88 protein-coding genes (2 of these 88 cut by a window edge) are annotated in these 115,343 nt (G+C 46.6%); 53 read left to right on the top strand and 35 right to left on the bottom strand.

Annotated elements, in window-relative coordinates; all coding sequences use genetic code 11:
• Nucleotides 1–472, bottom strand: the 5' end (the start) of a protein-coding gene (locus MJ595_RS12950; RefSeq protein WP_263078329.1) for a hypothetical protein. Its footprint begins 1,004 nt before the window's first position; the window shows 472 of its 1,476 coding nt (coding positions 1–472); it begins with the start codon at nucleotides 470–472; the stop codon falls past the left edge of the window.
• A 475-nt stretch (nucleotides 473–947) separates the two neighbouring features.
• On the bottom strand, nucleotides 948–1,994 hold the full coding sequence (locus tag MJ595_RS12955) for a LacI family transcriptional regulator (RefSeq protein ID WP_263078330.1): 1,047 nt from the start codon (nucleotides 1,992–1,994) through the stop codon (nucleotides 948–950).
• A gap of 345 nt (nucleotides 1,995–2,339) precedes the next feature.
• Here MJ595_RS12955 and MJ595_RS12960 point away from each other — a divergent pair, with 345 nt between their 5' ends.
• The 3 genes from MJ595_RS12960 (at nucleotide 2,340) to MJ595_RS12970 (ending at nucleotide 7,908) form a co-directional block, all read left to right on the top strand.
• On the top strand, nucleotides 2,340–4,181 hold the full coding sequence (locus MJ595_RS12960) for an alpha-galactosidase (protein WP_263078331.1): 1,842 nt from the start codon (nucleotides 2,340–2,342) through the stop codon (nucleotides 4,179–4,181).
• A gap of 109 nt (nucleotides 4,182–4,290) precedes the next feature.
• Nucleotides 4,291–5,670: a melibiose:sodium transporter MelB gene (melB, locus tag MJ595_RS12965; RefSeq protein ID WP_263078332.1), complete on the top strand. Its 1,380-nt coding sequence runs from the start codon at nucleotides 4,291–4,293 to the stop codon at nucleotides 5,668–5,670.
• 45 nt (nucleotides 5,671–5,715) lie between these two features.
• On the top strand, nucleotides 5,716–7,908 hold the full coding sequence (locus MJ595_RS12970; protein WP_263078333.1) for a metallophosphoesterase: 2,193 nt from the start codon (nucleotides 5,716–5,718) through the stop codon (nucleotides 7,906–7,908).
• 2 nt (nucleotides 7,909–7,910) lie between these two features.
• Here the strand turns inward: MJ595_RS12970 and MJ595_RS12975 are convergent, their stop codons facing one another.
• On the bottom strand, nucleotides 7,911–10,244 hold the full coding sequence (locus MJ595_RS12975; RefSeq protein WP_263078334.1) for an ankyrin repeat domain-containing protein: 2,334 nt from the start codon (nucleotides 10,242–10,244) through the stop codon (nucleotides 7,911–7,913).
• A gap of 183 nt (nucleotides 10,245–10,427) precedes the next feature.
• On the opposite strand from MJ595_RS12975, the gene MJ595_RS12980 reads away from it, so the two are divergent.
• Nucleotides 10,428–10,835, top strand: a complete 408-nt coding sequence (locus tag MJ595_RS12980; RefSeq protein ID WP_263078176.1) for a helix-turn-helix domain-containing protein — start codon at nucleotides 10,428–10,430, stop codon at nucleotides 10,833–10,835.
• A complete protein-coding gene (locus MJ595_RS12985) occupies nucleotides 10,819–11,457 on the top strand; it encodes an IS630 family transposase (RefSeq protein WP_263322441.1) in 639 nt (212 codons plus the stop codon). Before MJ595_RS12980 ends, MJ595_RS12985 begins: the two co-directional genes overlap by 17 nt.
• Nucleotides 11,458–11,609: 152 nt before the next feature.
• Here MJ595_RS12985 and MJ595_RS12990 read toward each other — a convergent pair whose 3' ends face one another.
• Both MJ595_RS12990 and MJ595_RS12995 read right to left on the bottom strand, forming a co-directional pair.
• A complete protein-coding gene (locus tag MJ595_RS12990) occupies nucleotides 11,610–13,145 on the bottom strand; it encodes a DHA2 family efflux MFS transporter permease subunit (RefSeq protein ID WP_263078336.1) in 1,536 nt (511 codons plus the stop codon).
• Nucleotides 13,138–14,262 (bottom strand): HlyD family secretion protein, encoded by a 1,125-nt coding sequence (locus MJ595_RS12995; RefSeq protein WP_263078337.1) that lies wholly within the window; start codon nucleotides 14,260–14,262, stop codon nucleotides 13,138–13,140. Before MJ595_RS12995 ends, MJ595_RS12990 begins: the two co-directional genes overlap by 8 nt.
• 127 nt (nucleotides 14,263–14,389) lie before the next feature.
• Here MJ595_RS12995 and MJ595_RS13000 point away from each other — a divergent pair, with 127 nt between their 5' ends.
• A complete protein-coding gene (locus tag MJ595_RS13000; RefSeq protein WP_263078338.1) occupies nucleotides 14,390–15,325 on the top strand; it encodes a LysR family transcriptional regulator in 936 nt (311 codons plus the stop codon).
• 27 nt (nucleotides 15,326–15,352) lie between these two features.
• On the top strand, nucleotides 15,353–15,886 hold the full coding sequence (locus tag MJ595_RS13005; RefSeq protein WP_263078340.1) for a DUF2059 domain-containing protein: 534 nt from the start codon (nucleotides 15,353–15,355) through the stop codon (nucleotides 15,884–15,886).
• 49 nt (nucleotides 15,887–15,935) lie between these two features.
• Here the strand turns inward: MJ595_RS13005 and MJ595_RS13010 are convergent, their stop codons facing one another.
• From MJ595_RS13010 to argR, 5 genes are read right to left on the bottom strand one after another with little or no spacing between them, the layout of a single operon-like run.
• Complete coding sequence (locus MJ595_RS13010; protein ID WP_263078341.1) at nucleotides 15,936–16,505, bottom strand: PqiC family protein; 570 nt, start codon at nucleotides 16,503–16,505, stop codon at nucleotides 15,936–15,938.
• Complete coding sequence (locus MJ595_RS13015) at nucleotides 16,502–17,473, bottom strand: MlaD family protein (RefSeq protein ID WP_263078342.1); 972 nt, start codon at nucleotides 17,471–17,473, stop codon at nucleotides 16,502–16,504. Before MJ595_RS13015 ends, MJ595_RS13010 begins: the two co-directional genes overlap by 4 nt.
• Nucleotides 17,470–18,267: an ATP-binding cassette domain-containing protein gene (locus MJ595_RS13020; protein WP_263078343.1), complete on the bottom strand. Its 798-nt coding sequence runs from the start codon at nucleotides 18,265–18,267 to the stop codon at nucleotides 17,470–17,472. Before MJ595_RS13020 ends, MJ595_RS13015 begins: the two co-directional genes overlap by 4 nt.
• Entirely contained in the window at nucleotides 18,264–19,370 is a 1,107-nt protein-coding gene (locus tag MJ595_RS13025; RefSeq protein WP_263078344.1) for an ABC transporter permease, read from the bottom strand. Before MJ595_RS13025 ends, MJ595_RS13020 begins: the two co-directional genes overlap by 4 nt.
• 7 nt (nucleotides 19,371–19,377) lie before the next feature.
• Complete coding sequence (gene argR / locus MJ595_RS13030) at nucleotides 19,378–19,836, bottom strand: transcriptional regulator ArgR (protein ID WP_263078345.1); 459 nt, start codon at nucleotides 19,834–19,836, stop codon at nucleotides 19,378–19,380.
• A gap of 230 nt (nucleotides 19,837–20,066) precedes the next feature.
• Here argR and murJ point away from each other — a divergent pair, with 230 nt between their 5' ends.
• The 4 genes from murJ (at nucleotide 20,067) to MJ595_RS13050 (ending at nucleotide 26,932) form a co-directional block, all read left to right on the top strand.
• On the top strand, nucleotides 20,067–21,632 hold the full coding sequence (murJ, locus tag MJ595_RS13035; protein WP_263078346.1) for a murein biosynthesis integral membrane protein MurJ: 1,566 nt from the start codon (nucleotides 20,067–20,069) through the stop codon (nucleotides 21,630–21,632).
• 67 nt (nucleotides 21,633–21,699) lie between these two features.
• Entirely contained in the window at nucleotides 21,700–22,632 is a 933-nt protein-coding gene (gene ribF / locus MJ595_RS13040; protein WP_263078347.1) for a bifunctional riboflavin kinase/FAD synthetase, read from the top strand.
• A 91-nt stretch (nucleotides 22,633–22,723) separates the two neighbouring features.
• Nucleotides 22,724–25,552, top strand: a complete 2,829-nt coding sequence (ileS, locus tag MJ595_RS13045; protein ID WP_263078348.1) for an isoleucine--tRNA ligase — start codon at nucleotides 22,724–22,726, stop codon at nucleotides 25,550–25,552.
• Between the two features lie 165 nt (nucleotides 25,553–25,717).
• A complete protein-coding gene (locus MJ595_RS13050; RefSeq protein ID WP_263078349.1) occupies nucleotides 25,718–26,932 on the top strand; it encodes a hypothetical protein in 1,215 nt (404 codons plus the stop codon).
• Nucleotides 26,933–27,580: 648 nt separating this feature from the next.
• Here the strand turns inward: MJ595_RS13050 and MJ595_RS13055 are convergent.
• A complete protein-coding gene (locus MJ595_RS13055; RefSeq protein WP_263322433.1) occupies nucleotides 27,581–28,981 on the bottom strand; it encodes an IS1380 family transposase in 1,401 nt (466 codons plus the stop codon).
• A gap of 271 nt (nucleotides 28,982–29,252) precedes the next feature.
• Between MJ595_RS13055 and lspA the strand changes: the two genes are divergently transcribed.
• From lspA to MJ595_RS13145, 18 genes are all read left to right on the top strand, one after another.
• The gene (lspA, locus tag MJ595_RS13060) at nucleotides 29,253–29,735 is read left to right on the top strand and encodes a signal peptidase II (protein ID WP_263078350.1); all 483 of its coding nucleotides are present in this window, start codon (nucleotides 29,253–29,255) and stop codon (nucleotides 29,733–29,735) included.
• A gap of 68 nt (nucleotides 29,736–29,803) precedes the next feature.
• Nucleotides 29,804–30,238 (top strand): peptidylprolyl isomerase, encoded by a 435-nt coding sequence (locus MJ595_RS13065; protein WP_263078351.1) that lies wholly within the window; start codon nucleotides 29,804–29,806, stop codon nucleotides 30,236–30,238.
• Between the two features lie 95 nt (nucleotides 30,239–30,333).
• Entirely contained in the window at nucleotides 30,334–31,284 is a 951-nt protein-coding gene (ispH, locus tag MJ595_RS13070) for a 4-hydroxy-3-methylbut-2-enyl diphosphate reductase (protein WP_263078352.1), read from the top strand.
• Nucleotides 31,285–31,296: 12 nt separating this feature from the next.
• Nucleotides 31,297–32,166, top strand: coding sequence for a D-hexose-6-phosphate mutarotase (locus MJ595_RS13075; protein ID WP_263078353.1), 870 nt, complete (start codon nucleotides 31,297–31,299; stop codon nucleotides 32,164–32,166).
• A gap of 431 nt (nucleotides 32,167–32,597) precedes the next feature.
• Nucleotides 32,598–33,128, top strand: a complete 531-nt coding sequence (locus MJ595_RS13080; protein ID WP_263078355.1) for a GspH/FimT family pseudopilin — start codon at nucleotides 32,598–32,600, stop codon at nucleotides 33,126–33,128.
• A 31-nt stretch (nucleotides 33,129–33,159) separates the two neighbouring features.
• Entirely contained in the window at nucleotides 33,160–33,648 is a 489-nt protein-coding gene (gene pilV / locus MJ595_RS13085; RefSeq protein WP_263078356.1) for a type IV pilus modification protein PilV, read from the top strand.
• Nucleotides 33,645–34,694, top strand: a complete 1,050-nt coding sequence (locus MJ595_RS13090) for a PilW family protein (RefSeq protein ID WP_263078357.1) — start codon at nucleotides 33,645–33,647, stop codon at nucleotides 34,692–34,694. Before pilV ends, MJ595_RS13090 begins: the two co-directional genes overlap by 4 nt.
• Nucleotides 34,695–35,243 (top strand): PilX N-terminal domain-containing pilus assembly protein, encoded by a 549-nt coding sequence (locus MJ595_RS13095; protein WP_263078358.1) that lies wholly within the window; start codon nucleotides 34,695–34,697, stop codon nucleotides 35,241–35,243.
• A gap of 29 nt (nucleotides 35,244–35,272) precedes the next feature.
• Complete coding sequence (locus MJ595_RS13100) at nucleotides 35,273–40,003, top strand: PilC/PilY family type IV pilus protein (protein ID WP_263078359.1); 4,731 nt, start codon at nucleotides 35,273–35,275, stop codon at nucleotides 40,001–40,003.
• Nucleotides 39,948–40,571, top strand: coding sequence for a GspH/FimT family pseudopilin (locus MJ595_RS13105; RefSeq protein ID WP_263078360.1), 624 nt, complete (start codon nucleotides 39,948–39,950; stop codon nucleotides 40,569–40,571). The genes MJ595_RS13100 and MJ595_RS13105 overlap by 56 nt, the downstream gene beginning before the upstream one ends.
• 185 nt (nucleotides 40,572–40,756) lie before the next feature.
• Nucleotides 40,757–41,641 carry a proprotein convertase P-domain-containing protein gene (locus MJ595_RS13110; RefSeq protein WP_263078361.1) on the top strand — a complete coding sequence of 295 codons (885 nt, stop codon included), beginning with the start codon at nucleotides 40,757–40,759 and terminating at the stop codon, nucleotides 41,639–41,641.
• 36 nt (nucleotides 41,642–41,677) lie between these two features.
• A complete protein-coding gene (locus tag MJ595_RS13115; protein WP_263078362.1) occupies nucleotides 41,678–43,159 on the top strand; it encodes a PilW family protein in 1,482 nt (493 codons plus the stop codon).
• Nucleotides 43,160–43,191: 32 nt separating this feature from the next.
• Complete coding sequence (locus MJ595_RS13120; protein ID WP_263078363.1) at nucleotides 43,192–44,316, top strand: hypothetical protein; 1,125 nt, start codon at nucleotides 43,192–43,194, stop codon at nucleotides 44,314–44,316.
• Nucleotides 44,317–44,396: 80 nt separating this feature from the next.
• Nucleotides 44,397–47,789 (top strand): FG-GAP-like repeat-containing protein, encoded by a 3,393-nt coding sequence (locus MJ595_RS13125; protein WP_263078366.1) that lies wholly within the window; start codon nucleotides 44,397–44,399, stop codon nucleotides 47,787–47,789.
• A gap of 81 nt (nucleotides 47,790–47,870) precedes the next feature.
• On the top strand, nucleotides 47,871–48,275 hold the full coding sequence (locus MJ595_RS13130) for a prepilin-type N-terminal cleavage/methylation domain-containing protein (RefSeq protein WP_263078367.1): 405 nt from the start codon (nucleotides 47,871–47,873) through the stop codon (nucleotides 48,273–48,275).
• Between the two features lie 24 nt (nucleotides 48,276–48,299).
• Nucleotides 48,300–50,384, top strand: a complete 2,085-nt coding sequence (locus MJ595_RS13135; protein ID WP_263078368.1) for an EAL domain-containing protein — start codon at nucleotides 48,300–48,302, stop codon at nucleotides 50,382–50,384.
• 147 nt (nucleotides 50,385–50,531) lie between these two features.
• Complete coding sequence (locus MJ595_RS13140; RefSeq protein WP_263078369.1) at nucleotides 50,532–52,154, top strand: NAD+ synthase; 1,623 nt, start codon at nucleotides 50,532–50,534, stop codon at nucleotides 52,152–52,154.
• Between the two features lie 132 nt (nucleotides 52,155–52,286).
• Nucleotides 52,287–52,532: a CcdB family protein gene (locus tag MJ595_RS13145; RefSeq protein ID WP_263078370.1), complete on the top strand. Its 246-nt coding sequence runs from the start codon at nucleotides 52,287–52,289 to the stop codon at nucleotides 52,530–52,532.
• Nucleotides 52,533–52,661: 129 nt separating this feature from the next.
• On the opposite strand, the gene coaE is transcribed toward MJ595_RS13145, so the two are convergent.
• From coaE to MJ595_RS13195, 10 genes are all read right to left on the bottom strand, one after another.
• Nucleotides 52,662–53,285: a dephospho-CoA kinase gene (gene coaE / locus MJ595_RS13150; RefSeq protein WP_263078371.1), complete on the bottom strand. Its 624-nt coding sequence runs from the start codon at nucleotides 53,283–53,285 to the stop codon at nucleotides 52,662–52,664.
• A complete protein-coding gene (locus tag MJ595_RS13155) occupies nucleotides 53,285–54,160 on the bottom strand; it encodes an A24 family peptidase (protein WP_263078372.1) in 876 nt (291 codons plus the stop codon). The genes coaE and MJ595_RS13155 overlap by 1 nt, the downstream gene beginning before the upstream one ends.
• A gap of 274 nt (nucleotides 54,161–54,434) precedes the next feature.
• Nucleotides 54,435–54,845: a DUF350 domain-containing protein gene (locus tag MJ595_RS13160; RefSeq protein ID WP_263078373.1), complete on the bottom strand. Its 411-nt coding sequence runs from the start codon at nucleotides 54,843–54,845 to the stop codon at nucleotides 54,435–54,437.
• A gap of 141 nt (nucleotides 54,846–54,986) precedes the next feature.
• On the bottom strand, nucleotides 54,987–55,685 hold the full coding sequence (locus MJ595_RS13165) for a PspA/IM30 family protein (protein WP_263078374.1): 699 nt from the start codon (nucleotides 55,683–55,685) through the stop codon (nucleotides 54,987–54,989).
• Between the two features lie 267 nt (nucleotides 55,686–55,952).
• Nucleotides 55,953–57,740: an SPFH domain-containing protein gene (locus MJ595_RS13170; protein WP_263078375.1), complete on the bottom strand. Its 1,788-nt coding sequence runs from the start codon at nucleotides 57,738–57,740 to the stop codon at nucleotides 55,953–55,955.
• Nucleotides 57,741–57,758: 18 nt separating this feature from the next.
• Nucleotides 57,759–58,139, bottom strand: a complete 381-nt coding sequence (locus MJ595_RS13175) for a YqiJ family protein (protein WP_263322506.1) — start codon at nucleotides 58,137–58,139, stop codon at nucleotides 57,759–57,761.
• 46 nt (nucleotides 58,140–58,185) lie between these two features.
• Entirely contained in the window at nucleotides 58,186–59,370 is a 1,185-nt protein-coding gene (locus MJ595_RS13180; RefSeq protein ID WP_263078376.1) for a DUF3322 domain-containing protein, read from the bottom strand.
• Nucleotides 59,367–62,777, bottom strand: a complete 3,411-nt coding sequence (locus MJ595_RS13185) for a hypothetical protein (RefSeq protein WP_263078377.1) — start codon at nucleotides 62,775–62,777, stop codon at nucleotides 59,367–59,369. Before MJ595_RS13185 ends, MJ595_RS13180 begins: the two co-directional genes overlap by 4 nt.
• The gene (locus tag MJ595_RS13190) at nucleotides 62,770–63,585 is read right to left on the bottom strand and encodes a DUF4194 domain-containing protein (protein ID WP_263078378.1); all 816 of its coding nucleotides are present in this window, start codon (nucleotides 63,583–63,585) and stop codon (nucleotides 62,770–62,772) included. Before MJ595_RS13190 ends, MJ595_RS13185 begins: the two co-directional genes overlap by 8 nt.
• Nucleotides 63,582–65,042 carry a DUF3375 domain-containing protein gene (locus MJ595_RS13195; RefSeq protein WP_263078379.1) on the bottom strand — a complete coding sequence of 487 codons (1,461 nt, stop codon included), beginning with the start codon at nucleotides 65,040–65,042 and terminating at the stop codon, nucleotides 63,582–63,584. The genes MJ595_RS13190 and MJ595_RS13195 overlap by 4 nt, the downstream gene beginning before the upstream one ends.
• A gap of 371 nt (nucleotides 65,043–65,413) precedes the next feature.
• Between MJ595_RS13195 and MJ595_RS13200 the strand changes: the two genes are divergently transcribed.
• The 5 genes from MJ595_RS13200 to MJ595_RS13220 all read left to right on the top strand — a co-directional run bounded on the left by MJ595_RS13200 (nucleotide 65,414) and on the right by MJ595_RS13220 (nucleotide 70,991).
• A complete protein-coding gene (locus MJ595_RS13200) occupies nucleotides 65,414–66,751 on the top strand; it encodes an IS1380 family transposase (protein ID WP_263078015.1) in 1,338 nt (445 codons plus the stop codon).
• A 230-nt stretch (nucleotides 66,752–66,981) separates the two neighbouring features.
• Nucleotides 66,982–67,713, top strand: a complete 732-nt coding sequence (locus MJ595_RS13205) for a hypothetical protein (protein ID WP_263078381.1) — start codon at nucleotides 66,982–66,984, stop codon at nucleotides 67,711–67,713.
• 417 nt (nucleotides 67,714–68,130) lie between these two features.
• Nucleotides 68,131–69,540, top strand: a complete 1,410-nt coding sequence (locus MJ595_RS13210; protein ID WP_263078382.1) for a TonB-dependent receptor plug domain-containing protein — start codon at nucleotides 68,131–68,133, stop codon at nucleotides 69,538–69,540.
• Nucleotides 69,541–69,594: 54 nt separating this feature from the next.
• Complete coding sequence (locus MJ595_RS13215) at nucleotides 69,595–70,473, top strand: IS982 family transposase (RefSeq protein WP_263078216.1); 879 nt, start codon at nucleotides 69,595–69,597, stop codon at nucleotides 70,471–70,473.
• Between the two features lie 5 nt (nucleotides 70,474–70,478).
• Nucleotides 70,479–70,991, top strand: coding sequence for a TonB-dependent receptor (locus MJ595_RS13220; protein ID WP_263078384.1), 513 nt, complete (start codon nucleotides 70,479–70,481; stop codon nucleotides 70,989–70,991).
• A 97-nt stretch (nucleotides 70,992–71,088) separates the two neighbouring features.
• Here the strand turns inward: MJ595_RS13220 and MJ595_RS13225 are convergent, their stop codons facing one another.
• From MJ595_RS13225 to MJ595_RS13235, 3 genes are all read right to left on the bottom strand, one after another.
• Complete coding sequence (locus MJ595_RS13225; protein ID WP_263322433.1) at nucleotides 71,089–72,489, bottom strand: IS1380 family transposase; 1,401 nt, start codon at nucleotides 72,487–72,489, stop codon at nucleotides 71,089–71,091.
• Between the two features lie 580 nt (nucleotides 72,490–73,069).
• Nucleotides 73,070–74,383 carry a metallopeptidase TldD-related protein gene (locus tag MJ595_RS13230; protein ID WP_263078386.1) on the bottom strand — a complete coding sequence of 438 codons (1,314 nt, stop codon included), beginning with the start codon at nucleotides 74,381–74,383 and terminating at the stop codon, nucleotides 73,070–73,072.
• A complete protein-coding gene (locus MJ595_RS13235; RefSeq protein WP_263078387.1) occupies nucleotides 74,380–75,813 on the bottom strand; it encodes a TldD/PmbA family protein in 1,434 nt (477 codons plus the stop codon). Before MJ595_RS13235 ends, MJ595_RS13230 begins: the two co-directional genes overlap by 4 nt.
• A gap of 329 nt (nucleotides 75,814–76,142) precedes the next feature.
• Here MJ595_RS13235 and MJ595_RS13240 point away from each other — a divergent pair, with 329 nt between their 5' ends.
• Nucleotides 76,143–77,510: a transposase gene (locus MJ595_RS13240; protein ID WP_263078002.1), complete on the top strand. Its 1,368-nt coding sequence runs from the start codon at nucleotides 76,143–76,145 to the stop codon at nucleotides 77,508–77,510.
• Nucleotides 77,511–77,564: 54 nt separating this feature from the next.
• Entirely contained in the window at nucleotides 77,565–78,770 is a 1,206-nt protein-coding gene (locus MJ595_RS13245; RefSeq protein ID WP_263078388.1) for a hypothetical protein, read from the top strand.
• Between the two features lie 108 nt (nucleotides 78,771–78,878).
• Here the strand turns inward: MJ595_RS13245 and MJ595_RS13250 are convergent, their stop codons facing one another.
• Nucleotides 78,879–80,246, bottom strand: coding sequence for a transposase (locus MJ595_RS13250; RefSeq protein ID WP_263078002.1), 1,368 nt, complete (start codon nucleotides 80,244–80,246; stop codon nucleotides 78,879–78,881).
• Nucleotides 80,247–80,403: 157 nt separating this feature from the next.
• Here MJ595_RS13250 and MJ595_RS13255 point away from each other — a divergent pair, with 157 nt between their 5' ends.
• Entirely contained in the window at nucleotides 80,404–80,739 is a 336-nt protein-coding gene (locus tag MJ595_RS13255; protein ID WP_263078390.1) for a hypothetical protein, read from the top strand.
• 528 nt (nucleotides 80,740–81,267) lie between these two features.
• Nucleotides 81,268–82,932: a hypothetical protein gene (locus tag MJ595_RS13260; RefSeq protein WP_263078392.1), complete on the top strand. Its 1,665-nt coding sequence runs from the start codon at nucleotides 81,268–81,270 to the stop codon at nucleotides 82,930–82,932.
• A 35-nt stretch (nucleotides 82,933–82,967) separates the two neighbouring features.
• Here the strand turns inward: MJ595_RS13260 and MJ595_RS13265 are convergent, their stop codons facing one another.
• The 7 genes from MJ595_RS13265 to MJ595_RS13295 all read right to left on the bottom strand — a co-directional run bounded on the left by MJ595_RS13265 (nucleotide 82,968) and on the right by MJ595_RS13295 (nucleotide 94,120).
• The gene (locus tag MJ595_RS13265) at nucleotides 82,968–84,611 is read right to left on the bottom strand and encodes a dipeptide ABC transporter ATP-binding protein (protein WP_263078394.1); all 1,644 of its coding nucleotides are present in this window, start codon (nucleotides 84,609–84,611) and stop codon (nucleotides 82,968–82,970) included.
• Nucleotides 84,611–85,999, bottom strand: a complete 1,389-nt coding sequence (locus MJ595_RS13270; protein ID WP_263078396.1) for an ABC transporter permease — start codon at nucleotides 85,997–85,999, stop codon at nucleotides 84,611–84,613. Before MJ595_RS13270 ends, MJ595_RS13265 begins: the two co-directional genes overlap by 1 nt.
• An 11-nt stretch (nucleotides 86,000–86,010) precedes the next feature.
• Nucleotides 86,011–86,988, bottom strand: a complete 978-nt coding sequence (locus tag MJ595_RS13275; protein WP_263078398.1) for an ABC transporter permease — start codon at nucleotides 86,986–86,988, stop codon at nucleotides 86,011–86,013.
• A gap of 174 nt (nucleotides 86,989–87,162) precedes the next feature.
• Entirely contained in the window at nucleotides 87,163–89,307 is a 2,145-nt protein-coding gene (locus MJ595_RS13280) for an ABC transporter substrate-binding protein (protein ID WP_263078400.1), read from the bottom strand.
• 177 nt (nucleotides 89,308–89,484) lie between these two features.
• The gene (locus MJ595_RS13285; protein ID WP_263078402.1) at nucleotides 89,485–91,908 is read right to left on the bottom strand and encodes a metallophosphoesterase; all 2,424 of its coding nucleotides are present in this window, start codon (nucleotides 91,906–91,908) and stop codon (nucleotides 89,485–89,487) included.
• Nucleotides 91,909–92,143: 235 nt separating this feature from the next.
• Nucleotides 92,144–93,322 (bottom strand): M12 family metallo-peptidase, encoded by a 1,179-nt coding sequence (locus MJ595_RS13290; RefSeq protein WP_263078404.1) that lies wholly within the window; start codon nucleotides 93,320–93,322, stop codon nucleotides 92,144–92,146.
• A gap of 99 nt (nucleotides 93,323–93,421) precedes the next feature.
• Nucleotides 93,422–94,120: a hypothetical protein gene (locus MJ595_RS13295; RefSeq protein WP_263078406.1), complete on the bottom strand. Its 699-nt coding sequence runs from the start codon at nucleotides 94,118–94,120 to the stop codon at nucleotides 93,422–93,424.
• Nucleotides 94,121–94,342: 222 nt separating this feature from the next.
• Between MJ595_RS13295 and MJ595_RS13300 the strand changes: the two genes are divergently transcribed.
• From MJ595_RS13300 to MJ595_RS13310, 3 genes are all read left to right on the top strand, one after another.
• A complete protein-coding gene (locus tag MJ595_RS13300; RefSeq protein WP_263078409.1) occupies nucleotides 94,343–95,569 on the top strand; it encodes an efflux RND transporter periplasmic adaptor subunit in 1,227 nt (408 codons plus the stop codon).
• Between the two features lie 10 nt (nucleotides 95,570–95,579).
• Complete coding sequence (locus tag MJ595_RS13305) at nucleotides 95,580–98,759, top strand: efflux RND transporter permease subunit (protein WP_263078411.1); 3,180 nt, start codon at nucleotides 95,580–95,582, stop codon at nucleotides 98,757–98,759.
• A 183-nt stretch (nucleotides 98,760–98,942) separates the two neighbouring features.
• Entirely contained in the window at nucleotides 98,943–100,124 is a 1,182-nt protein-coding gene (locus MJ595_RS13310) for a hypothetical protein (protein WP_263078413.1), read from the top strand.
• A 79-nt stretch (nucleotides 100,125–100,203) separates the two neighbouring features.
• Here the strand turns inward: MJ595_RS13310 and MJ595_RS13315 are convergent, their stop codons facing one another.
• Both MJ595_RS13315 and MJ595_RS13320 read right to left on the bottom strand, forming a co-directional pair.
• Nucleotides 100,204–100,404 carry a hypothetical protein gene (locus tag MJ595_RS13315; RefSeq protein WP_263078414.1) on the bottom strand — a complete coding sequence of 67 codons (201 nt, stop codon included), beginning with the start codon at nucleotides 100,402–100,404 and terminating at the stop codon, nucleotides 100,204–100,206.
• Between the two features lie 198 nt (nucleotides 100,405–100,602).
• Nucleotides 100,603–102,174, bottom strand: a complete 1,572-nt coding sequence (locus MJ595_RS13320; RefSeq protein WP_263078416.1) for an AbgT family transporter — start codon at nucleotides 102,172–102,174, stop codon at nucleotides 100,603–100,605.
• A gap of 196 nt (nucleotides 102,175–102,370) precedes the next feature.
• Between MJ595_RS13320 and MJ595_RS13325 the strand changes: the two genes are divergently transcribed.
• The 4 genes from MJ595_RS13325 (at nucleotide 102,371) to MJ595_RS13340 (ending at nucleotide 105,887) form a co-directional block, all read left to right on the top strand.
• Nucleotides 102,371–103,474: a hypothetical protein gene (locus MJ595_RS13325; RefSeq protein ID WP_263078418.1), complete on the top strand. Its 1,104-nt coding sequence runs from the start codon at nucleotides 102,371–102,373 to the stop codon at nucleotides 103,472–103,474.
• 87 nt (nucleotides 103,475–103,561) lie between these two features.
• Nucleotides 103,562–103,915 carry a RidA family protein gene (locus MJ595_RS13330; protein ID WP_263078420.1) on the top strand — a complete coding sequence of 118 codons (354 nt, stop codon included), beginning with the start codon at nucleotides 103,562–103,564 and terminating at the stop codon, nucleotides 103,913–103,915.
• A gap of 199 nt (nucleotides 103,916–104,114) precedes the next feature.
• Nucleotides 104,115–105,650 (top strand): sodium/proline symporter PutP, encoded by a 1,536-nt coding sequence (gene putP, locus MJ595_RS13335; protein ID WP_263078421.1) that lies wholly within the window; start codon nucleotides 104,115–104,117, stop codon nucleotides 105,648–105,650.
• A 9-nt stretch (nucleotides 105,651–105,659) separates the two neighbouring features.
• Entirely contained in the window at nucleotides 105,660–105,887 is a 228-nt protein-coding gene (locus MJ595_RS13340; protein WP_263078423.1) for a hypothetical protein, read from the top strand.
• Here MJ595_RS13340 and MJ595_RS13345 read toward each other — a convergent pair.
• A complete protein-coding gene (locus MJ595_RS13345) occupies nucleotides 105,880–106,209 on the bottom strand; it encodes a hypothetical protein (RefSeq protein ID WP_263078424.1) in 330 nt (109 codons plus the stop codon). The genes MJ595_RS13340 and MJ595_RS13345 overlap by 8 nt on opposite strands.
• Before the next feature lie 294 nt (nucleotides 106,210–106,503).
• On the opposite strand from MJ595_RS13345, the gene MJ595_RS13350 reads away from it, so the two are divergent.
• The 8 genes from MJ595_RS13350 to MJ595_RS13385 form a co-directional block, all read left to right on the top strand.
• A complete protein-coding gene (locus MJ595_RS13350) occupies nucleotides 106,504–107,919 on the top strand; it encodes an isochorismate synthase (RefSeq protein WP_263078425.1) in 1,416 nt (471 codons plus the stop codon).
• The gene (gene menD, locus MJ595_RS13355; protein WP_263078426.1) at nucleotides 107,894–109,645 is read left to right on the top strand and encodes a 2-succinyl-5-enolpyruvyl-6-hydroxy-3-cyclohexene-1-carboxylic-acid synthase; all 1,752 of its coding nucleotides are present in this window, start codon (nucleotides 107,894–107,896) and stop codon (nucleotides 109,643–109,645) included. The genes MJ595_RS13350 and menD overlap by 26 nt, the downstream gene beginning before the upstream one ends.
• Before the next feature lie 6 nt (nucleotides 109,646–109,651).
• Complete coding sequence (menH, locus tag MJ595_RS13360) at nucleotides 109,652–110,425, top strand: 2-succinyl-6-hydroxy-2,4-cyclohexadiene-1-carboxylate synthase (RefSeq protein WP_263078427.1); 774 nt, start codon at nucleotides 109,652–109,654, stop codon at nucleotides 110,423–110,425.
• Between the two features lie 11 nt (nucleotides 110,426–110,436).
• Complete coding sequence (gene menB / locus MJ595_RS13365) at nucleotides 110,437–111,276, top strand: 1,4-dihydroxy-2-naphthoyl-CoA synthase (RefSeq protein ID WP_263078428.1); 840 nt, start codon at nucleotides 110,437–110,439, stop codon at nucleotides 111,274–111,276.
• Between the two features lie 80 nt (nucleotides 111,277–111,356).
• Nucleotides 111,357–112,439, top strand: a complete 1,083-nt coding sequence (menC, locus tag MJ595_RS13370) for an o-succinylbenzoate synthase (RefSeq protein ID WP_263078429.1) — start codon at nucleotides 111,357–111,359, stop codon at nucleotides 112,437–112,439.
• Nucleotides 112,418–113,875 (top strand): o-succinylbenzoate--CoA ligase, encoded by a 1,458-nt coding sequence (menE, locus tag MJ595_RS13375; protein ID WP_263078430.1) that lies wholly within the window; start codon nucleotides 112,418–112,420, stop codon nucleotides 113,873–113,875. The genes menC and menE overlap by 22 nt, the downstream gene beginning before the upstream one ends.
• Before the next feature lie 75 nt (nucleotides 113,876–113,950).
• A complete protein-coding gene (gene thpR, locus MJ595_RS13380; RefSeq protein ID WP_263078431.1) occupies nucleotides 113,951–114,541 on the top strand; it encodes an RNA 2',3'-cyclic phosphodiesterase in 591 nt (196 codons plus the stop codon).
• 242 nt (nucleotides 114,542–114,783) lie between these two features.
• Nucleotides 114,784–115,343 carry the 5' portion of a U32 family peptidase gene (locus MJ595_RS13385; RefSeq protein WP_263078432.1) on the top strand. Its footprint extends 436 nt past the window's final position, so only the first 560 of its 996 coding nucleotides appear in the window; its start codon is at nucleotides 114,784–114,786; its stop codon lies beyond the right edge, outside the window.

Raw genomic sequence — 115,343 nt, forward strand, 5'->3', positions numbered from 1 at the left:
CACCGGGAGACATTTGAGCAACAACCCAGGCAGCTTGCTTTGCAGCCCGAGGCGTCCAGAAGCCTTCCACGATCCCGGCTTTCAACTCCATGGGCACGATACACGGCTCTTTGCCGTTACGGTAAAGTGTTCGCATAACCCGGACTGAACCAACCGCTGTCTGGTAGGTTTTATAACTGCGCAACACCTGCTTATAAGTGATCCCGCTGACCTCAATAGCTGGGGTATCAATATCAAGCTCAGCCAGCGCCTCTGCTAAAAAATCTTGCTGAGCTTGATTAAAGAGAGCATTAACGGTCTGCTCAAACTCTTCAAAGTGCCTGATAGGATTGCCAGACTCTCGCAGAGCCTGCAATTGGTGGCCTAACCGTTGAATCGCATCACAAGAAATGGTGGCGGCTTCAGTCCGTAGCTGACATACTTCCATGGGGCGGCCTCTCACTGGCAAGGTGTTGTGTGCTATCAACATCATACCTGTGATTGGCTGCCTTCTGTTTAAGCATTGAAAAAATAGCTGCCTACTACTTTCCCCGGTTGGCAAGCTGAAGAAGCTCGGTCAATTTGAGACTTTCACCCCAATGAATCAGGGTACTCTTGAACCAATTTTTTAATTTCATTTAATTTACCCTCCTTGACTGCTTCCTCTATATCTACACCCTCAACCATTAATGAATAACTTAGTTGAGAGAAAAACAACAGGATTAAGACAGTAATAACAGTTTTTATTCGTGAAAAATTTAGCATAGGATGACTCCTTTGCACGGATAGACAGTTAAATATAGTTTATTTATTAAGCCTTTCACCTGAAAATTAGAAACCAAGACACAAGTGGAATCTTTTCCATTTTTAAACAGCGAATGCCACTCAGTGTTAATACCCATAGAATCTCCGTTCATCCTGAGTTCTTTATCAGACTCAGAGTTCAGGGTGAATGGAGATGCTAAACGTCAACGTCTTTGAAATGATGCACTAGAGGCTCTCACAACCAGCTTGATCGGGATTGGCGTTGCGTCAAAGGTTTCCGGCTTCAGCAGTGCCGATACTGTGCGGTGTGCCATGGCAGCAAAATCTACTTTTACTGAAGACAGGGGAGGGTACTGAAAGTCATTGAAGGCGTTGTCATCAAAACCAACCAGGCCGAGCTTTTTTAAATAGTCCTGATCCACCAAATGCAGCCTTTGGATCAGTCCATAGGCAATGGCATCGGAAGCACAAACGACGGCATCTGGACGAGGTGCCATTGCCAATAATGTATCCGCTGCATTAGCACCGGACTTTTCTGAGTACTCCCCAGAAATAACATTCACATTGAGATTATATTTTTCCATAGCCCGGTGATACCCTTCAGCTCTCATACGGGCAGAATATTTATCCCTGTCACCACTGATAAAGGCTATACGACGATAACCTTTGTTTATCAGATGATGAGTCGCATCCTGCATCCCCTGATAGTCATCTGTATAGATATTTACCGCTTGCATGCGGGTATCAACAGGACGGTCAATAACCGCAATGGGCAGATTTTCAGCCACCAGTCTGTCGATAAATCCAGGGGTTACCGGTAGCCCGAGAAATGCGGCGGCAGCAATACTTTTCGACTCAAAATGCCCCTGAATCCGGTGCAGCACCTCCTGTTCATCCTCTCCGTACTTAAGCAGCTCTATCATTATTCTATGATCCTGTTGATTGGCTGCCATGATGAAATTGGAGATGACCCCCATTACATAATGAGAACCCAACTGACAGAGAGAGTCTGCTTCGCTGTCAATGGCAGAAGCATAGACATAAAGGGCAATGACATCCTGGGCCTTACCTTTAAGCACACGGGCGGAAGTGTTGGGTGTATAACGGTGCTCCTTGATAACGGCTTGTACTTTTTCTTTTGTCTCTTCCGGGATTTCGGGGTAGTTATTAATCACTTTAGAAACAGTGCTTCTGGAAACGCCTGCTAACCGGGCTATCTGGGTACTATTGACTATTTTAGGCTTATTCATGGACAGGAATCAGTAAAGCCAGGCAAACACAAATAAACTGCAGTTACCGAATGGCTGAATCAAATAAAATAGTGAAAGGATGGAGACATTATATCAGCACATCACAGTTGGGAAATCCGGGCTAATGAGATGATATAGACACAGCCTGAAAATATTGATCTGTGTCACAGGATACTACAGCCTGTCCATCTTATTCGTGAATATCAGATGAAGCGAACAACTGTTCCAGATACCATAAGGAACACGTGTTCGCCAAGTAGTGTCAACCTCAAGGGCACAGCTGCTGACAACCCCTTGGGTTTCTGACATCAACGTTTATCCTGATTGCCCGACTGAATTGTTTTTATGCAACAAATCGAAGGGCAACGCGATCTGATCAGGGGCTATCTCGTGGAAGAGCGGCTTAATATAGAACAATTATCTGTCCATTTATCCATTCCCCAAGACAGTGACTCTTTAAGCATGAGTCATATAAAACGCAGGGAAGGGGATATTCTTTTTATTGATTTCCATATTTTTTCTGAAACACCCATAGTTTTTCCAGAAACTATTATTGATATCCACTTCCCCTTTATCAGTATGCATTCCTGCTGGACTCCCTGTCTCCACGGACACCCAAAATCCATACGCAACAAAGGCATTCCGGAATGGTGGCCGTACTATGACAGCCAGATCAGCCAGGTTGCGCCGGTGGGGTGCTTCTATAGCCAGACGGGTGAAAACCGACTGGGTTTTGCCTTTTCAGATGCCAGAGAAAGTGTAAAAGTTCATGCCGGTGCCTATGAAGAAGACCGCGTCGGTCGCATCCGCATGCGGCTATTCAGCGAACCCTCAGCACCTCGTACCTGCTATGGGGGAAGATTACGCCTGGATATCCGTTCCATACCTTATTATGAAGCGATTGAAAGCATGGCTCACTGGTATGAAGAGGTGCTGGGCAATGACCAGATGCCGGTTCCTGATTCGGCTCTGGAGCCTGTGTACTCAACCTGGTACAGCTTCCATCAGAATCTTGAACAACAGGAAATCGAAGATCAATGTCGTCTTTCATCGGAAATGGGCTGCCGGACGATCATTCTCGATGATGGCTGGCAGACAGAAGACAATAACCGCGGCTACCGTTTTTGTGGTGACTGGCAGGTTGCCCTGAGCCGTTTTCCGGATATGGAAGGCCACGTCGCCAGGGTGCAGGCAATGGGCATGAAATACATGCTCTGGCTCAGCGTGCCTTTTATCGGGCAGGGTTGCAAAATCTGGAATGAATTCAAAGACAACCTGTTGTTCTACAGCGAGCAGAACCAGACCGGAACACTGGATCCCAGATACCCAAAGGTTCGTGAGTATCTGATTAACACCTACTGCCGTGTTGTTGAAGACTATGGGCTGGATGGCCTGAAGCTGGACTTTATCGATGAGTTCAATATGGCCTCTGCCCAGGGGCGGGCTCTTGAACCTGATCAGGACCGTGATACAGAATCTCTGCCGGAAGCGGTTGATGCCTTGATGATGGCGGTCCGCAAGGCGCTGACCACCATCAGGCCGGACATTATGATCGAGTTTCGCCAGCGCTACATCGGTCCGATGATCCGTAAGTACGGCAACATGTTTCGAGTTCACGACTGTCCCAACGACTCCATCATGAACCGCATGAGCATCATGGATCTCCGGCTCTTTTCCGGAAATACGGCAGTTCACTCCGATATGTTTATCTGGTCCCCTGAGGACTCTATAGAAAGTGCCAGTCTGCACTTTATCAATACCCTGTTTTCTGTTCCCCAGATCTCACCGGACATAAAAGAGCTGTCTGAAACGCATCGGCAGATGATCCGGCACTGGCTGGGTTTCTGGCGGGCAAACCGGGCGCTTCTGCTCAAGGGCAAGTTAAGGGCTGTTTATCCTGAAATGCAGTACCCGGTTATTGAAAGCCAGCTTGGCAGTCAAAAGATCATTACCGTTCATGCCCGTATGGTAGTGGATATTTTCTCTACAGAAGAACAAACCATCATTCTTGTGAATGGGGCTATGGAAAAAAGCCTTGTTGTGAAAAGTGCCATAGCAGTGGTTGTTAAAGCCCAAACCGTAGACTGCCTTGGCCGTATTATCAAGAAGGAGCAGCTAAGCCTGAATAAGGGGCTGAATGAAATCCCTGTTCCTGAATCCGGCTATCTGTCACTGACAAGGTATTAATCAAAGCCTGTAGGCGTTCTGGTCACAGCAGGCTCCATGAAAAAAAAGACAGCAGGAATTACACCTGTTAACCCGGATATTGCATTCTGAACCAGTCTAAGGGGGAGTCATGAGTTCTGAACAAGCTCATAAAGTGAGTTTAACCACCAAATTGTCCTATGGCTTTGGCGGGTTTGGTAAAGACTTTGGTCTGGCGGTCATTAACACCTTCCTGTTCTTTTACTACACCGACATCGTTGGGGTTTCCGCCGCGTTTATTGGCACCGTTTTCCTTTTTGCCCGCATCTGGGATACGGTGAACGATCCGATGCTGGGGTACATTGTCAGCAAAACCCGATCCCGCTGGGGAAAATACAAACCCTGGATTCTGGTGGGCAATATCCTCAACGCCCTGTTTATTGTTGCTCTCTTTTCCGCCCACAACTTCTCTGGCTCACAGCAGCTGGTATTTATAGCGATCACCTATATTGGCTGGGGAATGACATACACCCTTCTGGATGCGCCGTTCTGGTCAATGATCCCCACCATTACCCTGGACAAGTGGGAAAGGGAAAGGTTAATGCCTTACCCGAGGCTCTGTGCCTCACTGGGGGGGTATCTGGCCAGCGGTACGGGCATTATGGCCGTCAAATTCCTGGGGGGCGGGGATGATGGCCAGGGATATATGCTGTTTGCTTTGATTGCCGCCGGATTGGCAGTGATCAGTGCAGTTGTTACCTGCATTTGGACAAAGGAGTCATTTGAAGTCAGTGAAGAAACGACGGCGGCCTTTAATCTCAAGGATGCCATGAAACTGATCTTCAAAAATGACCAGTTTGTTATTTTGCTGGTGCTGGCCCTGCTGTTTAACATTGCTGTGAATATGACCAGTGGCCTCAATCTTTATTTCTATGCCTATGTTCTGGGTGACAACAACCTGTTTTCCACTTACATGCTCTGGGCCGGTATTTTCGGGGTTGGATCACTACTGGTTTTTACCCGGTTGATTGACATTTTTGGACGACGTACGGTGTTTTCTGCGTCCATCATAATGCCAGTTGTGTCTGCCGGAGTACTGTATATAGCTGCCAACTTTGCCCCGGACTCCAAGGTTCTTATTGCTATTTCCGGTATTGCCTTTGGCCTGTCCAATGCGCTTTATTGGTTAATGGTGCTGTTGATGGTGGCGGATACCGTGGATTATGGCGACTACAAGCTGGGGATTCGCGCAGAAAGCATTTCCTACTCCACCCATACCCTGGTGATCAAGTGTACAGGAGCGCTGACCGGTTTTCTGGTGGGCATCAGTCTGACCATTATTGACTATGTGCCAAACCAGGTGCAGACCGCTGAAACTATTTTAGGCCTCCAGGCTGTTTACATTGCACCCTCTCTACTCTGTCTTGTTTCCTACCTTATTTACCGCAAATTTTACCGTTTAAATGGGGGAGAGCTGGATAAAGTTCAGGAACAACTGGAAGAAAAGTACAGCGTTGCAGCAGCGGTTTGATAGGCATGAACGGGCTTAATCTTTTCTTCTTGGGGGAGTTGGAAAATGCAAAGTAGAAGTAAAGCATTGGTTGATCAAAGACTATCGGTTTCCCGAAGGCCTTTGACCAGTTCCGTCCGAGGGGTTTTGTCAGTGGCATTGGTTGCCTTCCTTTCAGGCTGCCAGGGCATCCAACATTCTGATCAGGTATCAGAGCCTGGCCCGGTACAAGCCAACGAGCTTCAATCATTGAATAGAGACATGGAGCCCGTTCAAATCGCTTTTATGCCTGATATTCATTTCCATGATATTTATGGTGACTTTAGAGACGGTTCATTCAAGGGGATTTCCAACAGCAAAAGTGGGCAAAAGGCTACCATAAGGACCATGCATGCCCAGTTGACCTCTACTCGACTGTTCAACGAAAACTACTTTGCACTGTTGGCCGCTCTTGATGATGTGGTGAAAAGAGGGGTCAAGTACGTTGCTCTGCCAGGTGATTTTTCCGATGATGGCCAGCCGGTGCATGTTCGGGGGCTGGAAAAAATCCTGCGCCGTTACGCTGATGATTACGGACTGGTGTTTTTTGCGGCACCCGGTAATCATGACCCCGTACGTCCCTATAATCTGCCCGCAGGAAAAAGCGACTACCTTGGGCGCGACGGAAAGGAACAGCGCATCTTCAGCAAGGGAGTCAATGAGTGTAGAGGCTACAGTCAATCATGGGCGACAGTTGATGCGGGGCACGAGTTGGCCACCATTTGTACCGAGGAAGTAGTCCATCAGGGGTATGAAGGCCTGGTCAGTACCTTGTCAAATTATGGTTTTTTCCCACAGAAGGAATACCTCTATTGGGAAACCCCCTACAGCACCTATGATGAAAACCACTACGACTTCAAGCAGGCGCTTAATCAGTCCTCTTACGAAAAAAGGATGTATGAGATCTGCCATGAGGGCACTGGCGGTAAATATCGAAAGAGCAGTTATACCAACTGCTTTATGGTGCCCGATACCAGTTATCTGGTAGAGCCTGTCAAGGGATTGTGGTTACTGGCCATTGACGCCAATGTTTATATACCAAAGGCAATAGCCGATACCCGCAATCCACAGAATCCCGGCAACTTTGATGGTTCTGGTAACGCTGGTTACAACAAAATGCTGACCCATAAGCAACAGGTTATCCAGTGGATGAAAGAAGTGGCCAGACGGGCAGAAGTAGAGGGGAAGCAGCTGGTGGCGTTTAGTCATTTCCCAATGAGCGAGTTTTATAATGGCGCATCGGACACACTGACAGAGTTGTTTGGGGAGGGGAATTTCCAGTTGAAGCGTAGCCCCAGGGATGATGTGACTCGCGCTCTGGCTGAAGCCGGCATTAAAGTTCATGTGGGTGGGCATATGCACTTCAATGATACTGGTGTTCACAAATACGACGATGGTAAATTCTTGTTCAATATCCAGGCACCTTCAATGGCGGCGTATGTTCCGGCCTACAAGCTGATGAGCATTGATGCTGGCGATCAGATAGAGGTAAAAACGGTTGTTTTGGATAATGTGCCCCGCTTTGATGAACTGTTCGAGCATTATCAACAGGAATATCTTCACCTGAAGGCCATGGAATCCAACAAGCTATGGAACCCTGATATCCTGAAATCGAAAAACTATCGGGAGTTTACCAACTGGCATATTGCTGAGTTAACCCGCATGCGTTTTTTGCCAAAAGAGTGGTCAGAAGACCTGAGAAATATGCTCTTCCAGTTTACAGGTAAAGATATACTGATTCTTTCACGACTGTCTAACAGTGTGAGCCTGGGGCAGGTCAAGCGTGCAGGCTTTGACTTGAAGCGATTGAAAGCCGAGTCTGAATCCTTTAAACATCAGTGGCAGAAAGCCGAAGATGAAGTGCAGATGCTTCTGGCCTCAAAAAACACCAGCCTGAAAGCGCTCGATCAATGGAGTGGGTATGACCTGGCGGTGGATTTTTACCGTTTGCGTAATGCGGATCAACTTGCTCTCAAGGATATCAGCCAGGAAAGGCTTCGTGAGTATGAGCTGATAGCCCACCAGTTAAAAAACAGTCCTTATCTGCTGACTTGGAAAAACAACAGAATCTCTGATAACGCACCATTCATGGTTTTATTTCAAGATAGGTTTGGGAAAATATTCGGAACACTGTCAGCGTTTCTGAATGGAGACCCCAGTGACCACTTTATGCTGCATATAGACAGTGGAGAAATAAGGGATTTAAGTAGCATGACCTGATATTATTCATTGATTGACAGTTGATCAAAAAGAGATTGGATTTCCTGTTGATAGTGGTCACTATCCATCGTATGGAGCATGTCCTGAGCGGATACACTAGGATGATATTCACCCTCTGCATGTTTTAAGATTGTTATGTCAGCTCCTGCATCAAGCAACTTTTTTATTATTTTGGGGCTCGACTTTCTCTCCAGGGCAATATGCAAAGGCGTTTTCTTTCTTCTGTTTTTTGCATTAACATCAGCCTGATGATTCACTAACAGCTCTACCATATCAATAAGATTCATTTCAGTAGCAATATGTAAAGGTGTATTCTTGAGGTTACCCGCTTTAATGTTAATGTTTGGTTTTGGGGTATGGGATAATAATTGAGTGACATGCTCTTTCTTGTTCAGCTCAACTGCCAGCAATAGAGGAGAGGAAAACTTTCTAGTAACCCTTCCAGGCACATCAATATTTCTGGTATTACATAATACAGTTTTAAATATTTCGATATTATCACCTAATACTGCGCAATGAATAGGAGCTAATTTTGAACCACTTCCTTTCCTATGTATAGTAATGTCGGCTGAATCCTTGAAACGCACTTTTTTCAGAGCATTTTTGATGCTGTAGTAGGTGGCAATATTAAGTAAAGGGTTGGCTTTCCGAGTTAGTTCAAAACAAAAACTGCCTTTATTTTCCATATGACTCTGAAGGAAATTCAGATGCTGTAATGGTTTTGTAATCGCTATCCGTGTAATAAAAATAACCTGTTTTCCTCGTATACATTGATCGTATGTTATTTGCAGGGAACCAATATCATGCATTGCTGCAAGCAATAGTGGTGAGGCTCCCAGTTTATCCGTCAAGGAAGCGTTCGCCTGATGATCTAGTAATAAGGTTATCATCTTATTATTATTTTTTTTGCTACAGGCATAATGCAATGGTGTTGCTCCCATAGAGTCCCTTGCATTTGGGTTGGCTTTATTTTCCAGCAATACTTTCACTGTTTCATAGCGACCCTCTTTTACTGCCAGATGGAGGGCTCGGCTTCCAATATAATTTGATATCTCAATATTTACACCCTGCGTGATTAATTTTTCCACTGTCTGCAACATACCATTGCAGGCTGCCGTCATAAGGGCCGTATTTCCATATAGGTTAGTGGTATTGAGAAATGCCAGAGGATCAGTAAGGCCTGATGAATGACTGATTAAAATATCCATAATTTTCTCATAATTATTTATGGCAGCCCATATCAGGGCTGTGCAACCCTGTTCGTCAACGAAAGAGATATTAGCTTGCCCTTGTAGCAATAATTCCACTATTTCACTATGCCCATTATGTGATGCCCATAATAAAGCAGTGAACCCATTTGGATCCACGGTGTTTACTTTTGCGCCATGCTTTATAAGCATTTTAGCCACGGGTAAGTGTCCCTTGATAGCAGCCCACATAAGTCCGTTTAAGCCACGATGATCGGTGGCCTCCAAATTGGCTTTTTTCTCAATGAGAGCCTGAATAACCTTATTATCTCCATTTTCACACGCAGCAATAAAAGGGGTAAAACCATAACCGCCTACGGCCTCAAGTTCAGCACCATGATCCATAAGTAAAACTGCAATATCCCTATGTCCATTACTGGCTGCTGCTATCAGGGGGGTGTCGCCATTGTGGTTTGGTTTATTGACTTGTGCGCCAGCTTCTATTAAAGCGGTGGCGATGTCTTTATACCCGGCCCAACAACAACCTAGTAAAGGAGTTTCACCCGTATGTGCAGAAGCATCAACATCTACTTTAACGGATAACAGTTTGCTAACAGAGGGCATATCACCGTTTACAGCTTTTCTAAATAGTACCGGAAAGCCTTCATTATCCTGTTGATCAATATCGATACCATATTCTTGTAATAAATGAATATCACTTATCATTTCAGATTCACTTTTATCAAGAGATTGGTTAATGGCTTGAATCTGACTATCTTTATTTGGCTGTTTCATTAGAATGGTTTTTGCAATATTTTTATCCTTAAAAATAAAAGATAATGAAAGTGCTGATAATTTAGAACTACTATAAACGTTGATATCTGCTCCATGAGATATAAGTGTTTGCGCTAAATCAAAAAAACCTTTTTCTAGTGCATATATTATGGGAAGTTCTCCGTCTACTTTTACATTTAAAAGCATTCCTTTTTTATTTTCTTTATTTAGCATTTCTTGAATTTTTTCCAGTCTGTTTTGTTGGGTTGCCTGTCTCCATCTATCTACTACTGCTAAAGACCTTCCTGCTTCAGAGTTGCTGATATAAAAGCATGAGAATAATATCAATAAAGTGATGTTTTTTTTTATAAACATATTAAATAAGACTCTTATGGTACTATAAAAAATAATAGATCTCGTAAAATGTAGCATAGAAAAAATGCTTAAGTACTCACGCAACCGCTAATAGATAAAAATAACTGTACGACCGTTTAATAACTCCCCATTCCAATTTGGCTATACTCATTGCCTAATATCGTTAATTTCGCTGTTGTCACGATGAAAACTGTTGATCCAGTAACCGATGTCGCTGTCATAAAAACATTGAGAGAAGCTATTCGACATGGGCCATATCCGTACCTAAGGGAAAGGGCTCATGCTATTTTACTCAGCATACGTGGTTATTCTATGAGCGAGATTGCTGCAATATTTGAAGTTCGATATCAGACAGTCTCTGACTGGATTGATGCCTGGGATGATTATGGCCTTCGCGGCTTGTACAAAAAACATGAAGGTGGAAAACCACCTATCTATACTGACCAGGAAGCACAACGCATTAGAGAGATTGTCTCCGAGGAACCTCGCAGGCTGTCTTATGTTCAAACAAAGATTGCAGAGGAAACCGGTAAGGTTGCCTCAAAGCAAACCCTGTCGAGACTTTTAAAAAAAGCTGGGACTTGTTTATAAGCGGTTTCGTAAAGCTTGCAGCCATAAGCGCGATGAGGAGCAATTCAGATGTTGCCAGTCTGCCTTGAAAGAGGCCCAATATGCTGAGGATAAAGGGCTTGTCAATCTGTTTTACTTTGATGAATCTGGTTTTAGTCAAGAGCCTTGTGTCCCCTATGGCTGGCAAGAAAAAGGCTCACAGCTAAAAATACCCTCTGTAAAAAGTAAGCGTATCAATGTGCTGGGATTTATGAATCGTGCCAATGACCTTTTCTACTACCCAGTAACAGGTTGTGTTAACAGCGAAACAGTTATCAGTGTCTTTGATGATTTTGCCGCCAGGATGGAAGAACCCAAGTACAGCTCTAATGAGCGCTATACCATCGTCATGGTGGATAATGCCAGCATTCATACCAGCAAACTTTTCAGAGAAAGAGTAATAGACTGGGCAATTGAGAAAAAGCTCTTAGTCTGTTTTTTACCAACCTATTCACCTGAGCTAAACCTGATAGAAATATTGTGGAGAAAAGTGAAGTATGAATGGCTGAACCTGCTGTCAATAATGGATTTCAAGGAATTCGAACAAGAGGTCAAACGTATATTTGATCTATTTGGTCAAAAATATCTGATTTCGTTTGAGTGACTACTTAGGAGTGCCTTTATATGGGTTTCGATTAAATCAAAAAAACATAGATAAAATCCGATAATCTTATTCCATAATAGAGTTCTCCTGAACAGCCAGGGGTGAGAAATTTCTGGGAAGTGTCAGAAAATATCCCTCACCCCAAAATACCATTAACTGTTAGCTACGGTTTCCTTTTTACCGTACCGCCCTGCAAGCCAAACCAGCCCCATGCAGCCCAGCATGATCCAGGTCAGTAAGATAAAATCATCCGCGTAAGCCATGATAGAGGCCTGACGGTTAATTTCCATGGAAAACATCGCCAGGGTGCTTTGTGGTTCCATATAAGAGGCCGCAGGATAAGCATGATAGAGCTTTTCTACCGTTTGGGGTAAAGCCTCCCGAATCCTGGTGTCGTGCAGTAGCGTCCTGTTGGTCAGCAGTGTGGCCATGACGGCCATCCCAATAGCCCCACCGAGGTTTCTCAGGATATTGAACAGACTGGAGGCATCAGCCGCTTCATGCCTGGGCATCCCCTGGGTTGTGGTGATCATCAGGGGCGTCATGATCAAGGGAAGCCCTATAGCCCTGAGTAACTGCACTAAATGAAACTGGGGCCCTGCAAAATCAGGGTTTAAATGGCCAGATAACCAAAAGCCGCTGGAAAACAGTAGTATGCCAACCATAGCCAGGTTAACAGTGCCGAACCGTTCTATTAGCTTTGGCACCATTGGCACTATGAACAGTTGCGGAACGCCCATCCACATAATAACCAGGCCAATCTGGGTGGGTGTGTAGCCATGCACCATGCCCAGATATAGAGGTAACAGATAAACGGCAGAGTAAAGGCAAAAGCCAATACCCATATTAGCCAGAGAACCCAGGCCAAAACGGGGACGCGCCATTAACCGAAGATTGATTAATGGCTGTTTGCAGGTCATCTCCCGAATAATAAAAGCAACCAGCGCTGTGGCAGAGATAAGCGACAAAAAAACAATTTCATCGGAACCAAACCAGTCCTTTCGATTACCCTCTTCCAACACAATCTGTAAACAGGCCAGTCCCACCGCCATGGTGACTATACCAAACCAGTCGCCCTGTTTAAGCGCTGCCAGGTTTGCCTTACCTTTTGGTAAACCCCTGGTTAACAGGATATACATCACTGCGCCTGGCACTATGTTAATGAAAAAGATCATATGCCAGCTCCAGCTATCCGTTAACCAGCCACCAAGCGCCGGGCCAAAGGCCGGAGAGCAAACGGCAGAGAGCGAAAACAGGGCCATGCCCTTGGGACGATCCTTTTCCGGAAGCAGGGTCATGATCAAGGTAAAAGCCAGGGGAATTAAGGCTCCACCAAACAATCCCTGCAATGCACGGAAGGTGATCATGGAACTAAGACTCCAGGATAACCCGCACAGAATAGAAAAAATGATAAACAGGACAACGGAGGCCAGCATATATCGTCTCAGGCTAAAGACGCGACACAGCCAGCCGGTCATAGGAATAATAATGACCTCTGCAACCAGGTAGGCCGTTGATATCCAGGTGCTTTCTTCAGGGCTGGCGGACAAGGCTCCCTGAATATTCTGTAATGAGGCATTGGTAATCTGGATGTCCAACACTGCCATAAAGGCAGCCAATGCCCCCCCCATAACGGCCAGCCACTGTTGCAAGCTTACCGGGGTGTTTTCCTGCTGACTATCAGCCATGATCTTTTCCACTCATAGCTAATGACTGCGGCTTTTCAGGAAGCTGATTGTTATTGGCCGTATTGAATCGGGAAAGGTCCACAGCCGCATCAAGGGTATCAACACGCACAAGGGCAGACATCCCCGGACGAAGCTTGCCGGCGAGGGCCTGCCCCTCAGGTATCATAATCTTCACCGGAATACGCTGAACAATCTTGGTGAAATTGCCGGTGGCATTCTGGGGAGGAAGAATACTGAATTCCGCACCACTGCCCGGCGCAATGCTGTCGATATAGCCTACCAGCGGCATTCCGGAAAAACTGTCCACATCAATCTCCACGGGTTGACCGGGCTTCATATGATCGATCTGGGTCTCTTTAAAATTGGCAACAATCCAAACTGTATTGAGATCCACCAGGGAAAACAGAGGAGTGCCCGATCCCACATATTCACCATTTTGTGCCAGCCTTTGGGCAATGACGCCGGCTTCCGGAGACTTGATCATCACTTTTTCCATATCCGCCCGGGCCTTATCCAGAGAGGCATTGCTGGCATCCCTGTTGGCAATGGCCTGTTGCAGCCTGGCATTGAGCACTGCTTTTTGTTTTTTGCTGGAATCCAGAGTGGCCCTGGCCTGTTCGAGCCTCGCCAAAGCGGCCTCCCGGGCGACAACAGCTGACTCACGTTCCCTTTCGGCGCTATAGCCTGAACGGGCAAGACGGGTATAACGTCTAACATCATCCCTAGCCTGTGCCAGACTGGCTTCATCAGCGGAAATGGCGGCCTCGGCCTCATGAATTAAAGAGTCTTGCAGGTTTATTTGAGCTCGAACGCTAGCTATATCCGCCAGGGTCGCCTTGGTTTTGGATTCCGCCATTTCAAGACTGGTTTGGTAGTCATCGGCCTCTATTTTTGCTAACAAAGTCCCCGGTTTTACCCTTTGATTGTCTTTAATCCAGCCCGCTTCAAGAAAGCCTGGCAGCTTGGAACTGATGATCGTTTTATCCGCCCGGATATAAGCGTTATCTGTGGTTTCAACATAGCGGCCAGAGGTAAGCCACCAATAGCCAGTGCTACCAGCCAGAGCCAGGATAAGAACAATAAGTGCAATCAGTTTTGCAGAAAGCTTTGAGGGCATAGAGATTTTTTCTTTCAAAGGGCAGGGATTGATGAATTGGCCGAAAACTGTACCATTGTTGCACCTGAATGATTAGACCCTTGAACTCAAAAACACTGTTTCGCTTGTGGAACAATAGTAATAAGTTATGCTTGACCTTAATGAGATTCTTATTTTTACCCGGGTGGTTGATTGTGGCGGCATCACCGCTGCAGCCAAACGTCTGGAAATGCAGAAGTCTACGGTTAGCCGGAAACTCACAGCGATGGAAAACCGCCTTGGGGTTCGGCTGCTATCCCGTACAACCCGTAGCCTGAGTCTTACGGATATTGGCAAGGCCCACTATGCCCGCTGCCGGGATATCATTGCTGCCTGGGAGGAGGCTGAACAGGCCCTTACAGAAATTCGCGATGAACCGGCCGGAACGCTGCGCATACTCATGCCGGTAGACCTGGGACAGCGATTGATGATCAGGGTAATCAATGAGTTTCTCCTGGAATACCCAAAAGTATCCATTGATGCGGAACTCAGCACCCGTGAATCCCGGTTGGTGGAAGAAGGGCTGGATCTTGTGATTCGCATTGGCCAGCCTGAAGACTCTTCCCTTATCGCCCGCCACCTCTTTTCTGTATCAAGGGGTCTTTATGCCAGCAAAGCGTATCTGGAAAATCACCCCCCCCCCACAGAACCTTCCCAACTTGAAAAACATGCCTGTATCAGCCTGGGGACACCACAAATGAGTCCCTGGTGGAAGCTGGAAAAAGAGGGGCAGGTGTATAAACACAAACCCACAGGTCCATTTAAAATCAATAATCTCAGTTGCAGTATGGATGCTGCCCTTGCAGGCATCGGTATCGCCTGTTTACCCCATTTTCTATGCTATGACTACACCACCCAGGGGGATCTGGTTGAAATTCTGCCCGACTGGCAAGTCAATGATGCCGATATTTATGCCCTCTACCCCCATCGCCGCTTTACCCCTTCTACCGTAAGACACTTTATTGAATTTACCCAAAAAACCATTCAATTATTGAGCAATGAAATCAGCGACACCTCACCCATAGGCTTATACTCACTCTCTTAACGCGATAATAAACTTGAGTAATATGTTATGAAGCTACCTCTGATAGGCCTGCTGGCTTTTACAGCTTCCTGCACCTCAATGTCACCGGAAAGTCTGTATTCGTCTTCAGGGTCGAATAAGGCGCATCGGGAAGCCGCAGCAAAATTATTACAGGTAAGCCATGCAGAATCCGTACTTTCTATTGCCTATGGCAAAATGGAGCAGGCCATTGCCAACCAGGTATTACAAATCAAAGGATCAACGCAAACCAAGCCCATCATTGATAAGTACACCCTGGAAATGAAAGTTGCGATGCGGGAGGAAATTAGCTGGGAGAAAATGGCACCGCCTTTAATTGATGCCTATGTACAAACCTATAGTTTACAAACCATCAGGGACATTACCCGGTTTTACCAAACCAGGGCCGGACAGGAAATGCTCAGTCATCAACCAGAGATGATCAATGCCACCGTAGAGATCATGCAAAACATGACTAAAAACTTTATACCCAAACTACGGGTCATACAGTCAGAAATGGCTAGAGAACTGACCCGGGTGAATAACATTGACACAGGCTCTTGAAAAAAAAATCGTTGTAGTGATACTTCTGTGGGTGGTTATTAAGAAAATATTATAATTGTTGCCGGATTTCCTCTGCCATATCCAGCAGTAACTGACTAAAGACTTCTACCATCTCATCGGCTGTTCCAAGTCCTGCCAGGGAAGAAGCAAACTGTTTATGGCCGATAGCCTGAACTTTATTTTTATGCTTGATAACCCAGCGCACATCCAGAACCATCCGTTGACTCTCTTTGGCTACCGACAAAACGTCTATATCAACAGTATGTTCCGGCCGTTGGCTCTGTGACCAGGGGCCTGTGGTAATAAAAGTCCCGTTCGTCAGACGGTTCAGGTTCTCAGCTGTCACCCGTGTTATAGCCCTGGATAATGGTTCCCCCCAGCGATCCAGGTCAGATTTATATAACCGAAACAAGCCGTCACTCCAAATCAGGGACTGCCGATCCATCCAGTCAGGAATAATCACCGGATTAATGCCAACAGACCCATTTGTATTGGAGTCCAGCCCTGAGGCAAGGGGTTGCAAGACATAGTAGCGATATTTTTGTACCGAACCGGAGCAACCCACCAACAGCAAACTGACCAGCACCAGGTTTATTAACGGTGGTAGCGTTTTATTCATTCTTTAACCTCCTTTCTTCCAGACCATATGGCTCCGGGTTGTTGTTCCAGCATTGCTGCCAGGGACTCAATAGCCCTGGCTGCCCGCCCGATATCCTTTGAACTTTGTTCCAGCTGGAAAAACATAGGTGATTCTGGATCCACCACATCCTGCATTTGAACAGCCACTGTCCCCATAGCTGTCAGGGAACTGTCCATTTGATGAATCACCTTATTTAACTCACTTATGGTTTCAGGCAAATGCCGGTTCATGGTTTGCGATAAAATCCGCATATCCTTTGCCATAGGCACAAACTGATCACCCATTATTTTAAAACTGCCCCCAATATCTTTGGACATTTTCTCAAAAGAGCCTATAGCCTGACCCAGGCTTATCACCAGCGTTTGTGCTTCATGACTGTCCGTCACAGCCCTAAGGTTTTTAATAACCGTTCGCAAGTCGGCAACCATCCCGGGTAAATCCATATTATCCAGATTTCTGGACAGGGATTCCAAATCACTGGGTACGGTGGGAATCTGGGGGTAATCTGTTTTTACAGTAATAGAGCGCACCTTGTTCGGGTATAAGTCCACCTCTATATACAGCAACCCGGTTAACAGGCTTTGCAACTTCAGCTGTGCTCCGAACCCCTGCTGGATCAACTGTTCAGGCAAGTTACTAGTATCTGAATGATTCTCCTGAACCACAGCATCAGGATAAATATCCACATAGACGGCGTTCAATACATTCTTATGGTCAGGATAATACCGGGCCTTTATTTGGGTCACTTCGCCAATCTTCACTCCTCTTAAAGTCACAGGAGCGCCAATGTTCAGCCCCTTGATTGAGGTGTCATAAATTAATTCATAGCGAAGACGGTCATAGCGGGAAAAGTCACCATGCCCGGTTAATACAATAAATAAAATCACCAGTGCCACAGTACCCACTACAAAACTGCCAATCAGCACTGGATTTGCTCGTTTAGTCATGCCTGTACTCCATCCGCACTTGGCTCTCCCCGGCTCAGGAATTCCCTCACCACTTGCTTTGGGCTATGATTCAGCATGTATTCAGGGGACCCCTGGTCCAGCTGCGTTTTACTGACCGAGTCCAGAAAAACCCCGTTAGTACCAATGGCAAAAATACTGGCTAACTCATGGGTTACTATCACGATAGTTGCTCCCAGGGATTCACGCAGCTGAAGTATCAAGTCATCCAGACGCCGTGCGCTTAAAGGATCAAGGCCGGCAGAAGGCTCATCAAAAAACAGAATGTCCGGATCCAGGGCAATGGCCCTTGCCAGCCCAGCCCGCTTGCACATACCGCCACTAATTTCTGATGGGTAATAGCCTTCATAACCCGCCAGTCCCACCAGAGCCAACTTATAACTGACCAGTTCCCGGGTTTCGGCAGCAGACAGGGTTGTGTACTGGCTAATGGGCAGTGCCACATTTTCTGCCAGGGTCATAGCACTAAATAGAGCCCCCCCTTGATAGGTGACTCCCCACCGCTGTCGCATTTTTAATTGATCAGTTTCATCAGCGGAAAAATAGTCTTTTCCTGCATAACAAATGGCACCGGCAGCCGGTTGATATAAACCGGTCATATGCTTCAATAGCGTACTTTTACCACAACCACTCCCCCCCATAATCACAAAGATATCCCCCTTCATAACCTGGAAGCACAACTCTTTTTGAATCAGATGGCTGCCATAACGCATTTCCAGTTTCTGTACTTTGATAACGGCAGGCTGTGACGTTAAATCAGTAGACTGCAACATCATATGCCTAATTGGTAATAAAGAATATTCAAACCCGCATCAGCCACTACCAAATATACGATGGCAGTGACCACAGCCCGTGTTGTTGCCATTCCCACCGCAGCCGATGACCGACCGCATCTCATACCCGCCTGGCAACCCGCCATGGCAATCAGTAAGCCAAACACCAGACTTTTAAAAACACCGGTGATGATATCCACCATGGTCATTGCTCCAAGCAACTGGGAAAAATACATGCGCAGAGTAATGTCCATCCCCGTAGCCACGAGCCCACCGCCCAAAATACCCAGGGCATTGCTGTAAATACACAGCAGGGGCATAGCCATGATCAGTGCCAGCATCCGGGGAATCACCAGATAGTCTATCGGCTTGATACCCAGGGTTGTCAGGGCATCAATCTCTTCATTAACCTGCATTGTACCCAGTTGTGCCGCATACGCTGCCCCTGTGCGGCCTGCCATAATCACGGCAGTCATTAATGCGCCCATTTCCCGAACCATGCCAATGGCCACTAATTTAGCCACATAAACTTCAGCGCCAAACTGCCGAAGCTGAACTGTTCCGAGATAGGCGAGAATCATTCCGGTCAAAAGGCTGATTAACGTGACAATGCCAAGTGCTGATGGCCCTGACTGCTGAAAAAAGGCGGTGATATCCCTGAGGCGGGTAGCGCTTTTACCTGAAAAAAACCGCATGTATGCTAAAAACAATTCACCAATAAACCGAAGGAAATCTGTCACCCAATCCAGTGATTGTCTGAGCCAGGGCCATGCTTGGGTGGTTTTTTCAGGTGTGCCGGCATGAATGGGAACTGCGGTGGCCAGATCCAGTAAACGACAGATTTCAGGGGGCATGGAACGGGTATTGAGTTCACAATTATGCTCAGTACAGGCCCGTGCCACTTTTAAAAGGGCCGCCATTAAGCGGGAGTCCCACTGAAGTTCCTGAGCAGCCATCAAATTGACCCTGACTGGCGAACGGGTCGCTATTTGCTGACAAAAATCATCAATAGATGGTGTGTTGTACCCTGTTTTCCAGACCCCGCTAAAGGATGCAGAAAAACTGGATCTGTCACTGTCATCCACTTTGAGGGTTGCTTCGGTCATGGTACTCCTACTGGAATAGATCAATCACTTTATCCATGATGCTCTCGATATCTTCCACTCTGGAGGGAGCCGCCAGTATGGTATCATCGCCCGCCACACAACCAAGAATCCCTTCACTCCGACCGATGGAATCAAGCAACCGGGCAATCATTTGAGCGGCTCCTGGACTGGTCTTGATAACGATTACCGCATTATTGTGGTCAATTTCCTCTATCAAATCTTTGACTGCAATATTGCTGTCCATTTTACCCAGCTCGGGAGGCAGGCAATAAACCAGTTCATGACGGGCATTTCTCGCCCTGACAGCACCCTGACGACTCAACATGCGGGATATTTTAGACTGGCTGATATTGGTAAATCCCTGCTTTTTTAGCTGGGTAACAATCTGTCCCTGGGAGCCACACCGCTCTTCTTTCAATAACTGTCGGAACGACCGGATTAATGCGTCCTGTTTGGAGTTACTCATGGCCTACTCATGATCTACGAGGGTTGCATAGTTATTCATATTTTACTTGATCTAACCGGGTTTCATGTAAGAAAATTTCGCGATTATTCTTGGTTTGCAGGTAATTTCACAGCACCCGGGGCAGTTTATGAAATATCCGGGCTAGCATATAGTGTTTACCCGGTACATTCTGTTATTTTCTACAGATTCTATTCTTCTTAATCCTTGACCTCCAAGGCATTTGACTTCCTATGTCAGAAACCTCCTCTCAAAAGAAGCCCGGAAAGTCCCCCGGGTTATTGCGATCCAGCCTTGTGGTTGGTGTTATGACCATGCTTTCCCGGGTTCTCGGGTTGGTAAGGGATGTTGTAATTGCTGGGTATTTTGGCTCAACGGCTTCAGCCGATGCTTTTTTCGTGGCCTTTAAAATCCCTAATTTCCTGCGACGACTGTTTGCTGAGGGGGCTTTCTCCCAGGCCTTTGTGCCGGTGCTATCAGAATACCGAACCAAAAGACCGTTTGATGAAGTTCGGGGGCTTGTCAGCCGGGTCAGTGGGACATTGGCGGGTACGCTGATTATGGTGACCGTCCTTTGTATGCTGGGGTCACCCATTCTGATCAAGGTCTTTGCTCCCGGGTTTCATAATGATCCTGCCAAACTGGCATTGGCCGGGGACATGTTAAGAATAACCTTTCCCTATTTATTGCTGATTTCCCTGACCGGTTTGGCCGGCGCCGTTTTAAATAGCTATAACCGTTTTGCAGTACCGGCTTTTACTCCGGTACTGCTCAACCTGAGCTTGATTGGCTCCACCCTGTTTCTGACACCATGGTTTTCAGAGCCTGTTGTAGCCTTGGCCTGGGGCGTGGTGGTGGCGGGGATATCCCAGTTATTGTTGCAGCTGCCATTCCTGCAGAAAATGCGACTATTACCTATGCCCCGCTGGGATCATCAGCATGAGGGTGTACGCCGGATCATGAAACTGATGGTGCCGGCTTTATTCGGGGTGTCCGTTAGCCAGATAAACCTGCTGTTGGATACCGTGCTGGCCTCATTTTTACAGACCGGGAGTGTCTCCTGGCTGTACTACTCTGATCGGTTGTCAGAGTTGCCGCTGGGGGTGTTTGGTATAGCCATCGCCACTGTTATTTTACCCAGCCTGTCCCGTAAGCATGCCAGTGCCTCTGCCGGGCAATTTTCTCAAACCATTGACTGGGCTATCCGGCTGATTTTACTGATTGGTGTGCCGGCTGGTGTTGCCCTGTTTATTCTTGCTGAACCCCTGATTGCTACGCTGTTCCACTATGGTGAGATGCAGGATCGGGATGTGTTGATGGCAGCAATGAGTCTCAAGGCTTATTCTCTGGGACTGGTTGCATTTATGTTGATCAAGATTTTGGCCCCCGGCTATTTTGCCAGGCAGGATACCAAAACACCGGTTAGTATTGCCATTAAGGCCATGGTGGCCAATATGGTCTTTAATCTGGCGTTGGTATTTCCCTTGCAACATGCGGGGTTGGCCCTGGCCACTACGCTGTCAGCATTTATGAATGCCGGAATGTTGTATTTGGGCCTTAAGCGCACAGGCGTTTATGTTCCCGGTAAAGGCTGGGCTAAATATGCAGTGCAAATACTGCTGGCTAACGGGGCTATGGCAGCAGTGTTGTTATGGCTTAAGGGCGATGTCAGTGTCTGGCTTGCTGCCTCTTTGATGGAGCGGGTTATCGATACAGGGGTTCTGGTGGGTTCGGGAATAGCCGTTTATGCGGGGATGCTTTTAATTTCCGGGGTACGTCCCCGTCATTTCAGACATTAAACGAAATGACCCCATGCTATAGCTGGGATATAATGCCGCCTTTTGTCAGGCATTATTGGGACGCCCGATGCAGTTGATCCGTGGATTGCATAATATAAGACAGGAGCATCGTGCCTGTGTTGCCACCATAGGTAATTTTGACGGTGTTCATCTTGGTCATAGAGCTATTCTCAAGGCACTTAAGATGGAAGCTCAAAGGAGACAGGTAAAAGCCTGTGTTATAACCTTTGAGCCCCTGCCCCATGAACATTTTAACAGTGGTGAGGTGCCTGCCCGGCTGATCACTCTTCGTGAGAAACTGTTGTTGCTCGAGCAATGTGGCATTGACCAGGTGCTGTGCCTTCCTTTCGGTGACCGGCTGAGTAATATCAGTGCTGAAGACTTTGTCCAAAATATTTTGGCTGATGGTCTTGGAATACACTATCTGATCGTAGGTGATGATTTTCGTTTTGGTTATGGCAGGAAGGGCAACTTCAGTCATTTATGTGAGATGGGTAAACAGTGCGGTTTTGAGGTCAATGATACCGAGACCGTGACCCAGGGCTGTGGGCGTATCAGCAGCACTCGCATACGCGACCTGTTAAAGAGTGGCAACCTGAAATCTGCCGGCCAATTGCTCGGTGGCCCGTTTACAATGGTTGGCAGGGTACGCCCCGGTCAACAGTTGGGGCGCACACTGGGTTTTCCAACAGCAAATATTCGTGTAAAACACCGGATTTTGCCAATGACCGGTGTATTTGCCGTTCGGGTCAAAATGAAAGGAGCCGCCTATGACGGGGTGGCCAACCTGGGCGTAAGGCCCACAGTGACTTCAAGCAGGCCCTTGCTGGAAGTTCACTTGCTGGACTTCAGGGGGGATCTGTACGGTATGGATCTCACGGTGGAATTTATTGAAAAACTCCGGAGTGAGCAAAAATTTGCTTCTCTTGATGCCCTGCGTACCGCTATTGCCGGCGATGTGGAACAAGCCCGTGGTATTTTCGGGAGAAAACGCAATTAGGCATTCCGGTCAGGACCCATTGCGATGTCCCCGCTGTCTGACTTAAACATTGCTCACGCTCAATGATGTGAAGAGATTCTGGTAAACAACTATGTCCGATTACAAACATACATTAAATTTGCCGCATACTGAGTTTCCTATGCGCGGCAATCTGGCCAAGCGCGAGCCGGAAATGCTCAAGCGTTGGTACGACATGAATCTCTATGAAGAAATTCGCAAGATTAGTAAAGGGCGTAACAAATTTATTCTGCATGACGGCCCTCCCTATGCCAACGGTGATATCCATATCGGTCACGCCGTCAATAAAATCATCAAGGATATTATCGTCAAGTCCAAGGGGTTGAGTGGCTTTGATGCGCCCTATGTTCCCGGTTGGGACTGCCATGGCCTGCCCATTGAGCATAAAGTGGAGACTATGATTGGCAAGGCCGGGGACAAGGTGGATTTCAAGACCTTCCGCAAAAAGTGCCGTGAGTATGCCCTGAAGCAGGTGGATGGCCAGCGGAAAGATTTCAAGCGCATGGGAATTTTTGGTGAGTGGGATACCCCTTACCTGACCATGAACTTCCAGACTGAAGCCGATATCATCCGGGCACTGGGTAAAATTGCGGAAAATGGTCACCTGGTCAAAGGCTACAAGCCGGTTTACTGGAGTGTGGTGGGTGGTTCTGCCCTGGCTGAGGCTGAGGTGGAGTATCATGACAAGACCTCAACCCAGATCGACGTGCGTTATGCGGTGATTGATCAACAGGCTGTCGTGGATGCCTTTAGCTTTGAATCGTCCTCCCATAAGGGCGAGGGTGAGGTGGCCGCTGTTATCTGGACCACCACTCCCTGGACCATCCCTTCTTCCCAGGCTATTGCCATTGGCGCTGATGTGGACTACGTCCTGGTGCAATGCAGCGTCAATGGGACACCTGCCCGCTTGATCCTGGCAGAAGCCCTGGTTGAGAGCGCCATGACCCGCTATGGTGTGGAAGAGTACCGGATTGTAGCACGGGCCAAAGGTTCAGCCCTGGCAGGCCAGAAGGCATCCCACCCATTCTATGACCGGGTCGTTCCGTTTATTCTGGGTGACCATGTCACCACTGATGCGGGTACGGGCTGTGTTCATACCGCACCGGATCATGGCGTTGATGACTTTAATGTGGGTCGGGCTAACGGTATCGGAACATTAAACTATCTGGATGATAACGGTATCTTCCGCAGCCAAGTGGAGTTATTTGCCGGAGAGCATGTTTACAAGGTCGATCCTAAGGTGATTGCCGTCCTGGAAGAACACGGTCGTCTATTAGCCCAGGAAAAACTGACTCACAGTTATCCCCACTGCTGGAGAACCAAGACGCCTCTGATTTTCCGGGCGACGCCCCAGTGGTTTGTCTCCATGACCAAAGAAAAGCTGCTGGATAATGCCATGGCTTCCCTGGAAGATGTCCAGTTCACACCAGACTGGGGACGCAACCGTATGGAGTCCATGCTGGGGCAGAGTCCTGACTGGTGTGTTTCCCGCCAGCGCACCTGGGGAGTGCCCATCGCCCTGTTTATCCATAAGGAAACGGAAGAGCTGCATCCTGAAACTGCCAGCCTGATTGAAAAGGTGGCTGTGAAAGTGGAAGAGCAGGGCATGGATGCCTGGTTTGACCTGGAACCTGCCGATCTTCTCAGTGCAGAGGATGCTGAAAATTACGTCAAGGTTACTGATACCCTGGACGTATGGTTCGACTCCGGTGTAACACACTTTTCTGTACTGGATCGCCGTGAAGAACTGCGCTCACCTGCGGATATCTATGTTGAAGGCTCTGACCAGCATCGGGGCTGGTTCCAGTCATCACTGAAAACCGGCATTGCTATTAACGGTGTGCCTCCCTATAAACAGCTGTTGACCCACGGTTTCACTGTGGATGCCAATGGCCGGAAAATGTCTAAATCCCTGGGCAATGTCATTGCGCCCCAGAAAGTGTTTGACAGCCTGGGCGCTGATATCCTGCGTCTGTGGGTAGCGGCTACGGATTACAGTGGCGAGCTGACGGTATCCAACGATATCCTCAAGCGGACAGCAGACAGTTACCGTCGTATTCGTAATACGGCACGCTTCCTGTTGTCTAACATCAACGGCTTTGACCCGGCAAAAGACCTGGTGAAGTGGGATGATATGCTGTCCCTGGATCGCTGGGCTGTAGATCAGGCTCATCGCCTCCAGCAGGAAGTAGTAGAAGCTTATGATCGTTACAGTTTCCTGAATGTCTATCAGAAAGTTCACAACTTCTGTGCCCTGGAAATGGGTGGTTTCTATCTGGATATCATTAAAGATCGCCAGTACACCACTCAGCCGGATAGTCTGGCTCGGCGCAGCTGCCAGACCGCCATGTACCATATCCTGGAAGCCTTTACCCGCTGGATTGCACCTGTGCTCAGCTTCACTGCCGATGAAATCTGGCAGGTTATGCCAGGCGAGCGTAGCCAGTCTGTATTCCTGGACACCTGGTATGAAGGACTGCACTCTCTGGCCGGTGATGAAATGGGGCATGAGTACTGGGAAGCGGTGATGGCTGTTAAAACTGCCGTGAACAAGGCACTGGAAGAAGCGCGTAGTGAAGGTGCTGTTGGTGCGGGTCTTGAGGCAGAAGTTACCTTGTATGCGTCTGCTGAATTAAAAGAGCAGCTGCAAAAGCTGGATGAAGAGCTGCGCTTTGTCTTAATCACCTCCCGTGCAGATGTTCGTGACCTGGCTGAGGCGGTTGATGCTAAAGAGACCGAACTGGAAGGTTTGAAGGTTGCTGTAGTTAAGTCCAGCCATGAAAAATGTTCTCGCTGCTGGCATCGTCGCGAAGATGTGGGCAGTCATGAGGAACATGGAGAACTTTGTGGTCGCTGTATCGACAATATCGAGGGAGAGGGTGAGCAGCGACAGTACGCCTGATTGACCGATTTGCTCTAAATAGCATTTAACTAAGGCAGTGGTATTAATCCACTGCCTTTTTTAGATACGGAATAAAAATATTAAAGGGTACTTGTTAATAATATAAGTGCTCCCGGGGGATCAGCTAGCTTTAAATCACTGTTGTTGACAACGATGGAGTTTGCTGTGATGTATAAGAAAACGACAAACCTTTTTGCAAAGGTCTTATTGGGTTGTTGTCTTTTGGCTACTTATTCTGGTACGTGGGCTTCGCCTGAGGAGGAGCTTGATAAGGCTTTATTGAAAGGTTTAGGAGACGGTGCAATAGCTTTTAAAGAAATCAATTATGAATGGGATGGAGGTAAGCGATGGGTGCAACTTGTTGATGAAAGATGGAAGATATCTGAGGATTTTGAAACAGAGATGGGTAAGTGCAGCACTAACCTGGCTGGTTTTGCTTTTGAGGAACCGGCAGGTAGTGATTTCCCTAAGCGTTTCGAATCAGAAGGGCGGCGTTTAATGACCCTATCAGGAAGGGATCCAGAGAAGGATACCGTTTCAGAAGAAGAGAGTTTTGCATTATTGGCATATTTATCTTACGTTCCGCCTGGGTGCCCGATATCAGAAATTACAAACTATAAAAATAAAGACATTCTTGCCAGTCCTTTACGGTTTATTCCTCTTACTTACTGGGATATGGCTTACAAGGAAATGCATGAAAACCCTACCGGTTATAATTTTTTACAAAGATTAAATTCCGGGAAGACGCCAACTGATCCGGGTAAAATAGATCGTAAATTATGCTTCGAAATTAGAGGTATTGGTGAAGCTTATGTTTCCGCCACTACAATGAAGATAGTCAGGTTTAAAACTGTGTCACCTGAAAGTTTGCCGACTGAACAACACATGGTTTTTCCTGTGAGTACAGATAAAGTGGTGGAACGGCTTGTACCTGTCATTTCATTTTTGACGGGTTGTGGGGGGGGGAACCCTCTGGATGACCTTATGGAGCTAGATAAGTCTTTAAATTTTCCAGCCGTTGAATCTTTGAAGGATAAAGTTACAGAGGCCGTTAATGTCTATTGTTCTGAAGATGGAGGGAAAACGGTAAAAAGTCTTGAAGCGCTTTTAGCGCTGGGTGCCTGCGAGCTGGATCGGGATTTAAAGGCTCTCTATAGGCTGGCGATGCTTGATATTTATCTGAGAGATCCAGGAACCCTGTATGGATTTAAAGGTTTCAGAGACTTTAATGATATTATAAGCATGTATACTGGATCAGAGCTGAAACAACCACTGTATTTTATGAGGGATGCTACTCCCGCAGAAAGAGCCACTGTTGCAAGAGAGAACCTGTCTAAGGACAGAGAACTTAGGAAGAGGATGGTAGACCCTCAGAGCTAAAGCATAGTTTAAAACTAAGCTATAAGGGTTCCTTTTTCTTCTAAAAGGCACTGCCCTTCTGGGTGGTGCCTTTTATATGATATACAGACACTTTTTAAGCTGCCTTGTTCAAGTCTTTGTTTATATTTGAACACGGTGCCACGTAGTCATGGTCTGAGTGTTTTCTCTGATAGCTATAAAACGTATATTTAAATGTAGCTTGCTAAGTATCCTCTGAAGCTGGGAAGTACACTGTACTTTTTAAACCTTCTATTACGCGGGTTACCTGAACTAATTCAGCTCACCTCACCTCACTGCTTTGTACCTTCTGGTTATTGGTTACAAGTCATGCCTTACCAGGCACCCCAAAATTCCCCAGAAAACTACCACCCAACTGCTAATTCCTAGTTTATTTCGGTAAGTGGCAATTTTCATAGTATTCATAACAGGCATACTATCCCGGATATTTCATAAAGCAGCAGGCTGTCCATTCAATTTTGACTTTTCTGTGGGGGCTGCTGTTTTATCACTCTGTGACTAAAGGTCTTCAGGCTCCGACTACACCAATCTGAACATTTAACGATCAATTCTGCTTTTTTAGGCCGAATGAATACTCCAAACGTCTCTCATCTGGTTATTATTTAGGCGGGCTAAGCGTTGTGGAGGCTGCTACCCAGGCCGAGGCAACGGCATTTGATAAAATATCTCTGTTACATGCTGCAAAAGCTTCTTGAATGGGCAGCTGCTGGGTAGGTGCAGTTTGATCCGATCCTTGTACTCAACCACCTTAACCGCTACTTTGCAGAGTTTTGTGATTACCGTTGATGGCTGGGCTTTCTCCAGTTCCGTTCCTTTCAAAGCCTTGGTTCTCAGCTCGTAATGCAGAACGTAAGCCGCACAGGCATAAAACAGTCTCAAGTGATTGGCCAGAAAGGTCTGGTCTGACAGTCTGTCACCGGACAGATCACTTTTCAGGTGCTTAATGAAATTCTCATCCTGCCCTCTTGGGCAGTACAGATCCTCATAAATCACCTCTGGGGAAGCCTCTTTGATTGAGGTGACAATAAAGCGGGGATTGTCGCCTTTCTCGTTAACCTCTGCCTTATAGATTATCCGGGTATCGAGCCCTTTCCAGCTTTTAGCCTGATACTCGGCCTCACCGTACAGCCTGAGTCGTTCTGGCTCAGGCATATCGTTCAACTTGGCTAAGGCTGTTTTAACCTTGAAAGCTCGACGAGCCTCATCTAGCAACTCTTTGGCTTTAGGGCGTAAGGCCGTCTTGTGACCGGCACCTTTACCCAGCACATAATCAGCATGAGTATTAGCCTGAACAACATGCATTAACTCAGGTTGAGCAAAGTGGCTATCCCCGCGCACCAGCAAATGGGTTTTTGGCCACCGTTTACGGATAAGCTTGATGACACGCTTGATAATAGCGGCATTTTCCCTGCCTGTTGGCGTTTTGCCTGGACGGAGGATGGCAGTAATCAGCTTGCCACTGAGACCTTCAAAAATCAGCAAAGGCAGATAACAGTAGTCCTGATATTTGGCATTAAACAAATTCATTTGCTGCGATCCGTGGGTAATGGCCGGTGTGTGATCAAGATCGATCACGATAGCCATAGGTGGCAAGTCATAACTGGCGATAAAATGATGCACAAATGCTTCAGCCATTTGATAGATATCTTTGCGCCGCATGGACTTCCCGAGCCGTGTGTAGGTGGGAGATGAAGCCAGGTGGTTATCATCATCCAAAGGGTTTCGTCCGGTAGCCAGCTTTAACATGGGGTCTTTACGGAGGCGGTTGCTGTCGTTGGCATCCTCATAACCGCAAGCCATTTGCAAAATTCGCTGAACCAGGAGGTTTTGCAGAGAGTGGTCAATGTAGGATGGGTGACGCTTGTCATCAATGGCCTGGGTCAGTCTGGAAATAAGTCCGCTATGCAATATGGTTTCCCGTAACAGCAGAGCCCCAAAATCTGAAGATAACTCTCCACCATTGAAGTCCGCACGGATAGTTTTACCATTTGAAGGATGAAAGCGAAGCTGCTCTTGTGTAGATTGGGTCATGGCAAGTTCCGGTTTGCTTTTTCCGAAGCATTTTTTTGTCAATCCAATCGTACCAACAGATTGGACGGAACTTGCCTTTATTTATGAAATATCCGGGCTATCCCTGCTTTTGCCTTAAAAGTTCAGCTTTCGGGGTGGAATATGGCGGGAACAGTCAATATATTGTAATGAAATCAAGAGTATTTCATTCAGGTTTTGTCCGGGCTTTGGGTTCGGTTGACCTGGTGGCTGTTTATTATTGGCCTCTGACATTGACGGGATGGCTTAAAGCATGAAAAAAAACAGGTCAGGCATGCTGCACTGGCTTTGGCTAAGTGGTCTGGTTTTGGTTCTGGATCAGCTGGTTAAGCTGCTCGTAGTGAAGGAATTTCATCTGTATGAGCAAGTTCACGTACTTCCCTTCTTTTCCCTGACGCTGGCATATAATACCGGGGCTGCCTTTAGCTTTCTGAGTGAGGGATCAGGCTGGCAAAGGTGGTTTCTTAGCTCGGTAGCAGTGGTTGTCAGTGTCATGCTGATAAGCTGGTTACGGCGGCTGAGAAAGCATGAAGCCTGGCAGGCCTGCTCCCTTGCCCTGATTTTGGGAGGAGCACTGGGTAATCTCTATGACCGGCTGGCTCATGGCTATGTAGTGGACTTTATTTTATTGCACTATGATCGCTTTTATTTTCCGGCGTTTAATCTGGCGGACTGCGGAATTACATTGGGAGCTGCCATGTTAATTCTTGATATGTTTCGTGAGCATAAGGCTTAATGCCGGGTGGGGTTCAACAGGCGTTGCCATAACCGGGTGTGATCAGGGTTAACCAAGGGGGAAGGACAATGGCTAATTTAACAATAAAAGAAGGAAGTAAGGTTCGTTTACATTTTTCACTGGCGCTTGAGGATGGCGCTACTGTTGACAGTAACTTTGGTGGTACACCTGCATCCCTTACTATTGGTGATGGCCGTTTGCCAGCGGGGTTTGAGAAAATTCTGATGGGGCTATCAGCAGGGGATCAAAAACATCAGCCAGTGGCTCCGGCAGAGGCCTTTGGCATGCCAAACCCGGCTAATATTCAACGTGTGCCACGTGGGTCATTTGATTCAGCAATCAAGCTGGAAGAAGGCCTGGTTGTTTCTTTCGCAGATGCCGCTGGCAATGAATTGCCTGGCGTTGTTCAGCGCTTTGATGAGGAGTGTGTAACTATCGATTTCAATCATCCCCTGGCAGGCAGAAACCTGTTGTTTAAAGTACAGATTATTGATGTTGGCTAGAATACCCAAGGAGTACTCGGGTAAGCAGTGCAAAGAGTAATGGTTGACTTAATTGAGAAAGCGCCCTGGTTACAGGTAAATGGAGTGGTTTTATTATGAAAATCAATTTAGCGAACCCCAGGGGCTTTTGTGCCGGGGTTGACAGGGCTATTGAAATCGTTAACCGTGCCCTGGATGTCTTTGGGCCCCCCATCTATGTTCGTCATGAAGTGGTTCACAATAAGTTTGTGGTAGATAACCTTAAGCAAAGAGGAGCCATTTTTGTTGATGAGCTCCATGAAGTACCGGATGATGTGATTGTTATTTTTAGCGCCCATGGTGTATCCAAGGCAGTGGAGCAGGAAGCAGAGCGGCGGGGCTTAAAGGTTTTTGATGCCTCATGCCCGTTGGTGAAAAAAGTGCATATGGAGGTTGTGCGTTACTCAAGGGATGGCAGGGAGTGTGTGCTTATCGGCCATGCGGGTCATCCAGAGGTGGTAGGCACCATGGGGCAATATGATGACTCCAGGGGCGGACATATGTACCTTGTGGAAAATGAGGAGGATGTGAGCAAGTTGGATGTGAAAAATCCACGAAACCTGGCCTATGTTACCCAAACCACACTGTCTATGGATGATACAGCCCGGGTTATAGATGCCTTGAGAGCACGCTTTCCTGATATTCAGGGGCCGAGGAAAGACGATATTTGCTATGCCACCCAAAACCGTCAGGATGCAGTAAGACTGTTGGCCAGTGAGTGTGATCTGGTACTGGTTGTGGGTTCTGTTAACAGCTCCAACTCTAACCGGTTGCGAGAACTGGCAGAGCGTGAAGGTGCTGAAGCGTATCTGGTGGATAATGCCAATGATATTGACTCTACCTGGCTTCAGGGGAAAACAGCGGTGGGCATAACCGCCGGGGCGTCTGCACCGGAAATATTGGTTCGGGAAGCTGTGGAGCACTTGCAACGCCTTGGTGCGCTATCATCTGAAGAGCTTGATGGCAAAGAAGAAAATATCGTGTTTACCATGCCAAAAGAGCTGAGACTGAAAGCGATTGAAGCGTGATAGGAGTTTGCTTTGTCTATTGATACGTCCCTGTTTGAACAGACGCTTATGGGCAACCTGCCGGTTTTGTCTGTGGAAAATAGTCACGCCAAAGCCGTTATATCTCTGTATGGTGGTCAGGTGCTCAGCTTTAAACCCCATGGAGAGGAACAAGTCCTGTGGCTAAGTCCTGATGCTGTTTTTCAGGAGGGTAAAGCCATCAGAGGGGGGATTCCTTTATGTTGGCCATGGTTTGGTAAGCGGCAGGAAGGCGGCCCTAATCACGGTTATGCCAGAATAGCCACCTGGGAATTGGTGGAAGCTAAACAGCTGGAAAACGGTGAAACGCAGATAGTCTTGAGTTTGGATGCGTCAGCGGCAGCAACCAGGCCAGGTTTTGTGGATGGGAATCCGGTCATTACCATTGTGGTTGGCAGGGCGCTGGCAGTGACTCTGGACACGGTTAACTCCGGGGATCAGCCTTTTGGGTTAAGTCAGGCTCTCCATAGTTACTTTGCTGTTTCTGATGTTGAGAAAATCCGGATTAAAGGACTGCAAGGTACTACATATCTTGACTCTACCAATAATCAACAAGTGTGCACCCAGTCTGGCGAGGTAACCATAAAAGGCGAGGTTGACCGGATTTATCTGAATACCGATTCAACCTGTATTATTGACGATCCAGGATTGAAGCGCTCAATTGTGGTGGAAAAAGCCGGTAGTAACAGTACTGTTGTCTGGAATCCGGGGTCTGTGCTGGCAGAAGCTATGACTGATATACCATCCCGGGACTATGCCAGCATGGTGTGCGTGGAAACGGCAACGGCACCCTCTCTTGCAAAAAAACTTGTGCCGGGCGAGAAACATCAGATAACAACCCGGGTTTTTGTTAGGGGCTGTTGACGTTTGCTCGTGTGCTCAGCCAAAACCAGCGGTTTCGTGGCTAGGCGCAGTAGCGCAGGAATACTCGCGTCTTTCAAGCTACTGCAACGACGGCACGGAATCGCTGGTTTTGGCCCTTCGGGTGGCTCGTAAAGCGGCTTTCCGACTGCGTTGGACTGGCTTGACGTAGAATAACTATGCCTGCACCAGTCCTCCTTGCGGAAAACCGCTTTACGAGCCACTGAGCTCACGATCAAACGTCAACAGCCCCTAGGGGCTGCAATTAATACATTAAAAGTATAAAAAAATAACAGTAATGGTATTTTATTGTAATAACCTTATTTGGGGGGAGATACCGGAGCTTATTAAAGGTTCTGTCGAATATCTCCCCCTCTTGTTTGTACTTCTAAGGCTAAATTTAACGTAAGAAGACTTTGAAGGCCAAGCGCCCCATGAAAATGATGAAAGTTTCTTTTCGCGGGTTTTCCCTTCCTGAACTGGCTGCAACCCTCGCCATAGCGGTTATTCTGGCTGTTATTGCTGTACCCTCAATGAAATCCATGCTGGCTGACCGGCGTATTGCTGCTTTGACGCATCAACTTTATGGAAGTATTCAGTTAGCCCGCAGTGAGGCCATTAATCGTGGCTACCCTGTAAGCCTGTGTCGTACAGTGGATAGTACAACGGGGCAGTGTATTGATGAGGGCGAAGACTGGGCGTCGGGGTGGCTTGTATTTGTTGATAATGACAGTGATGGTCGCCTTGATGAAGGGGATGACCCTATCAGGGTTTACGGGCAACAGCCTGCTGATGTTCAGATAGTCTGGAATCGTGGCCACTATTTGCGATTTGATAGTCGGGGACAGGCCCGGGATGCAGGAACCTTCACCTTGTGTGAAACACTGGCAGACTCTGTTGCAGCCCGGTCTATATCTATCAGTATGACGGGAAGGGCCAGAGTCTCTGATCTTGATAGCTGTTAGGAACTGAACTCACAGGGCAAGGAGGGCGCGAATGACCAAAGGACTGGCATCGAAAGGGTTCGGAATCATTGAGGTGATGGTGGCCCTTGTGGTCATTGCCATTGGCGCACTGGGTATGGCCGGACTCCATACCCGTAGTTTGCAGTATAATCAGGTGGCGTATTTCCACTCCCAGGGATTAATTCTCGCTACGGATATACTGGACAGAATTCGTCTTAATAAATCAGTGGCTCTTAGCCAAAGCCGTTACCAGGTGGGTGCTGATGATGAAATTCCCCTTGCCTGCGCTGACCAGCATTACCCTGATAGTTGTGAAACCGGTTTATGCAATCCTGAACAATTAGCAGACTATGATATTAAACAGTGGAAGTTTCAACTTCATTGTCAGCTACCTGATGCATCGGGTGTTATTACCTATGAAGAAATCGCTTCTGGCCGACTGTATGTGATTACCCTTAAATTTGATAAAAACGAGAAGGCTATTACAGCAGGTGACTTGATCGTCAGGGGGGCAATATGAGTCGGTTTCAGTGGGGTTTTACCCTGGTTGAACTGATGGTTGCCCTGCTGCTTGCCATGGTTTTAATTACAGGCGTGGGGAGCCTGTATTTATCCACCAATAGAACCTATACCCTTCAGGAGGAACTGGCCAGAGTACAGGAAAATGCCCGTACCGCTATGGATTTACTGGTGCGGGAGATTCGGATGTCTGCCCATTCCGGGTGTCCGCCCTGGGTCAATTTCGCCAATGCCCTTTATAGTAACGATCCTGCCCGTCAGTGGATGGCTCATGTTGATAAAGGCATTTCAGGCATTCCGGCAGGCAATGATACCGCTAATATTATTGACCACAATGCCCTGTCGGAGGCCATTGCTTTGCATTGGATAGATTGGGAAAACAGCGTCTCTGTATCCAGTCATAATACAACGGAATCCATCATATCGGTGGCAGGGGGGCATGGTTTTAATCAGGGGGATCTGTTAGCCCTTATTGCGCCGGGATGCAGCCAGATTTCAGTGGTTATTGGAGGCGCAGATACCACGGCTTCATCAGTGTCTCATTGGGCTGCTACTGCAGGCAGCTTATACAATTGTACCAGTTTAATTAAAGGTCATTTTAACTGCATGGATAATGGCAAAGGCGATGATACCTTTGGCCACAGTGACTCATTACTGGCTCCCGTGGTTTCTACGGCTTATTACATTCGTGAGAGTAATGGCGTGCCAACCCTTTATCGCAGGAGAGGGGGAGAGACGGCTTCAGGTAACAGGCATTCTGCTGAGGCATTGGTTGAAGGTATTGAGGGACTCAGGTTTTTATATGGGCAGGATACCGATGGTGACGGGATCGTTAATCAATACCGTTCGGCTTCGGATATAGGGCTTTTCAGCAAGGGCTGGCATGATGTCACCAGTGTAAAAATTGAATTGCTTGCCAGAAGCTTTCAGGATGTGGCTCCTGAGCCGCAGCCTTATTTTTTTGCCGGGGTAAAGACAACGCCGGAAGATCAATATATTCGCCGTGCTTTTATGGCTACGGTGGGGCTTAGAAACAGGACGAAGTAAATGAACCAGCAGGGAAGCGTATTATTAATCAGTTTAATTCTTTTATTAATTCTTACCATTGCCGGTCTTGCGGCAATAAATTCGGCCACCCTTGAAGAAAAGATAACCGGTAATTACAAGGATCATCAGATTGCTTTCCATGCCGGAGAAGCTGCGTTACTGGAAGCAGAAAGGTATGTAGAAAACACTGCACTGGATTTAACCACATTCACATCGTCCTGTAATAATGGACTCTGTTTTAGTGGGGCTAATCCCGAGAATATAGGAACCTGCCAATCATATACCACTGCACCCTGGAAAGACTTAGGGTTATGGGAAGATAGCGGCAGAGTTAAAGAAGTTAGCTTGACTATAGAAGGTGTTTTAATCAAGGCTCGTTATATTATCGAATTTCGCTGCTACTTACCCAGGGAAACACAGGGGCCTGATCCCGATATCACCAACACCCATGACTGGGCCCGGTTTTTCCGGATAACCACACTGGCGGGTGGCGGCTCTGACAAATCAAGGGTGATGCTCCAGAGCACCTATAAGAAAAATAATTATTAAATGGTTCGGGCTAACAGGGAGGTGTGGTTATGAACAGGCTCTACTTAAGTTGTCTTCTCACACTGCTGCTTTTTCGGTGGTCTTTGGTATCGGCAGAACCCAGTGCGGCACTCTATTCTGCAACACCGCCATTGGTAGGGAAGAATTCTGATCCACTGGTGATGCTGGTGCTATCCGTGGATCATGAACTGTTCAAGAAAGCTTACAGTGATTACTCCGACCTGGACGCCGATGGTGAACTGGATACCACGTATAACGATAACTTTGACTACTCAGGATACTTTACTAGTCAATGGTGCTATAGCTACAACACTGCCAAGAAGCGTTACCAACCTAAAAAACCGGCAACGGGTGATAATAAACACTTTTGCACAACCAGCTCGGCACCCTGGAGCGGTAATTTCCTGAACTGGGCCACCATGTCCCGGATTGATATTCTCAGAAAAGTGCTTTTTGGTGGTAAGCGGTTTAAAGATACAGCCAATCAAACGGTGCTGGAACGCGCTTATCTGCCTCGGGATATTCATGCATTTGTTAAGGTTTATAAGGAAACCACTGAGGCGCCAGTTAGCGCCCTGACACCTTTTAGTGATGGCTCCATCAGTTTATGCAATCTGGCCGTTACTGAAAATGGTGAGCCGGTTGTCAGGGTGGCATCCGGAAGTTGGCCCCGATGGGCCTCAACAGAGGTAAAGCAGTGCCAGTGGGATAATAACAACAGGGATGAGAACAGTCCTGGTGAATCCAGTAAGCTGGCTGAGCATTATGTTTATATTGAGGACTGTGTTGCCGGGAAAGGTGCAGAGGACTCAAAGTATTGTAAAAGCTATGTAGGCGGAAAATATAAACCGATAGGTTTGCTACAACGTTATGGCGAGGAAGCCAGTGTACGATTTGGATTAATCAGTGGCAGTTACGACAATAATATTTCTGGGGGATTACTGCGAAAAAATATTTCCGGATTAACAGGAAATAGTGACAGCTCAAAAGATGAAATCAATATGGGTACGGGAGTATTTAACAGCTCCGCACAGGGCATTATTTATCATTTAAATAAGTTTCGTATAGCAAAATACAGCTATGATCAGAGTAAGTATGTTGACTGTAGCACCCATGGCATATCTGTAGGTACATTTACAGGAAATGCCAGTCGCGCAACAAAGTCAAATCGGCATTGCAGCAACTGGGGTAATCCATTAGCTGAAATGTTTTTGGAAGCACTGCGCTATTTTTCAGGGGAAGACAGACCTTCTAGCCAATACGATACGGAGAGTGATGACTATTTTATCCCGGGTTTAACTAAAGAGAATTGGCAGAGCACCCAAAATGCCACTAATGCCTGTGCAAACTGCTCCATTATTATCCTGTCTACAGGGCTAAACTCATTTGATACTGACCAGTTCGGGGCAGCTAATGATATACCAGGCATCAATGGTGCAGCAGGAGTCAGTGAAATTACCGATGAGTTAGGAGAGGCAGAGGCTTCAATTAACCCTAATGTCAGCTTTCCTGGAATCTTCTTCTCAGATAAACCTGGAGGCAGTCGGCAGTGCGAAGAAGTTGAAATTGGCAAGCTGTCGGATATACGGGGAATTTGCCCGGAACAACCGCAGTTTGAAGGAGGTTATCATCTTTCTGGACTGGCTTGGCATGGCTTGGTTACAGATCTCAGGCCAGATTTGGATGGAATTCAATCTGTAAAGACTTATGCCATTCAGCTGGCAGAAAATGTGCCTTCCTTTTCTCTTGATGTAGCGGGAAAGCCTGTGACTTTTCAGCCCGTTTGTCAGGCCCATCGCAATCGCAGCGAATGTTCATTGACAGATGTTGTCATTGAAGAATTTGTTGAGAGCAAAAAGAAAGGAAAGTTTGTTTTCACTTGGGAGGACTCTCTATGGGGTAATGACTATGACTACGATGCCAGTTCCAGTATTGAATATTGTATCGGTGATGCCTGCTCTCCTCATGTGGGAGATTCACAGATTCAGGTTACTGTCAGGCAGGAGGCCAAGAATGCCGGGGCGGAAACCTGGTATTCCTACACAATCTCTGGTACGGATAAAGACGGTATTGTTTTACCAATGGCTGAAGATACAGGCACAGCAATCAGTCAGGGGCAGGGAATGGCTGTAACAACAATATTTAATACTGCTGGCAGTTCTGCTACCCAATTGCCCAAACCTTTATGGTTTGCAGCCAAGTACGGTGGTTTTACTGATCTGGATGGCGATGGCTCACCGGGCTACGATGCCGATGGCAATGGAACCCCTGACGAAGACGATACCCGGGAGTGGGATAATCGCAATAATATTACCGGAGAGACGGGGGCTGATGGTTTTCCCGATAACTATTTTTTGTCCAGAAACCCTTCCTTGCTGGAGGCGCAGCTAGGACAGGTTCTACAGGATATTTCCACTCAGGTGAGTTCTGCCAGTAACGTCGCCCTGGTGGCTAACGACACTAAGGGTACAGGGGCTATTTACCAGGCATTGTTTCAACCCCAGCTTGAAATCCATAACAAAAAAATAACCTGGGGGGGCATGCTTCATGCCCTGTTTGTAGATACCCGGGGGTGGCTGAGAGAGGATTCAAACGGTAATGCCCGGCTTGATGATTACGCAACCGATAAAATCGTTGAGCTGGTTTTTGATGAAGAAACCCGCCAGACCAGGTTACAGCGTTTTGCTATAGATAATAACGGTTTAAAAGTGGCAGAAGGGTCCCGCTTACCCCTTCATTATCTGGAAACCCTCTGGGATGCCCGGGAGTTTTTGGCGGGTATAACCAATCTGGTGGAACAGCGTTCATACGAATCTTTAGCTTCCGGAGGGAGGCATATACTGACCTGGCTGGATAGTAATAATAACCGTGTTGTTGATTACGGTGAGACTCATCCGTTTGTTGAGGATACATTTAATAATAGAGAAGGTTATCTTGGTGTTCCGGCAAGTAAGGTTGCTGATGTGGTTAATTATGTCAGGGGCAAGGAGATTCCGGGTACCCGACCCCGCACCATTGACTATGACCATGATGGTACTGAAGAGGTGTGGCGGCTGGGCGATATTATTCACTCCACTCCTGTCCTGGCTGCGTCCCCCAGTGATGGCTTCGATGCCCTATACCTTGATAGCAGCTATAGCACCTTCCGGGAACACTATAAAAATCGTCGCCATGTTGTCTATGCAGGTGCAAATGACGGTTTAATTCACGCGTTTAATGGTGGCTTCTGGGATGGGGCAAATTACACCTATAAAACCACTGGAAATACTGGTGAAACAGCTCACTCACTGGGAGCCGAGCTTTGGGCCTATGCCCCCATGAACCTGTTACCCCACTTGCGCTGGTTGACAGAGGCTGACTATCCCCATGTTTATTATATGGATGGCGAACCTCAGGTCTTTGATGTCAATATATTTTCGCCCGATAACGACCATCCGGGAGGATGGGGAAGCATTCTTGTGGCAGGGATGCGCCTGGGAGGTGGAGCCATCGATATTAATGCAGAAGGCCACAGCCGTACCCTGCGTTCAGCCTATGTTGTCCTGGATGTTACCAACCCTGAAAAACCTCCGGTGTTGCTGGCAGAAATCACCTCTCCAAGCCTTGGCTTCACCACATCCAAACCAGCCCTGGTAAAGAAAAGAAAGGCAGGAGCCAATAATAACTGGAATAACCCGGTAAAAAATGAATGGTATCTTGTTTTTGCCTCAGGACCTGCGGGTACAGGTGAGCAAGGGATCAGGAATGCCCTTGGCTCTGGAACCAGCCATCAGAACCTTCAGGTTTTTGCATATGATTTGAACAGCCGGTCTTTCGTTAATAATCTTAATCCCCTGATTACAACGATGACCAATGGCTATGGTGGAGATATGTCCGTGGCTGACTGGAATAAGGACTATCAGGATGATGCAGTGTATTTTGGCTCCGTTAAAACAGGCGGTGATGCCTTAAGTGGCGAGTTTCTCCGGTTAAAAGTAGGAACATCCATGTCAGCATCCGGTGTTTCCACCCTTTTGGCAACAGGTCAGCCTATGCTTGCAAAGCCCCTGACCCTTAAAGAGGGTAATGATTATTGGATATATGGCGGCACAGGTCGTTTATTGACTGCTAGTGATAATAAAGATTTAGCACAAAATAGTTTTTACGGGGTCAAGGAACCGGTTAACAGTGAGGGTGAGCATTCCTACGGTGAAATTGCCTTGACCGGGCTGGTGGATACATCCCGTGTGGAGGTGCTCACCACAGGTAATGTCAGGGCTAATAGTGACGGGCAGTTATCTGCACTGGTTATTGATGGTGAAACTATTGATAGTTTTCAGGAATTGAAACAGACTATGAAAGAGAAGCCGGGCTGGAAGGTTGATTTATTGGCAGATGGTTCCAGTCCTTCAGGAAAGAATGTCACCGGGTCTGCGAACCTTTTTTCTACCGTTTTTTTTACAGAGTATCAGCCTTCGGCAGACAGCTGCCGTATTGATGGTGTCAGTTTTCTGCACGGGCTTGATTATACTACCGGTACAGCCAGCCCCATGGCGGTATTGGGAACAGAGGTTGTAAACAATAATGAAGAGCCTGTTTCATTAAGAAAGTTCAGGTTGGGAAGAGGCTACTCATCTTCACCGGCTATTCATCAGGGGGAAGAAGGCAAATCTAGTGCTGTCACACAGGGCACAGGAGGCAGTATCAAAAGCAGGGAGCTAAACCATGAATTTTCGTCCTCTGGCAGACAGTCCTGGCGCCAGATTTTTGAAATCCGGTAAGTGTGCTGTTACTGTTGATGAAAGCAGCCTGTTAAAGTCAGGGCAGAGCGGATTTACCCTGATAGAAGTGCTCGTGGCTGTGGCTATAGTTGGCATACTGGCATCCAGCTTTATAACGATGGGTGACTTAGTCAGGGAGTATCGCGTTCGCTATATGGAGCAGCGGCTGTACGGTGCGTTAATTCTGGCCAGAAGTGAGGCGATCAAGCGAAGCGGTTCAGTTTCTGTATGCAAGAGCAGCAATGCCAGCTCCTGTGCTTCAGGTACCGGAAGCGACTGGGAGGATGGCTGGATTGTTTTTGTGGATCAAAATGCGAATCGGGCAGTGAATGGTGGGGATGAGATTATCCGTGTTTATAACAATATTCCCGATGAGTTCAAAATAACCTGGAATTATAATCAATACCTGACTTTTGACAGTCGGGGGCGGGCTAATTTTGATAATAGCCAGAAGTTTGATATTTGCCTGAGATATGGTGGAACAGGTCCCGTCAAGACCATAGAGGTCTTCGGCAGGAAAAAAGGGGGAGGGCGACTGGAGCAAACTTCCCGCAGGAGTAGCTGCTAATGCAGCTAAGTATTAATATTCATACAAGATAGGCGCCTCGTTCCCGGCGTCCCCGCTGGGAATGCATACGGATGTTTCAGCGTATTCAATAACTGTATGGATATTCACGCCTCTTTGCACTGGGGGCTGTTGAGTTGAAATTAAAATAACCATGAAGTGAACATTATCGGGTTGGGCAGGAAGCCGTGAACAGATATTCAAGGACACAATCAGGTGTTACGTTGATTGAAGTGCTGGTGAGTGCTGCACTGATGTCAATGGTTTTAATTTGGATCAGTGATGCCCATATAAAAAGTCTGAATGATATCAGTAATACCAGTCAACGCACCCAGGCCATGTGGTTAGCGGAAGAGTTGCTGGAGCGTGCCAAACTTGCACCTTGTGATATCCCTAAAATAAAGACAGAGCTCGCTTCTGCCAACTCTGGTAGTTATTGTAATACCCTTCAGAACTGTGTTGGCAGTACTTGTACCCTCGCCCAGATGTCCAAATACAACGTACAGCAGGTTTTTTGTAACAATAAAAGCGATATCAGGAACCTGGCAATGGGGCTAAAGTGTTACGACGCTTTAACTAATGCCGAAATCAGCACCTGTGCCGGTAACAACCGGGCTGAAATGACAGCCAGCTGGGATGCGGCCGGTAAAATAGGGGGCGGCTATGAAAGAAAAGAAACCACTGTTGCAATGCTGCTAAGAACAGCCCCTTTAGCTGAACGGTTTACAACAAGTAGAACCGTTGCCATTCCGGAATGTTGCGGCAGCCCGATTACTGACACTATGGAGGTTATAGCACCTAACAGAGGGGATTGGTGTAAGATGGTGGTGGAAATTGACCTTCATCATACCTATATAGGCGATTTGCTGGTTTCATTAACCAGCCCCGATGGGCAAAATTATGTTATCAGTAACCGTCAGGGAGGGGCTACACGCACTGTGCCGGATCAAATTATTAATAGAGCTACTGATTTGAGCACAGCAACAACCAATGGTAATTGGACATTAAAGATAGAAGACAGAGCGGGTCAGGATATTGGGGAACTGCAGGGATGGACCGTTCGATTTGAGTAGCAATGTTATAGAGTGCCTTCAGCAGGGAGCACAGGGATGAATCAAAAAGGCTTGTCCTTAATAGAACTGATGCTCGTGGCCCTTATCTCAGTTGTTATGATGGGGGGGCTGTTTCAGATGTTCTTCTCCAATTTGATGGCGGCCAACTACCATGAAAACCGCTCCCTGGCTCGTGAGCGGGCTCAGCATGCCCTATTCCTTTTAACCCATGATGTACGAGAAGCCGGTAGTGGTTCCGGTTTGGTGGGGCCGGGTAGCTATAACATTTTTTATAACTCACGGTTTTCAGGCGCTACAGACAGTACCAGTACTGCCGGCATGACCCTGGATGAATGTCAGCTGCAGTGTGATACGGCCAGTAACTGTTCAGGGATCTCATGGGCCAACAAATATGTTATTGATGGTCTGCCTGGTTTCGCACCCAGCATGAGTATTTCCTGCCTTAACGGCTTTGCTGGACATGCGGGAGGAGGTGGTGGTTCTACTAATCCGGTGGAAGTCGTGCTTCAGCCTTTGTTTATTGCAACTAAAAGACTAGAACAGGCTAAAACGGATTTTGATGCAACCATGAGTACTCCGCCCACTGCAGATGAACAGACTAAAAGTGATCAAATCGGAAATCTGAAGGATTCTTTTCAGCAAGAATACGATAGTCTCCAAACGACGTTTACCTCCAATTATAATAGCAACCCAGGCGGGTTTGATTCAGTCAGTGCCTCTTCTCAAGTGAGCACATTTATGGCAGGAAAGAAGGATAACCTGGATGCCCTTGGGCTGGATATTACAGGGGGGGATGTCACCGATAATACTGTTACCGGAGGTAATTGTATTAACTCATCCTCCTCACCTGGTGGAAACGCGATAAAAACGGGGTCTTGCTGGATGCAAACCGGCGGGGGAGCCCCTTCCAGAGTCTCTAAAGGCGGGTGGATTACCTATCAGCATATAGAAAATACCCTGTTTTATTCGGGCACTTGTGGCGGTAGCACCTGTACTGCAAATGGTTCGGGTAACAGCAGTGATGCCATTGCTGTGGTGCTTGACCCTGCTTCAAATACAGACTGTACAGGGAATAGTGTTGCATCCGGAGACACAACCGTTAACCGGTACTTCATAAAGGCCGATTCTGATGGCAATAACGGACTGTATTGCCAGGGATTTGATCCGGATAATGGTTCATCCAATGGTAGCGAGCAATTAATGGTCAGTGGTATTGAGAATATGCAAGTGCTCTATGGCTATGCCGATAAGGGTGGCCATGCAGTGACCAGTTATCGTTTGCCCGGAGATATTTCCAACTGGATGTATGTGAGAAGTGTCCATATTGGTATTTTGGCCGGTGGAGAGAAACTTTGGGGGCCTGGCACCCACCGGCAAAGATCCTATTCCTTTATGGGCGTTAACAATCTTCAAATTACAGATGGCAAAGAGCGTTTTGTCTTTACCACATTGCAACGGTTAAATGCCACCCGAGATGATTATAGCTGGCGGGACAGGCTGATTTATGAGAATGAGTGAGAATAAGGGAAAAAACTTGAGATAGGATGCTCATGGAAAGGCACAAGAAAGCAGGAGGCTATATTCTTCCTGTGGCGATGACCGTTATAATTATCCTGACCTTTACCATGCTGGGTATTCTGGAAAGGGTCAGTCTGGAGGAAAAAAAATCCAGTAATGAACAGCAAAGGCTCAGGGTTGAGCAGGTTGCCCGAACCGAACTTGATAATCAATATTTGAATGTAGAGGCTAACCCTGACTGGCTTCGACATCCGGTGCCTAACAAGTCCCTGAGTCCCACATTGTATCCCAATGGCTGCAGTGCAACCGATAAGGATGCAATCTGTCAAACACCTGTCCTTTATTATACCGGCAATTTCAATATGCCTGCGGATTTAAGGGCTAAATTACCCTATTCCAATTTTACAGGCAGGCGCTTTCGGCTTAGCAGTGTTGCAAAGCAGGGGGCTTCCGGTGCTTCATCAGATATGAGTATGGAGTTAAGTTATGTAAATCTGGAGCTATGGCGCAGGCGGGATTATCCTGATGCACTGGGCAACAACCCTTCCCGTGAACAGCTTTCTGCCCATTTAGGATATTTCATACCGCCATGGTGGGAAATTAGTGTTAAACAACCCTGGCGGTTTGGTTGTGCTGCACCTAAGTTCAATATTGGTGCTCTTTTTGGCACTCTTTTTTTGTATGGTGCCGCAGGGGGTATTGGTGCCCTGGCATCCTGGACTGCCGTAGGGTTTGATTCAGGTCTTGCCAATACCATCCTTAATGGCAATATTCTCTGGGTTGCCCGTTGTCGGGTGGAATACAATGACCCTGGTGGGGCAAGGCGGGAATGGGAATCGGATGATATTAATCCCGGAGATGGGCGTGTATTTATTGTTCCGGAAGGCTCTACCAATGTGACGTTTTATTGGAAAGGCGTCTTGCCAGGGCGGGCGGCAGGCCATAATGGATTTTGGGATTGGGGTAGAATTAAATGGTGGCGTATTAAAAAGTACACCTGGAGTTTTCCTGATCCTGTTGATTTATGCACCATTGCCTTTGGTACCTCTGAAAGCCCGAAAGTGATCCCTTTTCCTTTTGAGTCACTTTCTGATACAGCACCCGTTAATGATCCAGAAAATCCAGGAGCTGGTGTGAGACATGGTCGTTGGGATTAGGCACTGTTTTTTTACAGCTAATAACTGGTTATCAATCAGTATGTTTTGATATGAAGGCTACTTATCCTGCTAAGGTATTGATGACTCATTTAATAATCAGGTCTCTTTGCATTTTTGTAGCGTCCTTTGCTCTTTGGGTTTCTTATGGTGTCGAAGCCCGTGAGCCAGTTTCTTTAGATAATAAGTTGCGGTTGTTAATCGATAACCTGGAGATTAGTGGGAATCCTGCCAAAGACAGTAAAATACCGGATATCCAGAGTTCTGATCTTGCTCAACTGGGTCGGTCGCTGTTTTTTAGCAAAGCCCTGAGTATTAATTTTGATGTGGCCTGTGCCACCTGCCATCATCCACTACTGGCTGGAGGTGATGGTCTTTCACTGCCGGTAGGGGTTGGTGCCATAGACGGTGATCATATCGGGCCAGGGCGTCGTCATGACGGAAATTTCTATATTGATCCTGAGGCCGATGGGGGACCTAATGTAGAAAGGAATTCTCCCTCTACTTTTAATACGGCTTTTTATAATTTTTCCCTGTTTTACGATGGCCGGGTTGAGGCTATTACCTGGCAGGATGGCTCTTATCTCTCCACGAGAGAGCTGCTTGACCGGCAGACTCAAAAAACAATAAATCCCTCTCATAAGGCTCTTACTGAAAACCGGAGTATTAAAACACCCGACAGTATTTTTAGGGGACCTGATACCCTGGCCGGGGATGATTTGTTACAGGCACAGGCACGTTTTCCAGTGACTGCGGCCGCAGAAATGAGGGGGTTATCATCCCATTTTGGCGGGAGCAGTGCCGTCAGGTCATTTCTGGAGAAAAGGTTTCAGGGGGAAACAGGTGAGCTTAAAGGCAGTGGTTGGCAAGCACGATTTCGGAAAGCATTTGAGCGACCTGATGCGCCGTTAAAAGAAGTGATCACGTTCCAGAATATAACCAGGGCATTGGCGGAATATCAGCGTTCACAGGTTTTTATCAGTAATCCCTGGAAAGCTTATCTTGAAAACAGGGGGGATATCAGTACAGCGGCTAAAAGAGGGGCGCTTTTATTTTTTTCAGCGGTCAAAGACGGCGGTGGTGGCTGTTCCCGGTGTCATTCAGGTGACTTTTTCACCAATGAAAACTTTTATAATCTGGCTATACCCCAGTTTGGTCGGGGTAATTTTGTCTATGGACAGGATTTAGGGCGTCATCCGATTACCAGAAATGATAAGGATATGTTTGCCTTCAGGGTTCCTACTCTGCTTAATATTGAAGTGACGGCGCCTTATGGTCATACAGGGGCCTTTACTGATTTGGAAGGGGTTATCAGGCATCACCTTGATCCCCGGAAAAGCGTTGAAAGCTATGACTTTACATTACAACACCTGCCTCAGTTCAAAGGACTTGATGTTGTTTATCCTGAAGCCCGCGCCAATACCCGGCGGGCATTAAAAAAGTTATTGGAAGACGGGCAAATGGGAATGCCTCAATTAAGCGCGGAAAACATCAGTGATGTTGTTGAATTTTTAAAGACTCTGACAGATCCCTGCATCAAGGACGGAAAATGCCTTCAACCCTGGCTACCCAATGAAAGTGATTCAGATAAACATCAATTGACAGCAAAAATTCCCGGTAGCTTTAATAACACTATAAAGATATCGGTCGTCAGCCAACCCCCATCAGACCACAAGACCGTCTTGCCTGTACTGAAACATGTGCCAGAGTACGCCCCTCAGTGTAAATTAACAAGGCATCCTTCTTCGGGGCAGGGCTTTTCCAGGGTAACCAATGAAAGCGGTATAGCCATCAACCGGGGGTTTGACTTTAATACCCTTAAACCATCCCTGGTAGGGGACGGTCTGGTGGTTATGGAACACCTGTTATTTTCAGGGGGCGTTGCTGCGGGGGATATTAACGGTGATTGCCTATCGGATCTGATTATTAACCAGGGGAATGCCGCAGGTGCCATTGTTTATCTGAACAAGGGCGATGGAACCTTTATTCCAGCGGAAAATAACTGGGGTATTGATGATAAAGAAGATCTGACAGGGCCGATGCTGGTGGACTTAAACGGTGACCGCTGGCTCGATTTATTTCATGGCAATATCTATGGAGCCAGTCCGGGAATCTGGATTAATGATGGCTCTCAGTTTATTCGGGTGAGCAAGCCCGGGTTCAGGGTGGGACATGTCACATTGGGGGCAGGATTTGGAGATGTAGACGGCGATGGTGATTTGGATGCCTTTTTAGCCCACTGGTCCAGGCCATCCAAGGCGGAAGAAGAGCATCTTTGGCTTAATAATGGCAATGGTTTATTTACTCCAGGCGCTCGCAAGTTTCGGTTAACCGGTCATTTTGGCGAGAGAGACTTTACTTTTACCCCGAACTTTCCTGACTTGAATAACGATGGAAAGGTTGATCTGCTATCAACGGCAGATTTTATGACAAGCCAGGTGTTTTTAAATAAAGATAATGAACTTTTTCTTAATAAAACAGACAAGCAGGTAATTACTGATCACAATGGCATGGGCGCTGCCATTGCTGACTTTGACAATGATGGCGATCTTGACTGGTTTGTTACCAGTATTTATTACCCCCCTATGAAAAACGTTGAACCGGATTCTGAGGATTATGATTCCTTTGCCAATGGCAACCGGCTATATCGCAATGACGGGTTTGGCGAAGACAAGGTCACTTTTTCTGATGTGACAGATATTGCCGGTGTCAGGAAGGGAGGATGGGGCTGGGGAGCCTGTGCGGCAGATTTTGATAATGATGGCTGGCTGGATATTTTTCATACTAATGGTCTGCCATTTGATGCTTCACAAGTCAGAAAAGATTTGCACTATTTATTTCCTGTTATAAATATTCAGGGATTCCATGACGTTTTACCGTATGAAACCTATAAGGCCTTTGAAGGTTCTGTTACTGCCGGTTTAACTGACAAGCAAAAAGAAGATCTGGAAGCCCTGTATTATGTTGGGAAAAAGCTGGATACCCTCTACCTGAGGGGTAAAGTCCTGGACGGGGAATCCAAACTCTTTATGAATAAGGGGGATGGAACCTTTCGTGAAAGTAGCAAACAGCTGGGAATTGCTGATCCTGGACAGGGGCGGGGAATCAGTTGCCTGGATTATGATAGGGATGGTGATATTGATATTCTTATTGTCAATAATCAGGGGAGTGTTTCACTCTATCGAAATGATTTTGGAAATAATAATAATTTTTTGACCATAAGACTGCGAGGTCGTACTCCCAATACTTATGGTGTAGGGGCAAGGATTTATCTTGAAACAGCCTCCGGTAAGCAGATGAGAGAGGTTATGATTGAAAATAACTATATTTCCCAAAATCCGGTGGAAACCCACTTTGGCCTGAATCAGGATGAAGGCATCGATAAGTTAGCCGTTATCTGGCCTGACGGAAAACAGCAAGTAATAAATAATGTCGGGATAAACCAAATTATAGAGATTGACCAGGTAAACAAGTGAGTTTTGAATGAGTCCTGCTAGAATTTAAAGGATGGAACAGGACGTTTGTAAAAATAATTTTTATAAAAAAAACAGAAGATTATGAAAAATAAAAATAGTGGAATGACTATTGTCGAAATTTTTATCGTTCTTGCTATTGTGGGGATATTAATAGGAATAGGCTACCCAAACTATATTCGCTATGTTACAGAATCCCGACGGACGGATGCCATGGCCTTTATGCTTGAAGCGATGCAACGCCAGGAACGCTATTTTACCGAGAATCTTGAATATACCACTCAATTAACAAAGCTGGGATATGGTTCTGACGCCATGATTACTGAGGGGGAAGCTTACAGTGTCAGGGCAGCGGCTTGCCTGACCGGAGTCACCGGACCCTGTGTAAGATTGGTTGCTACCCCCAGGGGGATTCAGCATTCCCGCGATAATGGCCTGGAGCTGACTGTGGATAGCCGGGGACGGCGTACCGGAATCTGGAATGATTAACCACCAACGGATTGAAACGATACTATGAAACAGGATATTCGTGATGCTACCCGGCTATTGATTGTTGATTCTTCTACTGAAAAGGCTGATAGGCTGGTGAATGTATTTCGTGATGCTGGACAAGCGACACGCGCACATCATATCCAGTCACTTGATGAGCTTGAAAAAGCGTTTTTGAAAAAACAAAAATGGGATCTTCTCATCATATCCCAGCTTCCTGATGACATGTCTTTATCTTCATTGCTGAAAAGCATCGAACACCAGCATCGTGATATTCCTACCATTTATATTACTGAGTATAAAGATTGGGATGAGAAACTTGAGTATCTGAAAACGGGTGTTAGGAATGTGGTTCCTCCCGGAAATGAAAGTATGCTTTTGCTATTGGCTAATCGCGAGATAGAAAATCTTTATATCAGAAGAAATTACCGGCGAATGAGTATTGTGCTCAATGAATCGGAAAAGCAGAGAAGATTGCTGCTGGACGATCAACTGGACCCCATCGTTTATATCAGTAACGGATTGATTTGTTACGCTAACCCGGCCTTCTATGAGTTGGTTAAAGTAAGTGAAGACCACTCTTTGCTGGGTAAATCATTTGCAGATTTTGTGATTGATGCAGAGCAGGAAGATGTAGCTGAGTTTCTGGTGGGTATAGAAGAGACTGGTCAGGCTCTCTCTGTATTGCAGTGCTCTTTGGCTTGTGATGATGGTGAGGCTATCCGAACAATTATTAAGCCTACTTCATTTGATGGGGCATTTACTTTAAGCCTTCAGATTAAACCACTGCATAAAAAGAGTGCCGTTGTTCATAAAAAAACAGGGAGTAGACCCTCTATATTCCTGACTAAAAAGGAATTGGTAGATCAGCTTGAAATTAATCTTCAAAAAGTGGTTTCCGGAAAAGATAAATCAACGCTTGTGCATGGATCCATTGATGGCCTTCAAGCTATCCACGATGATCAGGGCAGTGTCTACAGTAAAAGCCTTGAGAAAGAGGTTGAAAGTAGAATTAGCGATGTATTGAGTGTGAAGCATATGGGGGTGTGCCTGGGAGGTGGACACTTTCTTATGTTGCTGAATGTTGGCTGTGAAACGGAAGTTCAGAATATTGCCAGGGCATTGACTGATAAAGTGGCAGGTCATGAGTTCAGGGTGAATGACAAGACATTTAACCTTTCCTTAAGCCTGGGGGCAATCATTCTTTGTGATACCGGAAAAGATGCAAAGACCCTGTTAGTCAGGGCCCGGCATGCTTGCGCCCAGGCAGAAAAGGAAGGAGGGGGACAGCTTTCCTTTTATAAGCAGAGAAAGGTTGATGTGGTAAAGACAGTGGAGAAACATATTGCCATGATGCTGGGGCAGGCAATGAAAACAAATGCCATGACTTTATATTATCAGCCTGTTGTCAACTTGAAAGGATCAGAAGAAGAGTATTACGAAGTGTTATTTACCATGACTGATATCCGGGGGCGCGAACATCAGGCCACCACATTCAGACCTAAACTGGATAATCGCCCCTTCTGGGGAAAGGTTGATCGCTGGCAGTTTATTGAAGCCATCAAGGCGCTGGCCTTAAAAAGAAAGGAAGGCTATGATACCCGGTTATTACTGCATTTGGGAGGATTTGTGATCAGGGATGACAGTTTTTTACCCTGGGTCAACAAAGCCTTGAAAGCCACAGGAGTCCCTTCCCAGGCCATAACAATGGAGCTGAGTGAAGCCAATATTGTTCGTTATGGTCAGCCTGCACTGGAATTTTTTAAGGAAGTAAAAAATATGGGTGCCAATACATCTGTCAGTGAATTCGGTTGTAGTGTTGATCCCCTGAAAACCATTGAATCCATGGGTGTCGACTTTGTAAAGCTTGATCCCAGCTTTACCAGGGGGTTGGTAAGAGACGATAGTGATGGTGAAGAAGAGGACGAGTTCAGTGAGGTTCTGACCGAACTGCTTGATAAGGGAAAAAAGGTTATCGTTCCTGATGTCCAGAATACCAAGGCTTTGGCTCTCCTGTGGCATACCGGTATTGATTATGTCCAGGGGCATTTTTTACAGGGTCCGGCTCAGGCCATGGACTATAAATTTGAAACTAACTTCAGTATTTAATCGAGAATCCCTTCCCGCATCATAGAACCACTATGAGCCTCGAGGCAGGTTTTGTAAAAATCGGCAGGTGCCATAGCGATTGGTATAATGCCTGCCGTTCGCGGTAGACTACCCAGCTTTTTACTAACCCTACTTTCAGGCACTTTAATGTCATCATCGCTCAATATTTCCATGGCCCAGCTTAACCTAATGGTGGGTGATATTGATGGTAATACCTTAAAAGTCATAGATGCCGCAGAATCTGCAAGGGATAATCAGGCGGCCGACTTAATTGTTTTTCCAGAATTAACATTGTGTGGCTACCCCCCGGAAGATTTGTTACTAAGACCAAGCCTTATGCTTCGGATTGAGCAGGCCGTTACCCGGCTTAAAGATGTCCGTGGTATTGACCTGGTTATTGGTTTGCCGGTTATGGGAGATCATGGCCTTGAAAATCAGGCAGTGGTGTTAAGGGATGGAGAAATTATTTGTTGTTATAGCAAAAAACACTTGCCAAATTATCAGGTCTTTGATGAAAAGCGTTATTTTACCCCTGGCTCAGCCTTTGGTTTGTTTGAATGCAAGGGGGTAAAAGTAGCCCTTGGTATCTGCGAAGACTTATGGTTCTCCGGACCTGCAATGGCGGCTAAAGAAGCCGGTGCAGAACTGATTGTGAGTCTTAATGCATCCCCGTTTCACCGTGACAAGCAACAGCTGAGACGGGATATTATCCGCGAACGATGCACTGAAACCGGGCTTCCCATTATCTATGTGAACCTGCACGGTGGCCAGGATGAACTGGTTTTTGATGGTGGCTCATTTGCCCTGAATAGTGATGGGGACGTTGCCGTTGCAGCAGACTACTTTAAGGAAGGTTTGTACCCTGTTCAGTTCGATAAAGCACGGGGCGCTTTTGTAAAAAGCGAAGTCCGGCCATGTCCTGATCTGCATGCCAGGGTGTATCAGGCATTGGTAACGGGTGTTCGTGACTATGTGAACAAAAATGGCTTTAAAGGAATAGTGCTTGGCCTGTCAGGCGGGATTGATTCAGCCTTGACCCTGGCTGTTGCTACGGACGCTCTGGGTAAGGAGCGTGTTGAGGCAGTGATGATGCCCTACCGCTATACCTCCAATATGAGCCTGGAAGATGCCGAGGAAGAGGCGAACTTACTGGATGTTGACTATAAGGTGCTGCCCATTGAACCGATGTTTGATGCCTTTATGGGAACGCTAAGTAACGAGTTTCAGGGTCTTGGCCGTGATACCACGGAAGAGAACCTGCAAGCCCGGTGTCGGGGTGTATTGCTGATGGCCATTTCCAACAAGAAAGGCTATCTGGTGCTGACTACAGGCAATAAGAGTGAGATGGCCGTGGGCTATGCCACTCTGTACGGTGATATGGCCGGAGGTTTCGATGTTCTTAAGGATGTACCCAAAACTCTGATTTTTGAACTGTGTGAATACAGAAACCGTCTTGGCTATGTAATACCCCAGCGCGTTATTGACCGTCCTCCTTCAGCTGAGCTGGCACCCGACCAGGTGGATGAAGATAGCCTTCCACCTTATGGGCAGCTGGATCGAATGCTTGAGATGTATATTGAGCAGGATTGCAGTGCCGAAGCCATTATTGCGGAAGGATTTGACCGGGAAACCGTGTACCGGGTTCTGCGGCTGGTTGATATTAATGAATATAAGCGTCGACAGGCACCTATAGGGGTAAGGATAACGCCAAGGGGCTTTGGCCGGGATAGACGGTATCCTGTGACCAACGGCTGGCGTCCTGGCCTTTGATTAGCTTTATATTGTATTGAAGGAGGGCAATCGGGATCAGCCAGGGTTGCACCGCCAATGAATCTGGCTACTTCCCATTTGCCCACCCTTCAGGTCTTCCCTGGAAATATTTGTATTTAGCCTTACCTGATTGTGCTTCAGTCAGACCTGATAGAAACAGAAAGCTCGGCCATTGTTGCCCCTTTGGATGAGGCCAGCCATTACCGGAAAGCCCTGAAGCTTTACCCCCAAGTCACTGTTGATGACAAGGACTGGCTGGTATTAATCCCCCAGATGGCGGCTGTTTCAAAAAAACAGCTTGGCGAATATGTGGCTTCTGCACAGGATTCAAGGGATCTGCTGATCAATTCCATTGATGCTCTCTTTGTAGGATTCTGAAGGCTGACTGTAGTTAATGGAAAGCAATAACAAATATAGCGCCTTCAGTGGGCTTGAGTTTTTCACACTCTGGTTGCAGCAGTTCTAAGGGGACTCTGGAAAGACGCAATGATTCTTTCCTCTTTTCTCTTACCTACACCCCCTGGACAACACCAGATAGTTCTGGTGATAAATTTTCAGGCTCTCATGCAGGTGTTCCAGGGTGCTACTATTATCGACAACATCATCAGCATAACCCAGCCGGTGTTCCCGGGTGGACTGACTTCGGATGATTTTGAGGGCCTGGGCTTCTGTCATGGTATCCCTTGCCATTGAGCGTTCCAGTTGAATGGCTTCGGACGTGTCAACCACCAGTACTCTATCAGCTAATTCATGCTGTGATGTTTCAACAAGCAGTGGTGAAACCAGAATGACATAAGGGGACTGGGCTTCTGCCAGCTGTTTTTCAAGAAGCCGGTTAATCATTGGATGCAGTAGTTTTTCCAGCCACTCTTTTTCTGCGATGTCATTAAAGATAATCTCTCTCAGTTTCCGGCGATTCAGTGTTTTGTCGGGTAGCAGCAGGGTATCGCCAAAGCGCAGGGCTATGGCATCCAGGGCGGGCTGTCCGGGTTCAACAACCATTCTGGCAGCGATATCTGCGTCAATAATAGCAATGCCCTGACGGGCAAAATAATCGGTTACAGCCGTTTTTCCACTGCCAATACCGCCCGTAATACCGATAACCAATGGCTTATTCACTGGAATGTTCATTAAATTCCCATCATTTGAACATAGGTCTGGATAATCTGATCTCCCCCCATTAAGGCAATCAATCCAGCCAGGGCGAGATAGGGACCAAAGGGTATAGGATTTGAGCGCTGGTGTAACTTCAGCGCAATCAAAATCAGGGCGATAGCCGTACCTGCTAACGACGAAAGCAGAATGATCATTGGCAGCATACTCCAGCCAAGCCAGGCACCCAGGGCGGCCAGTAGTTTAAAGTCACCGTAGCCCATGCCCTCCTTTCCTGTTACCAGTTTAAATAGCCAGTATACAGACCACAGGGATAGATAGCCTGCCACCGCACCCCAAAGGGCCTCATGGAGGGAAACCGCAGTATCAAAACTGTTAACTATCAGCCCCGCCCAAATCAGGGGCAGGGTAATGGCATCAGGCAATAGCTTGGTATCAAAGTCAATCATGGCCAGCGCCAGCAGGCTCCAGGCAAAAAGGCAGTAGGCCAGTGCTTCCGCAGAAAAACCAAACTTCCAGCAAATGGTCAGTGTCAGTAAAGCAGTAATAAGTTCAATAGCCGGGTAGCGTATTGAAATACGGGTTTTACAGGAAGAACAGCGACCTTTGAGCAGGAGGTAACTGATAATGGGAATATTTTCCCAGGGCCGAATTTTATGATGACACTGGGGACAGTGTGAAGAGGGAATAGCCAGGTTATAAGGGGCAGAGTCCTCCTCTTCACAGTCCGGGAAAAGAGTGATTTTACTTTCCTTGTGCCACTGCTTTTCCAGCATAATGGGAAGCCGGTGAATCACAACATTAAGAAAACTGCCAACGATCAGGCCCACAACAATGGAAAATAAAAAAAACAGATAAAAAGGCTGGTGCCCCAGCAAGTCAGGCAGCGTCATAGAAGGAGGCTCGTTTCAAGAAAATTAATTGATACCAGCATACCTTTTTTCTCACGATCTATGGAGTATTCAGGTATCAGGTCTTTTATCCTGAATGGAGGTGGCAGTGTGTTTACGTGCCATAAATGTGTTTAACAACCTGGTCTTTATCAAAAATACTGATATTTAAGCCTTCCCTGGAAAGTTTCCACAGCCAGTCAGTAAAAGTGGAGCGGTTTCCTCAAGGCCAGGAATGGCAAGCCTAAGCCTTTTGGATTGTTTCAATGTTATAGAGTCAATAGGTGAGGCAAGCGGCATTAAGCAGGCCAGCTGAAAGGGAGACCGTTCCCAGCCAAATGCCCGTTGCCATTTCGTTGTTGGCGATACACTCGGAAATTTTTGGAAAAAAAAGCCGTAAACCAAAGAAGGCGAAGAGTTGTATGGCCAGGGCAACCGTTCCCCAGATTAACATGTCCACTATATCGATAGAGTGAGTAATAACACTGGCCAGTGGAAATACAAAGCCAAGTAAACTTCCCGAGAAAGCAATGGATGCCGCTGATTTATTGTCTTTTATCAGGGCTATTTCGTCATGGGGGGTAATGCGGGTATAAATAAAAGCATAAGCGCTGGTGAGCGCCAGGGCGATAAAAAAATAGGCAATAAAAAGAGGGAAGCCAGCTATATAATGGGTGACAGGCAGCATATTGACTCTCAGTTACCAAAAGAGGGAGTTTGTTGAACAAAATAGCTCATAACCCTTCAGTTATGAAGGTTATTTCAATAGCTGGGCCAAACCGCGCGCAGTCAGAGAATTGTAATTTGATAGAGCTGTGATGGGCGCAGTTTAGGCTGGAGACTTTTGTTTCGCTTTAAGGCGCTCAAGAACAGCATGGGCATCTGAACTGTCTTTGGTAATTCCGGCAGCTTTGAGTTTACTCTGTAAATCAGCTTCCACTGTATCTCCGGCTATTTCACTGGCGGCTTCCATTTGAGCAGCTCGTTCAGCCTGGCGGCGTTTAATGCGCTCAAGGGAATCTGTGGCTGTGGCCATTTTTGAATTTACACCACTGTGCCTTGCCGCACAGGATTCCTGAGCTTTTTGCACGGATTCAGTGGCTTTTACCGTGTCAACTTGCTGCTTCAGACGACGGAGGTTTGATTCAGATTCAGCGATAGCTTTTTTTAAGCAGCTAACACTTTCGGCAAAGCTTTTTTCCAGTTCCTGGTCTGAGCCTAGCTGAGTTTCATAGTCTGCAATTTTACCAGCTACTTCTTTTGCCAGCGCTTTATTACCTTGCTCCAGTGCCTTGATGGCATAGGCTTCGTATTCTGCTATTTTATCCTGAAGTTCAGTGCATTTATGGGTAGCCAGTTTGTGCTTTGCCATAATGCTGGCCAGCTGGGTTTTGGAGTGTTGCAGTTGGTCGCTGGCCTCACGGATTTCCTGGTCGAGAATACGAAGCGCGTTATTATCGGCAATAGCCTCACCCACTTCGTTAGTTGCACCTTTTAGGGCGGTAATGACTTTGCTCCAGATCTTCATTTCATTTCCTTATCACTTCAAGGCATGGACTGGTGTCATCTATTAACCGGATTTTGGCGTTGTTATCGGTGAACAGTGGATAACTTTCCATGGCTTGAGAGAGAGTGTTTATTATCCCGGTTTGATGTTTATTCAATACAGCTGAGAGGTCTTTTGTTATTGATTCTACAACATGCATACGTAATGGCTACTCTGGATCTCGCAGGAAATCGCTGTTTTTCAAGCAAGATCCAGATATTTTTCTTTACCTCCCCATTTTCTCGTATTCTACTGCGAAACAGGCGTTGAAAGCTCCCTGGAATGATGAACTTCTGAAATGGTATTGTAGGGTTGCATTGACTGGGGCAGATCAGATGAGGCGTCGAGAATATTTTCTACCTCAGCCGTAACCGGTGTGTTTCCGGTAATCAGATGATTGAGTGTGCCGGTTTCTTTATCAACCAGCCCTACTTCCTGTAGCAACGCGTCGACAACAGGAGCATTGGCACGGTAATTCAAAGCAGCTGTGGTAACCTGCTCAGCCAGTGATCCATTGCCTGCGGATTGTCCACTGCCGTTGGCAGCATGGCCATTACTGGCACCGTAACCCTGGAGTATTTTAATACCCTCAATATTTTCCAGAGGCTTAACAGCATTGGCAACAATCTCCGGCAGGCTTTTTAGGATAGCCAGGGATTTTTTCAGTTCAATCTGCTCTTTGCTAAGGGTATTTTCTGCTTCATAGAGCGCTTTCTTACCAGCGGCTTCAACAGCAAATACCGTTTCATCGGCCTCTGCCTTTAGTTTTTTTGCGTCAGCATCGGCTTTTGCCTCTATCAAGACCGCCTCTGCCTGATCCTCGGCGGCACTTTTTTCTGCCTCTGCCTGAACGGTAACACTGACGGCTACTTTTTCGGCTTCAGTTTTGGCGTTGATCACTTCAATGTCTTTGCGTCGGTTTGCTTCCGCAATCTGCCGGGTAGTAATGACGGCCTCTTCCTTTTCCACTTTTTCTTTTTCTGCACCAGCAGCCCGTGCCTGAGCGGCGGATTCTTCCTCGGACTTAATGGCAATGGCAATTTTCTTTTCCTGGGCAGCCACCTCGATATCCCGTTGTTGCTGGATTTTGGCCTCTTCCAGAATTTTACGCTTTTCTATTTCACGGGACTCAATTTCCCTGGCTTTTTCGATTTCTGCCAGTTCTATTGCCCGCTCTTTGGCTATTTCTGCCTCTCGCTCTTCCTGGGCACGTTGTTCACGGGTTTTGGCAATTTCTGCCTTTTGTTCAGCCCGAGTAAATTCAAGAACCTGCTCCTGTGCCAGGCGGGCTTCTTCTTCATCTTTTTTTATATCCAGGGATTGACGCTCAGCCATTAAGTTGCGACGTTCAATTTGAATGCGGTTTTCCTGCTCAATATCATTGGTTTCTTTACGTTTCTCTTCGATAATCTTGGTAAGGCGGGCCCGGCCTTCGGCATCGAAGGCATTATTATCATTAAAGAATTCCAGGTCTGTCTGGTCAAAGCCTGTGAGGGAAACGGATTCCAGTTCAAGGCCATTTTTCTCAAGATCATTGGCCACGTTTTGTTGTACCTTCTGGACAAAGTCAGCCCGCTGTTCATGCATTTCTGTCATGGTCATTTCAGCGGCAACGGAACGCAGTACATCGACAAACTTGGATTCCATCAGCTGCTTTAATTCTTCAACCACCAGAGTACGCCGCCCCAGTGTCTGTGCAGCCATGGATATACCCTCGATGGTATGGGCAACCCGCAGGTAAAAGTCTGCCCTCACATCAACCCGCATCCGGTCTTTTGTAATCAAGGCGTCCTTACGGATTTTTTCCACTTCTATTCGCAGGGTTTTCATACTGACAGGGATGGTTTCATGCAACACAGGGAGGCAGATACAGCCACCATCCTTTATTACTCTCTCCCCTCCGAGACCTGTTCTTACAAAGGCTACTTCTTTGGTGGCCCTGATATAGAGTTTGGTAAAAATTAAGCCAATGGTGATGAGAGCGATCAGGGCAAATGCACTGATGCTGATAATGTAGGTTAAACCGGATTCTGCCATGGTTCTGCCCTGTTGGTTTTATATATTGTGGAATTTGATAGCGGTCCAAAAACCCTGTTGCTGTTCTATAAGTACAACATCGTCGCCTTGCCTGAAGGACTCTTCTTCCGAGCAGGGCATCACCATGATGTAATGCTTCTTGTGATACTCATCAGTGAGTACCGCTTCAGCGGGGTTATTGAGTGTTGCAGTACCTAAGGTGATGGACGCGATTTTCCCGGAAAAACTGGTGCTGGAAACGGCAAGGCTTTCATTTTGACTTAATATTCCCGACAAACGAGAACCTGTTGTTCTTATAACCAATACACTGGCCATCAAGGCAATACAGTGATTGACCAGTGCGGGCAGAGGCTGATTCATTAAAGTAAGGACAAGATAGTTGCTGCTATATCCGCTGATAGAAAAAACTGTCAGAAAAATAATGAGCCAGATGATAAAGGGTAACTTATTGGTTAATCCACTCCAGCAAAGAGTCTTCTATATAGTCTTGGGGTAAGCGCTCCTGTTCCAGGCGATTTTGTTGGGGTTGTCCCTTGTTTAATTGATTAAACAGGCTTATTTCGTCTGCGGTGAGGTTATCAGGTAGCGTTGGTACCGGATTTTCTTCATAGGACATTCTGTCTGAAAACTGGTTGAGGGTGTTCCAGTCCATCATAAGTGGACGTAAGTGGGGTTGATAGTTACGTGCATCGCTTAAAATGGCAAGCCCCCAGGTGTCAATATCACCCCAATAGCCAATATGCCTGCTGGATAACCAGGAAGTGCTCATCCATGAAATATTTTTTCCGCCACCCACCACTGCCACTGTATTGGGGAGATCCGGCAGACTATAACCTGACTGCTCATTTTCAATAACCACAATATGAGTGCCCGGCAGTGGTGTTTCTTTTAACGCATTGGTGGTCATTTTTAGCTCGGAAAGCCCCATCATCTGCCGCTTGGTTTTAGGGCAAAGCGGTCGGACTATCAGCCAGCCTTTCGGTTTTTCCTTGCATCCAAGCCATTGGCTCAGACCATATCGGGCATTCCTGATGGGGGTATCAGGGTGTATCACCTGAAGCAAGTCACTGATTAATGGTTCATTGTTTTCAATGAATTTTGTGTCAACGCCCTTAACCGGCAAAGCTCGGAGGTACAGTCCTGAACCCATATTTTTTTTAAGCTGGGGTAATAGATTGGCAAGGGGTTCAATATCGCTTTTGGGCAGTTTTTCCAGACCGGGCAAATTTCTGATAACTGTTTCATACAGGCGTGAGTCAACCTGGAGAAAACGACAGATCAGTGTTTCCCACTGTTTGCTTTTAACCGTGGCTTCCTGTCCAAGGGCTTCAAACAGGTCCTGGAGTGAATGCAGCTCAAGGGCAACCGGTATTCGCTGTCGCCCTATCTGGTGGTAATGCCTTTCCTGCCACTGCACCTGTGCGGCAGGTTTCCACTCCCGCCATTGACGGATATAGTCATAAAAGTGTGAAAGGTTGCTTAAAGCCTGTTCACCTGTAGGCGCTCGCAGGGATACCCGAACCGGTAGCGGACGTTTGCCCAGCAGTCGATCCCGCAAGCGATCCCAGCGATTCCACTCCCTTTGCCGAAGCCGCTCAATGGCGGTCTCGATAGTCAGTCCCCAGTTCATGATGACAGGCCGGTCAGCGGTTCAATCTCGATGTTTAGTGCCTGGGCCTGTTTTTTAAGGTTGTCAGTATTGTGCAGCCTTTTATCCACTTCTTCCCAGGTGATTTCACACAGGTGGCTCTCATGCTTATTGGGGTCACGCTCCATTATCAGCAATGATCTGGCGGATTCCCGGGCCAGGTTCAGGTTTTTGTAGGGAGTAATCAGATTGATATGAATGTGTAGCTCCCGAAAGACCTTTAATACACGACGACTCACAGACTCGGCGGTATTGGAAAATGCTTCATCTAAAAATACAGTACTGTAGATGGGCTTATCATAACCGTCCGGTGTTAGCACATAAGCGAGACTGGCAGCGACGATAGTGCCTGCAAAAGACTCTTTTTCCCCTCCGGATTTACCCGTTGACGACGCCAGAACATCAATGACCTCATGGCTGGCGTTATCAATTTCTTCTGCATAAAAAGTCAGCTGGTATCTTGAATCCAGCAGCCTCAGGCTTTCCAGGTTATTGGCAGTGGTAACGGCAGTGGCCTTATCCAGAATTTCTATAATATTTTTCAGATTGAGGAAGCGGGCTTCATGATTATCACTGGTGGCTTGCTGAAGAATTACCCTGAGCTGCTTTTTGAACTGCCTGACATGCTCAAACTCCTCTCGTTTGGTGCCCAGTCGCAGGTGAGTCCCTTTCTTGAACTCAGTGCGAACCAGTACCTGGTTGATCACGCCGATGCGGTCTTCAATTTCCTCTCTTTCAGCGAGCATTTTCTGGCTGATTGCTGCCAGGGACTGGGTGGCATGGCGGTTTAGACGCTCCCTGAAACGCTCAACCAGAGCGGGTAAGCCCTCATTATCCAGCTTTTCAAGATAGTCAATATAATCGGGCAGGCCATCAATGCCGGTTAACCAGTCTGCTGTGACATGGCTCCAATCTGTTCTAAATGCCACCATGATACCCACGGCGCTGTTGGATGCCCTTTCAGAAGCCTTGGATGCCTGGTCTTTTTCCTTATTGATGTCGTTTTGGTGTTCTTCCTGAAGACCTATGGAATTTTCCAGGTCATCATCCACCAGTTCGCCAATCCGTTCCAATAGCAAGGTTCTAACGGAATCTTCTAACCCTTCAGAGGCAGATTTTGCGGCTTTTTCCCGGGCATGGGCGGCGTCTTTTTTCTGGCTTTTCAGTACCGCATGGTTATTACTGGTTTCCTGCCTTTTAGTCTGAACCTGAATCAACTGCCGTTTGGCTTCCTCCCATCGATGGTGTGCCTGCTCAAGGCTGCCACCGGATTGTTGCAGGAAGTCCAACTCCTGCTGGCATTGGCTAACGCGATTCTGCCAGTAAGGTACGTTGATTTCTTCCCAGGAGAAACACCTCAATTTTTCCCATAATTGCGCCTGTTTCCGGGCCTGATCCATGGATGCCCTGGTGTTTTCTACAGTCTTCAAGCACTGTTTGATTTGCGCTTCCTGTTTTTTTAAATCCTGTTGCAGGAGGCTGAGGCGATCCTTGTTGGAAAAACCCAGTTGCCAGAAGCGTCGGTCATCAATTTTTTTCTGGTCTTTTTTTTCAAAACGTCCTTTATCCAGGTGAACCAGTCCCTGAAGGGTCATTGAAAAAGGCGTTTGATCGAGAATTTTGGTGCTTTCCACACAGTGCAGATCGTAACGGGCCAGGTGGTGTTTCAACCATTCCCGGTAGGGGTGTTCCCGCCATGTCAGTTTTTTCAGGTAACCGTCCGGTTTAAATGCTGCCATGCCAGAGATGCTACGAACCACCTGAACCCGGACATGTAACCCGGTATGGCGCTGGTTTAACCATTGGGTCACCTGTGAAAAATGGCTTTCCGGTACGGCTAGAGTGGTACGTAAACCTCCCAGTGCCCGCTCTATGGCACCTTGCCAGGGTTTGTGCTCTTGGTGGACATCAATGAGCTCACCAATAAACATGAGGTGTGACTTGGAAAGGTTCAGGGACGCTGAGAGTTCATCCCTCAGTTGCTGGTATTTCGGATTGATATTCGAATCAGGACGTGCGCTGATTTCCGCAATCTCTTGGGCAAGGGCCTTGCCTGCATCCCCGGCATTGGCATAGAGGGCTGATGCCTGGGCGAAAGCATCCTGCCATCTTCGGTTTTCCGCTTCCAGGTTTTCACAACGACTGTCAATGATGACGGAATTTTTTTCAAAAGAACCTTTATCAAGCCGGGCATTCAGGCTAAGGGATTTTGCTGTATTCTGGTAGTCCCTGGCTCTTGCATTAATATCTGACAGTTTACCCTTATGCCCTTCAAGCTCTTTTTTCAGGGCATCGATTCTGTCACCACCGGCCTGGATATAATCTTTATAACGGCTTTCCACCAGGGATTGGGCATCATGCTCATTCCGTAAAAGGGTTTCCAGTTCCTGTTCACAGTCAGCTATCTGGTCACTGAGTTTTTCCATCCGTGCTGTCCAGAGACGGTGGCGGTGCTCACCAAACCAGACCGGGAGACCAGAGAGTTGTGCTGATAACTGCTTGATCTGATGTTGGGCAGAGGACAGCTTTTTAGCCAACTCCGGGAGCGGCGCCAATCGATCCCGCTGTGAGCGAGCCGTTTCAAGCTCTTTATGAATGGCCACAAGATCGTCGAATTCAGCTACGGCTTTTCGGGCATTCTCCTGAACTTTGCTGGGTTCCAGCACCAGCTTTCGGATCAGATCCGTCAGGTCATCAATTTTTTTCAGTCCCAGTGCCCGGGACAGAAGTGCCGGGGCATTACGGTTATCCATTCGCAGCAGGCGGCGGTAGGTTTCCTGATACTCATTAAAGCGGTCATCACAGAGTGTAACCAGAGGATCGGTTCGAAGTTGCTGTTTCAGTACCCGCATATTGCCTTTGCCAAACCCTTTTAGCAGCTCTTCCAGGGTGACGTTTCGCTTGCCCACCAGATACAGTCGGTTGAGATCCTTCAGGGCGTTGGAGGGCTGGGACATCCAGAAAAGTGCAGCCAGTGTGATTTCTGACTGATCGTCACCGCGGTATAGCGCCCTTAGGCCAGAGATAACGGCGCCTGGACGTTTATTCAGGGTATTGGTTTGGCCGCCATCGTGTTCCGTGCCATAGCTTCCCCGGATATAGGAAATCAGGTTACGGTCAGAGCGGTCTCCCTGGGCGGCAGCGACATTGAAACTGGCTTTGCCTGCCGGCAGCAACAGGGCCATCAGGCCGTCAATGAACGTGGACTTTCCTGAACCGTTATCACCAGTGATGAGTGTACCGTCCGGGTCAATTTTGCCAGTATGCAATTCATGAAACGAACCCCAGTTATAGACAGATATTTCCGCCAGGCGAATCTGGCCTGTACTGAACAGTTGGTCATAGGTTGTTTCATGACTGGGACAGGAGGGCATTAATACCTTAGTCATTATTAACTCCCTCTTCACTGAAGCTTTGCTGGCTGTTGTTTTGTATTTGCCCTGACATGGTTGTGTAACTATCCAGCATTTTATGAAGGAAGTCGGCATTAACTACGTAGCGAATAACCGGTGTAATCTCAAAACGCTCGCTGTCCTTTGACCCGGAAATAATCTTTCGTTGTCGCACTTTTTCCAGTGCGCCATTAAGATTTCTCCGATCACTGCGGCTACTGTTAGTTAACGGCAGGAAAGGGGTCAGCAGTGATTCAATCTGTTCCGTATCAATAAAGACCTGTTGTTCCCCTGACTTTTCCCGATCCTGGTAATACCTGCGCAGTACCAGTAACAGCAGTGTGTCGTAAAGGGTCAGGGTTCGTCTACTGATCAGGGATACGGGTTCATCCTCCTCATGCTCGATGTCCTCGCTCTCCTGCTCTTGAAGAAGGGCGATCCCGTATTGGGGATCCAGCATCATTTTCAGATACATATTCGCCAGATGATCCTGAATCAAGGCCTGGTGGCGGCAAAGGCAATTAAATAGCCTTGAATGATTTTTTGACGTAATAACCCCCTGGCGCATTAGACGAATCATGGCTCTGCGAGCTTCTGGAACCAGGCGATCTGCTGAGGCAGGAGCTTCATCCGGTTGTTTACCTGATTCAACACTGGAATCATCAGATGCTTCTGCAATGGGGAAGTCGTTTTCCTGTGTGGATGCGGAGGTGTCCAGGTCTTTTGTTATAGGGTGTTTGTGCTGGTTTTCAGCATAAATTTGCTGATCGAAGAGTGTTGATGCCTGATGGGAAGTATTGCTCACAGGGTTAACTCCTCAAGATGGTGCGGGAATTGGTCTGATGACAGGAGGTAGCAGGGAATAGTCGCCTGAAGCATTTCACCGTCCCTGCCATAAATGATTACCATCTCCTTATTTTCCAATACCGTGGCATTGATGGCCTGGGCAACCCGGAGGTAGGCAACCAGTTCCTCCAGGCCTTCGTAGACGGGCAGGTGCTGAATTACACCAGAGAGGGTCAGGGGACTATGCCGGGTTAGCAGTTGTCGTATTTTTTGTGCAACTTCGGTGACTTTAACACTTTGAAGGTAATGCAGAATACTATCACCGGGAATTGAATGGTTTTCCTGTACCCTTACCTGGCTGGTGTCCAGGGATTCTTCCGGAGCCTTTAGCTTCAGGCTGTCCAGCGAAAAAACCTTGGCTGAGCCACTATTTATACATAACCCGCTATCAATTTTCAGGCTGACACCTTCTTCCCGAAGTGCCAGTGCCATTTTTTCCAGCTGTTCAAGCAGTTTATTAACCGCACGATTTTCCAGATGGGCACCGCTTTCGATATAACTCCGAAGGCTTTCTTCTGTACGCTTTCGAACCCGGAAGACATGGTCGCTTTCATGGGTCAATTCCTTTATCAACCGGTCCAGGTATCGGGCTTGCTGTGGGGTGAGATGGGACGCTGCCGGTCTGCTCAATACCGAACGAAGCTGCTCCCTGAATTCCATACTGCGGTCAGGGTTACATAAAAGCTGAAAAAAACCATCAAAAGCCCTGCCGGCATCTGACTCTGCCAGCACATTTTCACCTTCCAGTAGCGATTTTAATATATCGCCACGGTGATGATCAGATTCAATCATTTGCACTCTAAGTTGCTGCTCCAGAGTGCGGATTTCATCTTCGACACGACGAAAGTCGCCGGTTAAAACGGAAGCCAGTTGGTAGACTTCTTTAATGCGCTCCCGCTGCTCGTGCTTGGGCAACTCGTAAACGACTCCGGCTTTAAGGGCCTCAATTTCTGTTTCCAGCTGAGCCTTTCTGGCTTCCAGAACGGTTATGCGTTCTTTGGGATCAGGACTTAATGCGACGGCAAGATCCCTTACTGCATCCTGGACAATGCGCAGGTGGGAAGCGGTGGCATTGCTTTCCCTTTCATTCAGGCCCTTTGCAAATCTCAGGGCCATTTCACAGGCGTCAGTGCGCGTGAGCTGATCATTGAGCTCCCGCAGCCAGCCTTCATTCATCCAGCTTCTCAGATAGGTAGCAGCCCGGACATCCCCTTCCAGCAGGTCGATTTCTCTCAGGCGAGCCAGCTCTGTCTCAAGGGCAATACAGGCGCGTCCAAAAGGCACTTCATTGGTTTCCTGAAAAATATCTGCGATAAAAGCAAGAATCAGTGCCGAGTTACTGGCCCGAAGCAGCTTCCATGTCTTGTGTTCCTGCTGCTGCCGGTGAAACCGGGCGTAGTGTTCCTGGAAACTCATAACCTACCTGATATCGTTATTTTGATGGTTATTATACTGTCATTATCAAACAGCCTTCCGGGTGCTGCCTTTTTCCGGAAAGGCCTGTTTTAACAATGGGCTAAAGTATAATTGAGTTACAGTAAGCCAGAAAGTTCAACTTCCACCTATGCTCGACTGGAAAGTCTATGCGGCGCAAAGAGGTCTATCCTGAAGGTGAAATCAAAAAAGCCCCAGGCAAGATTATGGTACATTATAGGTATTTTTTTTTAGTCTTTTTGGTACCTGAATCCGTGAGTTCACTGTAGCCCAACTCCTCTGGATCAACCACAAAACGTAAGTTCCAAGTTAAAATGCACCCACTCTAATTTTCACCACCTGGGTGCATTTTTGTGAAACTGAAAATTGAACAATCACAGACGGAATTTTATACACCGGTCGCAGGGCTTTATTTCGTTGGTCATGCACTCAACAAAAAGACAGCGTTAAGCAAATCCCTGCGCAAAATAAAAAAAAGGCACCGTATCACTCATATCGACCTGATCAGAGCTTACTGCGGCCAACTGGCTCAGGGTAAAAGTGATTTTGATAATGTTGATAATAACCGGGATAACGACTGGTTCCGGTTGGCAATGGGCATTAAACAAATGCCTTCAGCCAGCCGCTTAAGACAGCGTTTCAATGAAGATGCCGCCCAACTGATTCCTTTCATCGAGGACAGCCTTACCGATGTCCTGGTTAATCTTCAGGTGCCCGTCACACCCCTTCCGAAAAAACTCGATAAGAAGCAGCACATACCACTGGATATCGACGTATTCCCTATGGATAACAGCAATACCAAAAAGGAGGGGGTCGAGTACACGTATAAAAAATTCTTTGGTTATGCCCCTATTGCCGCTTACTTTGGCTGCGAAGGCTGGTGCCTGGGATGTGAATTACGCCCAGGCTCTCAGCACTCCCAGAATGATTTTATTGGCTTTTTACAAGCAGTGCTGCACCGCAGCCGACGTTTGACCCGAGCGCCTATTCTGGTTCGCCTTGATAGTGGCCACGATGCTGAGGAATCGCGCCGGGAAATCGCCGGGTTCAAAGGTGTGAATCACATTATCAAGCTCAACCCAAGAAAGTATCACACCAAGGAACACTGGCTCCCCATTTTTGAAGAAAAGCAAGTCAAATGGGAGGAGTCGCGTCCAGGAAAGAGTTATGCGACACTCTCAACCGTCTATGAAACCAACTATGGTAACCAGCGTCTGATTATTCGCATTATCAAGCGTACCACTGATACTGTAGGGCAGAGATTTCTGACACCCGATTATGAGCTGGAAGGATGGTGGACAACACTCAGCGAAGCTGACTACAGCGATGATCAGATCATTAATCTTTATGAGGATCATGCGACCAGCGAGCAGTTTCACAGTGAGTTGAAGACTGATATGGATTTAGAGCGCCTGCCTTCAGGCAAGTTTGACACCAACGACCTGGTGATGTGTTTGGGTGCACTGGTCTATAACATTCTGCGCTACATGGGGCAGAGTTGCTTGCTCGGGCCAGATGCGCCGGTACGTCATAAAGCCAAACGACGCCGGTTAAAAACCGTGATACAGGAACTCATCTACCTGGCTGCCCGTCTTCTGAAAAAAGGACATCAATACCGGCTACGCTTTGGTCGTTACTGTCCTGGTTTCAGGTCTTTCCATCAATTAATAAGCCAGCATGCACTTTGTTGATTGAATAGCGAGATAGAAAAAAATGCCATAAATGAGAAAGTACTGTATTGATAACGGTAGGGCTTCTTTCAACCTGTCTTCAAGTTTGATGATATTTTGATCAGCATTTATGCTTAAAAACGACATAAAAACACTTCAATCAATAACCCGAGTTATTTTCAAAGGAAAAAATTAATCAGCACATTTTCAAAACTGCCGGGCAAATCAAGAAATCACGGATTCAGGTGGTATTGATTGCTTTTAAATTAATGGCAGGTGATCTGGATGGTATCAAAAATGAAATAGGTGTCTATAGGGATGATTGTGTTTGTTATAGATTGTGGCATGAGAAGGTAATGTTGCCTGTCGTTTATGTTATGCCTAGAGAGCAGTATGCAGTAGTCTATCAAAGCAAAGATCTGTCGGTAGAGCAATTATTTGATATATTCAATAGAAAAGTAAATCCATATTACATCATCGAAAAAAAGGGTGAAAAAAACATTTATTTCGCTGATACAGCAGCGCATATAGACTGTAAGCGAAGAAATGAACCTTCTGTAGATCGTTTTCAGTTGGTTGTATTGCTAAGGAAAATATCTGAGCTGGTTGAAATTAATGAGCACACTAGATGTCAGCTGGTACTAACAAATGGCATATGTAAGGATTATCAGGGTGTTTTTTATAGTCGTGAGCATAAAAAATTCGGGATAGATATGATGGATAAAGCGGGGATTTTACTGCCAAGATTTAAAGAAGATTATCAACAAGTCATGCTTTTTAATGAGGGTGGAGGTCAAGAATTTATTCCTGATGGAATAGTTGAGGTTTCCTATATCTCAATAGTTGAAAGGCAGACTCCTTTTTTGGGGCCCAAAAAATTTTTTCCAAAAGGTTTTTTTAGTGCGCCTGAAACTGAAGTGAGTTTGAAAGTGAAAAGACAAGTACTTCTTCTTCGAGCGAAGAAATATAAAGATTATTTTTGATATCCAACTTCAGTCATAAAGCTATATTTCTAATGTGGTGTAATTTTAAGTTTTCATTTCTTCGGCTGAAAATTATTCTTCCATTGTTAATTTCAGGTTTTTTTTTGTCAAATAACGCCTATTGCTTTACATAAAACAGGCAAATTGTTTTCATTTACCCAGACTGATTATATAATTGAGAATAAATCTCATTTACATTTTTCTTCGCTTCAGGCTTTTATATTGGCTGCGTTTTTACCTACCTGCGTTATAGAGCTGCTATATCAATAATACCTACATTTATAGGGGGCTATTCCAGAGGTGTTGAGCATTTCTGAGGGGTTTTATTGCCATCGAGCTATTGAGGGCAGTTCATTTTTAAACGGCCTCTTATACCAATTGCTGCCTGCAAGCATATGAAATACAGGTGTTGTCGTTTTGAGCAAGCAAGCAGTAGCAGTTGCCATAATGGTATTGGTGGCTCCAGGGGCTTTTGCGGGTAAACCGGATAAGCAAGAGAAAATGGATAAAGTGCAACAGGATGTAATTCTTCTGCAAACGGTATCCGTGATTGCCAATGAAGTTGAGGCTTCCAATGTGGGAGCCTCCACCCTCAGCCATGACCAGATTGAAACCCGCCAGGCCAGCTCGGTTCAGGAATTGCTGGATACCCTGCCTGCTACCTCCCTGGTTGGCAGTCCACGAGCCGGAGGCCAGACCATCAACATCCAGGGCTTTGGCAGTATGGATGTTGAGCATGTCCAGCTTAAGCTGGATGGTGCACCCAAACAGTTCAGGAAGTATCAGCAGGGCTCCCTTTTTCTGGAGCCTGAACTATTGAAATCCGTAGACGTTGGTAAGGGGCCACATTCCAGCATGAATGGCAATGGCGGCTTTGGCGGTGTGGTTAATATGAAAACCAAGGATGCCAAAGATCTATTGAAGCCAGGGCAGGTGGTGGGAGGAATGGTAAAAACCGGTTTCCACTCTAATAACCATCTTGAACTGTATTCAGGCACTGTATATGCCGGAGATAAGGATAATCCCTTTGATGTCCTGGTAAATATTACCAAGCGTCGGGCAGGGAATATGAAGGAAGGCGATGGCAATACCTTTAACTACTCCGGAATGAACTTTCTGTCGGGGCTGGCTAAAGTGGGATATGATTTTGGCAATGGCCACGAAATAAGCCTGACCCATATTTCTGGCCGGGATGCCAGCCGGGTTCCCTGGGCGGCGAAGGCTGGGTTATTTGATGGGTATGCAGTGGATGAACTCTATCGGAAAACCGTCTGGCGTGAGACTGACGACACCAATACAATTTTTAAACACCAGTTTACCAGCCCTTCTGTTGAGTGGTTGAATACTGACCTGACATTATCCTACGTCGATACCAAGCAGCATGATACCCGTCCTGAAGAAGCCAGTAAGTACTCAGGGTCAAATATGGGCAATGAAAACTGGACGCACTATAAAACCCTGTTTGCAGAGTTGAAAAATAACCAGTTAATAGAAACGAGTCTGCTGGCACATGATCTGACCTACGGCGTTCAATACCTTCAGGGCAAGCAGGACACCTTGATGCTTGACCTTCAGCCCACTCATGTTAAAAGCGGAGAATATAACCATGGCCTTTATCAGCCCTGGTATATGCCATCGGGTAAACAGACAACAATGTCTGTATTTTTTCAGGACGAAGTGAGCTGGAATGATCTGACCATAACACCATCATTACGTTACGATCATGTTGTCAATCAGGGTGTTGAAAATCTGGCTCCCCGTTTTAATAATCCGGCAGCTGGCCATGATTACAGTCAGAAAAGCTATAGCGACCTGAGTTCGACATAAGGAACTGATTTTATATAGCATAGCTACCACGCTGATTAGGGGTGGAGTAGTGCTGTGCTGACCAAGGTATTTTGCAGGGTAGACGATTTTTGCAAGCAATTTGAACCAAAGCTAAACCAGTATCTGATCGAGCATTGTGGCCGCAAGCGCATTCGTAAACAGTCTCTATCAATCAGCGAAGTGGCAACGATCGTCATCCTATTTCATGCTAAAGGCTATCGTTGTCTGAAGCACTTCTATATTAATCATGTCTGTAAATACTGGCATAAGCACTTTCACGGGCTAGTCAGCTACAATCGGTTTGTTGAGCTGATGCCACAAGCGCTTATGGTACTCTCAGCTTTCTTGCAGACACGATATGGCAAGGTGTCTGGCATTTCTTATATAGATTCAACCGGCATCGCTGTCTGTGAAAAAAGTCGGGCTCTGCGCCATAAAGTGTTTAAAGATGAAGCAGGCTGGGGTAAGTCTTCTACACACTGGTATTACGGCTTTAAGCTTCACCTGATTATCAATGATACCGGTGAGTTGCTGGCGGTTAAGTGTACATCAGGTAATACCGATGATCGTGCTGTTCTTGAAGATATGTGCTGCCACTTGTTTGGTAAGCTGTTCGGCGACAAAGGCTATATATCCAAGGCCAAAGCCCAGCTTTTAAAAGAAAAATACGATGTTGACCTGATTACGACGCGCAGGAAAAACATGAAACCTCAGAACCTGCCTGCTTTTGATAAAGTACTGCTGAGAGGGCGTGCAATCATTGAGACGGTCAACGATCAGTTGAAAAATATCTCTCAGATAGAGCACACCCGCCACCGCTCAAAGTTCAATTTTATGGTGAACTTGCTGGCAGGGCTTATAGCCTATACGTTTCAAAAAAAGAAGCCTTCTCTGAGCATTCAGCATACGGGGCTGGTTGAGTTGGTTGCTTAACCGTTATGTCGAACTCAGGTCAAGTGGAGGATAATATAGGTCGGCGTCTTGGTGAGTACTACGAGGATTATGCCGGGCAAAACCAGTATGCGAATAAGAAAGGATATAATATTCGGGGTATTGAGGCTGAGTTATATTATGACTCACCGCGTATTTTTGCCAATTTCAATTTTTCCATCATGACCAGCAAATATAATGGTACACCACGGGATCCAAATGGCCCTGATGTGCCGGTTAATGAGGTACCTCCCGCTGAGGTAAATATGGGGATAGGCTATAAGTTGCATGAATACAATATGCGCTTTGGCTGGCAGGGCAAGTATGTCCATAAAACCGGTAGTACTGCAGAAGATATCGATCCTGATGCCCATTTTTATACTCTTTATAAGCCTACATCCAGCTATCCCGGATATTTCATAAAGCAGCAGGCTGTCCATTCAATTTTGACTTTTCTGTGGGGGCTGCTGTTTTATCACTCTGTGACTAAAGGTCTTCAGGCTCCGACTACACCAATCTGAACATTTAACGATCAATTCTGCTTTTTTAGGCCGAATGAATACTCCAAACGTCTCTCATCTGGTTATTATTTAGGCGGGCTAAGCGTTGTGGAGGCTGCTACCCAGGCCGAGGCAACGGCATTTGATAAAATATCTCTGTTACATGCTGCAAAAGCTTCTTGAATGGGCAGCTGCTGGGTAGGTGCAGTTTGATCCGATCCTTGTACTCAACCACCTTAACCGCTACTTTGCAGAGTTTTGTGATTACCGTTGATGGCTGGGCTTTCTCCAGTTCCGTTCCTTTCAAAGCCTTGGTTCTCAGCTCGTAATGCAGAACGTAAGCCGCACAGGCATAAAACAGTCTCAAGTGATTGGCCAGAAAGGTCTGGTCTGACAGTCTGTCACCGGACAGATCACTTTTCAGGTGCTTAATGAAATTCTCATCCTGCCCTCTTGGGCAGTACAGATCCTCATAAATCACCTCTGGGGAAGCCTCTTTGATTGAGGTGACAATAAAGCGGGGATTGTCGCCTTTCTCGTTAACCTCTGCCTTATAGATTATCCGGGTATCGAGCCCTTTCCAGCTTTTAGCCTGATACTCGGCCTCACCGTACAGCCTGAGTCGTTCTGGCTCAGGCATATCGTTCAACTTGGCTAAGGCTGTTTTAACCTTGAAAGCTCGACGAGCCTCATCTAGCAACTCTTTGGCTTTAGGGCGTAAGGCCGTCTTGTGACCGGCACCTTTACCCAGCACATAATCAGCATGAGTATTAGCCTGAACAACATGCATTAACTCAGGTTGAGCAAAGTGGCTATCCCCGCGCACCAGCAAATGGGTTTTTGGCCACCGTTTACGGATAAGCTTGATGACACGCTTGATAATAGCGGCATTTTCCCTGCCTGTTGGCGTTTTGCCTGGACGGAGGATGGCAGTAATCAGCTTGCCACTGAGACCTTCAAAAATCAGCAAAGGCAGATAACAGTAGTCCTGATATTTGGCATTAAACAAATTCATTTGCTGCGATCCGTGGGTAATGGCCGGTGTGTGATCAAGATCGATCACGATAGCCATAGGTGGCAAGTCATAACTGGCGATAAAATGATGCACAAATGCTTCAGCCATTTGATAGATATCTTTGCGCCGCATGGACTTCCCGAGCCGTGTGTAGGTGGGAGATGAAGCCAGGTGGTTATCATCATCCAAAGGGTTTCGTCCGGTAGCCAGCTTTAACATGGGGTCTTTACGGAGGCGGTTGCTGTCGTTGGCATCCTCATAACCGCAAGCCATTTGCAAAATTCGCTGAACCAGGAGGTTTTGCAGAGAGTGGTCAATGTAGGATGGGTGACGCTTGTCATCAATGGCCTGGGTCAGTCTGGAAATAAGTCCGCTATGCAATATGGTTTCCCGTAACAGCAGAGCCCCAAAATCTGAAGATAACTCTCCACCATTGAAGTCCGCACGGATAGTTTTACCATTTGAAGGATGAAAGCGAAGCTGCTCTTGTGTAGATTGGGTCATGGCAAGTTCCGGTTTGCTTTTTCCGAAGCATTTTTTTGTCAATCCAATCGTACCAACAGATTGGACGGAACTTGCCTTTATTTATGAAATATCCGGGCTATATGATCAACCATCTATTCTGGGACTGGGAGCCAAAGGCTGTTAGTGGTCTGAAGCTTCAGCTTTTTGTTGAGAATCTGTTTGACAGAAGGTATAAGCCATACCTGAGCGAAGGTGTACCGGGAATAGGGCGTAACGTTAAGGTAACCGCCACTATGAAATTTTGATAGTGATATTATCTCGTTCCTGGGGTTTCCTGGGAATGTAGATTTCCCCTTGACGGTAGTAGTGCAGAACCAATAGGAAATATCCGTATGCATTCCCAGCGGGGAGAGGGTGTCGCGAAACTAAATCCAGCGTGCACAAAACGAGATTGATTCTCTTTTTTTTAACCACAAAGACACGGAGGCACAGAGTTTTTATATCTTTAAACTATAAATCTCCGTGCCTCCGTGTCTTTGTGGTTAATAAAAATGCCTTTTGCGACACCCTTGGGACAGTGCGAACGAAATGATGCAGGAAGCTGCTGTATCTCGTTGTTTTATAAAGTAAAACGCATGCTCTTCAGCAAAGCCCCGGGTAAGGTTTTGGCACCACGGCTTCTGCGAAAATAGCTGTCATTGTCCATTAATACCTCCTGTTCCCGGGTTAACGCTTCCAGGTTTTCACCCAGCATCTGATAAAGGCTGTCATCAAATCTCAGTGCGGTGATGGGAGCCTTTAACTGGCCATTCTCAACAAGAAAACAGGCAAAACGTGTCATACCCGTAATGCGGGCAGAATTGGCATCAGACCAGTTAAGATACCAAAGGTTACTGATAAAGAGTCCATCCTCCAAAGATTGCAAAACCTGGCTTTGAGGTAAATTGCCACTATCCAGAGCCAATGAATCAACCTGCTCCATAGTGGGCGCGCCATTATGTGGAATCCCATACTCCTTTTCCGTACGGGGGGATATCAACAGGTTTTCACTCATACCGCCATTCAGTAAGGGTAAATTTTCTGGCATCACAAACCCTTCTTCCTGAAAGCGAGGCGCATAGCCCGACTGCAAGTCCATGGTTATATTGATCATGGGATGAAGGTTCAGTTCCTTATCATGTAATCGACGCAAAGGGCTGGATTTATCCTGAACACCACAGGCACTGAAACTCATCAGGTTGATGATTTCTTTTAACGCGGTGGGTGTGAGATAGGCCCGGTAATGATCAGGTTTTAATGTCAGGGGCGGTGCTGCCAGCAGGGCAAGGTGGGTTCTTTGCTGCTCCAGCCGGGCCAGAAAGCTTTCTTGCTGCCACTGAGTGCCTGCCAACCGGTCTTTAACGGCTTTATCCGTGTGCAGATAAAGGCTGTAATCCAGGGTGTAATCCTTGGCTTCAAACCAGTTCCGCTGCCCCAGGGAGTTGGCAAACCCTGACCATTGTTCTCCACCCAGTAATATGCCAACAAAGTCGTCTTTTAGGCAGCTTCCGGTAACAGCCTGGCTAATGGCCATGACATCTATTGGTTCATGTGATGCCAGTTGCTCGGTATGCTGGATCTGTTCATTAAGCAGAAACAGGGGATCATCCGGCACGCTTTTCAGCCGATTCCGTAAGTCTTTAATGGCTGCTTTAAGTCGCTTTTTATCGTCGGCATGATTTTTCTTTAGCATCAACTGGTGGCTACTGTGCTTTTGGCCATTAGCCAGGGTTAGGGTGAGCTGGGTTTGATCAATGGTTCCCTGCTGGCGCATTTTTCCATGATTAAAGCGACAGAACCTGGTATTTTCCGCTTCCAGGCCAGCCAGCCAGATTTCTTGTCCTTGAATGGCTGTGTTAAGTGTTTCACACAATGATTCAAAGTAATCCCTCATCCTCCAAATACCTCCACATTGGCGAATACGCAGGCTGGTGATGCGTGTCCCACTTGAATAACCTGGTTGGGTTCGGCTTTACCACACCATGGGGAACCGAAGACTCCGACGGTTTCCTGGTTGCCAACAGCTGTTAAGTTGCGCCAGAAAGCGGAGGAAATACCTCGATAATTGGGGTTTTTTACCACAGTGGTAAGCTTACCGTTTTCTATTAACTGTCCCCATTCACAACCAAACTGGAATTTATTACGTGAATCATCAATGGACCAGGAGCGATTAGTTTCCATCAGTACTCCTGTTTCAATACCGGCAACCAGGTCATCAAAACTGGTTTCACCGGGCTCCACATTCAGGTTTGCCATACGGTCCAGAGGAGGGCGGTTCCAGTTCTGGGAACGACTACAGGCTACACCGGGGAGGCCAGCCCGGGCCTGTGACAGGTGACCACCCAGTACCCGTTTAAGCTGACCCTGCTCAATGAGCAACTGTTTTTCAGCAAGGCTTCCATCGTCATCGAATCCATAGCAGGCAAATTCCTGGGGCAAGCCAGGATCAAAGCTGACATTCAGTAGTTCTGAACCGTATTGGTATGAACCCACCATGTCAGGGGTCACAAAACTGGTTCCCGCATAATTGCGTTCATCACCCAGAATGCGATCCAGCTCCAGGGGATGTCCGATGGATTCATGGATTTGCAGCATCATCTGACTGGGCATTAACAATAAATCCCGCAAGTCTTCAGGACACTGCGGGGCCGCCAACAGTTGCAAGACCTGGTCAGCCAGCTGTTCAGCCTGTCCGTTGAAGATCTGTTGCAGAAGCTCCAGCCCTCCCTGCCGGGGACAACCTGCGGCAATAGCACCAGCCAGGTGACGGTGCTGTGCTTCCCCCCGGAAACCCGTGACAAAAAGGTCGGGATGGAGGGCATCCCGTACCTGATGAATTTCACCACCTTCGCTGGTGAGATACCAGGTTTCAGACTTAAGCCGCGAGAGACTGGCCCCCCAGTTTACAATATCATCGGAGGTTTTTAATTTGGCCGATTCGGCCAATAAACGATCAAGCTTGCTTTTTAGCGATTCACTTTCCCAGGGTTGGGCAACGGGGGACTGGTAACTCCCGGTTAAGTGAGGCATAGGGATCTGGCTAAAGTTAAAGACCGAATGCCGGGCACTGAGTTCAGCCCAGCGGCAAGCCTCATCAATGGCCCACCGGATACCTTCTTTATTAAGCTGGCTGGTAGCACCGTACCCCAGTCCGCCACGATGGATGACGCAAATCATCAGTCCCGGATTCTGCTCAGTACTGACGTTGTCCACACGGTTTTTTTTGACGGCTAAATATTCTTCATCCAGTTGCACTAACCTGAGAGAGCAGAACTCTATTCCAGGGGGCAGTTGCTGGAAAAAATCCTGTTTAAGTTTTTGCATAGGGTATCACGCTGTATTATTTGGCTTAAGTATGTAACTGATCCTGGAGCTTGTCTATTTTTCAGTGATTATAACATACCATTCATCAGTGTGAGATTTTTTAAGGACAGTGAGATATTAGTTTGCGTTGATGTTTTGTTTTATTGGTCTACTTTATATCGAATAAAAGGATTTTAATAGCAGGCTTCTTTGATATGAACGTACAGCTATTCCCGTGACATCAATTAAATCACTGCAACAGCAAGGCTTACAGTAAATTCCAAATGGAGTGATTTCGCACAAAATAACGTCTACTTTTGATAGGGATACTTTATCAATGGCTGTCTCTCATGGCTTATCCATTCCAAAAAAGTCGTAAGCATCTTTGTGCAAACAGTTTAATTACTACGATTTCTGAAAGTTATGAGCAAATTCCAGATGTCCGACCAAACAAGGATTCCAGAAAAATAACAATACATGATGCCTCCATGTCCGCTTTTGCCATGATGCATCTCAAGTACCCATCGCTCCTCTCGTTTGAGCGTGATAAAACAGAGCAAGAAGTAAGGCATAACCTTGAGCACCTGTATCAGATAAAAAAACGTGCTCCCTGTGATACCAGTATGCGGGAAATCCTGGATCCAATAGATCCCGTAGAGTTCAAAAAGCCTTTTAAGACATTGCTGTCTAACGTCCAAAGGGGCGGATTACTGAAGGCATTCGAATTTCACTGCGGGAACTTGAAAAATCACTACTTGCTCCCGATCGATGGAACTGGGCTATTTTACTCCTGCAATAATAAAAAACCTTGTCAGGAGTGCTGTACTAAAAATAAGGGAAAGGCCAACGAAGCTCACTACCACCAGTTAATGGCAGCATGCATTGCTCACCCGGATCAAAAAACAGTCTTGCCATTGGCACCGGAAGCCATAGTTTGCCAGGACGGTTCGACCAAAAATGACTGTGAAAAAAATGCCATTAAACGGTTGTTTGCCACCATACGAGAGCATCACCCACGTCTAAAGTTCGTTATTCTTCTGGACAGTCTTTATGCTGACAACCCCACTGTCCAACTGATTAAGAGTTATGGCTGGCATTACATCATTGTCGCGAAAGATGGCAACCATGCCTCGCTGGTTGAAGCGATGGATGAGCTGGATAAAGAAGGAAAAGTTCACCGTGCTGAAAAAGTTAATGAAGAGACTGGAATTAAGTGGTGGTTTCGCTATGCCAATGACGTCAGGCTGAACAAGGCAAAATATGCAGAACAGGTTAATGTGCTTGATTTTGTCGAAACCGATAAAAAAGGTAAACAGCATATCTGGTGCTGGGTGACTGATATTCCGCTTAACGAAGAAACCATAGAACCCGTCATGAAAGGAGGGCGCTGCCGATGGCATATTGAGAACCAGACGTTTAACACCCTGAAAAATCAAGGCTACGATCTCGAACATAACTACGGTCACGGTGAGAAGCACTTAGCCACAAATCTGGCCTATCTGACGATGCTTGCTTTTCTCGTAGATCAAATACAGGAACTGTGCTGTCCCCAGTTTCAGGAAGCTTTAAGAACCCGCTCAAAAGGAGTCCGTATAGCATTATGGAAATGGATACAGGGCTATTTTTTGCATTGGCTGATAAAAACGTGGGAGGGGCTTTTTTACACAGTAACTCATGGTATTGAAGAGAAAAGGGTGATTCCATTCGATACATCATAACCGGCCATATCGTAGCTACGTTCAGGGGTGACATTTTTTCTTTAAAGCTCCGCTTTGTTAATTGGCGGCTCAGTTTTGATCGGCTTCATTATTTTTGCTGCCTTATTGTCAATACCAACGATCATCGACGTTCATCATGCGGGAATAGCTGATGAACGTAAGTTTACTGAGACTGGTATTATGAAAAAAATTGTTGTATCGCTAAATAAGCAGATTCTTTTGTTTTGCTGGTTGCTTTTGTCGGTTTTTCATATTGGTTTTTCTATTGCCGCTAACCCCAGTCCGAATATTAAATTTGAAAAAAGGCAGCTTGCAGGTAATAAAGCAAAGGTTTACTTAAATTATACCTATGATAAAGGTGATGTGAGTTTTACAGGAGCAGAAGGTGAAATTCCTTTGCTTTGCAGTACTGCATCAAAAGAAGAACCTGTTGAGTATGCAAGGTATTATCTTGGTAAAAAAGAATATGATAGATTAAGAAAGATTATCGAGCCAAATTTAGATAATGCGGGTTTTTCCTATATACTACAAGGGGGATATCTTGTTGTTAGCTTTCAGAGTTATGTCCAGGTTGGTCATGATGGAATTGAGTTAAAAAGAAGTGGGGAAGTAATAGAAGATGGGGATGTTAAATGGGTATGGCTAGTTGTTAGTGATGCTCCTGATGTTCATATTGCTGCATCCTGGTCGCCGATGAAAGTATCCTCGCAGGAAAGAGTTCTGGTTATACATATTATTGAAAAAGAGCCTGGTAGGGATATAGTGAAGACCTCTAATGGCGAGTTGCATATTGCTTCTTTGTTAAAGCCCGTTATTAACGCTGGGGTACACCTGATGCTTAGCCCCGATGATAAATCTTTCTATAGTTCTCCTGAACAAGATCATTCCTATAAATGGAAATTAGTAGAACTTGCATATAAATATCATCAGCTGCCCTATTTACAACAGGGGAGGAGAGTATCGGATACGTTAGAAAGGTGTAAATGTGGGGTTTTTCTGAATAAAGACGATAAAGCGCAAGTCGAAGCACTTGAAGCATTAACAATGAAGTATTTACTAAAAAAAGAGAGGGAGGTTGCACATGTATTACGTACAGTTGAGGGTTTGTTAATTGATAGACTTAATGCTGCCGAAATTAATGAGGTTTCAATGCCTCAAAGCATAAAGAGAAAGCGTACAGGTGAGGAAGGTGATTCTTCCCCTAAAAAGAAAAAGGGCAGCTATTCCCGCATGATGAACGTCGATGATCGTTGGTATTGACAATAAGGCAGCAAAAATAATGAAGCCGATCAAAACTGAGCCGCCAATTAACAAAGCGGAGCTTTAAAGAAAAAATGTCACCCCTGAACGTAGCTACGATATGGCCGGTTATGATGTATCGAATGGAATCACCCTTTTCTCTTCAATACCATGAGTTACTGTGTAAAAAAGCCCCTCCCACGTTTTTATCAGCCAATGCAAAAAATAGCCCTGTATCCATTTCCATAATGCTATACGGACTCCTTTTGAGCGGGTTCTTAAAGCTTCCTGAAACTGGGGACAGCACAGTTCCTGTATTTGATCTACGAGAAAAGCAAGCATCGTCAGATAGGCCAGATTTGTGGCTAAGTGCTTCTCACCGTGACCGTAGTTATGTTCGAGATCGTAGCCTTGATTTTTCAGGGTGTTAAACGTCTGGTTCTCAATATGCCATCGGCAGCGCCCTCCTTTCATGACGGGTTCTATGGTTTCTTCGTTAAGCGGAATATCAGTCACCCAGCACCAGATATGCTGTTTACCTTTTTTATCGGTTTCGACAAAATCAAGCACATTAACCTGTTCTGCATATTTTGCCTTGTTCAGCCTGACGTCATTGGCATAGCGAAACCACCACTTAATTCCAGTCTCTTCATTAACTTTTTCAGCACGGTGAACTTTTCCTTCTTTATCCAGCTCATCCATCGCTTCAACCAGCGAGGCATGGTTGCCATCTTTCGCGACAATGATGTAATGCCAGCCATAACTCTTAATCAGTTGGACAGTGGGGTTGTCAGCATAAAGACTGTCCAGAAGAATAACGAACTTTAGACGTGGGTGATGCTCTCGTATGGTGGCAAACAACCGTTTAATGGCATTTTTTTCACAGTCATTTTTGGTCGAACCGTCCTGGCAAACTATGGCTTCCGGTGCCAATGGCAAGACTGTTTTTTGATCCGGGTGAGCAATGCATGCTGCCATTAACTGGTGGTAGTGAGCTTCGTTGGCCTTTCCCTTATTTTTAGTACAGCACTCCTGACAAGGTTTTTTATTATTGCAGGAGTAAAATAGCCCAGTTCCATCGATCGGGAGCAAGTAGTGATTTTTCAAGTTCCCGCAGTGAAATTCGAATGCCTTCAGTAATCCGCCCCTTTGGACGTTAGACAGCAATGTCTTAAAAGGCTTTTTGAACTCTACGGGATCTATTGGATCCAGGATTTCCCGCATACTGGTATCACAGGGAGCACGTTTTTTTATCTGATACAGGTGCTCAAGGTTATGCCTTACTTCTTGCTCTGTTTTATCACGCTCAAACGAGAGGAGCGATGGGTACTTGAGATGCATCATGGCAAAAGCGGACATGGAGGCATCATGTATTGTTATTTTTCTGGAATCCTTGTTTGGTCGGACATCTGGAATTTGCTCATAACTTTCAGAAATCGTAGTAATTAAACTGTTTGCACAAAGATGCTTACGACTTTTTTGGAATGGATAAGCCATGAGAGACAGCCATTGATAAAGTATCCCTATCAAAAGTAGACGTTATTTTGTGCGAAATCACTCCATTTGGAATTTACTGTAAGCCTTGCTGTTGCAGTGATTTAATTGATGTCACGGGAATAGCTGGAAAAAGGGTGAGTTAACTCTTTTTGAACAATTGAGGGAGGCGGTTAAGGAAGTAGAAAAAAATGTAAATGTTGGAGCTGATCTCAGAAAGAAAAGAATTGAGGTTGTTGATCAACCAGGAATACATTTTGAGAAAGAATATGGAATGATTTTGCCTGCATCAATATGTGCTTTTAAAAAATTAACTGAAGGTATTGAGGCGGCAGGTTGGTATACTGATGATGTTAAAAGAATAATGGAGGAAATAGATGAACTCTATAAAAAATATCCTTATTTAGAAAAAGCAAAAGAAAGAATACCTGTTGCTGTTGGTGAAGAAGCCTTGGAATTATATAAAAAATTAATAAACTTTTTACCGGCTGGTTGAAAATAAGATTATCAGATAAGGCTGATTTTATCGGCCTTATCTGTTACAGATCTCAGCAGCTGTCGTGTATAAGCCTATTGATGGGGAGTCATAATAACTTCAGCTCGGTTCTGTTTAGTGATTAGCCAGTCTTTTTATAGTCACCCTATGGGTCAGTAGATGTGGATATGACCTAAAGATTGATACATGTTTAGGTGCTGGGTTCATTCTGGCACATCATTTCAATGCCTTTGATGTGCAGCCTCATTTCCAGCGTTCTGAGGGTGGAGCATAACTTAGTTCAGCTTGAAAAACTGCGAGCTGTGGTGAACTAAAAACACCTTTTGCGAAACCCTCTGGAGCTTGGGAGTGAGAGGAAAACATCGCCCACTAATTACATTGAAATGATGTACTGGCAGTAAACGTCATCATAGAGTGTGAGTGTGGTTTTTTGTTGATGTTTAATTTTATTGGTCTACTTTATATCAAATAAAAGGATTTTGATAGAAGGTTTCTTTAATATGAATTTAAATTATTAGGACTGGTGTTATGAAAAGAGTTAATGTATCGATGAGCAAGAGGTTTTTTCTTTTGCCTTGTTGCTTGCTGCTATCAATTTTTTATGCTGGTTTTTCTATTGCTGCTAACCCGAACATTAAGTTTGAAAAAAGACAGGTTTCAGATAATAAAGAAAAGGTCTATTTAAATTATACCTATGATCAAAAAGATGTGAGTTTTAAAGGGGAGGAAGGTGAAATTCCTTTATTTTGTGGTGATGTATCAAAAGAAGAACCTGTTGAATATGCAAGGTATTATCTCGGCAAAAAAGAGTATGATGAATTAAAAAAAATCCTGGGGCCAAATCTAGATAATTTGGGTTTTGCCAATATACAGCAGGGCGGATATTTTATAGTTAGTTTTCAAAGTTATATTCAACCTGTACATGGTGGAATTGAGCTAAAAAGAGTGGGAGAAACAATAGAAGGTGATGATGTTCAGTGGGGGCGGTTAATTGTCAGTGATATTTCTGATGTTCATATTGTTACATCCTGGACACCAATGAAAGCATCACCACAAGAAAAAGTGCTGGTCGTACATATTATTGAAAAAGAGCCAAGTGTAAATATAGTGAAGGTGACTAATGGTGAGTTACATATTCCTTCTTTATTAGAACCCGTTGTTAAAGCGGGTGTGCACTTGTTGTTTAGCCCAGAAGATAATTCATTCTGTGATTCTTCAAATTTAAATCCTGCTTATAAATGGAAAGCGGCAGAACTTGCTGATCGATATTATCAGCTAAAAAAATTACAAAATGGGCAGAGGGTATTCAATATGATAAAAGGATGTGAATGCGGTGTTTTTTTTGATAAAGAGGATAAAACAGATGTTCAAATACTTGAAGCACTGTCAATTAAGTATTTGCTGAAAAAAGAGGGTGAACCACCACACTCACTATCAACTGTTGAGGCATTGTTAGCTAAGAGATTTAAGGGGGCAGAAATTAATATGGAGGTATGGGAGCAGAGTGAAAAACATAAGAGTGCTATGAGGCAAGGGGCGTTTTCAATTAATGAAGAGCAAGGGCTTAGGGAAACTAAAAGTAGTGAAGATGCTATTGTCGGGCTGAAAAAAGAGTATCAAAAATATCATCAAGTAAGAGTAAATGCGATGGTAGGTCCTGGGTCTTCCAGGGTGGCAGAACCTGGTCCTTCACAAAAAGGGAAATTACTTATGAGCAGGAAAAGAACTTATGATTCAAGGGAAGAAACTTCATATTCCAGTGAAAATGGTAAAGTTGATTTTCGTTCCATGAAAAAGATTAAGGTTGAGACCACTATCGATGGCCAATTGAAGGAGGTGCTTAAGCAACTAGAAGAAGCTGTAAATGACTATGATACTCATAAAAAAACAGGTTATAAAAATTTAAATGAAAACTGGGATTTAAATTTAAAGATTGATACTGGCCTGAGCTGGTCTAGACCAGTGCGTCGTTTTAAAGAATTAGCCGGCGGTGTTATGAATACAGATTGGTATAAGAGTAGGGTGAATTCTAATGATGTCAGTAAGGCAAAAGAATATTTAGAAAATATAAAACTTTTACATAAAAACCATGTGACAGGTGATGAAAGATCAATAATAACAATTGAGGTTGCAAAACTTGCTCTAAAGTATTATAGAGAACTAATGCAATGTTTACCTGCTAATTTAAAATGAAATATAAATAAGGCCGAGCTGCTCGGCCATTGCTTTTAATTGACTTTGGGTACAGCCTGCAACAACTGCCGTGTATAAGCTTGCTGGGGATTCGTCATAATAGCTTCGGTTTTGCCCTGTTCAATGATGAGACCGTCTTTCATCACAGCCACCCTGTGAGCCAGATGAGGAATAATGGAAAGGTCATGGGTGATAAACAGGTAGGATACTTTCAGTTCTTTCTGAAGGGTAAGCAGGAGGTCCAGAATTTCTGCCCGGATGGATACATCCAGGGCGCTAGTAGGCTCGTCACAGATAATCAATTCAGGCTCCACTGCCAGTGCCCGGGCAATGGCAATACGCTGTCGCTGCCCTCCGGAAAACTCATGGGGGTAGCGAAAGCGATGCTCAGGCTCCAGTCGAACCTGCTCTAATAAGTGAATGACTTTTTCTTTCCGCTGTTGAGTGGGCAGGGATGAATTCAGGCTGATCATTCCTTCTTCGATAATATCCCCGATGGTCATTCTCGGGTTCATGGAGGAATAGGGGTTCTGGAAAATAACCTGAATTTTCCGTCTCAGGGGTAGTAGTTCCTTTCGTTGTAACCGGTTGATCTTAAGGTTATTAAACCAGATAGTCCCGGCGGTTGCCTGCTCAAGGCATAAGATGGCTCGGCCGATTGTGGTTTTACCACAACCGGATTCCCCAACTAAAGCCAGGGTTTCACCTTTTTTGATGGAGAAACTGATGCCGTTAACGGCCTGGGTATGTCCACAGACCCTTTGCAAAATACCTTTACGAATAGGGAAGTGAACCTCAAGGTCTTCCACCCTTAACAGGGATGAACCGGAGTCCCCGGGTCTGAATGAGTCCGTATCAGGCAGGTTATTGATTAATTTTTGGCTGTAGGCATGAACAGGCGCTGAAAAGAATTTCTTGCACCTGGCTTCCTCAATGATTCGCCCCTGGTACATGACGCCTATCCTGTGGGCAACCTGGCGTACTACACCCATATCATGGGTAATCAGCAAAACAGCCAGGTTTCGGGATTTGGTCAGTTTTTTCAGCAGCTTAAGAATCTGCTTTTGAATGGTGACATCAAGGGCGGTGGTGGGTTCATCTGCCAGTAGTATATCCGGTTCACAGGCCAGGGCCATGGCAATCATAACCCGTTGCTGCTGGCCTCCTGACATTTGATGGGGATACCCGTTTATTCGCTTTTCCGGTTCAGGGATGCCAACCTCTTCCAGCAAATCCAGGGCTTTTTCCCTGAGTGCCCGCCCTTTTAATGGGGTATGTAGCTTCAGGGTTTCCATAATCTGGTTGCCAATGCGTTGAACCGGGTTAAGTGAGGTGAGGGCATCCTGAAAAATCATGGCTATTTTGTTACCACGAAGGAAGGTCATTTCCTGCTCTGTCAGTTGAAACAGATCATGCCCTTCAAGCAATACTTTGCCCTGGGTAATGGTGAGGGCTTCTGGTAACAGGCGCATAATGGATAAGGAGCTTACTGACTTGCCACTGCCTGATTCACCTACCAGAGCATACACTTCACCGGCATTGAGCTGAAAACTGATATTGTGGAGGATTTGCGTTTCCGGATGCTGCCTTAATACCACTGACAGGCCTTCAATCCTGAGCTTTTCATGGAGGGTTTCCGCTTGTTTTGGCCTTGGGGATTGATGGGGATGGGTTGCCATTAACGGGTCTCCTGAGAGGGTTTTCCAGTGGTAACCGACTTGGGGTTAAAGGTGTTATTGACAAGGTCTGAAAAGAGGTTGGCTGCCAGTACCAGGGTGAACATAAACAGAAAGGCGCCTGTGAGGTTCCACCACACTGCCGGTTCCCGGCTGAGCTCGGCACTGCCAGCACTGATCATATTGCCCCAGCTATGGATGGATGAATCAACCCCTACCCCGATATAGGCCAGTACAGCTTCAGCAAGCACCAGGGCGCTGAAGTCCAGGACAAAAGTGATCAGGATAATATGGATCAGGTTCGGCAATATATGTCGGCGAAGAATGCGGAAGTGACTGACGCCAAAGGCGTGGGCTGCCTGGATATAGTCCAGCTGGCTCAGCTTAAGGGTTTCTGCCCTTAACAAACGACACAGGGTGGCCCAGCTGGTAATCCCCAGAATAAAACAGAGGGCTATAAAACGGGCGTCGCCTTTTTCCAGGCTGGTGTCAAAGTATTCAGGATGGAGGTCAATCCAGACCTGGAACAGCAGCACCGATGCGGCTATCAGTAAGATACCGGGAATGGAGCTCAGTGTGGTGTAGAGGTATTGAATAATATCATCCACCCAGCCTTTGAAGTAACCGGCAGCAATGCCAAAGATAATGGCGATGGGCATCATGATCAGCGTAGCCAGGGTGCCAATCAGGATACCCGTGCGAATACCTTTAAAACAGGTGTAAAGCACGTCATTGCCTGCCTTGTCTGTGCCCAGCACATGATAGAGGTGTCCCATATGAAGGAGCCAGGCAAGCAGGCAGCAAATCACAGCAAGGGTCAGGTAGCCGGTAAACCAGGGGTAGGGGGAATATTTTCCCTTGATCAGCCAGTGGTGAATGCCCATTAAACTGGCGGCAATAACCAGTCCCAGCAAGCAGGCTATCAGGCTCTGCCAAAGGATATCTGCGGCTTTGCTTTGTCCCGGTTGCAAGTGCTGGCCTGCATACTGCAACTCGGGAAAATCACGGTAGGTTCGGCCCTGGCTATCCTGCCTGTTTTCCTTGGCGTAAGATTTCAGGGAAAAAGGGGCAGAGTAGGTTTTTTCATTATTTTCCCCGATCTCTCCCAGCAGTATATCCAACACACTGTAAACGTCATTGGAGTAGTAAACAGTGTGGGCAGGTTGCCCTTCAACAGGGGGCAGTTCTTTACGGAAATGAACGGAGTCGGTAACGGCAATAGCAATATAGGTAAGAATAATCAGGAATGTGGAAAGCCCCAGCCGGGACTGAAAGACTTGACTCCAGCGTTCGCGGTTTTGAGGGTTTTTTATCAGACTGACAACAAAGGAGATAATACATATCAGCAGGATATAAAGCAGCAGGTCACTCCAGAGAAAAACAGGTTTCATCGGTTATCCCCTTAATTCAGCCTGACCCGTGGATCTACTACGGTATACGATATATCAGTGAGAATAAGCCCGGCGATATAGAGTAAGGACCCAATAAATACCATGGCCCGGACAATGGCAAAGTCCTGGGATTTAAGGGCATCTATCATATAGCTGCCTAATCCGGGGATACCAAAGAATGACTCCATAATCAGGCTTCCCATAAACAGCATGGGAATGACAATCACCACATTGGTGAGGATGGGAATCAGGGCATTGGGCAAAATATGCTTAAAAAGTACCCCCGCCTCACTTAATCCCTTGGCTCTGGCAGTTCGTGCGTAGTCCTGTTCCGCCTCTTCCAGAAATAGTGCCCTGTAAAGGCGGGCACCAGCCCCAATACCTGAAACAATGCCGATCATCACCGGTAGGATCAGGAATTTGATGGCCTCTATACCGGGCTGGAATCCCGAGATAGGCACTAGTTTCCACAGTCGGGCAAGCAGGTATTGCCCGCCAATAATATAAAAAAGATAGGAAATGGACATCAGCGCTACAAACAGGGCGATAAAGCCTGTTTCCAGTCCGGTATTTCTGAACATGACAACCAGCAGGGCGATACAGATATTAATCCATAGACCTACAATAAAGGTGGGCAGGGCAATACTCAGGCTTGGCCACATGCGCTGGGAGACATCGCTGGTAATATCCCGTCCGCTTTCTGACTGTCCGAAGTCAAAGGCAAACAGTTTCAGGGATTTGGTAAAGAAAATGGTATCCGTGTATTGCTCCAGTCCCTGTTGTTCAGAGTTGATAAACAGGGGTTTGTTGTAGCCATTGCTTTCTTTCCATAATTCAATGGTCTCAGCCGTGACATGCTTGTCTCCCAACTGGGCACGGGCCATATCATCCGGACTGTTGACAATAAAAAACAGCATAAATGTAATCAGGTTGACCCCGATCAAAATGGGTATGGCATAGAACAGCCGTCTTATAATGTAGGCAAGCATTGTTATTTTATCCTTGCATTCGTGTTACTGGTGCTACCGCTAATATTCATACCATTTTCAATTGAGATATTGGGAATAGGGCATGGTAGATGGATAATAGAAGTCTATACTTTTCCCCATTCCCCATTCCCCATTCCCCATTCCCCATTCCCCATTCCCCAGCAGTAGGTTATATCAGGTATTAATGGTTAGCCTCTGTCTGCGCCTGTAGGCACGTACGGCAGGGATTAATAGCAAAAAGAAACCACTCATACTGGCTATTAAAGGTATCAGGCTTGGCTGATTCCACTGTTTTTGTTTGGCCTTCCGAAGGCTCTTGTCTATCCGCAGGTATTTCAGGGTTGCCTTGCTAATGCCATGACGCTTGGTGTTATAGACCCACTGGTTGTTCAGGTAGTATTCCTTGGGGTAGTAACCCGTAAACCAGGGCGAGTCCTGGCGTACAATAGCCAGCATCTTGCTGACAATAACATCTCGTTCCGAGCCTGGTGCCATGGTTTTCATCTGGTTAAAAAGCTGGTTGAATTCGGGGTTGTTATAATTGGAAGGATTGTTGCCATCGCACTGGCAAAGGATGGGGCTTTGGGGGCCATGGAGCAGGAATAGAAAATTTTCAGGGTCTGGATAATCTCCCAGCCAGCCTAACTGAAATAGCTGATGGTTGCCGCTACGCATTTTTTCCTTATAACGATTCCAGTCCGTTGCCCTGAATTCAAGTTGAATGCCCAGCTTTTCCAACTGTCGTTTCTGCCAGTCCTGAGTGCTTTTCGTACTGGCCTGGGACTGAACATCAAAGTAAAGTGTCAAAGGTTTTCCGGTTTCTGCCTCCCGCCCTCCCGGGTAACCGGCCTCAACCATTAACTGTCGGGCAACATCAATGCTTTTACGTTCTGCCCGGCCATTAACCCAGTTATGGGTATAAGGGTTAATGCCCTGCTGGCCCTCAATATAGCCGGGAATGCCCGGTGGAATCGGGCCCATAAAGGGCAGGGAGGAGCCGTTATGGAATATCTCGATATACTCTTCCATATTCCAGGCAATGGCGATGGCCTGACGCAGCTTTCTTTTTTCTTCGCTGTAACCGCCCACCACCGGATCCAGCATATTAAAGCCATTGTAGAAGACGGCAGGCTTGATATCCTCGGACAGGGAGATTTTTTTCTCGGCCATTTCCTGTGATAGCTCAATACCACTGGGGCCGATTACCAGCGCCTGATCAAAGTTTTGATTAACATTGCCATGGTTTTCCCCTGAACGGTCATAATAGCCCTGGAGGAACTTACTCCACATTGGGAGCACTTCCTTATCCAGGGTAAATACTGCCTTGTCGATAAAGGGGAGCTGTTTTCCGGTATCTTCCAGAAAACCCGCTTCCCTGTCTCCCGGAGTCCCTTCAGAGGGGTAAAATTCCTGGCGAAAATTGGGGTTCCTTTCCAGGACAATTTGCCGGTTAGGGTCATTGCGGGTCATCATAAAGGCACCGGTGCCCACAGGATACCAGTCCAGTGTCAGGTTTTTTTCCTTAAAGCCGGGGTTGTGGTAGAACCGGTCAGCTTCCCAGGGAATGGGCGCAAAAAAATGCATGGCCAGCCAATAGGAAAACTGGGGATAGATTCCCTTGATGGTAATGGTATAGGTATGATCATTAATTTTTTCCAGCCCTCGCATTGGAAACCGGCGCAAATCCAGCCAGCCATCCCTTTCAATATTTTTCAGGGTCTCTGTGAACGCTTCCATTCCCACAATGTACTGGGCCATAAAGCCGATCAGTGGCGCCCGGTTGGCAGGATCAGCCAATCGCTTTATCTGATAGATATAATCATCGGCCGTCAATTCACGGGTAGAGGTGGCCTCAAAATCGGCGATTTCCCCATAAGGTGCCCCTTCGCTGGCGGTGCTGAAAAAGTATCGAAATTTACCGTTGTCTTTTACAAAGGCGGGGTGAGGCTGGTATCGGATGCCTGATTTTAAGCGAATAATATATTTACTGTAGGCAATGGCCGGATCATTTTTTTCAACCGCCGTAAACTGGCTATCCAGATAAATAATCTCAGGCATGGCTTCAGCTACTAATGGCTCAAGCGCATAAGGGCGTTTCAGGAAGTGGTAGCCCAGAGGTGGCTCATAAATCTGGTCTATCAGCACACTCTCATCAGTGGAGTAGGAAACAGCCGGATCCAGATGCTGGGGAGGCAGCTGAAAGTTTGTCTGGTAAATAATCTCGTCACCGCTATCAGAGGGGTGGGGATCATTCCACGGCCCTGAGCAGGCAGAAAGCAGTATCACTGCCAACAGAATCCACAAACGCTTCCCAAACATAGAAACCTTCTTGTTTGAATTGTCTTTCCATGGGAACTGAGTCCATGAGAATCAGGAACAGGCTATTATAGATGATTCGGATTGTACTTATTTAGGAGGGGGGTGTCACCTCTGCTCTTTTTATTGTGGAAAAAAGAGCAGAGGTAAGGTTGTCGTTGAAAGGTTATAGATACTGTTTTACTGGGAAACCGTGAAGTTTATCCGGCTGCTATTCTGCCCATCAGCCATTGCTTTTTCATTATATTGACTATCAGGGATTGTATAGGAATCACTACCATTGGCCTGTGCTTCAAAGAAGGTTTGCAGGGCTTGCCATGCTTTTACTTCGTTATAGTTAGTGTCACGTACCGCCATATCCATCAGGTTTTTGTGAGTATCCTGTCTGTTAATATCAAACTCAATCACCTTGCCATCTTTTGTTTTAGGATTAATGGCAAATTGTGGCAGGTTTCTCAGCAGGCTGAACTCAGGGCCATACATCAGCAGCAGCATATACTGATCAGCAATCACCGGGTAAAGGGTTTTGCTGTCTTTCATATCCCTATCGAACAGTGGTGTCAGGGCGCTATCTCCATGGGAGTGAATATCCTCCTTTTCATAAAGCTCAACCTTAGCCACTTCATATTCATCGTTAAAAGTTGCACGCAGGCCAGAGGCATTCAGATACCATTCCGGTTGAATCTGGTTGATGATGAACAGCTTGATAGTGCTGGATGCCAATAGCTTACTGGTTGTACCTGACTCAAGTAATTCCAGCAAAGGAGGAACTATTTTCATCGTATCGGGGTTAGATAGGGGATCATTATTCAACAGTTTCAGAATATCCCAAACTGTCAAGTTGACAGAGGCCAGTGCCTTTCCGAATAGTTCTAGATCGGTATGACTTATGATAACGTCGAGGTTGAAATCTTTACCGATCATAAGGTCATTAATAATGCCTTCGAGGTCAATGCCGACGGAACCCAGCCTGGCTCCCAGTATTTCGAAATCGACCTGTTCAAGAATGTTATCTCCGAGATCTTTGCGGGCAAAAATACCGTTGAGAAAGCCAGTGATATTAATGCCGGCAGCAACGACTTTTTCGTCTCTTGCCTGTAATGCCAGCTTTGCCAAATAATCCCCATCACCAGAGGCCAGCCCGTAACCGATTAAGCGGGCAACACTTTTAAGTTCCTGTGCAGTCAGATAGGCCCTGAACAGTGGGGAGCCGGTTAGTTCTTGCTGTTGGGGATCAATAGAAAGACCCAGTGACAAAACGTCGTACATATCTGAGAATGAGATATCCGCTGTCTTCGCAAAATCACCGCGGATAACGCCGTTGGCTACCAGGGATACCGGTTTGCTGGTTTCAATGGTGTAGTCACCTTCACCTGCTTCATCCTGACCGTATGCTGTATAGCTGTAGCGGGTGGCATCTGCTAAAAGGTTGCCGAGGCTGGATTCACCCAGAGTTTCTGGTTTTGCAAACTCAGTGTTTCCTCGTTTGGCAACGATTTGGTTAAAATCTTCAATCTGTGCAAGCTCTTTAATCCGCTTCTGAGCAGCAGTGACATGTTCGTTAATAGCTTTAACTGTTTTGTCTTTAGAGTTAACGGTGACGGTTTTAATATCGTGGTTGACCAGTTTTACCCCGGTAACCCCTTGTCCTTTGGTATAGGTGACATCCAGCTGTGCCAGAAAATCACCGTAGGCTCCACCACCAAAAATATAGGTTGTGTGGTCACCGTTCTTAACTTCGATGGGCTTTTGATCCCCACCGGCTTTGCCTATCAGGGTGTGGGCATGCCCGGTTGCAATAATATCAATGCCTGTGAGCTTTTTGGCGTAGTCAGCATCATCTCCCACGGGATTTTTGGGGTCGCTGATATTGGTCAGACCACTGTGGGAAAGGGCAACAATGATATTAGCACCTTCTCCTTTCAGCTCATTAACCTGAGTCTGTAGATCTTCAGTTTTGTTGTTGAAGCGAATTTTGGGTGCATTGGTGATGGTTGTGACAGCTTCAGGCCCCATCAGGCCAATAAAGCCGACGGTGATTTCTTGATCAGTACCTTTAAACAAAGTCTGGATGAAGCTTTGTCTGATCACCTCACCATCAACGTGTTTTTTTATAGAAGGTGAGTTATCAGCCACCATATTGGTTGCAACAATAGGGGGAAATTTCTCGCCAGCAGAATTATCCAGCCACCGAGCCAGGGACTCATCACCATAGTCAAACTCGTGGTTGCCCAGTGCTACGACATCGTAATTAACGTCTTGTAAAAACTGGAAGGCTGCCGGAGGCTCATTACCATTGGTTGGAGATGAGGTTAAGGTCATGTCGTAGACCGTACCCATCACAAAATCGCCGGAATCAATCAGCTTCACCGAGTCTTCAGGCTTTTCTTGTTTTATCCTATTGATTTCTGTTGCCAGCCTGGCATAGGTTTCGGCGTGATGGTGCAGGTCCGTGGTTTGCAACAGCGTAAAATTAACCGTGGCACCGCCAGAGGGCAGTTTATCACCTGTACTGGACGAATCAGAATCACTTCCTGAATTACAGCCGGTCAGAGCTACTGCGGAGCCCAGGATCAGACTTCCCCATAGAGTATGCTTCTTCATTATTACCCTGTTTTTTTGTTTGGAGGAGGTGTTTTTTTTGCAGCACAAAAGACAGTGTGCCGATATTTTGATTGTTTCGGACAGTCGAATAGTAAAGGAGAAAGGCGTGTTTAAATATTGATCTAACGCAAGGGTTTAATAATAATTATTTACCATTTGTTGACCGAATACTGACGAATTCAAGAAACATATTCCTGGGAGATTAAGTGTCTCCCCGAAGGGAGACCCTTAATTTCTATTGATAGTAAGCCTTCATCGTTACACCCTTACAGTCTGCCTTTTGTGCAAAAAGTGACAGGGTGTAGAGGTTGCCCGGGTTGTTAATAACAAGTTTTTCATCAGTGTTGCCCGCAGTGGCTGATTTATGGGTGAAATGATGGGCATCCGGCCATCCTTTATTGAGTGCATAAAGGTTACAGTCGCCACTGCCACCGGATGTTGTCACCACAAGCTGGCTGGCTCCGTCAGGAATCTGTACAAACCTGTCAAGGGGCTGGCCACCGGGTGTCACCTGTTTCATGTCGCGATACTCAAATAGCTTGGTCATGCCCCGAGTGGTGTTATTACCGCCGTTATCGTGGTTGTCGGCACTCTGGTTAGAAGGCAGGTATCTGGCAACCTGGGGTACTGTTTTTCGCAGTGCTGCTACAGCATTGGCACCATTTTGCGGATCACCCTGGCTTATGCCGCAGGGTACACCCTTGCAGGTCAGGCCCGGGCTGGCAAACTTATAAATCTTATTGCGCGTCCCGAATGCGGTAAAATAGGCCATGACCGTGACAAACTGTCCGTCTACACCATAACCTGTAGCATAACGGTAAGCGCCTCCTTCAGGAGCCTGACGGCGAGAGTGATTAAGTCCCATATTGTGTCCCAGCTCATGGGCCATTACATAATCACCACAGGAGGTAATGCTGGTGTGGGAGTACATAGAATTCTTCGACCACGCCATATTGCCATTGCTGCGATAACCACCAATCCAGGCCAGTCCACAAACACCATCTCCCGCATAAGGGCGGAGCATGACCACTGTATCAGCACCATGCTGCTTTCTTTCTTCATTAACACCGGTGAATTCAGCCTGATTATTGGTCATACGATCCAATACATCATCGGTTTTATCTTTATCACTGGTGGATACTTTTCTGGAATGAACATTTCTGATGACAATATTCAGTCCGCTGTCTGCATAAATTTTATTGGTAACTGCAACCTTATGGTCAATCAGGGTTTGGGCATCACCGCCGGCTTCACGTTCAACACCCGCTGAATAAAGAAACATGACATCAACGTAGGTTTTTTTGGGAATAGGTGCGGCTATTGCTGTGCTGATAAGGCCGGTAGCCAGCAAAGCACCGGTAACTATTTTTAAAAGTACTTTGAATGTGCTTTGTTTAGTGTTTGTTATTTTCATGATACTGCTCCTTGTATTATTTGCGCTTTATCCTTTTAGCATTTGCACCTCGTTCCCAGCGTCCCCGCTGGGAATGCATACGGGCGTCTCTAGTTATCTCTAACTGTTATCTGGAATCAGGGCATCGGTTTCCAGTGTTTCAATGTCGCTGCGGGGCGGTACTTTATAAAGCACGCCTTCACCATCAGCGGACTGCATGGAATAGCTTCCTGTGGGCGTGGCTACGGTGGCATAAACACTGTTGCGACCCGCCGTAATGATGATTTCGGAGGTTTTACTGTTAGCCAGATGCCCTGTCATTGTTTTTGAGCTGCCGTTATAGGTGATACCTGAAATAACAGCGGTATGTTTTGAATAGTCCGGTAACATAATTTCCATCTGGCTACCCACCTCAAGCGCATTAACTTGACCGGCATTAATATTGACAGGCATTTTCTCATGAACCTGTGGGGCAAACTGATAGCGTTCATTAATATAAGAGTTATTGATATGCCAAGGGCTTGCAGTAGTGGCAGTGGCAACCTCTTTTATCGGGCTATTTTGATCAGGCAATTCGGCTGTATTACGGGAAGTGGTTTCAATAAGTGTACGGGCTTTGTTTATATCCTTTTTATTTTTTCCTGAAACAATTTTAAATGGGTTGTTGAAATTCAATGAATTTTTATCATGATTTGAAATATTGTCGGCTTTATGGGTGGGCATACCAAGGCCTTCCTGATGGGCATTTTTTGAATCAAATACTTTTAATGCGGTAATGGCAATGGCTGCCGGAATAATTATGATAAGGGCTTTTTTCATGGGCTACTTCCTTGTATGTGTATTTGGGGTTTGAAGTGGTGTTGATGGTTAATTTAATGATTTGGAGATAAGAAAAGAATTAGACCAAAGTGTAGTCCTATACTTTGGTCTAAGGGATTTGAGGAACTATTGGCTGAAAGCTTAAAGTAAGCGGTATACGTATACCCCGCATAAAACTAGTGATAAACTGCCCGAAAAATACCATAAACACGGAAAGGAAAGATGGCGAACGGGCTTGTAGTCAGACAGATCACAGTATCCCTTTCTATTCTCTTGCTCAGTGCCGGGTTATTTTTTGGGCTGAGCCAGTTGAAAGGCTCCCCTGAAAAGGAGGAATCACCTTTGGTTGCCCCTTTTGTCGAGGTTCGTCAGTTATCGCCTGAATCGGTAAATCTTGTCATTAATAGCCAGGGTGTTGTGCACCCAGCCATTGAAACACGGCTGGTGACGGAGGCCAGCGGCGTTGTGAAAGCCGTATCACCGGTATTTGTCAGTGGTGCTGTTTTTAATAAGGGGGATGTGCTGGCTACTATTGATGACAGCGATTACCAGGTGGCACTGCGCCAGGCTGAAGCCGGCCTGGCAGCCAGTAAGGCAAAATTGGCTGAGGAGGTTGCCAGGTCTGAGGCAGAGAAAAAAAACTGGCAGCGTTCTGGCAGGAATCTTGCTGATGCTCCTGAACTGTTACTGAGAAAACCTTATGTGGCGGAAGCCCGGGCGAATGTTAAGGCGGCATCAGCCCAGTTGGCGAAGGCGCGCAGGGATCTGGAGAAAACGGTGATCAAAGCACCTTATGAGGGCATGGTCAGGGAGCGAAGCATTAATATTGGTCAATATGTCTCACCGGGCACTGAAGCCGGGACCCTTTTTTCTGTGGACTATTCAGAAGTAAGATTGCCTATCAAGCCCACGGATCTTGAGTTTGTTGATTTGCCGGCTATTGACCGTCACCCGTTCAATAATGTCAAAGTCACCCTGGAACAACGGCTGGGGCAAAGGACATTAAGCTGGGATGCCAGGGTGGCCAGGGCTGAAGGAATCGTAGATGAGCGCAGCAGAATGCATTATCTGGTGGTGAGGGTGGATGATCCCTATGGTCTGAAAACTCCCCGGGAGATGCCATTAAAAGCAGGTAGTTTTATTTATGCCCGGCTACAGGGACGCACCATGGATAATCTGTTCAGGCTTCCCCGCTCTGCACTTTACGGCAGTGGGCAGGTGATGGTGCTTAACCGGCAACAGAATAGCCGTTTTACCCTTCATTTTCGTGATATCACCATTATTTACGCCACTGAATCTGATGTTTTTGTGCGAGGAAACTTGCGGGCTGGAGAGTGGGTAAGCCTCACTGCGTTAAGCAACCCTGTTGAAGGTATGCAGGTTAAGAGCAGTGTCACCCGTGATATAGCCAAAGATGAGCAACAGATGATTAATTTGTCAAACCGGTAAGATCAGCTTTATGGATCACGAAAATAATAATAATCAGCAAAATGGATTAACGGGCGGAATGATAGGATGGTTTGCTGCTAACAGCGTTGCGGCAAACTTGCTGATGGCATTTATTATTGTGGCTGGTTTGTCGTCTGCCTGGATGATCAAGAAAAAGATTTTTCCGGATTTTGATATCAATACAATCAGGGTTGAGGTGCCTTATCCGGGGGCTGGGCCTGATGATGTAGAGCAAAGTGTGGTCTTCAAACTCGAGGAAGCTGTCCGTGATATAACCGGTATTAAAAAGGTTATCGCCATTGCCAGGGAAGGGATTGGCAGGGTATTTGTTGAAGTGGAGACGGGCTTTGATATCGATGAAATTTATGATGAGGTTAAAACGGCAGTGGAAGGACTGAGTAACCTGCCGGATAAGTCAGAACAACCGGTGATTTCCAAGTTGCAGCAGGAAAAAATGGTGTTGTTTGCCACTCTTTATGGAGATCTGGATCGGCTGTCCCTGCAACGCCTGGCACAAAAGCTTCACGGTGAACTGCTGGCCCTTCCTGAGGTGAGTAAAGCGGTGGTTATGGGAGAGCGTGGCCTGGAGATTGCCATTGAAGTATCTGAGCATACCCTTCGAAAATATGGCCTGACCTTTACCGAACTGGCCCAAAAGCTTCGTTTGTCGTCTATAGATATTGCCGGTGGAGCCATTAGAACTGATGAAGGTGATATTAGTGTCAAGGCCCGGGGGCAGGCTTATAGTGGTATTGATTATGCCAATTTTGTTATTCGTACCAATGAAGATGGCAGCCGTTTAAGGTTGGGCGATATTGCCACCATCCATGATGGCTTTGAGGAGGATGAAGCGGTTGTCCGTTTTAATGGTAAGCCCTCAGTCTCTATTCAGGTTCAGTCTGAAGGTAAGCAGAGTGATATAGAAACGGCCAGGGCGGTGAGGGATTATCTTGAGAAGCGCAGGGATAGCCTGCCAGTGGGTGTGAGTGTGGATACCTGGGCAGATATTTCCTACTACCTGCAAGGTCGTATGAATATGATGCTGGAAAATATGGTCTACGGTGCCTTGCTGGTATTTCTGGTACTGAGCCTTTTTTTACGGTTGCGGGTGGCTTTCTGGGTGGTAGTGGGTATTCCCGTTTGTTTTTTGGGGGCGCTCTGGTTAATGCCCCATGGCCCCACACCTGTTTCTGTCAATTTGATTAGCCTGTTTGCTTTTATTCTGGTGTTGGGGGTTATTGTTGACGATGCCATTATTATTGGAGAAAGCGCCTGTACGGAAATGGAGCGTAGTGGGCATAGCCTTCAAAGTGTCATGACGGGGGTGCGTCGGGTGGTTGTACCCGCCACTTTTGGAGTATTGACAACCATGGCTGCTTTTTTACCGGTATTGTTTGTAGAGGGACAGGGGGCTCCTTTTTTTGAGTCCATTGGTATTGTGGTTATTCTCTGCCTGCTGTTTTCATTGGTGGAGTCAAAGCTGATTTTACCTTCCCACCTGGCAAATATGAAGGCGCCTCCTAAGATGGCTTCTACTTCAGGGTTATCAGCACGATTTTCGGCATTTCAGCAACAATTTGACCAAAAATTAAAGGGCTTTGTTGTTCGTTGCTATCAGCCTTTATTGGCCAGGGCCGTTGATAATCGCTATATCACCCTGGCGCTCTTTGCCGGGGTGTTGGTTTTAACCTTGGGCCTGGCCAAGAGTCCCCTGGTGCGATTTGTTTTTTTTCCAAAATTGCCCAGTGACTTTATTGAAATGGAACTCAAAATGAATGCTGGAGTATCACTGGCTGAGCGTAATGCCGCCATTGATCAGGTGGAACAGGCTATTGCAAGGCTGGATCAGGAATACCAAAGTCAACACCCCGAAGGGGCTTTACTGGACAGTTTGTTTGTTCGTTCCCAGGGAGATACGGAAGGCTTCATGGTAGCGGAGCTGACAAAGTCTGAAGCGCGGAGCATGGATGCCTTTGAGGTGGTGGATAAGTGGCGTCAGTATGCCGGGAATATTCCCGGGGTTCAGACCCTCAATTTTTCTGCCAGTACCAATGCCGGTGGCTCAAAGCCGGTTTATTTCCGTTTGAGTGGTGATGATTACAATCAGCTCCGCAATGCTGCCCAGGCGCTGGCGGATAAACTGGAAAGCTATGACGGTGTCTTTGATGTGGAAAATACCACCGAGGCGCCTGTTGATGAGGTGACCCTGGATATTCGCCCGGAAGGTGAAGCCTTAGGGTTGACATTAGCCGAGTTGGGGAATCAGGTGCGCCAGGGATTTTATGGTGAGGAGGTGCAGCGTATTCAAAGGGGACAGGAGGAAGTTAAGGTGATGCTGCGTTACCCTAAAGTGGAACGCAATGACCTGACCGACCTTGACCGTGTCCGTATTCGTACCGGTGATGGCAGTGAAGTCCCTTTTCATGAAGTGGCTGCCATTGAACTGGGTGAAGGTTCCAGTTTTATTCGTCGAACCAATGGTACCCGTTCAGTGGCAGTGATGGCTGAGGTGGATACCCGTCGTATTGAACCCGGTGCCATAATTGATGATATCGAAGATAACTTTCTGCCAGAGCTTTTTGCCACCTATCCTGGCGTTAGTAGTGGCCTGGATGGTTCCAGTCTGGAGCAGAAAAAACTGGTTCAGCAGTTGAAAGTTGCCGGTATTATGGCGCTGTTTTTAATCTATGCCCTGATTGCCATTCCTCTACGCTCCTATTTACAGCCCATTATTATTATGGCCATTATTCCTTTTGGGTTGGTGGGAGCTGTAATAGGACATATTCTGTTTAATATTTCCTTTAGTTTACTTTCTGTTTATGGCCTGATTGCCCTTGCGGGTGTATTGGTGAACGACAGTCTTATTCTTGTTGATTTTATCAATAAAGGGCGCAGTCAAGGGTTGGCTGTGAAAGAGGCGCTTCTCAAGGCTGGAGGTGAGCGTTTTCGAGCCATTATCTTAACCTCCCTTACCACATTTCTCGGGTTGGTACCTATTACTCTGGAAACCAGTTTGCAGGCCCAGATTGTGATTCCCATGGCGGTATCATTGGGTTTTGGTATTTTATTTGCCACGGTGATTACACTGTTTTTGATACCTGCTCTTTATATGGCGGGGCTGGATATGGGTAAGGGGTTTCATTGGATCTGGAGGGGGCAGCTAACCAGAAAAAATAACCGTTATAATTAATAGGCCTTGCTCTTATTTTCACGCATTTTCTTTCTGTACCTGCCATATATTTTATGGCAGGTTTTGTTTTTATGGCTTATTCTGTTCTTTGTTCTGCTAAATAAAAGCTTTTTCTTTTGTTGATTTTTTTATCGTTTATATTCTTTCATTACTTCGTTTTTTTATAAATAAGAGATTGTTGTTATGGTTAGTGTGAAATGGCCTGGTTTTTTGCTTTTTGTTTCCCTGTTTTTTTCTTTAATAGTAAATGCTGGTGGGCATAGGGAGGAGGCGAAGAAAAAGTTTGACAAGGCCCGTGAAGATTTTTTAAAGGTTTTGAGTGATAATCAAGAAACAATAATGGCTCTGATGGAACCTCAGACTGAATTAAGCTCAGGTGTAAGAAAGGCACTGTATCTGGTGGATCTTCCTGATTACTGGAAAACGCATGCTTCTGATGAGAGCCAAATAAAAGGGGGCTTTTCATGGAAATATATTCAGGGTAAAGCTCATGAAGTAGAAGAATATGGTCAACAGTACCATCATGGAAATTATGATAAAGAGGAAAAAACCGTTATGCTTTCTTTAGAATATGAAAGTGAAGGCGGTGAGGTTATTGTCGGTTATCGTCATTATAAGCCTGATGATACTGCTTCGGTATATTATTCTATTTATGATAAAGAAAAAGGGAAGCCTGTATTGATTACTCATGACATACTGGATAAGCACCTTGCAACGAAATCATTCCTTCATATAAGACACGCTCCGGGAGAAGTCATTGAAAGAACCGATAGCCTTACCAGTTGCCCTGAAAATAAAAGCGCACCCTTAGTAATGACGGCAGTTCAGTCAATTTCAATTCAAAAGACTGGAGAAGTATTTACCAAGCCTGAAATTTTCGCGTTGATTTTTTATTATGATAAGAATGGGAAGTTTGTGAGATACTCCCGAGTGGATTTACCGTTTGCCTTAAAAAAAGGAATGAATAGGGGATTTCAACGTTTGATTGAGTGGGATGAGAAGAGTGAGTCAGTATTAATGGTTGTCTTTGAAGATGATCGAAATATTCCCTACGATATAATTGTTGCCTTTGGGAAGCTTTTGGTTAAACCCGCAGAAGCTATTTTTTCTGGAATGACCGGAGGGGCAACTACCGTAGTTACAGGGTTGATGGATGTACTTAGACCAGAGGTTTCTAAAATAAAAGAAGGGGATGGAACATTGGATAAAAGTGCCCTGCAGCATTTAAAAAAGTTTCAAGAGGATGATTTAATTGATGTGTGTCATATTATAAAATCCAACCTTCAGGTGACCGATAGCAAGCTTCAGCAAGAATGGATGCAGTGCGGGGGATCTATTGAGTTGGAAAATTATTATGGAAAATAGAATATTGGCATGAAGTTGCTAACTTGATCCTGAAATTAAGCTGTTAGTTTATCTACGCTGTTTTTATAGTTAGACTATTTTAAATAATATATAAAAGCAGCGTAAAAATAAGCCCGGGTACAAAGAAACCAATAAGTGCACCTGATTCCCTGTCACCCCATTTCTTTTCAGAATACAGTCCCATTAAGTAGGTAATAACGATCCATACCACTAAGCAAAAGGCAATGAGTACCCAGCCTAAGGGCGTTATTCCTGCTAATAATTTACTGAGATTAAACATAGGCAACTCCTTGATTTTTCGATGAATCTGTTTATTTTGACATCCGATTTAAGCAAAAGTTCGCAGTTATGCAGTCTTGGACTGAATGCCTATTACGTTAGTCGATGAAAGCATAGACTGTTTGAGAGGAGTTTGCCTGGTCAAATAGCAAAGGAGAGGCAGAGCCTCTCCTTAAGATAGCCTTAATTCAGTTCAGGCTTACATGGGGGGGTATACATAGCCTGCCTGGATGCCGAGAGGCAAGCCCAGGGCCCAGTAACCCAGCAGGAAGAGCGTCCATACCACCATGAAGAACAGGGTATATGGCATCATCATTGAGGCTACGGTACCAATACCGGTTCCCTTCATATAGCGCTGACAATAGACAACCACCAGAGGGAAGTAAGGCAGCATGGGGGTAATAATGTTAGAGGAAGAGTCACCAATCCGGTAAGCGGCCTGGCTTAATTCCGGGGAAATGCCAACACTCATCAGCATGGGGACAAAAATGGTACCAATCAGCGCCCATTTGGCAGAGGCAGAGCCAACCAGCAGGTTGACCAGCGCGCTCAGGATAATAATGCCAACGATGGTGAATTGGCCAGACAGGTTCAGGGCCTGAAGACCTTCGGCACCTGTCAGGGCCAGCAGTATACCCAGGTGGGAGTCATTGAACGCTTTCAGGAACAGGGCGATAAAGAAGGCCATGGCCATATAGCCGCTCATGCTACCCAGAGTCTTACCCAGAGAGTCAATAATATCCTTAGAGCTATTAAAGGTGCCGGCCACCTTGCCATAAATAATACCGGGTACCAGAAAAAGCAGGAAAATCAGTGGCACAATGGATTGCATCAACGGTGCAGAAAAACTGGTTAAAGAACCGGTGTTATCACGGAGGCTGGAACCTTCCGGTAAACAGGCCAGAATCAGCAGGGCAATGCCTGCCAGCATGCTCAACCCGGCCCACTTAAAGGCTCTGTTTTCCTCGGCAGTGGTGGAGCTCATATCCGGGGCGGCTTCAATATCGTCATCCAGTGTGTGATCCGCCAGACGGGGTTCGACAATTTTTTCAGTGATATACCAGCCCAGCAAAATAATCACAATGGATGAAGCGGCAGTAAAGAAGAAGTTGCCGAGAGGGTTCACGGTATAATTGGGGTCGTACAACTGTGCGGCAGTTTGGGTAAAGCCTGCCAGTAAGGGGTCGATGCTGGAGGGAATAAAACTGGCAGAGAAACCACCGGAAACACCGGCAAAGGCTGCGGCAATACCCGCTAATGGATGACGGCCTGCGGCATAAAAGATAATGCCGCCAATAGGGATAACCAGTACATAACCTGCGTCTGCTGCCACATGGCTCAAAATGCCAATGGCAACCAATACCGGGGTCAGTATCCTTTTAGGGGTAATACGAAGCGCTTTTTTAATACAGGTATTAATAAACCCGGAGCTTTCTGCAACACCAATACCCAGCATAGCAACCAGAACCATACCCAGAGGTGCAAAGTCCATAAAGGTGCTAACCATGGTGCTGAGAAAATGGGCGAGATAGTCGCCGGTTATCAGGTTTTTAACTTCAAGGGCTTCCTTGGTGACAGGATGAATCAGGTCGTAGCTGAAGAGAGAAAGAACTGCGGACAGAACAAAAATCAGAGCCAGTCCATAGATAAAAAGCATGGATGGGTCGGGAAGCTTGTTACCTACTCGTTCAATGCCGTTCAGGAAGCGATCCATCAATGCCGGTTTGCCCGACGGTGAGGAGGGTAATGGTGACGCCTGGTTATTACTCATATATTCCCTATTGCGTTAACGCTTTATCATTTATAAGAATGCCCCGACTTTAAAAAAGAACGATCTGTAATAAAGTGATTTATGTCAAAAAAACGAAAGATGATTGCGTTTTCCGTGATATTTTTTTGTTTATTTTCGTTTTTTGCTTGTCTTGTAGGTGTTTGTATCGCTGTTGTCTTGTTTTTTGGTATGTGAAATGAGTGGGAATTTAACAGTTCGTCGCCTGGCTGGAGGTTATAAACTGGAATGTGGCTTAACAGAAACCAGTATTCGGCTTGATATGCAGGGACGTTGGAGCAGTTTCAGGCAGGAAGGGCAGTTTTACCGAAGATGTGTGGATGGTTCTCTGGTCTCGGGGAAAGGAACCTCGCAGCTGGGTCAGGAAGAAGGTCTACAGGTATTTATTAATGCACGACACTGGTTGATAAGCCAGGGGCTTCAGGCGGAAGTTATTGAAAACCCATTACTGCTGGAGATCCTACACAAGGCGGCCAGTTACCGGCCTGATGACTATCTGGAACTTGGTAGCCTGTATAATAAAGTCTATTCCGAGCCAGTGCCGATTCTTCCACCTGACAGGTATCAGGACTGTGTGGTTCAACCAGCCGTTGGTTGTCCAAACCGTCGATGTACATTTTGTGCCTTTTATAAAGACAAACCTTTTGCAGTGGTTAAGAAACCGGACTTTGAGCAACATATTGATGGCATTATTGGCTTACTGGGAAAAGCAGAAATTCAGGCCCGGGGTGGTTTATTTATGGGTTCAGCCAATGCCATGGCCCTATCTCAACGACGGTTGATGGAGTGTCTTGAGATCATTGAAAACAAACTGGGCTGCTTCCCAAGGGGGATTGCGGCATTTGCTGATCCGGATTTCTCGGCACCCCGGTCGCGGCAGGACTGGAAGGCGCTGGCCAGCCGGGATATACGGAGAATTATAATCGGACTGGAAACCGGGTGGGGAGAACTAAGGGGAAAGCTGGGTAAGTCTGACAATCTGCTAAAGGTAAGAACTGCCATCAAGGATATCAAGGCAGCGGGTATATCTGTTGGCATCACTGTGCTGGCGGGTGTCTGTAAGCCGTCAGCAGTCAATAGGCATATTGATGAAACGCTGATATTTTTGCAGTCCCTTAATCTGGATGAGAAAGATATGATTTATATTTCTCTGCTAGATGAAAACAGTGTTACCCACACGGCTCCTTTTTATGAAAAAAGGCAGTTGACGTTGTATTTGAAGCGCCATCTTCAGGCAAAAGTTGTACCCTATCAGATGCAGCGCTTTAACTACTATGCATGAATGAAGGTGGTTATTAGCAATAGGTTTCCATTGTTGCTATTGATAAAATTCCGGACATATTTAATTCTGTGTATGGAGTAGTTTTAGATGGCGATTGAGCGTCAGGAAATCAAGCAACGTATGAGCCGGATTGTTAAGCACAATGGTACTATTTATTTGTGTGGGCAGGTGGCTGCGGATGCCAGTAAAGGGATCAGGGAGCAGACAGAAACCATGCTGGCTAAAGTGGATGCTCTGCTTGAACAGGCAGGCAGTGACCGGGAACATATGCTGTCGGCAACAATCTACATCAAAGATATGGCATTATTTTCCGAGATGAATGCGGTCTGGGATGCCTGGGTGCCTGAAGGGTATGCGCCTGCAAGGGCTTGTGTGGAAGCCAGTATGGCCAGACCCGAGTTGCTGGTGGAGATTTCAGTGATTGCCGCCGTTAAAGAATAGCGGTTTTTTATGGATGAAATTATTTTGCAGTTTAACTGTGAAGGACGCTTCAAAGGAAATAATAAAATAATTATTACTGCAAATTAATTTATCAAAGTGACTTAAGGATAAAACAGGCCATTTTTAGGTCAAATGTACTGTAACTGGACAATATCTGTTCTACCTTTTACTGATGCTTTCTGATTAAGGAGAGGCTCCTATGGATGATAGCGCAGTGATTACAGTGACCTTTATGGTCTATTTTGTTGTTATGCTCGCCATTGGCTACATCGCATGGCTGAGAACCAAGACGTCTGCTGATTATTTTTTGGGAGGGCGCTCCCTGGGTCCCTGGTCTACAGCCATGAGTGCCGGCGCTTCTGACATGAGTGGCTGGCTACTGCTGGGGTTACCCGGCTATGCCTTTGCCAGTGGTCTGGAAGCTTTTTGGCTGGCAGCGGGATTGCTGGGAGGGAGCTGGTTGAACTGGCTTATGGTTGCCAGGCGGTTGAGAGTATATAGTGCTGTTGCTAAAGATTCCCTGACCTTACCTGAATTCCTCGCTAACCGTTTTAATGACTATAGAGGCTGGATACAGCCTGTTTCTGCAGCTTTTATTTTGGTTTTCTTTCTTTTTTATACCAGCTCCGGTCTCGTGGCGGGAGGAAAGCTGTTTGAGTCTGTTTTTGGTATTGATTATCACTGGGCTTTGGTTATAGGGGCATTAAGTGTTATTTCCTATACACTTTTTGGCGGTTTTTTAGCGGTTTGCTGGACAGACCTGGCGCAGGGATTGCTCATGTCTGCCGCCCTGTTGATTGTACCGGTCATGGCTTTGCAAGTCAGTGGTGGTATCGGGGTTGTTTTTCATAAAATCAGCGAGATTAACCCTGAGCTTCTTAATATATTTACAACCGCTGATGGACAGGCATTGAGCATCATTACCCTGCTGTCTTTGCTGGGGTGGGGGCTGGGTTATTTCGGGCAACCGCATATTATGGCACGCTTTAAAGCGGTTCAGTCCATTGATCAGTTACCGTTTGCCCGGCGAATAGCCGTGACCTGGACCGGTGTCGGTATTTTTGGCGCTTTGCTGGTTGGACTCTCCGGTATTATATACACCCGCCAGCTGGGGGTATCCCTTGATGACCCTGAAGCGATTTTTATGTTGATGGTGAATACCTTGTTTCATCCTGTAATAGCAGGGATTCTTCTCGCCGCTATTCTTGCGGCTATTATGAGTACCGCTGACTCCCAGCTTCTGGTTTGTTCAACGGCTTTTGCTGAGGATTTTTATCGGGATATGTTCAGGCCGGATGCACCACAGAAAGAAATTCTGTTGGTGGGACGTTGTGCGGTTGTTGGTATTTCTATCATAGCAACCGTGTTGGCAATGAACCCCGAAAGTTCTGTGCTTGGACTGGTCTCTTATGCGTGGGCAGGGTTTGGGGCTGCATTCGGGCCTGTGCTGGTTCTTTCGCTGTATTGGCGAAGAATGACAGCCAGGGGTGCCCTGGCAGGCATTATTGCTGGAGGAATGACGGTTGTGGTATGGAAACAGCTGGATGGGGGCTTGTTTGATCTTTATGAGATCGTGCCGGGCATTATTCTTTCAACGCTTGCTGTCTTTTTAGTGAGCCTTTTATCACCCCCTCCCGGTAAGGATGTTGTTGACTGTTTTGATAAAGTGCTGTGTGATAAAGCGGGCAGAGAGAGTAATGAGTCCGTTGATGATAATGAACCTGCGATTGGTTGAGGTATAAGCATGAAGCAGTTAAAGGTCAATGTGGGTAAGCGGGGAGAACATAGCAAGGTTTCAGGAGAGAAAGAGGATAATGAGCTTCGCCAGGTATTGGAACGGCTGAAAAAGAAAGGGCTCAACCCTATGCAAATGTGCCAGAAATTGATTGAGCATGATGTGGTGCCGCCTGAGGGGGAGAGCTGGAGTTATGATCTTGTTATGGAGCAGTGCAAAAAGTTAAGGATTAAATAGCACTGGTTTTTAACAACTCCCTGAAGCGTCTGGTCTTCTCTTCTTCACTCAGGCAAGAGTGCCCGGAGGTTTCAGGAATCAATGGACTGAAGTCTAAGTCCTTGTCAGTTTTATCAGAGGTTTGGTTTTCCCTGGATAGTTCTGATAGATAATGGTCAATAACATCCAGTGCTTCTACAAAGCCCTCGTACTCCTCATTTGAAGGTTCCAGCCTGTCTATTTTCTGATTAATGGATGCCCTGATTTGCTGTATCCGTTCGCTGGAAATTTTCCCATGGTTTTCTTTTAGCCATTGCCTGGCTGATTCACCGTTTGTCGCCATATTTGTTAATCAAGTTACCTGATAGTTTTTTAGCCCGGGTATTTCATAAACTACCCCGAGCATTGCGCTGGACTTTGCGGCTCTAAGGAATTTTGTGAAGGAGCGCCGTACCGGGGAGTACGGTCGACTGAACAAAATTTTCTTAGAGCCGCAAAGGACAAGTAAGGTCGGGAGCATGTTTATGAAATACCCGGGCTAGACTATATTAACACGGGTTCTGATGCTGTTGTTGCCGGGAATACAGGTTCTTCGTAGAATTTGCGGCTTTTTACGGCTACTTCATAGGTTGAAGTTTTGGATATTCTCTCAAGTAATGCTGTCTCAGCACTATTATGTAGACTGGATGCATTATTGCAGGCTAATCATTCACCTGAACAAAAACTGGTTCGGCTTGAACAGCCATTGCCTGCTACCCATCTGTTGGGCTGGCTGGCTTCTCAGCGTCAGGGACTGTCCAAGGCTTATTGGTATGGCAAGGATGGAGACTTTGCCATTGCCGGGCTGGGAGTGGCCTGGAAATACAAGCTAAGCTCCAGAACAGAGATTTCACAGGCTTTTGGCAAGGCCAGGAAGTTGCTGTCAGGATTATCAGCCCGTCATGCAAAATGTCTGTCGTACTTTTCTTTCTCGGATAATCCCTCACAGGTTTGGCCTGAGTTTGGTTTCGGACAAATTTTTCTTCCTCTTATTGAAGTAACCCAAACCCGAAAAGGGTGTTCCATAGCCTGTCATCTGGTATTGGATTCCAGATCCCCGTGGCGTGAGCGGGTGTTGCAACTTAAAGGTGAATTGCAACAACTCATCTGGAGCCAGAAAATTTCACCGCTGGCATGTCCCCGGATGGGGGAGGGTTCCTATGTTCCTGACCGGGTAAGCTGGTCAAACATAATGGCATCGGCTTTCCAGGAATTTACCCGGGGACTTGATAAGGTGGTTCTTTCCAGGCAAGCCGAGCTGCCACAGAAGGGATTGTCACCCTGGCTTCTTATGCAGAGCTGGCAGCATTCAAGTGCCCATTCCTATTGCTTTGCTTTTGAGGGAGACCCTGGCGCAGTGTTTTTGGGATGTTCACCCGAGCGCCTATTTAAAAGGCAGGGTAATATTGTGCAAACCGAAGCCTTGGCGGGCACAGCCAGGCGAAGTGAAAATATTATTGAGGAAATGGAAATAGAAGCCAGGCTAATGACGGATAGTAAAAATATCCACGAGAACCGGCTGGTTTTGAATGATATCTTATCAAGGCTGACCCCTTTGTGTAGCGCTTTGGAATCCGATCGTTCCCATTCTGTATTAAAGTTAAAAAACCTTCTGCATTTGCGGTATCTCATCCGTGGGGTGATCAAGCCAGATGTGTGTGATGAGCAGTTGCTTTTAGCCTTACACCCCACCCCTGCCGTTGGAGGCACGCCAAGAGATAAGGCCATGAACTTTATAAATGATAATGAGTCTTATAGCAGGGGGCTTTATGCGGGGGCCTGTGGTATCATTGGTTCAGATATAACCGAGTTAAATGTTTCCATCCGCAGTGCTCTATTCAAACCTCATTCCATTTCTCTTTATTCAGGCGCTGGTATTGTCAGGGGATCATCAGCGGAAAGCGAGTGGCGGGAGCTTGATAACAAGATTGCAACCGTTCAGGGCATTCTAGCCAATCTACAACGTACATTGAGTTGTGAAGAAGTTGATGAATTTTCCCACCAGGCATCCTAATTTAAATACTTTATGGTCAAGCCTTATTCTGGAAGAACTCTGGCGGCTTGGAATAAGGGACTGCTGTATTGCTCCGGGATCCCGGTCAGCACCTTTAACCCTCGCGGCAGCCAGTCATGCGGGGGTTCGGAAGCATATTCATTTTGACGAGAGAGGCCTGGGCTTTTTTGCCTTGGGCATTGCCAGGCAAAGCCGGCGGCCTGTTGCCATCATTACCACTTCAGGCACCGCAGTGGCCAATCTTTATCCGGCAATCATTGAAGCCAGGCAGTCAGGGGTTCCACTGGTGGTTATCACTGCGGATCGCCCCCCTGAATTGATCGACTGTGGCGCTAATCAGGCTATTGACCAGCAGGCTATTTATGGACGCTATCCCGGGGCAGTGCTTGAATTACCCACCCCGGCCAAAGAACTTCCGTTAAGTTGGGTATTGACGAGCCTGGACCAGGCATTTGCCCGCTCCTGCCAGCAGAAACTCCCCCTGCATATTAATTGTATGTTCAGGGAGCCTCTTTATCCTAAGGGTAACACGCAGGATTATTCGGATCTCATGGAGTCCTGCTCCCGGTGGCTGCCCTCAAACCGGCCCTATACTGTTTACCCCTTACCGAGTGAAGGGGTGATTCGAGGAGACAGCTCCTTCTTGCAGGAGTTTGTTCAGGGTCAGGGTATTTTAGTTGTTGGCCGGGTAGATCCGGGTATTGATAGTGAAGTTATCCTGTCATTGGCTCGCGCATTAGGCTGGCCGATCCTGGCGGATGTTCAGTCCCAGCTGCACGGGCATCCGGCGACATTACCCCATGTGGATCTGATTTTAGCCAGCGAAAAGGGTAAAACTTTGATGGCGAAGGCTGACAGGGTGTTGCAGGTGGGTAGCCATTTTGTTTCCAAGCGCCTGACCAGACTGGTTGAGCGAAACTGGCACTATTATGTGATGCTGGGTGAGGGAAACCGGAGACTGGATACGGGGCATTGTCAGACACATCGTTTGCCAGGTGCCATTGATACATCCTGTGAATCACTTACACGACAAGTGATTTGTATGAAAGGTGAGATAAAGGCCTCTTGTAATGATTGGGCAGATGCATTATCTGACCTCGGTTTAACCATCGCTGAAAGCGTCAGGACGCAGGTGGGAAATGACACTGAACTGACGGAATCATGGATTGGTGCTAATCTGGGGCATTTTCTGCCAGATGACTGTGGCCTGTTTTTGGGGAATAGCCTGCCGGTCAGGCTGGTTGATATCTTTTCAACGGCGCATACCGGTCATGTATTTACTAACCGGGGTGCCAGTGGCATCGATGGTGTCTTAGCCAGTGCCGCAGGCTGTGCTGTGGCCCGGAAGGGGCCTTTGGCATTGCTGATTGGTGATTTGTCCTTTCTTCACGACCTCAATTCCCTGGCACTGGCAAAAAAATCCGGTCATCCCATGGTGATTATTTTGCTGAACAACGATGGGGGAGGGATTTTTAGCATGCTGCCCCTGTCCGGTGTTGCCGAACAAGCCGAAACCTATTTCCAGACGCCCCATGGCCTTGATGCCAGGGGGGCTGCGACAATGTTTGGGATTTCCTATTCTGCGCCAACCTCTTGCCCACAGTTCCGTGACCAGTTGAATGCGGCATTCAGGCAGCCCGGTTGCTCGATCATTGAAGTGAAAACTGCACCAGGGCAGGCTGCTGCCCATATTGGCCAGGTGGTGAAAGCGGTTGAGGCCATATAAGTGAGTTTGTCTTATCGTACCTGGGGAGAACCTGATCATCCGGCAATGCTGCTGTTACATGGATTTTTAGGTGCCACTACAGACTGGACTGATCTGGCAAAAGCACTGGCAGAAACATTTTATCTTGTTGCCATTGATTTGCCCGGGCATGGAAAGAGCCAGAAGGTCTTGCTCGATGGCGATCCAGTCCAGAGGACCTGCCTGATGATCGATGATGTTATAGCAGGGTTGGGGTTAAGCCGGTTTTCTGTGCTGGGATACTCTCTCGGCGGCAGGATTGCTTTGGCTTATGCGCTTTCCAGGCCTGAATGTATCACCCGGCTAATCATTGAGTCAGCGCACCCGGGGTTGTCTTGTGAAGGTGACAGACACCGGCGCTGGCAATCAGACCACGCCTGGATTCAACGTTTTATGTGCCAACCCCTTGAGCAAGTGCTTGATGACTGGTATCAACAACCGGTCTTTCATGATATTCCCGCCGCTCGAAGAAAAATACTGGTGGATCAACGTAAAAGGCAGAATTCGGCTATTCTGGCAAAAATGCTGGAGGCGTTCAGTCTGGCCAAACAACCGGATTATTCAGGGAGGCTGGCAACAGCCGGTTTTCCTGTGCACTACCTGGCCGGTGCCAGGGATCAGAAATTTAAAGGGGTGGGCGAGCAACTTGGCCGTACCGGTTGTCTGACCCGCTTACATACGATCAATGATTGTGGTCACAACATTCACAGAGAGCAGCCATTGGCAATGGCTGCCGTTATCAGAGATTTATTGGACGGATAAAGGAGTTAGTTATGAGTGAGCACGCAGGACAACCCGTGTTTTGGGAAAATTTGTCCGGAGAGTATGAGGACATTATGTACCACAAGGCCGATGGTATGGCGAAGATCACCATCAATCGCCCCAGGGTACATAATGCCTTTCGTCCCCAAACGATTGTGGAAATCCAGAAAGCCCTGGAATCTGCACGTTTTGACGAGGAAGTGGGCGTTATCATTCTGACAGGCGCCGGAGAAAAGGCCTTTTGTTCCGGTGGTGATCAAAGTGTGCGTGGTGATTCCGGTTATAAAGATGATAAAGGTACACACCATCTGAATGTCCTGGATTTACAGCGCCAGATCCGAACCTGTCCCAAGCCGGTTGTGGCCATGGTGGCAGGCTATGCCATTGGTGGTGGCCATGTGCTCCATTTGGTCTGTGATTTAACCATTGCTGCGGATAATGCCCGTTTTGGCCAGACAGGTCCCAAGGTGGGTTCTTTTGATGGCGGCTTTGGAGCCAGTTATTTAGCACGGGTGGTGGGGCAGAAAAAAGCCCGGGAAATATGGTTCCTGTGTCGTCAGTATGATGCCCGGAAAGCGCTGGATATGGGGTTGGTTAACACTGTTGTTCCTCTGGCTGATCTTGAGAAGGAAACCGTGCAGTGGTGCCGTGATATCCTTCAGCACTCGCCCCTGGCCCTTCGCTGCCTGAAGTCCGCAATGAATGCCGATTGTGATGGCCAGACCGGTTTGCAGGAACTTGCCGGTAATGCAACATTACTGTTCTATATGAGCGAAGAGGCTCAAGAGGGCCGCGACGCCTTCCTGGAAAAGCGGACACCGGACTTTAGCCGTTTTGGTCGCAATCCCTAATGCTATTCTCCACTTGAGCTAATGTACTTGCTGCTCTCGTTCCCGGCGTTCCCGCCGGGAATGCATAAAACAGGTTCTTAATGTTTTCATCAGACTTAGGCCGGTGTACTGGCATTTTAGTGGACAGTGCATCCAGTATTACCAGAGCGCGTGTTTTCCGTTATTGCTTGCCCCTTCGTTATCCCCTGCCATTGAAGTCAACCCGGCTAAGGGAGCGAACAGGGTTGGTGATAGAACTGATGGATAAAAAGGGGCAGGTATCCTACGGTGAGGCCGCTCCCCTGCCTGACTTCAGTCTGGAATCCTTTGGGGACACCCAAAAGAACTTGATTAAGGCATGCCATTTTATTCTTGCCTCGGGTAGTTATCATCCTGACCGGGTATCCGAAGGGGATCTACCCTCTGTGGCCTTTGCCATAGAATCTGCACTGTATGGCCTTTCAATAAGGTGCTGGCAAAAAGCACCGGCAGTTGCCCCTCTGCTACTTGGTAATACCAGTGAGATCCGGCAAAGACTTTCAGGGTGGGTGGGGGAGTGGCCGGAGGAATTTAAAGTTAAAGTGGCCAGAGGGACTTTATCAGAGGATATTGACCGGGTATCTCAGGTGCTTCGACAGTTGCCGGAAACCGTTTCTTTGCGAATAGATGGAAACCAGCGCTGGGGCATGGCCGAGGCTGTTGAGTTCGTAAGAGGACTGGAAAAACGACAGGGGAGTGGTGTGAGCGGGCGTATCGCTTATATAGAAGAACCACTGGGCAATCCCCGGGAACTGCCATTTTTTTATCAGAAAACCGGTATGGCCTATGCACTGGACGAAAGCCTGCAGTGTGGTGTATTGCCAGACCTTCACTCTTTCCCGGGCCTGAGGGCTTTGGTTATTAAGCCAACATTGGTTGGAGGGCTTGGAAAGTGTGAAGCATTAATAGAGGCTGCCCGGGGAGTAAAAGCCCGGACTATTTTCAGCTCAGCCTTTGAGTCTGCGCTGGGTGTTCACTGGTTGCAACAGCTCAGTGCGTTCTGGCTACCGGGAGAGTGCCCGGGGTTGGATACCCTGTCTGCGTTTTCTGCTCAACTGATAGACCGTATGCCAGAGCCAGGCCAGTCCTTACCTGCGGAAACCTTGAATCAAATGGAGTTAGTGTGGCAACAGTCCAGACAGTAATGCCCTGCCCCTTAAGAGAACGGGCCTTGGCTTCTCCCCGACAGTGTTTAGTACAGCTGGCAGGGCAGCACTATGCCGGTGTTATTACCAGCCAGGTATCTGCCGCCTTGCTGGACACCTGGGTTGAACAGTATCGTCATGCCTTAAGGGATCAGGGTGTCAAAAAAGATGACCGGCTGATGGTGTTGACCACCTGCTCCCTGGATACAATTATTCTGATGGTTGCCTGTTTGCGCAGTCAAATTATTTTCTGCCCTTTGAATCCTTTATTTCCAGAAAAAAGAATAGTTGAGTATGGTCGGAACATTGGGGCTTCATGGCTTGTTTCTGGAGGAGAGCAGGTGGATAAGGCAGTGGGCTGCATGATTGTTGTCAGTAGGCCTGCCAAAGCGGTAGAGGCTCGAATACCAGAGAAAAAGCTGACCATTGATGCAGAAACCGTTATGGATTTGGTGGCCACTTCCGGAACAACAGGAGTACCTAAGGCCGTAGCTCATAGTTATTACAACCATTTTTATAGTGCTGTGGGTTCCCAACAGGTGATTCCCTTGACTGGCAATGATTCCTGGTTATTGTCCCTGCCTCTGTTTCATGTGGGAGGGCTGGCCATTGTATTCAGGAGTTTATTGGCGGGAGCCTGCATGTGGCTTTATCAAAAAACAGTTCCCCTGAGTCACTTTCTGAAAAAAGCAAGCATAACCCATCTATCATTGGTCAATACCCAGTTATATCGACTGTTGGAAATAGAGTCTGCGGATTTATTTGGCCTTGGCGTCAGGTATATATTACTTGGAGGTGGTGTTGCCTCCCCCGGCCTCGTTAAAAAAGCCCAGTCCCAGGGAGTCAGGGTATTAACCACCTACGGCATGACTGAAATGAGTTCTCAGGTATGCACAGGTGAACCTGTCTTTAACAAAACAACCGTTTCTTCCGGAAGTGTACTGAGTTATCGAGAACTCAGGCTGGCAGCCGACGGTGAAATCCTGGTGAAAGGTAAACCTCTGGCGTTGGGTTACTATAAAGAGGGTAGCCTGATACCTTTTGTGGATAATGAGGGCTGGTATCATACCGGGGATCGAGGGGAATGGTTTGCGGGACAGCTCCTTGTTAAAGGGCGGATGGATAACATGATGATTTCCGGTGGTGAAAATATCCATCCCGAGGAGATTGAGCAGGCCTTAATGGGGCTGCCCGAAATTATACAGGCGGTAGTGGTTGCTGTGGGTAATAAAGAGTTCGGTCAGCGTCCGATAGCCTACGTGCAAACAACTTCCGGTTTACTGGATGAGTTATTTACAAAACATCAACTGGAGGGCAAGATTGCAAAATTCAAGATTCCCGACAGGGTTCTTTTATTTCCTGAATCGGACGTTTATTCTGGAATAAAGGTTAATCGCCGATTATTTCAGCAGCTTGCTGACAAGCAATTTTCATAATCCATTCCACATTACCTGTTGAAAGAAAGTCTGGCGCCTGTTTTTTTCAAGGGTATGACATTGTAAGTTTGACGAATGAACAACAAAGCAGAGCATCAACCTATTCGGGCATTTCTTGCCGTCAGGCTACCCCTGGATCTGGCAGCAACTCTTTATAAAAAGGCACGGCACCGGTTAGTTGGGGCTCAGCAGGAAATGTTCAGGTGGGTTGTACCACAGCAGCAGCATGTGACATTAAAGTTTCTTGGCAATAGTAGTCAGGAGCAGTTGAACCAGCTGGTAGCGTATCTTGAAGAGCAATTAGCAGGCCTGTCTTCATTTGACTGCATGACCGGACGCTTTGACTTTTTTCCGGATGCCAGTCGTCCCAAGGTTCTGGCTCTCCATATGCATTCCGGGCAGCAATTAAGAAAGATTGCGGCTATCTGTGAAGAAGGGGCGGTTCGTATTGGCTTTAAGCGTGAAAGGCGTAATTTCACGCCTCATGTAACACTGGCGCGTTTCAGTAAGCGCCGGCAGGTGACCTATAGTGATTTTTTTAATTTGCCCAGTTTTGTGATGGATGTGGGGGAAGTGGTTTTGATGCAAAGCCATACAACAGAAGAAGGTTCTGTCTATAAAACACTTCATGCTTTCCCCTTGAAACCCTCAAGGTATAGAGCCTAAACCACGCCCGGCTAGAAAATCGTAATTTGATAGATCTACGCATGGCGTGCTTTAGAAACAGCTTCGCTGGATAAGCAAGCTATAAATATCAGTTTTTCGACAGTCTCAGGACGCCGGGAATGAGACTGCATGTCAAACACATTGAAATAGTACAAGTAGTAATCCCTCTCTTGATTATGGTCATACTGCCGCCATTCCTGTTGTGCTAGCGTCTATATCCATAAAATAAATCGGGGATATTTATGGAGCTGGTTTGCCCTGCAGGGAATTTCCCATCTCTAAAAGCGGCTGTGGATAACGGTGCTAATGCTGTTTATATCGGGTTTAGAGATGAAACAAATGCCCGTCATTTTGCCGGTTTGAATTTCAATGACCGTCGTGCTTATAAAGCGCTGGACTATGCAAGAAAAAAGGGAGTTCGCCTTTTTGTTGCTGTTAATACTTATGCTCAGGCACGAAACTGGCAGCGTTGGGAAAAAGCGGTGGATTTATGCTCGGATCTAGGGGTGGATGCGCTTATTGCAGCGGATATGGGGGTCTTGTCTTATGCGGCCCGGCGCTATCCCTCACTCAACTTGCACCTTTCTGTGCAGGGGTCTGCCACCAATCCGGGAAGCTTGCAGTTTTACCATAATCAATTTGGTATTACCCGCGCTGTTCTTCCCCGGGTCCTTTCGTTAAAGCAAGTGGAAAAACTTGTTGCCAGGAGTCCTGTAGAACTTGAAGTTTTCGCATTTGGCAGTTTATGTATTATGGCGGAAGGACGCTGCCTGCTGTCGTCTTATGTGACGGGGGAGTCTCC

This window comes from Endozoicomonas sp. Mp262, from assembly GCF_025643335.1.
Taxonomy (GTDB): Bacteria; Pseudomonadota; Gammaproteobacteria; order Pseudomonadales; family Endozoicomonadaceae; genus Endonucleibacter.

Coding starts and splice junctions, on each gene's coding strand:
- MJ595_RS12955 (WP_263078330.1), bottom strand. CDS start 1,994: ATGAATAAGCCTAAAATAGTCAATAGTACCCAGATAGCCCGGTTAGCA.
- MJ595_RS12960 (WP_263078331.1), top strand. CDS start 2,340: ATGCAACAAATCGAAGGGCAACGCGATCTGATCAGGGGCTATCTCGTG.
- melB (WP_263078332.1), top strand. CDS start 4,291: ATGAGTTCTGAACAAGCTCATAAAGTGAGTTTAACCACCAAATTGTCC.
- MJ595_RS12970 (WP_263078333.1), top strand. CDS start 5,716: ATGCAAAGTAGAAGTAAAGCATTGGTTGATCAAAGACTATCGGTTTCC.
- MJ595_RS12975 (WP_263078334.1), bottom strand. CDS start 10,244: ATGTTTATAAAAAAAAACATCACTTTATTGATATTATTCTCATGCTTT.
- MJ595_RS12980 (WP_263078176.1), top strand. CDS start 10,428: ATGAAAACTGTTGATCCAGTAACCGATGTCGCTGTCATAAAAACATTG.
- MJ595_RS12990 (WP_263078336.1), bottom strand. CDS start 13,145: ATGGCTGATAGTCAGCAGGAAAACACCCCGGTAAGCTTGCAACAGTGG.
- MJ595_RS12995 (WP_263078337.1), bottom strand. CDS start 14,262: ATGCCCTCAAAGCTTTCTGCAAAACTGATTGCACTTATTGTTCTTATC.
- MJ595_RS13000 (WP_263078338.1), top strand. CDS start 14,390: ATGCTTGACCTTAATGAGATTCTTATTTTTACCCGGGTGGTTGATTGT.
- MJ595_RS13005 (WP_263078340.1), top strand. CDS start 15,353: ATGAAGCTACCTCTGATAGGCCTGCTGGCTTTTACAGCTTCCTGCACC.
- MJ595_RS13010 (WP_263078341.1), bottom strand. CDS start 16,505: ATGAATAAAACGCTACCACCGTTAATAAACCTGGTGCTGGTCAGTTTG.
- MJ595_RS13015 (WP_263078342.1), bottom strand. CDS start 17,473: ATGACTAAACGAGCAAATCCAGTGCTGATTGGCAGTTTTGTAGTGGGT.
- MJ595_RS13020 (WP_263078343.1), bottom strand. CDS start 18,267: ATGATGTTGCAGTCTACTGATTTAACGTCACAGCCTGCCGTTATCAAA.
- MJ595_RS13025 (WP_263078344.1), bottom strand. CDS start 19,370: ATGACCGAAGCAACCCTCAAAGTGGATGACAGTGACAGATCCAGTTTT.
- argR (WP_263078345.1), bottom strand. CDS start 19,836: ATGAGTAACTCCAAACAGGACGCATTAATCCGGTCGTTCCGACAGTTA.
- murJ (WP_263078346.1), top strand. CDS start 20,067: ATGTCAGAAACCTCCTCTCAAAAGAAGCCCGGAAAGTCCCCCGGGTTA.
- ribF (WP_263078347.1), top strand. CDS start 21,700: ATGCAGTTGATCCGTGGATTGCATAATATAAGACAGGAGCATCGTGCC.
- ileS (WP_263078348.1), top strand. CDS start 22,724: ATGTCCGATTACAAACATACATTAAATTTGCCGCATACTGAGTTTCCT.
- MJ595_RS13055 (WP_263322433.1), bottom strand. CDS start 28,981: ATGACCCAATCTACACAAGAGCAGCTTCGCTTTCATCCTTCAAATGGT.
- lspA (WP_263078350.1), top strand. CDS start 29,253: ATGAAAAAAAACAGGTCAGGCATGCTGCACTGGCTTTGGCTAAGTGGT.
- MJ595_RS13065 (WP_263078351.1), top strand. CDS start 29,804: ATGGCTAATTTAACAATAAAAGAAGGAAGTAAGGTTCGTTTACATTTT.
- ispH (WP_263078352.1), top strand. CDS start 30,334: ATGAAAATCAATTTAGCGAACCCCAGGGGCTTTTGTGCCGGGGTTGAC.
- MJ595_RS13080 (WP_263078355.1), top strand. CDS start 32,598: ATGAAAATGATGAAAGTTTCTTTTCGCGGGTTTTCCCTTCCTGAACTG.
- pilV (WP_263078356.1), top strand. CDS start 33,160: ATGACCAAAGGACTGGCATCGAAAGGGTTCGGAATCATTGAGGTGATG.
- MJ595_RS13090 (WP_263078357.1), top strand. CDS start 33,645: ATGAGTCGGTTTCAGTGGGGTTTTACCCTGGTTGAACTGATGGTTGCC.
- MJ595_RS13095 (WP_263078358.1), top strand. CDS start 34,695: ATGAACCAGCAGGGAAGCGTATTATTAATCAGTTTAATTCTTTTATTA.
- MJ595_RS13100 (WP_263078359.1), top strand. CDS start 35,273: ATGAACAGGCTCTACTTAAGTTGTCTTCTCACACTGCTGCTTTTTCGG.
- MJ595_RS13105 (WP_263078360.1), top strand. CDS start 39,948: ATGAATTTTCGTCCTCTGGCAGACAGTCCTGGCGCCAGATTTTTGAAA.
- MJ595_RS13115 (WP_263078362.1), top strand. CDS start 41,678: ATGAATCAAAAAGGCTTGTCCTTAATAGAACTGATGCTCGTGGCCCTT.
- MJ595_RS13120 (WP_263078363.1), top strand. CDS start 43,192: ATGGAAAGGCACAAGAAAGCAGGAGGCTATATTCTTCCTGTGGCGATG.
- MJ595_RS13125 (WP_263078366.1), top strand. CDS start 44,397: ATGACTCATTTAATAATCAGGTCTCTTTGCATTTTTGTAGCGTCCTTT.
- MJ595_RS13130 (WP_263078367.1), top strand. CDS start 47,871: ATGAAAAATAAAAATAGTGGAATGACTATTGTCGAAATTTTTATCGTT.
- MJ595_RS13135 (WP_263078368.1), top strand. CDS start 48,300: ATGAAACAGGATATTCGTGATGCTACCCGGCTATTGATTGTTGATTCT.
- MJ595_RS13140 (WP_263078369.1), top strand. CDS start 50,532: ATGTCATCATCGCTCAATATTTCCATGGCCCAGCTTAACCTAATGGTG.
- coaE (WP_263078371.1), bottom strand. CDS start 53,285: ATGAACATTCCAGTGAATAAGCCATTGGTTATCGGTATTACGGGCGGT.
- MJ595_RS13155 (WP_263078372.1), bottom strand. CDS start 54,160: ATGACGCTGCCTGACTTGCTGGGGCACCAGCCTTTTTATCTGTTTTTT.
- MJ595_RS13160 (WP_263078373.1), bottom strand. CDS start 54,845: ATGCTGCCTGTCACCCATTATATAGCTGGCTTCCCTCTTTTTATTGCC.
- MJ595_RS13165 (WP_263078374.1), bottom strand. CDS start 55,685: ATGAAGATCTGGAGCAAAGTCATTACCGCCCTAAAAGGTGCAACTAAC.
- MJ595_RS13170 (WP_263078375.1), bottom strand. CDS start 57,740: ATGGCAGAATCCGGTTTAACCTACATTATCAGCATCAGTGCATTTGCC.
- MJ595_RS13180 (WP_263078376.1), bottom strand. CDS start 59,370: ATGAACTGGGGACTGACTATCGAGACCGCCATTGAGCGGCTTCGGCAA.
- MJ595_RS13185 (WP_263078377.1), bottom strand. CDS start 62,777: ATGACTAAGGTATTAATGCCCTCCTGTCCCAGTCATGAAACAACCTAT.
- MJ595_RS13195 (WP_263078379.1), bottom strand. CDS start 65,042: ATGAGTTTCCAGGAACACTACGCCCGGTTTCACCGGCAGCAGCAGGAA.
- MJ595_RS13220 (WP_263078384.1), top strand. CDS start 70,479: ATGTCGAACTCAGGTCAAGTGGAGGATAATATAGGTCGGCGTCTTGGT.
- MJ595_RS13225 (WP_263322433.1), bottom strand. CDS start 72,489: ATGACCCAATCTACACAAGAGCAGCTTCGCTTTCATCCTTCAAATGGT.
- MJ595_RS13230 (WP_263078386.1), bottom strand. CDS start 74,383: ATGAGGGATTACTTTGAATCATTGTGTGAAACACTTAACACAGCCATT.
- MJ595_RS13235 (WP_263078387.1), bottom strand. CDS start 75,813: ATGCAAAAACTTAAACAGGATTTTTTCCAGCAACTGCCCCCTGGAATA.
- MJ595_RS13240 (WP_263078002.1), top strand. CDS start 76,143: ATGGCTTATCCATTCCAAAAAAGTCGTAAGCATCTTTGTGCAAACAGT.
- MJ595_RS13250 (WP_263078002.1), bottom strand. CDS start 80,246: ATGGCTTATCCATTCCAAAAAAGTCGTAAGCATCTTTGTGCAAACAGT.
- MJ595_RS13260 (WP_263078392.1), top strand. CDS start 81,268: ATGAAAAGAGTTAATGTATCGATGAGCAAGAGGTTTTTTCTTTTGCCT.
- MJ595_RS13265 (WP_263078394.1), bottom strand. CDS start 84,611: ATGGCAACCCATCCCCATCAATCCCCAAGGCCAAAACAAGCGGAAACC.
- MJ595_RS13270 (WP_263078396.1), bottom strand. CDS start 85,999: ATGAAACCTGTTTTTCTCTGGAGTGACCTGCTGCTTTATATCCTGCTG.
- MJ595_RS13275 (WP_263078398.1), bottom strand. CDS start 86,988: ATGCTTGCCTACATTATAAGACGGCTGTTCTATGCCATACCCATTTTG.
- MJ595_RS13280 (WP_263078400.1), bottom strand. CDS start 89,307: ATGTTTGGGAAGCGTTTGTGGATTCTGTTGGCAGTGATACTGCTTTCT.
- MJ595_RS13285 (WP_263078402.1), bottom strand. CDS start 91,908: ATGAAGAAGCATACTCTATGGGGAAGTCTGATCCTGGGCTCCGCAGTA.
- MJ595_RS13290 (WP_263078404.1), bottom strand. CDS start 93,322: ATGAAAATAACAAACACTAAACAAAGCACATTCAAAGTACTTTTAAAA.
- MJ595_RS13295 (WP_263078406.1), bottom strand. CDS start 94,120: ATGAAAAAAGCCCTTATCATAATTATTCCGGCAGCCATTGCCATTACC.
- MJ595_RS13300 (WP_263078409.1), top strand. CDS start 94,343: ATGGCGAACGGGCTTGTAGTCAGACAGATCACAGTATCCCTTTCTATT.
- MJ595_RS13305 (WP_263078411.1), top strand. CDS start 95,580: ATGGATCACGAAAATAATAATAATCAGCAAAATGGATTAACGGGCGGA.
- MJ595_RS13310 (WP_263078413.1), top strand. CDS start 98,943: ATGGTTAGTGTGAAATGGCCTGGTTTTTTGCTTTTTGTTTCCCTGTTT.
- MJ595_RS13315 (WP_263078414.1), bottom strand. CDS start 100,404: ATGTTTAATCTCAGTAAATTATTAGCAGGAATAACGCCCTTAGGCTGG.
- MJ595_RS13320 (WP_263078416.1), bottom strand. CDS start 102,174: ATGAGTAATAACCAGGCGTCACCATTACCCTCCTCACCGTCGGGCAAA.
- MJ595_RS13325 (WP_263078418.1), top strand. CDS start 102,371: ATGAGTGGGAATTTAACAGTTCGTCGCCTGGCTGGAGGTTATAAACTG.
- MJ595_RS13330 (WP_263078420.1), top strand. CDS start 103,562: ATGGCGATTGAGCGTCAGGAAATCAAGCAACGTATGAGCCGGATTGTT.
- putP (WP_263078421.1), top strand. CDS start 104,115: ATGGATGATAGCGCAGTGATTACAGTGACCTTTATGGTCTATTTTGTT.
- MJ595_RS13340 (WP_263078423.1), top strand. CDS start 105,660: ATGAAGCAGTTAAAGGTCAATGTGGGTAAGCGGGGAGAACATAGCAAG.
- MJ595_RS13345 (WP_263078424.1), bottom strand. CDS start 106,209: ATGGCGACAAACGGTGAATCAGCCAGGCAATGGCTAAAAGAAAACCAT.
- menD (WP_263078426.1), top strand. CDS start 107,894: ATGAATTTTCCCACCAGGCATCCTAATTTAAATACTTTATGGTCAAGC.
- menB (WP_263078428.1), top strand. CDS start 110,437: ATGAGTGAGCACGCAGGACAACCCGTGTTTTGGGAAAATTTGTCCGGA.
- menC (WP_263078429.1), top strand. CDS start 111,357: ATGTTTTCATCAGACTTAGGCCGGTGTACTGGCATTTTAGTGGACAGT.
- thpR (WP_263078431.1), top strand. CDS start 113,951: ATGAACAACAAAGCAGAGCATCAACCTATTCGGGCATTTCTTGCCGTC.